At 71.0% G+C, this 114652-nt stretch carries 108 protein-coding genes and 2 riboswitches (2 of these 110 cut by a window edge); of the genes, 55 read left to right on the top strand and 53 right to left on the bottom strand.

Translation table 11 applies throughout. The features are described 5' to 3' along the window. A protein-coding gene (locus tag BCF44_RS56485; RefSeq protein ID WP_211352863.1) for a hypothetical protein crosses the window boundary here: on the bottom strand, positions 1 to 449 show its 5' portion. 214 nt of this gene lie to the left of the window's left edge; the window shows 449 of its 663 coding nt (coding positions 1-449); it begins with the start codon at positions 447 to 449; its stop codon lies beyond the left edge, outside the window. A 133-nt stretch (positions 450 to 582) separates the two neighbouring features. On the opposite strand from BCF44_RS56485, the gene BCF44_RS03515 reads away from it, so the two are divergent. Continuing rightward, positions 583 to 1164 (top strand): SMI1/KNR4 family protein, encoded by a 582-nt coding sequence (locus tag BCF44_RS03515; protein ID WP_116172563.1) that lies wholly within the window; start codon positions 583 to 585, stop codon positions 1162 to 1164. Between the two features lie 156 nt (positions 1165 to 1320). Here the strand turns inward: BCF44_RS03515 and BCF44_RS03510 are convergent, their stop codons facing one another. The 6 genes from BCF44_RS03510 to BCF44_RS03485 all read right to left on the bottom strand — a co-directional run bounded on the left by BCF44_RS03510 (position 1321) and on the right by BCF44_RS03485 (position 8185). Then, positions 1321 to 2601, bottom strand: a complete 1281-nt coding sequence (locus BCF44_RS03510) for a thymidine phosphorylase (RefSeq protein ID WP_116172562.1) — start codon at positions 2599 to 2601, stop codon at positions 1321 to 1323. A 73-nt stretch (positions 2602 to 2674) separates the two neighbouring features. Beyond that, positions 2675 to 3064, bottom strand: coding sequence for a cytidine deaminase (locus BCF44_RS03505; RefSeq protein WP_116172561.1), 390 nt, complete (start codon positions 3062 to 3064; stop codon positions 2675 to 2677). Further along, complete coding sequence (locus tag BCF44_RS03500; protein WP_379801712.1) at positions 3065 to 4324, bottom strand: ABC transporter permease; 1260 nt, start codon at positions 4322 to 4324, stop codon at positions 3065 to 3067. It abuts the gene before it with no gap. After that, entirely contained in the window at positions 4324 to 5403 is a 1080-nt protein-coding gene (locus BCF44_RS03495; protein WP_116172559.1) for an ABC transporter permease, read from the bottom strand. The genes BCF44_RS03500 and BCF44_RS03495 overlap by 1 nt, the downstream gene beginning before the upstream one ends. Further along, positions 5403 to 6956: an ABC transporter ATP-binding protein gene (locus BCF44_RS03490; protein WP_116172558.1), complete on the bottom strand. Its 1554-nt coding sequence runs from the start codon at positions 6954 to 6956 to the stop codon at positions 5403 to 5405. Before BCF44_RS03490 ends, BCF44_RS03495 begins: the two co-directional genes overlap by 1 nt. An 86-nt stretch (positions 6957 to 7042) precedes the next feature. After that, positions 7043 to 8185, bottom strand: a complete 1143-nt coding sequence (locus BCF44_RS03485) for a BMP family lipoprotein (RefSeq protein ID WP_116172557.1) — start codon at positions 8183 to 8185, stop codon at positions 7043 to 7045. Between the two features lie 256 nt (positions 8186 to 8441). On the opposite strand from BCF44_RS03485, the gene BCF44_RS03480 reads away from it, so the two are divergent. The 8 genes from BCF44_RS03480 (at position 8442) to BCF44_RS03445 (ending at position 15937) form a co-directional block, all read left to right on the top strand. After that, the gene (locus BCF44_RS03480) at positions 8442 to 9815 is read left to right on the top strand and encodes a YwqJ-related putative deaminase (RefSeq protein ID WP_116172556.1); all 1374 of its coding nucleotides are present in this window, start codon (positions 8442 to 8444) and stop codon (positions 9813 to 9815) included. Between the two features lie 4 nt (positions 9816 to 9819). Beyond that, positions 9820 to 10182: a toxin-antitoxin system YwqK family antitoxin gene (locus tag BCF44_RS03475; RefSeq protein WP_116172555.1), complete on the top strand. Its 363-nt coding sequence runs from the start codon at positions 9820 to 9822 to the stop codon at positions 10180 to 10182. Positions 10183 to 10312: 130 nt separating this feature from the next. After that, complete coding sequence (locus BCF44_RS03470; RefSeq protein ID WP_116172554.1) at positions 10313 to 11683, top strand: pentapeptide repeat-containing protein; 1371 nt, start codon at positions 10313 to 10315, stop codon at positions 11681 to 11683. Positions 11684 to 11733: 50 nt separating this feature from the next. Beyond that, a complete protein-coding gene (locus tag BCF44_RS03465; protein ID WP_116172875.1) occupies positions 11734 to 12345 on the top strand; it encodes an endonuclease V in 612 nt (203 codons plus the stop codon). Between the two features lie 180 nt (positions 12346 to 12525). Beyond that, the gene (sdhC, locus tag BCF44_RS03460; RefSeq protein WP_116172553.1) at positions 12526 to 12969 is read left to right on the top strand and encodes a succinate dehydrogenase, cytochrome b556 subunit; all 444 of its coding nucleotides are present in this window, start codon (positions 12526 to 12528) and stop codon (positions 12967 to 12969) included. Position 12970: 1 nt separating this feature from the next. After that, entirely contained in the window at positions 12971 to 13381 is a 411-nt protein-coding gene (locus BCF44_RS03455) for a succinate dehydrogenase hydrophobic membrane anchor subunit (RefSeq protein ID WP_116172552.1), read from the top strand. A gap of 19 nt (positions 13382 to 13400) precedes the next feature. Then, positions 13401 to 15155, top strand: coding sequence for a succinate dehydrogenase flavoprotein subunit (gene sdhA / locus BCF44_RS03450; RefSeq protein ID WP_116172551.1), 1755 nt, complete (start codon positions 13401 to 13403; stop codon positions 15153 to 15155). Continuing rightward, positions 15155 to 15937, top strand: a complete 783-nt coding sequence (locus BCF44_RS03445; RefSeq protein WP_116172550.1) for a succinate dehydrogenase iron-sulfur subunit — start codon at positions 15155 to 15157, stop codon at positions 15935 to 15937. Before sdhA ends, BCF44_RS03445 begins: the two co-directional genes overlap by 1 nt. Before the next feature lie 49 nt (positions 15938 to 15986). Here BCF44_RS03445 and BCF44_RS03440 read toward each other — a convergent pair whose 3' ends face one another. Further along, positions 15987 to 16262: a hypothetical protein gene (locus tag BCF44_RS03440; protein WP_147328381.1), complete on the bottom strand. Its 276-nt coding sequence runs from the start codon at positions 16260 to 16262 to the stop codon at positions 15987 to 15989. A 170-nt stretch (positions 16263 to 16432) separates the two neighbouring features. Here BCF44_RS03440 and BCF44_RS03435 point away from each other — a divergent pair, with 170 nt between their 5' ends. Further along, positions 16433 to 17185: a GntR family transcriptional regulator gene (locus BCF44_RS03435; RefSeq protein WP_116172548.1), complete on the top strand. Its 753-nt coding sequence runs from the start codon at positions 16433 to 16435 to the stop codon at positions 17183 to 17185. A 116-nt stretch (positions 17186 to 17301) separates the two neighbouring features. Here the strand turns inward: BCF44_RS03435 and BCF44_RS03430 are convergent, their stop codons facing one another. Further along, complete coding sequence (locus BCF44_RS03430) at positions 17302 to 17775, bottom strand: Lrp/AsnC family transcriptional regulator (RefSeq protein ID WP_116172547.1); 474 nt, start codon at positions 17773 to 17775, stop codon at positions 17302 to 17304. Positions 17776 to 17825: 50 nt separating this feature from the next. Between BCF44_RS03430 and BCF44_RS03425 the strand changes: the two genes are divergently transcribed. After that, complete coding sequence (locus BCF44_RS03425; protein WP_116172546.1) at positions 17826 to 18953, top strand: trans-sulfuration enzyme family protein; 1128 nt, start codon at positions 17826 to 17828, stop codon at positions 18951 to 18953. Here BCF44_RS03425 and BCF44_RS03420 read toward each other — a convergent pair. Beyond that, positions 18950 to 19993, bottom strand: coding sequence for a serine/threonine-protein kinase (locus BCF44_RS03420; RefSeq protein ID WP_116172545.1), 1044 nt, complete (start codon positions 19991 to 19993; stop codon positions 18950 to 18952). The two genes, BCF44_RS03425 and BCF44_RS03420, sit on opposite strands and share 4 nt — an antisense overlap. A 180-nt stretch (positions 19994 to 20173) precedes the next feature. On the opposite strand from BCF44_RS03420, the gene BCF44_RS03415 reads away from it, so the two are divergent. After that, positions 20174 to 21046, top strand: a complete 873-nt coding sequence (locus BCF44_RS03415; RefSeq protein ID WP_116172544.1) for a helix-turn-helix domain-containing protein — start codon at positions 20174 to 20176, stop codon at positions 21044 to 21046. A gap of 6 nt (positions 21047 to 21052) precedes the next feature. Next, positions 21053 to 21235, top strand: a complete 183-nt coding sequence (locus BCF44_RS03410) for a DUF397 domain-containing protein (RefSeq protein WP_116172543.1) — start codon at positions 21053 to 21055, stop codon at positions 21233 to 21235. Positions 21236 to 21292: 57 nt separating this feature from the next. Here the strand turns inward: BCF44_RS03410 and BCF44_RS03405 are convergent, their stop codons facing one another. After that, complete coding sequence (locus tag BCF44_RS03405; protein ID WP_116172542.1) at positions 21293 to 22633, bottom strand: S8 family peptidase; 1341 nt, start codon at positions 22631 to 22633, stop codon at positions 21293 to 21295. An 86-nt stretch (positions 22634 to 22719) separates the two neighbouring features. Next, positions 22720 to 22971, bottom strand: coding sequence for an SCO4848 family membrane protein (locus tag BCF44_RS03400; RefSeq protein ID WP_116172541.1), 252 nt, complete (start codon positions 22969 to 22971; stop codon positions 22720 to 22722). A gap of 81 nt (positions 22972 to 23052) precedes the next feature. On the opposite strand from BCF44_RS03400, the gene BCF44_RS03395 reads away from it, so the two are divergent. Continuing rightward, positions 23053 to 24378, top strand: coding sequence for a D-alanyl-D-alanine carboxypeptidase family protein (locus BCF44_RS03395; protein WP_246014801.1), 1326 nt, complete (start codon positions 23053 to 23055; stop codon positions 24376 to 24378). On the opposite strand, the gene yhjD is transcribed toward BCF44_RS03395, so the two are convergent. From yhjD to BCF44_RS03360, 7 genes are all read right to left on the bottom strand, one after another. Then, entirely contained in the window at positions 24375 to 25394 is a 1020-nt protein-coding gene (gene yhjD / locus BCF44_RS03390; RefSeq protein WP_116172540.1) for an inner membrane protein YhjD, read from the bottom strand. The genes BCF44_RS03395 and yhjD overlap by 4 nt on opposite strands. Before the next feature lie 52 nt (positions 25395 to 25446). Beyond that, positions 25447 to 25770, bottom strand: a complete 324-nt coding sequence (locus BCF44_RS03385) for a hypothetical protein (RefSeq protein WP_116172539.1) — start codon at positions 25768 to 25770, stop codon at positions 25447 to 25449. A gap of 293 nt (positions 25771 to 26063) precedes the next feature. Further along, a complete protein-coding gene (locus BCF44_RS56480; RefSeq protein WP_211352862.1) occupies positions 26064 to 26702 on the bottom strand; it encodes a hypothetical protein in 639 nt (212 codons plus the stop codon). A gap of 65 nt (positions 26703 to 26767) precedes the next feature. Further along, positions 26768 to 29314, bottom strand: a complete 2547-nt coding sequence (locus BCF44_RS03375) for a bifunctional FO biosynthesis protein CofGH (RefSeq protein WP_116172538.1) — start codon at positions 29312 to 29314, stop codon at positions 26768 to 26770. An 85-nt stretch (positions 29315 to 29399) separates the two neighbouring features. Further along, a complete protein-coding gene (locus BCF44_RS03370) occupies positions 29400 to 29729 on the bottom strand; it encodes a HepT-like ribonuclease domain-containing protein (RefSeq protein ID WP_281283079.1) in 330 nt (109 codons plus the stop codon). Positions 29730 to 29768: 39 nt separating this feature from the next. Beyond that, positions 29769 to 30077 (bottom strand): nucleotidyltransferase family protein, encoded by a 309-nt coding sequence (locus BCF44_RS03365; protein WP_116172536.1) that lies wholly within the window; start codon positions 30075 to 30077, stop codon positions 29769 to 29771. Between the two features lie 38 nt (positions 30078 to 30115). Then, complete coding sequence (locus BCF44_RS03360) at positions 30116 to 30910, bottom strand: exodeoxyribonuclease III (RefSeq protein WP_116172535.1); 795 nt, start codon at positions 30908 to 30910, stop codon at positions 30116 to 30118. Positions 30911 to 31039: 129 nt separating this feature from the next. Between BCF44_RS03360 and BCF44_RS03355 the strand changes: the two genes are divergently transcribed. Further along, on the top strand, positions 31040 to 32959 hold the full coding sequence (locus tag BCF44_RS03355; protein WP_116172534.1) for an APC family permease: 1920 nt from the start codon (positions 31040 to 31042) through the stop codon (positions 32957 to 32959). Here the strand turns inward: BCF44_RS03355 and BCF44_RS03350 are convergent. The 3 genes from BCF44_RS03350 to BCF44_RS03340 form a co-directional block, all read right to left on the bottom strand. Further along, positions 32926 to 33270 (bottom strand): SH3 domain-containing protein, encoded by a 345-nt coding sequence (locus tag BCF44_RS03350; protein WP_170217310.1) that lies wholly within the window; start codon positions 33268 to 33270, stop codon positions 32926 to 32928. The two genes, BCF44_RS03355 and BCF44_RS03350, sit on opposite strands and share 34 nt — an antisense overlap. A gap of 93 nt (positions 33271 to 33363) precedes the next feature. Then, entirely contained in the window at positions 33364 to 34134 is a 771-nt protein-coding gene (locus BCF44_RS03345) for an SGNH/GDSL hydrolase family protein (RefSeq protein WP_116172532.1), read from the bottom strand. Between the two features lie 93 nt (positions 34135 to 34227). After that, positions 34228 to 35451 (bottom strand): NADP-dependent isocitrate dehydrogenase, encoded by a 1224-nt coding sequence (locus BCF44_RS03340; RefSeq protein ID WP_116172531.1) that lies wholly within the window; start codon positions 35449 to 35451, stop codon positions 34228 to 34230. A gap of 203 nt (positions 35452 to 35654) precedes the next feature. Here BCF44_RS03340 and BCF44_RS03335 point away from each other — a divergent pair, with 203 nt between their 5' ends. The 3 genes from BCF44_RS03335 (at position 35655) to BCF44_RS54665 (ending at position 37249) form a co-directional block, all read left to right on the top strand. Then, complete coding sequence (locus BCF44_RS03335) at positions 35655 to 36488, top strand: metal-dependent hydrolase (RefSeq protein WP_116172530.1); 834 nt, start codon at positions 35655 to 35657, stop codon at positions 36486 to 36488. 18 nt (positions 36489 to 36506) lie between these two features. Then, positions 36507 to 36827 (top strand): ArsR/SmtB family transcription factor, encoded by a 321-nt coding sequence (locus tag BCF44_RS03330; RefSeq protein ID WP_116172529.1) that lies wholly within the window; start codon positions 36507 to 36509, stop codon positions 36825 to 36827. A 215-nt stretch (positions 36828 to 37042) separates the two neighbouring features. Further along, complete coding sequence (locus tag BCF44_RS54665) at positions 37043 to 37249, top strand: hypothetical protein (RefSeq protein ID WP_147328380.1); 207 nt, start codon at positions 37043 to 37045, stop codon at positions 37247 to 37249. Here BCF44_RS54665 and BCF44_RS03325 read toward each other — a convergent pair. Continuing rightward, positions 37246 to 37863, bottom strand: a complete 618-nt coding sequence (locus BCF44_RS03325; protein WP_116172528.1) for a DUF1707 SHOCT-like domain-containing protein — start codon at positions 37861 to 37863, stop codon at positions 37246 to 37248. The genes BCF44_RS54665 and BCF44_RS03325 overlap by 4 nt on opposite strands. A gap of 88 nt (positions 37864 to 37951) precedes the next feature. Between BCF44_RS03325 and BCF44_RS03320 the strand changes: the two genes are divergently transcribed. The 4 genes from BCF44_RS03320 to BCF44_RS03305 are packed head-to-tail and all read left to right on the top strand — an operon-like array spanning position 37952 to position 40873. Then, the gene (locus BCF44_RS03320) at positions 37952 to 38752 is read left to right on the top strand and encodes an ABC transporter permease (protein WP_246014798.1); all 801 of its coding nucleotides are present in this window, start codon (positions 37952 to 37954) and stop codon (positions 38750 to 38752) included. Further along, a complete protein-coding gene (locus BCF44_RS03315; protein WP_116172527.1) occupies positions 38745 to 39545 on the top strand; it encodes an ABC transporter permease in 801 nt (266 codons plus the stop codon). Before BCF44_RS03320 ends, BCF44_RS03315 begins: the two co-directional genes overlap by 8 nt. Beyond that, complete coding sequence (locus tag BCF44_RS03310; protein ID WP_116172526.1) at positions 39542 to 40495, top strand: ABC transporter ATP-binding protein; 954 nt, start codon at positions 39542 to 39544, stop codon at positions 40493 to 40495. The genes BCF44_RS03315 and BCF44_RS03310 overlap by 4 nt, the downstream gene beginning before the upstream one ends. A 9-nt stretch (positions 40496 to 40504) precedes the next feature. Then, positions 40505 to 40873 carry a hypothetical protein gene (locus BCF44_RS03305; protein WP_147328379.1) on the top strand — a complete coding sequence of 123 codons (369 nt, stop codon included), beginning with the start codon at positions 40505 to 40507 and terminating at the stop codon, positions 40871 to 40873. 1 nt (position 40874) lies between these two features. On the opposite strand, the gene BCF44_RS03300 is transcribed toward BCF44_RS03305, so the two are convergent. Then, positions 40875 to 41405, bottom strand: coding sequence for a DUF3455 domain-containing protein (locus tag BCF44_RS03300; RefSeq protein WP_116172524.1), 531 nt, complete (start codon positions 41403 to 41405; stop codon positions 40875 to 40877). Between the two features lie 126 nt (positions 41406 to 41531). Here BCF44_RS03300 and BCF44_RS03295 point away from each other — a divergent pair, with 126 nt between their 5' ends. Genes BCF44_RS03295 through BCF44_RS03285 form a run of 3 tightly spaced genes read left to right on the top strand, consistent with a single transcriptional unit; the run spans position 41532 to position 44891 of the window. After that, positions 41532 to 42224, top strand: coding sequence for a response regulator transcription factor (locus BCF44_RS03295; RefSeq protein WP_281283072.1), 693 nt, complete (start codon positions 41532 to 41534; stop codon positions 42222 to 42224). A gap of 1 nt (position 42225) precedes the next feature. After that, on the top strand, positions 42226 to 43635 hold the full coding sequence (locus tag BCF44_RS03290) for a sensor histidine kinase (RefSeq protein WP_116172523.1): 1410 nt from the start codon (positions 42226 to 42228) through the stop codon (positions 43633 to 43635). A 59-nt stretch (positions 43636 to 43694) separates the two neighbouring features. Beyond that, positions 43695 to 44891, top strand: coding sequence for a cytochrome P450 (locus tag BCF44_RS03285; RefSeq protein WP_246014797.1), 1197 nt, complete (start codon positions 43695 to 43697; stop codon positions 44889 to 44891). 57 nt (positions 44892 to 44948) lie between these two features. On the opposite strand, the gene BCF44_RS03280 is transcribed toward BCF44_RS03285, so the two are convergent. The 3 genes from BCF44_RS03280 to BCF44_RS03270 form a co-directional block, all read right to left on the bottom strand. Beyond that, entirely contained in the window at positions 44949 to 45935 is a 987-nt protein-coding gene (locus tag BCF44_RS03280) for a malate dehydrogenase (RefSeq protein ID WP_116172870.1), read from the bottom strand. 377 nt (positions 45936 to 46312) lie between these two features. After that, positions 46313 to 46609, bottom strand: a complete 297-nt coding sequence (locus BCF44_RS03275) for a DUF3017 domain-containing protein (RefSeq protein WP_211352860.1) — start codon at positions 46607 to 46609, stop codon at positions 46313 to 46315. Positions 46610 to 46614: 5 nt separating this feature from the next. After that, entirely contained in the window at positions 46615 to 47469 is an 855-nt protein-coding gene (locus BCF44_RS03270; protein ID WP_211352859.1) for a bifunctional methylenetetrahydrofolate dehydrogenase/methenyltetrahydrofolate cyclohydrolase, read from the bottom strand. A 214-nt stretch (positions 47470 to 47683) separates the two neighbouring features. Between BCF44_RS03270 and BCF44_RS03265 the strand changes: the two genes are divergently transcribed. Continuing rightward, positions 47684 to 49966, top strand: coding sequence for a TNT domain-containing protein (locus BCF44_RS03265; protein ID WP_246014796.1), 2283 nt, complete (start codon positions 47684 to 47686; stop codon positions 49964 to 49966). 36 nt (positions 49967 to 50002) lie between these two features. Here the strand turns inward: BCF44_RS03265 and BCF44_RS03260 are convergent, their stop codons facing one another. The 4 genes from BCF44_RS03260 to BCF44_RS03250 are packed head-to-tail and all read right to left on the bottom strand — an operon-like array spanning position 50003 to position 52054. Further along, entirely contained in the window at positions 50003 to 50590 is a 588-nt protein-coding gene (locus tag BCF44_RS03260) for a pentapeptide repeat-containing protein (protein WP_170217338.1), read from the bottom strand. Positions 50591 to 50592: 2 nt separating this feature from the next. Next, the gene (locus BCF44_RS03255) at positions 50593 to 51051 is read right to left on the bottom strand and encodes a universal stress protein (protein WP_246014795.1); all 459 of its coding nucleotides are present in this window, start codon (positions 51049 to 51051) and stop codon (positions 50593 to 50595) included. 14 nt (positions 51052 to 51065) lie between these two features. Further along, on the bottom strand, positions 51066 to 51422 hold the full coding sequence (locus tag BCF44_RS55265; protein ID WP_170217270.1) for an effector-associated constant component EACC1: 357 nt from the start codon (positions 51420 to 51422) through the stop codon (positions 51066 to 51068). After that, a complete protein-coding gene (locus BCF44_RS03250; RefSeq protein WP_116172518.1) occupies positions 51419 to 52054 on the bottom strand; it encodes a TetR/AcrR family transcriptional regulator in 636 nt (211 codons plus the stop codon). The genes BCF44_RS55265 and BCF44_RS03250 overlap by 4 nt, the downstream gene beginning before the upstream one ends. Before the next feature lie 119 nt (positions 52055 to 52173). Here BCF44_RS03250 and BCF44_RS03245 point away from each other — a divergent pair, with 119 nt between their 5' ends. Both BCF44_RS03245 and BCF44_RS03240 read left to right on the top strand, forming a co-directional pair. Next, positions 52174 to 53007, top strand: a complete 834-nt coding sequence (locus BCF44_RS03245; protein WP_116172517.1) for a serine aminopeptidase domain-containing protein — start codon at positions 52174 to 52176, stop codon at positions 53005 to 53007. 117 nt (positions 53008 to 53124) lie between these two features. Then, positions 53125 to 55416 carry a chitobiase/beta-hexosaminidase C-terminal domain-containing protein gene (locus BCF44_RS03240; protein WP_116172516.1) on the top strand — a complete coding sequence of 764 codons (2292 nt, stop codon included), beginning with the start codon at positions 53125 to 53127 and terminating at the stop codon, positions 55414 to 55416. 34 nt (positions 55417 to 55450) lie between these two features. Here the strand turns inward: BCF44_RS03240 and BCF44_RS03235 are convergent, their stop codons facing one another. Further along, positions 55451 to 55966, bottom strand: coding sequence for a ribonuclease FAU-1 family protein (locus BCF44_RS03235; protein ID WP_147328378.1), 516 nt, complete (start codon positions 55964 to 55966; stop codon positions 55451 to 55453). Between the two features lie 189 nt (positions 55967 to 56155). On the opposite strand from BCF44_RS03235, the gene BCF44_RS03230 reads away from it, so the two are divergent. Beyond that, entirely contained in the window at positions 56156 to 56641 is a 486-nt protein-coding gene (locus tag BCF44_RS03230) for a hypothetical protein (protein ID WP_116172514.1), read from the top strand. Positions 56642 to 56828: 187 nt separating this feature from the next. Here BCF44_RS03230 and BCF44_RS03225 read toward each other — a convergent pair whose 3' ends face one another. After that, positions 56829 to 60137, bottom strand: coding sequence for an error-prone DNA polymerase (locus tag BCF44_RS03225; protein WP_116172513.1), 3309 nt, complete (start codon positions 60135 to 60137; stop codon positions 56829 to 56831). An 81-nt stretch (positions 60138 to 60218) separates the two neighbouring features. Beyond that, a complete protein-coding gene (locus BCF44_RS03220; protein WP_116172512.1) occupies positions 60219 to 60776 on the bottom strand; it encodes a GrpB family protein in 558 nt (185 codons plus the stop codon). Between the two features lie 76 nt (positions 60777 to 60852). Here BCF44_RS03220 and BCF44_RS03215 point away from each other — a divergent pair, with 76 nt between their 5' ends. Genes BCF44_RS03215 through BCF44_RS03205 form a run of 3 tightly spaced genes read left to right on the top strand, consistent with a single transcriptional unit; the run spans position 60853 to position 63625 of the window. Further along, on the top strand, positions 60853 to 61194 hold the full coding sequence (locus tag BCF44_RS03215; protein WP_116172511.1) for a hypothetical protein: 342 nt from the start codon (positions 60853 to 60855) through the stop codon (positions 61192 to 61194). Positions 61195 to 61227: 33 nt separating this feature from the next. Continuing rightward, positions 61228 to 63021 (top strand): CocE/NonD family hydrolase, encoded by a 1794-nt coding sequence (locus BCF44_RS03210; RefSeq protein WP_116172510.1) that lies wholly within the window; start codon positions 61228 to 61230, stop codon positions 63019 to 63021. Between the two features lie 37 nt (positions 63022 to 63058). Next, positions 63059 to 63625 (top strand): HD domain-containing protein, encoded by a 567-nt coding sequence (locus BCF44_RS03205; RefSeq protein ID WP_246014794.1) that lies wholly within the window; start codon positions 63059 to 63061, stop codon positions 63623 to 63625. Positions 63626 to 63701: 76 nt separating this feature from the next. On the opposite strand, the gene BCF44_RS55260 is transcribed toward BCF44_RS03205, so the two are convergent. The 3 genes from BCF44_RS55260 to BCF44_RS03195 are packed head-to-tail and all read right to left on the bottom strand — an operon-like array spanning position 63702 to position 66109. Further along, complete coding sequence (locus BCF44_RS55260) at positions 63702 to 63872, bottom strand: hypothetical protein (RefSeq protein ID WP_170217309.1); 171 nt, start codon at positions 63870 to 63872, stop codon at positions 63702 to 63704. Further along, positions 63873 to 65447 (bottom strand): DNA polymerase Y family protein, encoded by a 1575-nt coding sequence (locus tag BCF44_RS03200; RefSeq protein WP_116172509.1) that lies wholly within the window; start codon positions 65445 to 65447, stop codon positions 63873 to 63875. Further along, positions 65444 to 66109 carry a hypothetical protein gene (locus tag BCF44_RS03195; RefSeq protein ID WP_116172508.1) on the bottom strand — a complete coding sequence of 222 codons (666 nt, stop codon included), beginning with the start codon at positions 66107 to 66109 and terminating at the stop codon, positions 65444 to 65446. Before BCF44_RS03195 ends, BCF44_RS03200 begins: the two co-directional genes overlap by 4 nt. Before the next feature lie 288 nt (positions 66110 to 66397). Between BCF44_RS03195 and BCF44_RS55255 the strand changes: the two genes are divergently transcribed. Continuing rightward, a complete protein-coding gene (locus BCF44_RS55255) occupies positions 66398 to 66571 on the top strand; it encodes a hypothetical protein (protein ID WP_170217308.1) in 174 nt (57 codons plus the stop codon). A 245-nt stretch (positions 66572 to 66816) separates the two neighbouring features. Here the strand turns inward: BCF44_RS55255 and purH are convergent, their stop codons facing one another. The 7 genes from purH to BCF44_RS03160 all read right to left on the bottom strand — a co-directional run bounded on the left by purH (position 66817) and on the right by BCF44_RS03160 (position 75762). Beyond that, positions 66817 to 68391 carry a bifunctional phosphoribosylaminoimidazolecarboxamide formyltransferase/IMP cyclohydrolase gene (gene purH / locus BCF44_RS03190; protein WP_116172507.1) on the bottom strand — a complete coding sequence of 525 codons (1575 nt, stop codon included), beginning with the start codon at positions 68389 to 68391 and terminating at the stop codon, positions 66817 to 66819. Continuing rightward, a complete protein-coding gene (purN, locus tag BCF44_RS03185) occupies positions 68388 to 69011 on the bottom strand; it encodes a phosphoribosylglycinamide formyltransferase (protein ID WP_246014793.1) in 624 nt (207 codons plus the stop codon). Before purN ends, purH begins: the two co-directional genes overlap by 4 nt. Before the next feature lie 71 nt (positions 69012 to 69082). Further along, a complete protein-coding gene (locus tag BCF44_RS03180) occupies positions 69083 to 70603 on the bottom strand; it encodes a cell division protein PerM (protein WP_116172506.1) in 1521 nt (506 codons plus the stop codon). Between the two features lie 105 nt (positions 70604 to 70708). After that, positions 70709 to 71473, bottom strand: a complete 765-nt coding sequence (locus BCF44_RS03175; protein WP_116172505.1) for a DUF5336 domain-containing protein — start codon at positions 71471 to 71473, stop codon at positions 70709 to 70711. 161 nt (positions 71474 to 71634) lie between these two features. Further along, positions 71635 to 72522 carry a succinate--CoA ligase subunit alpha gene (sucD, locus tag BCF44_RS03170; protein WP_116172504.1) on the bottom strand — a complete coding sequence of 296 codons (888 nt, stop codon included), beginning with the start codon at positions 72520 to 72522 and terminating at the stop codon, positions 71635 to 71637. Between the two features lie 3 nt (positions 72523 to 72525). After that, entirely contained in the window at positions 72526 to 73695 is a 1170-nt protein-coding gene (gene sucC / locus BCF44_RS03165; protein ID WP_116172503.1) for an ADP-forming succinate--CoA ligase subunit beta, read from the bottom strand. Between the two features lie 345 nt (positions 73696 to 74040). Further along, positions 74041 to 75762 (bottom strand): hypothetical protein, encoded by a 1722-nt coding sequence (locus BCF44_RS03160; RefSeq protein WP_147328377.1) that lies wholly within the window; start codon positions 75760 to 75762, stop codon positions 74041 to 74043. Between the two features lie 109 nt (positions 75763 to 75871). Here BCF44_RS03160 and BCF44_RS03155 point away from each other — a divergent pair, with 109 nt between their 5' ends. Both BCF44_RS03155 and BCF44_RS03150 read left to right on the top strand, forming a co-directional pair. Further along, positions 75872 to 76771 carry an esterase/lipase family protein gene (locus tag BCF44_RS03155; protein ID WP_116172501.1) on the top strand — a complete coding sequence of 300 codons (900 nt, stop codon included), beginning with the start codon at positions 75872 to 75874 and terminating at the stop codon, positions 76769 to 76771. A gap of 184 nt (positions 76772 to 76955) precedes the next feature. Continuing rightward, positions 76956 to 77759 carry a M23 family metallopeptidase gene (locus tag BCF44_RS03150; RefSeq protein WP_116172500.1) on the top strand — a complete coding sequence of 268 codons (804 nt, stop codon included), beginning with the start codon at positions 76956 to 76958 and terminating at the stop codon, positions 77757 to 77759. On the opposite strand, the gene BCF44_RS03145 is transcribed toward BCF44_RS03150, so the two are convergent. Further along, positions 77749 to 78345, bottom strand: a complete 597-nt coding sequence (locus tag BCF44_RS03145; protein ID WP_211352858.1) for a LysE/ArgO family amino acid transporter — start codon at positions 78343 to 78345, stop codon at positions 77749 to 77751. The genes BCF44_RS03150 and BCF44_RS03145 overlap by 11 nt on opposite strands. Positions 78346 to 78508: 163 nt before the next feature. Here BCF44_RS03145 and BCF44_RS03140 point away from each other — a divergent pair, with 163 nt between their 5' ends. Next, positions 78509 to 79273: a MerR family transcriptional regulator gene (locus tag BCF44_RS03140; protein WP_116172499.1), complete on the top strand. Its 765-nt coding sequence runs from the start codon at positions 78509 to 78511 to the stop codon at positions 79271 to 79273. Here BCF44_RS03140 and BCF44_RS03135 read toward each other — a convergent pair. Together BCF44_RS03135 and BCF44_RS03130 are read right to left on the bottom strand one after the other, a co-directional pair. After that, positions 79270 to 82002, bottom strand: a complete 2733-nt coding sequence (locus BCF44_RS03135) for an AfsR/SARP family transcriptional regulator (protein WP_116172498.1) — start codon at positions 82000 to 82002, stop codon at positions 79270 to 79272. The two genes, BCF44_RS03140 and BCF44_RS03135, sit on opposite strands and share 4 nt — an antisense overlap. A 102-nt stretch (positions 82003 to 82104) precedes the next feature. After that, entirely contained in the window at positions 82105 to 82773 is a 669-nt protein-coding gene (locus BCF44_RS03130; RefSeq protein ID WP_116172497.1) for a hypothetical protein, read from the bottom strand. Between the two features lie 270 nt (positions 82774 to 83043). On the opposite strand from BCF44_RS03130, the gene BCF44_RS03125 reads away from it, so the two are divergent. From BCF44_RS03125 to BCF44_RS03100, 6 genes are all read left to right on the top strand, one after another. Beyond that, the gene (locus BCF44_RS03125) at positions 83044 to 83667 is read left to right on the top strand and encodes a helix-turn-helix transcriptional regulator (RefSeq protein WP_116172496.1); all 624 of its coding nucleotides are present in this window, start codon (positions 83044 to 83046) and stop codon (positions 83665 to 83667) included. Between the two features lie 75 nt (positions 83668 to 83742). Further along, positions 83743 to 83837: riboswitch (glycine riboswitch) on the top strand. Then, a riboswitch (glycine riboswitch) is annotated at positions 83838 to 83931 on the top strand. Between the two features lie 27 nt (positions 83932 to 83958). Beyond that, positions 83959 to 85059 carry a glycine cleavage system aminomethyltransferase GcvT gene (gene gcvT / locus BCF44_RS03120; RefSeq protein WP_116172495.1) on the top strand — a complete coding sequence of 367 codons (1101 nt, stop codon included), beginning with the start codon at positions 83959 to 83961 and terminating at the stop codon, positions 85057 to 85059. A gap of 13 nt (positions 85060 to 85072) precedes the next feature. Continuing rightward, the gene (gene gcvH / locus BCF44_RS03115) at positions 85073 to 85456 is read left to right on the top strand and encodes a glycine cleavage system protein GcvH (protein ID WP_116172494.1); all 384 of its coding nucleotides are present in this window, start codon (positions 85073 to 85075) and stop codon (positions 85454 to 85456) included. Next, entirely contained in the window at positions 85453 to 86721 is a 1269-nt protein-coding gene (glyA, locus tag BCF44_RS03110) for a serine hydroxymethyltransferase (RefSeq protein ID WP_281283071.1), read from the top strand. Before gcvH ends, glyA begins: the two co-directional genes overlap by 4 nt. 290 nt (positions 86722 to 87011) lie before the next feature. Then, the gene (locus BCF44_RS03105) at positions 87012 to 89861 is read left to right on the top strand and encodes an AfsR/SARP family transcriptional regulator (RefSeq protein ID WP_116172493.1); all 2850 of its coding nucleotides are present in this window, start codon (positions 87012 to 87014) and stop codon (positions 89859 to 89861) included. 243 nt (positions 89862 to 90104) lie between these two features. After that, the gene (locus BCF44_RS03100) at positions 90105 to 90494 is read left to right on the top strand and encodes a hypothetical protein (protein ID WP_116172492.1); all 390 of its coding nucleotides are present in this window, start codon (positions 90105 to 90107) and stop codon (positions 90492 to 90494) included. Here the strand turns inward: BCF44_RS03100 and BCF44_RS03095 are convergent. Continuing rightward, a complete protein-coding gene (locus tag BCF44_RS03095) occupies positions 90475 to 91026 on the bottom strand; it encodes a TetR family transcriptional regulator (RefSeq protein WP_170217307.1) in 552 nt (183 codons plus the stop codon). The two genes, BCF44_RS03100 and BCF44_RS03095, sit on opposite strands and share 20 nt — an antisense overlap. A 76-nt stretch (positions 91027 to 91102) precedes the next feature. Between BCF44_RS03095 and BCF44_RS03090 the strand changes: the two genes are divergently transcribed. Next, positions 91103 to 92209, top strand: coding sequence for an FAD-dependent oxidoreductase (locus tag BCF44_RS03090; RefSeq protein WP_211352857.1), 1107 nt, complete (start codon positions 91103 to 91105; stop codon positions 92207 to 92209). Here BCF44_RS03090 and BCF44_RS03085 read toward each other — a convergent pair. The 3 genes from BCF44_RS03085 to BCF44_RS03075 all read right to left on the bottom strand — a co-directional run bounded on the left by BCF44_RS03085 (position 92192) and on the right by BCF44_RS03075 (position 98217). Further along, positions 92192 to 94477: a hypothetical protein gene (locus BCF44_RS03085; protein WP_147328376.1), complete on the bottom strand. Its 2286-nt coding sequence runs from the start codon at positions 94475 to 94477 to the stop codon at positions 92192 to 92194. The genes BCF44_RS03090 and BCF44_RS03085 overlap by 18 nt on opposite strands. Before the next feature lie 59 nt (positions 94478 to 94536). Then, positions 94537 to 97515, bottom strand: a complete 2979-nt coding sequence (locus BCF44_RS03080) for an AfsR/SARP family transcriptional regulator (protein WP_147328375.1) — start codon at positions 97513 to 97515, stop codon at positions 94537 to 94539. A gap of 78 nt (positions 97516 to 97593) precedes the next feature. Further along, positions 97594 to 98217, bottom strand: coding sequence for a helix-turn-helix transcriptional regulator (locus BCF44_RS03075; RefSeq protein ID WP_116172488.1), 624 nt, complete (start codon positions 98215 to 98217; stop codon positions 97594 to 97596). 322 nt (positions 98218 to 98539) lie between these two features. Here BCF44_RS03075 and BCF44_RS03070 point away from each other — a divergent pair, with 322 nt between their 5' ends. Genes BCF44_RS03070 through BCF44_RS03045 form a run of 6 tightly spaced genes read left to right on the top strand, consistent with a single transcriptional unit; the run spans position 98540 to position 104912 of the window. Beyond that, complete coding sequence (locus tag BCF44_RS03070; protein ID WP_246014792.1) at positions 98540 to 99259, top strand: GntR family transcriptional regulator; 720 nt, start codon at positions 98540 to 98542, stop codon at positions 99257 to 99259. A 14-nt stretch (positions 99260 to 99273) separates the two neighbouring features. Then, a complete protein-coding gene (locus tag BCF44_RS03065; RefSeq protein ID WP_116172486.1) occupies positions 99274 to 99501 on the top strand; it encodes a 4Fe-4S dicluster domain-containing protein in 228 nt (75 codons plus the stop codon). Continuing rightward, a complete protein-coding gene (locus tag BCF44_RS03060; RefSeq protein WP_116172485.1) occupies positions 99498 to 100811 on the top strand; it encodes an ABC transporter substrate-binding protein in 1314 nt (437 codons plus the stop codon). Before BCF44_RS03065 ends, BCF44_RS03060 begins: the two co-directional genes overlap by 4 nt. Then, on the top strand, positions 100808 to 101581 hold the full coding sequence (locus tag BCF44_RS03055; protein WP_116172484.1) for an ABC transporter permease: 774 nt from the start codon (positions 100808 to 100810) through the stop codon (positions 101579 to 101581). The genes BCF44_RS03060 and BCF44_RS03055 overlap by 4 nt, the downstream gene beginning before the upstream one ends. Beyond that, positions 101578 to 102297, top strand: coding sequence for an ABC transporter ATP-binding protein (locus BCF44_RS03050; RefSeq protein WP_116172483.1), 720 nt, complete (start codon positions 101578 to 101580; stop codon positions 102295 to 102297). Before BCF44_RS03055 ends, BCF44_RS03050 begins: the two co-directional genes overlap by 4 nt. Further along, positions 102294 to 104912 (top strand): fumarate reductase/succinate dehydrogenase flavoprotein subunit, encoded by a 2619-nt coding sequence (locus BCF44_RS03045; RefSeq protein ID WP_116172482.1) that lies wholly within the window; start codon positions 102294 to 102296, stop codon positions 104910 to 104912. Before BCF44_RS03050 ends, BCF44_RS03045 begins: the two co-directional genes overlap by 4 nt. Before the next feature lie 7 nt (positions 104913 to 104919). On the opposite strand, the gene BCF44_RS03040 is transcribed toward BCF44_RS03045, so the two are convergent. Both BCF44_RS03040 and pcrA read right to left on the bottom strand, forming a co-directional pair. Then, positions 104920 to 106065, bottom strand: coding sequence for a Fic family protein (locus BCF44_RS03040; RefSeq protein WP_116172481.1), 1146 nt, complete (start codon positions 106063 to 106065; stop codon positions 104920 to 104922). 140 nt (positions 106066 to 106205) lie between these two features. Then, positions 106206 to 108527 carry a DNA helicase PcrA gene (gene pcrA, locus BCF44_RS03035; protein ID WP_116172480.1) on the bottom strand — a complete coding sequence of 774 codons (2322 nt, stop codon included), beginning with the start codon at positions 108525 to 108527 and terminating at the stop codon, positions 106206 to 106208. 244 nt (positions 108528 to 108771) lie between these two features. Here pcrA and BCF44_RS03030 point away from each other — a divergent pair, with 244 nt between their 5' ends. From BCF44_RS03030 to BCF44_RS03005, 6 genes are all read left to right on the top strand, one after another. After that, positions 108772 to 109059 carry a chorismate mutase gene (locus tag BCF44_RS03030; RefSeq protein WP_116172479.1) on the top strand — a complete coding sequence of 96 codons (288 nt, stop codon included), beginning with the start codon at positions 108772 to 108774 and terminating at the stop codon, positions 109057 to 109059. 228 nt (positions 109060 to 109287) lie between these two features. Beyond that, positions 109288 to 109596, top strand: coding sequence for a hypothetical protein (locus tag BCF44_RS03025; protein ID WP_116172478.1), 309 nt, complete (start codon positions 109288 to 109290; stop codon positions 109594 to 109596). 166 nt (positions 109597 to 109762) lie between these two features. Further along, positions 109763 to 110656 (top strand): hypothetical protein, encoded by an 894-nt coding sequence (locus BCF44_RS03020; protein ID WP_116172477.1) that lies wholly within the window; start codon positions 109763 to 109765, stop codon positions 110654 to 110656. Between the two features lie 165 nt (positions 110657 to 110821). Beyond that, positions 110822 to 111604 carry a hypothetical protein gene (locus BCF44_RS03015; protein ID WP_116172476.1) on the top strand — a complete coding sequence of 261 codons (783 nt, stop codon included), beginning with the start codon at positions 110822 to 110824 and terminating at the stop codon, positions 111602 to 111604. A gap of 279 nt (positions 111605 to 111883) precedes the next feature. Next, positions 111884 to 112954 (top strand): hypothetical protein, encoded by a 1071-nt coding sequence (locus BCF44_RS03010; protein ID WP_116172475.1) that lies wholly within the window; start codon positions 111884 to 111886, stop codon positions 112952 to 112954. A gap of 198 nt (positions 112955 to 113152) precedes the next feature. Continuing rightward, positions 113153 to 114652, top strand: the 5' portion of a protein-coding gene (locus BCF44_RS03005) for a serine/threonine-protein kinase (protein WP_116172474.1). The gene runs 162 nt beyond the window's last position; only the first 1500 of its 1662 coding nucleotides appear in the window; it begins with the start codon at positions 113153 to 113155; its stop codon lies off the right edge, out of view.

The raw sequence follows: 114652 nt of genomic DNA, 5'->3' as shown, positions 1-114652 counted from the left end.
GAGCCCAGCACGGTGTCCTGGGTGTCGTACCGGAGGTCGTTGAAATAGGCGGGATCGCTGTTCATGACGACGTCCCAGTTGGGCTGGTTGCTGTCCAGGTTCACGCCGTAGCCGACGTTGAGCACGACCGGCGAGCCGGGCGGGGTGGAATTGCGGACGGTGCCGACACCCAGCCCGGTGGTCGTGGTGGCGGTCGTCGTGTCGGTGGTGGTCGGCGTCGTCGTCGCGGCGGCCGGCGTGGTGGCCGTCGGCGCGGGCGGACTGGTGGACGGGAAGGCGGCCCGCTCGGACTCGGCGGTGCGCAGCCCCAGCAGGTAGCCGCCCATCAGCGCGGCGGCGATCAGCGTGATGGCCAGCACGACCAGGAAGGCGATCAGCGGCCGACGGTCCGGACGTTTGGGGGCGCGACCGTCGTCGGCCGTCGTCCACATCGTCTCGGTGTCGGACACGAGCAGTCCCCTCGTCGGGTGAAAGCCGCAGGTTAACCCGTTCAGCGCGGGATGGTCAGCCGGACGCCCGATTCGCCCGGTCGTCCTCCGTTGGGCGGTACCGGTACGGCCGTTCTTACTCGATCATGAACAAATGGCAGTGGCCGACGCGTGGGGTCGGATCGTGCGCTGGCTGTCCTTCTACGCACCGTCCACCGGGTCGGTGCTGCGCACGATGGCGGACCGGGAAGATGTCGTGATCCTGGAGCAGGAGATCGGTGTCGAGCTGCCCGACGACCTGCACGAGTGGTGGTCGGTGTGCGGCGGCACCGGGAATTCGGCGTTCGCCGAGATCATCCCGCCGTTCTACACGCCGCACGGCCCGCAGGGTGCGCTCGACGCGTTCCGCGTGCAGCGCAAACTCTGGGCCGACACCTGGGACACGCCGGAGTGCGGCCCGGACGCCGGCTCCACCGGCAGCAGCTACCACCCGTTGTGGGTGCCCTTCGCCTTCGACGGCCTCGGCGACGCGCTGGTCGTCGACCTGCGGCCCGGCCCGATGCGCGGCTGCGTCATGGAGTGGGACCACGAGCGGGCCGAGGCGCACGGGCCGGAATGGCGCAGCATCACCGAGATGCTGGAGCAGATCGCCACCGCGCTGGAGGACCGGTCGAAGGTGCGGCACTCCCGCCCGGACACGACCACCGACGGCCGCATCGACTGGCGCACGAGTTGATGCTGTGTTCTTGGCGCCGCCTTCGGCGTCGCGGCTCGGCCGCCCACGAGGCCGATGCCTTCCCTTGTCAGTTGTCGATCGATGAACAGACTCGATCGACAACTGCCCGCGGTCCAGGCATCGGCGGCGGCCTCGCGAACTGGTGGCTACCGAACCTCAGCCCCTGATGGTGTCGATCACCAGCGGGTTCCGCCGCACCGGGGCGTCGCCGATGCGGATGCCGTCGGTGAGGGCGTCGCGGCCGGCGGCCAGCAGTTCCGGGGTGTCGGTGCGCAGTTCCAGCAGCGGCTGTCCCTTTTCGACGGTCTCCCCCGGCTTGGCCAGGCACAGAACGCCGGCGGCGTGCTGCACCGGGTCCTCCTTGCGGGCGCGGCCGGCGCCGAGCCGCCAAGCCGCCACGCCGATCGCGTAAGCGTCCAGGTCGATGAGCACACCGTCCTCGGCCGCCTCGACGACCTCGACGTGCTCGGCCACCGGCAACGGCGCCTCGGGGTCTCCACCCTGCGCGGCAATCATGCGACACCAGGTCTCGTACGCGCGGCCACCGGCAAGCACGCCGGCGGGGTCCACATCGGACAGTCCGGCCAGCGACAGCATCTCCCGGGCCAACGCGACGGTCAGCTCGACGACGTCGGCGGGGCCGCCGCCCTTGAGCACCTCGACGGACTCGGCGACCTCGACGGCGTTGCCGACGGCCCGGCCCAGCGGCACCGACATGTCGGTCAGCATGGCGCTGATGCGCAGCCCGTGGTCGACGCCGATGGACACCAATGCCCGCGCCAACTCCGTGGCGTCGGCGAGGTTCTTCATGAACGCGCCGGAGCCGACCTTGACGTCCAGCACCAGCGAACCGGCGCCCTCGGCGATCTTCTTGCTCATGATCGAGCTGGCGATCAGCGGCACCGACTCGACGGTCCCGGTGACGTCCCGCAGCGCGTACAGCTTGCGGTCGGCCGGCGCGAGCCCCTCGGTGGCGGCGCACACGACCGCGCCCACGGAACGCAGCTGCGCCTGGATGTCCTCAGTGGACAGCTGGGCCCGCCAGCCCGGGATGGACTCCAGCTTGTCCAGCGTGCCGCCGGTGTGCCCGAGCCCGCGGCCGGACAGCTGCGGCACGGCCGCGCCGCAGGCGGCGACCAGCGGGGCCAGCGGCAGCGTGATCTTGTCGCCGACGCCGCCGGTGGAGTGCTTGTCCACGGTGGGCCGGTCCACGTGCAGCGACAGCCGCTCTCCGGACTCGACCATCGCCCGCGTCCACCGGGCGGTCTCCGTGGCGTCCATGCCGTTCAGGAAGATCGCCATGGCCAGCGCCGACATCTGCTCGTCGGCGACCACGCCGCGGGTGTAGGCGTCGACCACCCAGTCGATCTGGTCGGCGGTCAGGGTCCGCCGGTCCCGCTTGTGGCGGATGATCTCGACGGCATTGAAGTGGCTCACAGACCCTCCTCGCTAGTGCTCGTCGGGCCTGCGGCCAAGGGCGCAGTGTTCGATGGTTCGCTCGCAAGCTCGCTCACGGCAGATCCTCGGGTCCGAACGCGTCTGGCAGAACTTCCCGCATCGTAAGCACACCGCGCGGGGTGTCCACCAGACAGTCGGGGCCGCCCAGCTCGTAGATGATCTGCCGGCAGCGTCCGCACGGCATGAGCAACTCGCCCTTGCCGCTGCGACAGGCGACCGCCACGAACTTGCCGCCGCCGGTCAGCCGCAGCTGCCCGGCCATCGTGCACTCGGCGCACAAAGCCACGCCGTAGGCGGCGTTCTCCACGTTGCAGCCGGTCACGACGCGGCCGTCGTCACACAGGGCGGCGGCCCCGACCTGCAGCCCCGAGTAGGGGCAGTAGGCCGACGCCGCCGCGACCACGGCGAGCCGCCGCAGTTCATCCCAGTCCACAGTGGACAACTAACTTCCCTGTCCTCGTCGGTAGATCAGACCGTCGGCCGCGGGCATCCGCAATCGTTGGGCCGACATCGCCAGCACCACGATCGTCACGATGTGCGGCAGGTAGGTGGTCAGCTCCGACGGCAGCGAGTCGATCGACAGGTACAGCAGGTACAGCGCGCCGCCGGCGAGCACCGCGATCAGGCCGACGATCCACTTGCGACGGATCAGCTGCACCAGCGCGATCACCCAGATCAGCAGGGCCACGCCGTAGAACAGGCCCAGCACGGTCTTGCCGTCGGTCAGCGTCTGGAGGCCGTCGGCGTAGCCGAACAGCGCCGCGCCACCGAGCAGGCCGCCGGGCCGCCAGTTGCCGAAGATCATGGCGGCCAGACCGATGTAGCCGCGGCCGTTGGTCTGGTTCTCCAGGTAGCCGTTCTGGCCGGGGGCCAGCACCAGCGCGGCGCCGCCGAGCCCGGCGAAGCCGCCGGAGACGATCACCGCGAGGTACTTCTGCCGGTACACGTTGACGCCCAGCGACTCCGCCGCGACCGGGTTCTCGCCGCAGGACCGCAGCCGCAGGCCGAACCGGGTGCGCCACAACAGCAGGTAGCTCACCGGCACCAGCAGGATGGTGATCATCGTCAGCGGCGACACGCCGGACAGCAGCCCGTGCAGGATGCCGGCGATGTCGGAGACCACGTACCGCTGCTGTTTCTCCAGGTCTCCCAACCAGTCCGCGAGCGGCTGGGCGGAGTACGTGTCGAAGCCCGGCACCTTCGGCGACTGCCGCGGGTTGTGCGACACGCTGGTGAACAGCAGCGTGGACAGGTACTTGGCGACGCCCGCGCCGAGCAGGTTGATCGCCACACCGGAGACGATGTGGTTGACGCCGAAGGTCACCGTGGCCACCGCGTGCAGCAGGCCGCCGAGCGCGCCGAACACGATGCCGCCGGCGACGGCCGCCCACGGACCCCACTGGTAGCCGGCCCAGGCCGAGCCCCAGGTGCCGAGGATCATCATGCCCTCGAGGCCGATGTTGACCACGCCGGCGCGCTCGGCCCACAGGCCGCCGAGGCCGGCGAGCAGCAGCGGCACGGCCAACTGGAGGCCGGCCTGGATGGTGGCGGTCGCCGTGATGTTGGCCAGGCCGGTCAGGTCGGCGGTCACGGTGAGCAGCACGATGGACGCCAGCGTCCACAGGATTCCGTTGGCCCAGGCGGGAATCCGTCGCTTGACGGGTGCGACCGGCGTTGTCGACGGCGCTGCGGTGGTGTCGATCACGACGCGCTCCCGGTGGTCGCGGCGGCCAGTTGCAGGCCGACCCGGCGTTGCTCGGCGGCCAGTTCGAGCCGGCGGATCACCTCGTAGGACACGACCACGGACAGCACGATCGCGCCCTGCATGATGGTGACGATCTCGCGCGGCACCTGGATGACGTCCAGCGACACCGCGGACTGGTCCAGGAAGGCCCACAGCAGCGCGCCGAACGCGATGCCGCCGGGGTTGTTCCGGCCGAGCAGCGCGACCGCGATGCCGGTGAAGCCGTAACCCTGCGGGGAGATCAGCGTGTACGCGTGGTCGCGGCCGAGCACCTCGGGCAGCGCCGTGAGGCCGGCGATCGCGCCGGACACCAGCATCGCGATGACGATCATGCGCTTGGCGTCGACGCCGCCGGCGGTGGCCGCGGTCGGCGACTCGCCGGAGGCCTGGAGCTCGAAGCCGAACCGGGTCCGGTTGAGCAGCACCCAGTAGCCGACGCCGACCAGGATCGCCAGCAGCACCAGGCCGAAGACGGTGCCGGCGGAGCCGAACGAGATACCCGGGATCCAGTTGGACGACGGGATCGGCTTGGTGCTGATGTTGTTGTTGTTCAGCACGCCGAACGCGCCCTGCTTGATCAGCAGCGCGATGATGCCGCCGGCGATGGCGTTCAGCATGATGGTGGTGATCACCTCGCTGACGCCCCGGGTGACCTTGAGGATCGCCGGCAGCGCCGCGTAGGCCGCGCCGCCGACCATGGCCGTCAGGATGATCACGATCTGGCCGATCACCGGCGGCATGTTCAGCTGGCCGCCGACGATCGCGGCCAGCGCCGCGCCGATCCGGTACTGGCCCTCGACGCCGATGTTGAACAGGTTCATCTTGAACCCGATCGCGACCGCGATGCCGACCAGGTAGTACACGCTGGCGCTGTTGACGATGTCGACCAGGGTGGTGTCCCGGCCGACCTGGACCACCATCACGGCCAGCGCCTTGGCCGGATTGCTGCCCGAGATGATCAGCGCCACCGAGCACAGCAGCGCCGAGAACACGATCGCCACCACCGGCGGCAGCAACTTGCCCCGCAGCGAGCGCATCAGGCCTCTTCCTCTCCACCGGTCGACGCGCCGGTCATGGCGCTGCCCAGTTCCTCGGGCGTGACCGTCGCCGGGTCGGCGTCCGCGACCAGCCGTCCGCGCAGCATCACCTTGATCGTGTCGGACAGGCCGATCAGCTCGTCCAGGTCCGCGGACACCAGCAGCACCGCCAGGCCGGCGGCGCGGGCCTGCTTGATCTGCTCCCAGATCAGCGCCTGCGCGCCGACGTCGACGCCGCGGGTGGGGTGCGATGCGATCACCAGCACCGGGTCGCCGGACAGCTCCCGGCCGACGATCAGCTTCTGCTGGTTGCCGCCCGACAGCGCCGCCGCCGGCACCTCGATGCCGGGCGTGCGGACGTCGAACTGCTCGACGATGCGCCGGGTGTCCTTGCGGGCGCCCTCCACGTCCAGCCAGCGCCCGTTGACGACCGGCTTGCGGGTCTGGAAGCCCAGGATCCGGTTGAACCACAACGACTGCGTCAGCAGCAGGCCGTGCCGGTGCCGGTCCTCGGGGATGTAGCCGATGCCGGCCTCGCGGCGGTGCAGGGTGCTCAGCTTGGTCAGGTCGACGATCGCGTCGTCCGCGCCGACCAGCAGCACCGAGCCGCCGTCGGCCTTGCGTATGCCCATGATCGCCTCGACCAGCTCGGTCTGGCCGTTGCCCTCGACGCCGGCGATGCCGACGATCTCGCCGGCGTGCACGGCCAGGTCGATCTCGTCCAGCACGGCCCGGCCGGTGTCGTCGCTCAGGTGCAGGCCAGCCACGGTCAGCACGGCGCGGTCGGTGACCGTGGACTCCCGGGTCTCGGGGCTGGGCAGCTCGGAGCCGACCATCATCTCCGCCAGCTGGCGGGTGGTGACCGACGTCGGGTCGACGGTGCCGACGGTGGTGCCGCGGCGGATCACCGTGATGCTGTCGGCGATGGCCCGGACCTCGTCCAGCTTGTGCGAGATGAACAGGAACGTGAAGCCCTGCTCGCGCATGCCGCGCAGGGTGTCGAACAGCTCGTCGACCTCCTGCGGCACCAGCACGGCGGTCGGCTCGTCCAGGATGATGATCCGGGCGCCGCGGTAGAGCACCTTGAGGATCTCCACCCGCTGCCGGTCGGCCACGCCCAGCTGCTCGACCAGCACGCCGGGGTCGACCCGCAGTCCGGTCTGGCCGGCCAGCTCCTGGATCCGGGCCCGCGCCCGGCCGCCGATGCCGTGCAGCGCCTCCGCGCCGAGCACGACGTTCTCCTGCACGGTGAGGTTGTCGGCCAGCATGAAGTGCTGGTGCACCATGCCGATGCCGGCCTTGATCGCGTCGGCTGGGGTGCGGAAGCGGACCTCGGCCCCGTCGACCTCGATGGTCCCCTCGTCCGGCTGCTGCATGCCGTAGAGGATCTTCATCAGGGTCGACTTGCCGGCGCCGTTCTCACCGCACAGCGCGTGCACCTCGCCGGCGCGGACGGTGAGCCTGATGTCGTCGTTGGCCACGACGCCGGGGAAGCGCTTGGTGATCCCGGTGAGCACGACCGCGGGGTTGCCGAGGTCGGTGGCGGTGGTCATGGGGCAACTCCTTACAGCACTACCGCGGGCCCGGCCAATCCTGGCGGGCCCGCGGTAGGTCTGGGTCGACGCGCGTGTCAGCTGACCTAGATGGTCGAGGGGACCTTGATCGCGCCGGAGATGATCTGCGCCTTGTAGGCGTCGACGGTGCTCTTGATGTCGTCCACCTTGCCGCCGGAGGTGGCGAAGTCCACACCGCCCACCGCGAGGTCGAAGACCTTCGGGATGCCGGTCAGGTCGTTCGACGCGACGCCGCGCAGGAAGTCGTACACCGCGGTGTCGACGCGCTTCATCATCGAGGAGATGATGACGTCCTTGTCGTCCGCGACGCCGGCCTGCTTGTACTGGTCGGAGTCGACGCCGATGGCGTAGGAGCCGCCCTTGGCCTTGACCGCGTCGAAGATGCCCTTGCCGGAGTTGCCGGCGGCCTGGTAGATCACGTCGGCGCCGGCGGACAGCTCGCCCTGGGCGACCAGGCGGCCCTTGTCCGGGGCCTGGAAGCCGGTGAAGTCGCCGGCCGGGGTGATGTACTTGTCCTCGATCTTGATGTCCGGCGCGGCGGCCTTGGCGCCCGCGTCGAAGCCGGCCTGGAACTTCTGGATCAGCGGCACGTTCACGCCGCCGACGAAGCCCACGTGGCAGGCCTTGGACTTGTACGCCGCGATCACGCCGACGAGGAAGGAGCCCTGCTCCTCGGTGAAGGTCAGCGGGGTGACGTTCGGGGAGTTGTCGACCGTGGAGTCCACGATCGCGAACTTGGTCTGCGGGAAGTCTTTGGCCACGTTCTGGAGCGCCGGGGCGTAGGCGAAGCCGACCGTGACGATCGGGTTGTAGCCCTCCTGCGCCAGCTGGCGCAGCCGGGTCTCCTTGGCCGCGTCCGACTCGTTGGGCGAGGCGGTGGTCTCCTTGATGTTCTCGGCCTTCACGCCCAGCTGCGACTTGGCCAGGTCCAGGCCCGCCGCCGCCGCGTCGTTGAACGACGCGTCGCCGCGGCCGCCGATGTCGTAGGCCAGGCCGACCTTGAGGGCACTGCCGTCGACCTTGGTCGAGCTGCCCGTCGTCGTCGTGCCGGCCGCCGCCGCGGTCGGCGGCGTGGACAGCTTGCAGCCGCTGCCCGACGACGCGCTGTTGCTGCTGCCGCCCGCACCGCTGGACGAGCTGTCCTTGGCACACGCGGCCATCGACATCACGCTGGTCAGCGCGATCGCCGCCACCGCTACTCCACGCATTCGACGCACGGTTGTCGTCCTCTCCCTGCTTCGGCGGACTTGCGATGCCCCGACCCCGTTTTCGGTGTCGGTCCCGCCGAGGGCCAGACGGTACCTCCCGGTCCTTGGCCCAGGACACCGGTCACGGTCCGTGTAACCGAATCGTTGACCCGCTCGGACGAATTGTCGGCACGTGATCACGCTCAGTCACCGAGGAACGCGACGGCGGCTGATAGCGTCAAAACGGGCAATCGAGGACACCCGGGAGGCCGTCGGCGTGAGCAAGATCCACAGCAACCCGGATCACCTGCGTCGATCGGGCGGCAAGCTGTCGCGGTTCGGGCGGACCGTGGCCGCCGCCGGCGAGAAGCTCGACGACACCGGTCAGAACCTGGTCGACCACGCCCAGGGCGACCGGTCCGGCATCGGGTCGGTGGTGGCCAAGGCGATGGGCCGGGGCGTGGAGGTCACCGGCACGGTGTTCAAGGAGGGCGGCCGCGTCGCCGAGCGGGCCGGGCAGAACCTGGGCAAGACCGGGGACCTGCACGAGGAAGCCGACCTCAACGCGCGGGACAGGCTGCTCAAACACCATCCCGACGCGAAGTCCAAGCGCCTGCCCGGCGGCGGTGAACGCTCGGCGGCTCCTGTCTCCGGTGGAGGCGGTGGAGGCGGTCGCAAGCCGCCGAAGGTCCGCACCGGCGGTGGCGGCGAGGACGAGGAGCCGACGCACGTGTCCGGCGACCTCAACCATCCGGCCGGCTATCGCGGCAGCGCGGCCAGCACCCACATCAGCTCCGCGTCGCCCGAGCACATGCCGGCGCCGTCACTCGACCCCGCGCCGCACAAGCTGGCGGACCTCAGCCACACCGAGGGCGTGGTCAGGGACGAGGAGACCGGGCTGATCACGCATGTCGGCGACCGGACGTCCAAGGATTACGTCACGCACGTCGCCGAGCACCGCGCCAACCAGTACCGCGCCCCGCAGCAGCAGGCGAAGCAGGACCATCTCGACTACCAACGAAAGGTCGGCGAGCACAAGCAGCAGCTGCAGGCCTACCACGAGGAGAAGCGCGCCTGGGTCGAGCAGCGCAAGCAGGAGGCCGCGGCGGCCAAGGCCGAGGGGCGGGAGCCGCACTTCCCGCCCGAGCCGAAGATGCCGGAGAAGCCGACGCCTCCCCGGACCGGCGACGTGTTCAGCCAGGCCAACGTCGGCGTCACGGCGGTCGGCATGGACATGCGCACCGGCCTGGTCTACGAGGGCGTCAACGGGTCCGACGCGGACGTGATCCCCAAGGCCGACCTGCACCCGACGCTGCGCCAGCACCTGGAGGACATGAACAACAAGCCGGGCGGCTATCCGGTGGAGGACGACACCACCGGCGCGACGCGCGATCGACCCCACCCCGACAGGCCGCTCGGCCACGCCGAGGTGAAGGCCGCCAACGCGTTGCTGTGGGAGCGTCGTGCCCGGGGCTTCGACGACGGTCCCGGCGCGCTGGCCGAGATGCGGGTGGACAACTACCACCCGTTCCGCAGCGGCGGCATCGAGCAGGCCCCGTGCTGCGCCAACTGCAACCTGATGCTGCGAGGGGTGCCCAGCAACGCCGGGCGTTACGATCGATTCCCTCCAGGCGAGAAGATTCCGGAGTGATGTCATGAAGCGGATCCACGTCTTCCTGGACGACAGCGAGTTGGACGACTCGCTGCGCCTCGTGCACGACGGCGAACCGTTCACCGGCGAACTGATCAACACCTATGGTGAGACGCTGATCTTCTTGGAGACCTACCGCGACGGCTGGCGGGACGGCCCGCGGCGCGAGTGGTACGAGGACGGCACGCTCAAGGCGGAGGGCATGTCCCGGCACAGTGTCGCCGTCGGCACGCACCGGAGGTGGCACCACAACGGCCGGCTGGCCGTGGAGAAGGTGTTCGACGACGAGGGCGACCTGATCAGCGAGCAGCACTGGGACTCCAACGGCGCGCCGGAGTCGTTCCGCTCCGTCGGCATGCCGGAGTGATGGCGGTCCACAAGGGACGAATCGTCGGCGCCGGCTCGTCGAGGAGCACCGCCGGGACGCCGACGGCAATGAGGTTCCCTTCGGGAGAACGGGGCTGCCCGAGGGGTGGTTCGGCCAGTAGGTTCGAAGGGTGAGTAAGTGGCTGCCGGTCCGCTGGCCGGACGACGACGAGGCGGCGGTCGCGCTGGAGGACTGGCTCGACGAGGGTGTCGGCGACTTCACCGGCCTGGACTTCCGCGGCGCCGACCTGACGGGCGCACCGTTGAGTGGCGCCCGGCTGCTCGGCGCGGACCTGCGGGACGTGGTGTTGCGCCGGGCGGAGCTGGACGGCGCGCTGCTGACCAGCGCGGATCTGCGCGGGGCGGACCTGTCCGAGGCGCAGCTGCCGGACGCCAACCTGGATGATGCCAACCTGGCCAAGGCGAATCTGGGCGACGCCAACCTGACCCGCGTGACGGCGATCGGCGCGGTGTTCGCGGAGACGAGCTTGCGCGGCGCGAATCTGACCGCGGCGATGCTGGACGACGTCGACCTGTCCACCGCCGACCTCGCGGAAGCCGTGCTGGACGGCGCTTTCCTGCCGGCCCGGGCCAGGCGGATCGACGTGTACGCGGACGCCCCGACCTGGGACGACGAGGGGCGGCTGTGGCACGGCGGCGAGCCGTTCACCGGGGAACTGGTCCGGGAGAACGGGGATCGCCTGCTGTCGCTGGAGACGTACCAGGACGGCGTGCGGCAGACGACCAGAACCTGGTACGACAGCGGGATCCTGCGCTCCGCGGACGGGAAGCGCTGGCATCCCAACGGAATGCTCGCCGAGGAGGGCGACCGGCACTGGGACGAGCGCGGCGAGCCGGTGACCAGGGTCGATCGGGCCCGAACGACCGAGGCCGACGGCGTACTGGCAGTCGACGGCGAGCCGTTCACGGGCGAGGTCCAGGACGGAGAAACCGTCACCTCCTACCGCGACGGCGTCCCCGACGGCCCGTGGTGGTCACCCGACGCCGAGGGCCGGTACGAGCAGGGCGTGCGCGTCGGGGAATGGCGGCGCTGGCACCGCAATGGCCGTACCAAGGAGCTGACCCAGTACGACGCCAAAGGCTCCACACGGCGGATCCAGCGCTGGGACGACGGCGGCCTCATCCTCGACGACCGGGAGGCGCCGTCGGACGAGCCGCCGCTGCCGCGCATCGACCTCCAGGTCAGCACAGTCGACTGGGATGACGGCGCGCGCCTGCGTTACGACGGCCACGCCTTCACCGGCGAGGCGGTGACGCACGGGTACAGCGGCGAGGTGATCTCGCTGGCGACCTACCGGTACGGCGTCGAGGACGGGCCGCGCCGCGAGTGGTACGAGGACGGCACGCCCAAGTCGGAGCTGACGGTGCGGCGCGGCATGATCACCGGCGTCGCGCGGGAGTGGACACCGGACGGGCGGCTGGCCCGCGAGCGCGTCTTCGACGAGCACGGCGACCTGGCTTCGGAGAGGCATTTCGCGTGATCGAGCAGTGGCCGGCGACGCCGGACGAGGCGGTCGCGTTGCAGCTGCGGATGGCCCCGCTGGTCGACCCGCACCCGCCCGCCGGCTTCGCCCCGCGCACCGCCGCCGGCCTGGACGTGGCGTACGACGAGGGTTCCGACCGGCTGTTCGCGGCGGTGGTGGTGCTGGACGTCGCGTCACTCGACCCGGTGGATCAGGTCGTTGTGCCGGGTGTCACAGATTTCCCTTATGTGCCAGGGTTGTTTGCGTTCCGTGAACTGCCGTCGCTGCTGACCGCGCTCGAACGACTGACCGTGTCGCCCGATCTGCTGGTGTGTGACGGACAGGGCGTGGCCCATCCGCGCCGGTTCGGCCTGGCCAGCCACCTCGGCGTGGTCACCGGGCTGCCGTCGATCGGCGTGGCCAAGACCCCGATGGGGCACTACGACCCGCCCGGCCCGGAGCGCGGCGCGTGGTCGCCGCTGCTGGACGACGGGGAGGTGGTCGGGCGGGCGCTGCGCACCCAGCGGGAGGTCAAGCCGCTGTTCGTCTCGATCGGACACCGGGTCGATCTGGACACCGCCTGCGCGCAGGTGCTGCGGCTGGCTTCCCGATACCGCCAGCCGGAGACCACGCGGCGTGCCGACCGGCTGTGCCGGGATGCCCTGACGAGTGGCGCTTGATCGATAAAGTCACCTGGGCCACATCGGTGCGTGTCTCATCGATCACAGACGGACCTTCGCCGTTGGGCCAGCCACGGGCCTGCGGTCTAGCATCCGGAGGGTCAAGGCCCCGTGACGCAAGTCCGTCCCGAAATGCCGCCGGGGCCGCGCCCACCACTGACGCTGGAGGCCACCCGCACCATGGCCAGTACCACCGCCCCGCCGACGGGCGCAGCAGAGGGAACAGGGGGCAGCAGCCGGCGCGGTAGCACCGTCTACCGCGGCGATCTGGGCATGTGGTCCTGGGTGGCCCACCGGATCACCGGGGTGCTGACCTTCTTCTTCCTGTTCGTGCACGTCCTGGACACCGCGGTCGTCCGCATCTCGCCGAACGCCTACGACAAGGTGATCGAGCTCTACAAGAACCCGCTCGTCAACCTGTTGGAGCTGGGCCTGGTCGCGGCGGTGCTGTACCACGCGCTCAACGGCGTCCGGATCATGCTGGTCGACTTCTGGTCCAAGGGCCCGCGGTTCCAGCGCCCGATGCTGTGGATCATCATCGCGGTCTGGGTCGTCGTGATGATCCCGGGCGCGTACTTCATGCTCCAGCGGAGCTTCATCACGGTCTTCGGTGGTGGCAACTGACATGAGCACCCTCGACCTCGCCGCCCCGCGCAGCCCGCGTCGGCGCCAGGCTCGCCGCAGCAACTTCGAGCTCTACAGCTGGCTGTTCATGCGGATGTCCGGCCTGCTGCTGATCGTGCTGGTGCTCGGGCACCTGTTCATCATGAACATCCTCGACGGCGGCGTGCACCGCATCAACTTCGCCTTCGTCGCCGGCCGCTGGTCCTCGCCGTTCTGGCAGTTCTGGGACCTGTCCATGCTGTGGCTGGCCGAGCTGCACGGCGGCAACGGCCTGCGCACCGTCATCAACGACTACGCGCGCAAGGACGCCACCCGGTTCTGGCTGAAGATCCTGCTCTACACGTCCATGGCGCTGATCCTCGCGCTGGGCAGCTTCGTGATCTTCACCTTCGACCCGAACATCAGCGGCTGACCGCGGGAGAACGCGCGACATGCAGGTACACAAGTACGACGTGGTGATCGTCGGCGCCGGCGGCGCCGGGATGCGCGCGGCCATCGAGGCCGGGCAGCGCGTCCGCACCGCGGTGCTCACCAAGCTCTACCCCACCCGGTCCCACACCGGCGCGGCGCAGGGCGGCATGTGCGCCGCGCTGGCCAACGTCGAGGAGGACAACTGGGAGTGGCACACCTTCGACACGATCAAGGGCGGTGACTACCTCACCGACCAGGACGCCGCCGAGATCATGTGCAAGGAGGCGATCGACGCCGTCCTCGACCTGGAGAAGATGGGCCTGCCCTTCAACCGGACGCCCGAGGGCCGGATCGACCAGCGGCGCTTCGGCGGGCACACCCGCGACCACGGCAAGGCCGCCGTGCGGCGCGCGTGCTACGCGGCCGACCGCACCGGGCACATGATTCTCCAGACGCTGTACCAGAACTGCGTCAAGCACGGCATCGAGTTCTTCAACGAGTTCTACGTGCTCGACGTGTGCATGACCGAGACCGCCAACGGCCCGGTCTGCACCGGCGCGGTCGCGCTCGAGCTGGCCACCGGCGAGATCCACGTGTTCCAGGCCAAGGCCGTCGTGTTCGCCACCGGCGGCTTCGGCAAGGTCTTCAAGACCACCTCGAACGCGCACACCCTGACCGGCGACGGCATGGGCATCATCTTCCGCAAGGGCTTGCCGCTGGAGGACATGGAGTTCTACCAGTTCCACCCGACGGGCCTGGCCGGCCTGGGCATCCTGCTCACCGAGGGCGCCCGCGGCGAGGGCGCGATCCTGCGCAACGCCGACGGCGAGCGGTTCATGGAGCGCTACGCCCCCACCATCAAGGACCTCGCGCCGCGCGACATCGTCGCCCGGTCGATGGTGCTGGAGGTGCTGGAGGGCCGCGGCGCCGGTCCGCACAAGGACTACGTGCTGCTGGACTGCACGCACCTCGGGGCCGAGGTGCTGGAGACCAAGCTGCCCGACATCACCGAGTTCGCCCGCACCTACCTGGGTGTGGACCCGGTGACCGAGCCGGTGCCGGTGTACCCGACCGCGCACTACGCGATGGGTGGCATCCCGACCAACGTGCACGCCGAGGTGTTGCGGGACAACGACAACGTCGTCCCCGGCCTGTACGCGGCGGGCGAGTGCGCCTGCGTGTCCGTGCACGGCGCGAACCGGCTGGGCACCAACTCGCTGCTGGACATCAACGTGTTCGGCCGCCGGGCCGGCATCGCCGCCGCCGAGTACGCCGCCACCGTGCACGACCACGTCGACCTGCCGGAGAATCCCTCCACCATGGTCGAGGCGATGGTCGAGAACCTGCGCTCCTCCACCGGTTCCGAGCGCGTCGCCGACCTGCGGATCGCGTTGCAGAACACGATGGACGCCAACGCCGCCGTGTACCGCACCGAGGACACCCTCAAGCAGGCGCTGCACGACGTGCAGCAGCTCAAGGAGCGGTACGGCAACGTCGCCGTGCAGGACAAGGGGAAGCGGTTCAACACCGACCTGCTGGAGGCCGTCGAGCTCGGCTTCCTGTTGGAGCTGGCCGAGATCCTCGTCGTCGGCGCCATCGCCCGCAAGGAGTCCCGCGGCGGGCACGCGCGGGAGGACTACCCCAGCCGCGACGACACGAACTTCATGCGGCACACCATGGCGTACAAGCAGGGCGACCAGCTGTCCGCCGACATCCGGCTCGACTACAAGCCGGTGACCTTTACCCGGTACAAGCCGATGGAGCGCAAGTACTGATGACGACGACCGAAACCGCGCCCTCGGGCTCCCGCGGCTCGCAGCCGCCCGCGCCGCCCGGATCCGTCACCATCACCGTGCGGATCCGCCGGTTCAACCCCGAGTTCGACGACGAACCGCGCTGGCAGGACTTCGAGGTGCCCGCGCTGCCGTCCGACCGGGTGCTCAACGTCCTGCACACCATCAAGTGGTACATGGACGGCTCGCTGACGTTCCGCCGGTCGTGCGCGCACGGCATCTGCGGCTCGGACGCCATGCGCATCAACGGCGTCAACCGCCTGGCGTGCAAGGTGCTGGTGAAGGACCTGTTGGCGGCCAATGGCAAGCCGACCACCATCACCATGGAGCCCATCAAGGGCCTGCCCGTGCACAAGGACCTGCTCGTCGACATGGAGCCGTTCTTCGAGGCCTTCCGTGCCGTCAAGCCGTACCTCATGACCACCGGTCACGAGCCCACCCGCGAGCGCGTCCAGTCCGTCGCCGACCGGGCCCGGTTCGACGACACCACCAAGTGCATCCTGTGCGCCTGCTGCACCACGTCGTGCCCCGTGTACTGGACCGAAGGCTCCTACTTCGGGCCTGCCGCCATCGTCAACGCCCACCGGTTCATCTTCGACAGCCGGGACGAGGGCGCCGAGGAGCGGCTCGACATCCTCAACGACGTCGACGGCGTGTGGCGCTGCCGCACCACCTTCAACTGCACCGACGCCTGCCCCCGTGGCATCCAGGTCACCAAGGCCATCCAGGAGGTCAAGCGCGCCCTGCTGTTCAAGCGCGTCTGACCCGGCTCTCACGTCGAGGCCCCGCCGACCCCCGGTCGGCGGGGCCTCCTCACGTTCGTGACAGCCGGACTCCGGCGCAGGACCACAGCGTGGCGAGCAGATTGAGCGCGGCCGGATCCATCCCGTCGCACTGTGCTTCCTCACCCGACCACACGATCTGGTGCACGGCAAAGGCTTTGTCGGGTTGACTCTCGTCGTCGAGGGTGCCGAACTCCGCGGTGAAGAGGCCGATGTCGCATCTCTTCTCACGCAGCAAGGCAATCGCCCACAACCTCAGGTGCAGGGCCAGTTCGCCCCGGCCGAACCGGAGGACGTCGACCTCCATGCGGCCGATCTCCTCGTAGCCGGCGCGACCGTCGGTGGACTTCCGCACCTCGTAGAGGACAAATGCGTGGCGGAGCATCGTGACCCCCGTAGTTCCTACCGACCTATCTAGATAGCTAGAGTGACAGTGGCACGCACAGCTGTCTAGATGGAACTAGGTAGACTGATCGAGTGACGCCCGAGGAGCCGCCGTATCGTCGGATCGCCGCCGACCTCCGCCAAGCCGTCGAGCGCGGCGAGTACCGGCCCGGCCAGCAGCTGCCCAGCGGCAGTGCGCTGATGAAGCGGTACGGCGTCGCCCGTCAGACCGTGCAGAACGCATTCGACGCGCTGCGGGCCGAGGGACTTGTCACCACGCAACCCGGGGCCGGCGTGTTCGTACGCACGAAGCCGGCCGTCACCCGCCTCGCCCGGAACCGGCTGTCCCGCGCGGCCCGTACGGCCAACCAGGCGACCTTCCTCGGCGACGCGGCGGCAAGTGGCTTCACGGCATCGGTCGAAGTCGAGATCCGCATCGAGACGGCCGACGAGCACCTCGCCGACGCCCTGCACATCGAAGCCGGCGACGAAATCCTGGTACGACGGCGAACGATGCGTGCCGACGGCGAGCCGGTGCAGCTGGCGACGTCACGGCTGCCCCGCCGGCTGACCGCCGGCACCGCGATCGAGCAGGAGAACACCGGCCCCGGCGGGATCTACTCCCGGTTGGAGGAAGCCGGCGTGCGGCTGGATCACTTCGTGGAGCGAGTGCTCACCCGCCCCGCCACGGTCGACGAGGCCGCACTGCTGAACGTCGCCGCCGGCGCACCCGTGCTCGTCGTGCGCCGAGTGGCGATCGACGAGTCGGGCACGCCGGTGGAGGTCAACGACATGACCATGGTCGGCGACCGCTATGAGCTCGTGTACGAACTGGCCGCGGACTGATCAGGCCTTCCAGTCGGGACGGCCGGGCATGGGCGGTGTGCCGACGGAAGCCTGCGGCGCCACAGGAAGACATGGTGGCGGTCTCGAGGGCGACGCCGTCGCCGGCGGCCTGCGCCTCAACCGGTAGGCGGTAGCAGCGGCCCGCCCTCCCACTGCTGGAAGATCAGGGTGGTGTGCACGAGGGCGACCTCGGGCCGGGCGGTGAACTCGTCGAGCACGAGGCGTTGGAGGTCGGCGGCGCTGGTGGCGGCGACGTGCACCATGAAGTCGTCGGGGCCGGTGAGGTGGAATACGGCCCGGGTCTCGGGCTGCGCGAGGGAGTGCTTGACGAACGGATCCAGCACGCCGCGATGGGGCTGCACCCGCACGAACAGGAGAGCCTGCAGCGGCCGGCCGAGCGCGGTGGCGTCGACCTTGAGCACGGTGCCGAGGATGACACCGGCGGCCCGCAGGCGCGCGACTCGATCGAGACAGGTGGACGGGGCGATGCCGACGACGGCGGCGAGCTCCTTGTTGGTGATCCGGGCGTCGTTCTGCAACTCCCGCAGAATGGCGAGATCAACCGGATCGAGACGCGCAGGGTCGGCCATGGGCCGAATTTAGTACGGGATTCGCACGAAAACACCGTGACCTGCCCAGGATGAGCGGCATGCAGCTGAACACCAGGGCAGTGCACGCCGGCCGCGAGGACCTGACGGATCTGGGCCTGCACGCGGCCCCGATCGACCTCTCCACGACCTACCCCTCCCACGACAGCCACGAGGAGGCGAGCCGCCTCGACCGGGCCAAGCTCGGCGAGGACCTGGGCGGCAGCCCGATCTACGGCCGCATCGGCAACCCGACGGTGGCCAGGTTCGAGACCGCGCTGGCGAATCTCGAGGGCGCGGAGGCGGCGGTGGCCTTCGCGACGGGCATGGCGGCGCTGTCGGCCTGCCTGCTCGCGGTGGCGGCCCAGGGCAAGCGGCACGTCGTCGCGGTGCGCCCGCTCTACGGCACCACCGACCACCTGATCGACTCGGGCCTGCTGGGCACCGAGGTCACCTGGTCCACAGTGGACATGCTCGCGGACGACGTCCGCGCGGACACCGGCCTGGTGATCGTGGAGTCGCCGGCCAACCCCACTCTGTCCGAAGTGGACATCAAAGCCATCGACGTGGACGTTCCGGTCCTGGTGGACAACACGTTCGCGACGCCGGTGTTGCAGCGGCCGCTCGAGCTGGGCGCCGACATCGTGCTGCACAGCGCCACCAAGTTCCTGGGCGGCCACGGCGACGTGCTCGGCGGCGTCGTGGCGTGCGACGAGCAGTTCGCCCGCCGCCTCCGCGCGGTCCGCACCGGCACCGGCGGCATCCTGCACCCGCTGGCCGGATACCTGTTGCTGCGCGGCCTTTCCACGCTGCCGGTCCGCATCCGCGCGGCCTCCCGGACGGCCGCCGAGCTGGCCCGGCGGCTCGCCGACCACCCGGGCGTCAGCCGCGTGCACCGGCCGAGCATCGGCGGCCCGATGGTGTCCTTCGAGGTGCACGGCGACCCGCACACGGTGATCGGCGCGGTCCAGCTGATCACGCCGGCGGTGAGCCTCGGCAGCGTCGACACGCTGATCCAGCACCCCGGCTCGCTGAGCCACCGGGTCATGGCCGACGAGGACCGCCGCGGCGCCGGCGTCAGCGACCAACTGCTGCGCCTGTCGGTCGGCCTGGAGGACGTCGACGACCTCTGGACCGACCTGGACCAGGCGCTGTCACAGTGCAAATCTTCCCTGGGCTAGTTCCGCACCACGACGGAGGGATCATGGCGCTGTTCCGGCACGAACGGGAACAGCGCCGTCTCCGCCCTGGCCCCGTGCGCCTCCTCGCGGCAGACGGAAGCCTCGTGCGTGACGACCTCCAGCCGGCCGATGGCCAGCGCCATGAAGGTGAGGTCGGGCAGCGCCCGCACCACCGGCAGCCGGTCGCAGTCCTCGTCCCCGGCGAGCACCCGCAGCAGCAGGATGTCCTGCTGCGGCACCAGGTAGCAGCGGTCGATCAGGTACTGGAGGCGCTCGCTGTCCCGCTCCAGCCGGGTCGTGAGCCGGCCGAGCGAGGAGATCTTGCGGTCGATGGACCGCAGCAGCGCGCGGCGTTCGCGGTCCGCGGCAAGCACGATCCGACCGAGATCGGCGGCCCGGCGGGCGGCGATCGACCGCGCGAAGGCCTCCTGCTGCACCACGATCCACGGCGTCAGCAGCACCACCGCGCCGAGCAGCGGCGTCGTCGACACGGCCATCAGCGCGCCGGTGATCACCAGCGCGGACGTCAGCAGCACCAACACCGGCAGCTGCCACTCGGAGTGGTCCGCGGTCTGCCGCCGCAGCCACAGCTGCCGCCCCAGGCCCACCGCGAGCCCGGCCTGCACCCCGACTCCCACGACCAGCGGGGCCACCGCCGGCCAGGGGTAGGTCGTGATCAGCACCGCCGCCTCGGCCACCATCAACAGATACGCCGCGACCCGGCTGCCGATGTGCCGGACCAGCCCCGGGGAACGATCGAGCTGGCGCCGGGCCTGCGCCGCGGTCAGCATCTGCGAGCCGACCCGGCGCGGCCGGGACTCGGTCTCCACGGCGCGGCGGCTCAACCGCTCGATGGTGTAGCCCAGGCGCATGCCCCGGTCGACGCGCCGGGCGGTCGGCCGGTGCCGGCGTCCGGTGATCCGGGTGGCGGCGCGCAGGCCGTGGAACTCCTGCACCAACTCACTCTTTGTGGTGATTCTGTGCGCCCGTGACGGGTGCAGCAGGCGGAACGCCAGAGGTAACCGCGCGGTGGTGCTCATCTCGCTCATCCTCCTCGGGATCGGGGGGACTCAGGGCTAGACTGCGTCAGGAAACCGCACAGCGCAATGCCACGGTGCAATTGCATGTTTGGATTGCTTGCCAAGGTCACCCCGATGGCCTAGCGTGTCGCCATTCGCCTCCAGCGGCTACGCGGGCAGGGTGGTTCAGGAGGTGTGTCGATGCCCCCTTCTCAGGGACCGTTGATCCCGCGCCGCCGCCTCGGTCACGAGCTGAAGCGACTCCGTGAGTCCGCCGGGCTGCAGCTCGTGAACGCCGCCAAGCGCCTGGAGTGCTCCCCGTCCAAGGTGAGCCGGCTCGAGAACGGCCAGGGCCTGCCCAAGCTCCGCGACGTCCGCGACCTGCTCGACCTGTACCAGGTCCGGGACCAACGGATGCGCACCCGGCTGCTCAACCTGGCCACCGCGAGCCAGGACCAGGGCTGGTGGTCGGACCTGCCCGACATGTCGCCGTCCAACCTCGGCAACTTCATCTCCCTGGAATCCGCGGCGGACGAGATGAAGGTGTACACCGGATTCGCGATTCCGGGCCTCATCCAGACCCCGGAGTACACTCGGGAGATCTTTTCAAAGAATTATCCGGCCGCGACCGAGAACGAGATCGAGCAGTTCATCGAGATTCGCGCCAAGCGCCAGCAGCTCGTCGTCGAGCGGCTCGGCGAGCTCCAGATCACCGCGGTTGTCGACGAGGGCGTGCTGCACCGGGTCGTCCACTCGCGGGCGGTCATGCGGGCCCAGCTGGCCACCTTGTTGGACTACGCAAGACACGATAGGGTAGACCTAAGGATCTTCCCATTCTCTGCAGGATACAATCAGGGGATCCAGTGTGACTACGCGATCTTCGCCTTCCACAACGAGATCGATCAGGACACCGTCTACCAGGAACTGAGTGGCGGTGATCGACTCTCGGTCCAGGAGACCGAGGTCCGCCGCTATTCCGACATCTTCACCAATTTGCTGTCAAATTGTCCAGATCAAGAATCCTCGCGACGGCTCATTGGTGAGATCATGGAACAGAACTACCAGAAAGAATAACCGTCAATGGAACGCTACACGAAGAGCAGCTTCTGCAACAGCGGCACCTGCGTCGAAGTTGCTCACCTGTCGACCGGCGAGATCGCACTACGCGACGCCAAGAACCCGAGCCTGCCCCCTCATGTGTTCACACGGGACGAATGGACGGCGTTCGTCGCCGGCGTGCGTAACGGCGAGTTCGACTTCTAAAGACTTTGCGTCAGGTGGCCCGGTTCGCCCGGGGACGGCCGGGCCACCCGAAAAGCACTACCGTGTGACCGCCGCCAGCGCGTTGACGAGGCCGTGCCCGTAGTAGCTGTTGTCCGCCGGCGGCCCGGTACAGGTCGCGACGGCGGGACACGGCACCGGTGTCGCCTCGGCCCGGAGCAAGGCCCGCAGCTGCGCGGGAGAGGCCCACGGATGCGTGCTGGCCAGCAGCGCCACCACACCGACCGCGTGCGGTGAGGCCATCGAGGTCCCGCACATGCTGCCGTAGCCACCGCCGGGCAGCGTGGACAGCGGACACGCGGGCCCCGCGCCGGTCGGCGGCACCTGCGCCCGGTCACCGCCCGGGGCGGTCACGTCGACCTTGCCCCAGTCGCTGTAGCCCGACTTCGTGCCGGCGTAGCCGACGGCCGTGACGGAGACGACGTCCGGCAGCCCGGCCGGCAGCGTCGCGCAGGTGCGGTCCACGGGATGCGTACGCACGGTGTCCTTGGTGGGATTGGCGATGTCCATCGCCTCGTTGCCGGCAGCGGCCACGTTGAGCACCCCACGGCCGGTCGAGAAGGCCACGGCCCGCCGGACCGCCTCGTACGCGGCTGCGTCACCGGGCTGGTTGCGGCAGAAGTAGAAGCCGGGGTCCACGAAGTAGCTGTTGTTGGTGACGGTGAAGTGGTGCCGTCCCGCCCACATGAAGCCGCAGACGGCCGACTCCGGGAAGATGAAACCGTCGTCGCTGACCACCTTCACGGACGCCAGCCGCACGTTCGGCGCGATGCCGGTGACACCGTTGCCGTCGTCGGCGGCGGCGATGGTGCCGGCGACGTGCGTGCCGTGCGGGATGGTGGTCGGGGCCCACGCGCCGGGCGAGGGGTCGGCCTTGCCGGTGACGCAGCCGGCGGAGTCGGCCGGGTCGATGGCCTTGGCGAACTCGGGGTGGGTGGCGTCCACGCCGGAGTCCAGCACGCCGACCAGCACGCGGTGGCTGCCCTCGTCGACCTTGTTGGCCTGCTTGGCCTTGATCAGGTCCATGTCCCACTGCTGGCCGCCGAGATCGTCGGCGGGGGCGACGGATTCCAGCGCCGAGACCGGCACGTCCTTGCGGCCGCTGTAGGCCCGGTTCGGGCCGAGGCGGTCGGCGAAGTCGGGGCTGGCCGAGGTGGCCACGGCCACCCCGATCTCCGGGTAGTACTCGACGAGCGAGCCGCAGTCGTGGCGCAGCTCGGCCTCGGCGACGAAGCGGGGCGCGCCCGGCGGGTAGAGCACCACGTACGTGAACGCGGTGCCGGTGGAGTCGCAGTGATGCTCAGGGGCGGCGTTCGCGACCGGTGCCAACCCGAGCAGGGAGGCAGCGGCGGCGACCGCCAGCGTCAGCAGACGTCTCATCCGGCGAAACGTAGCAATTCGGGCACCCGGCGACCAGGCGTGCGAACGTTCACAATTGCCAGCCGGCGGGCAACCCCCTGCCCGGCTCACCCAGGGTGAGCGGCCCCCGCGCGGTCCCGGGCGGCGAGCAGCCCGCGCACGCCGAACCAGCCGATGATCGTCCCGAACGCCACCGAGATCACCGCCAGCGTGAGGTGCACGTAGAAGAAAGCGGTGGCCGACCCGCCGGAGAAGGCCCTCGGGTCCTGCGAGACGTTGATCACCAGCGTCACCCAGATGAACCAGCTCCACAGCCCGAACAGGAGCAGGAACACGGACTTGCCACGGGTCAGCTTCACGTCCGCAGTATCCGCCCGGCGCGGGATCGGGTAAGCCACGGGTCCGACCGGTCACACCGCGTAAGGCACTAGCCTGCGAGGGTGCCTCTCCCAGCTCGACGGCCCGCAGCCGCCCTGGTCATGGCGCTGACCTCCATGGTCACCGCCGTGTTCGTAGCGACGGGCAGCGCCGCTGCGGCGATCGCGACCACCACCAGCACCACGGCGACCTCGACGTCCACGAGCGGCGCGCCGAGCGAGTGCACCAACAAGCAGGCGCCGCCGCCGGCCGAGGACGACTCGGAGCAGCCCGCCCCCGGCACGACCGCGCCGGACCCGCTGCCGGTGCCCGTCGACCCGGTGGGCGGCGACCAGCTCGGCAAGTGCGGCTTCGTGCTGCCGCCGGACGAGTCGGCCCCGCCGCCGCCGGCCGAGGTGAGCGCGGCCTCCTGGGTGGTGGCCGACCTGGACACCGGCGCGGTGCTCGCGGCCAAGAGCCCGCACGCCCGCCAGCGCCCGGCGTCGCTGATCAAGGTGCTGCTGGCGATGGTGGCGCTCAACGACCTCAAGCCGAGCACGCCGGTCCTGATCACTCAGGAGGACGTGGACGCGGCCAAGGGCTTCTCCGCGATCGGCGTGCCCGCCGGCGGCAAGTACACCGTCACCCAGCTCGTCGAGGCGATGCTGCTCAAGCCGGGCAACGACGTGCCGCACGCGCTGGCCCGCGCCCTGGGCGGCGTCCCGAAGACGCTGGACCTGATGAACGGCCTGGCCAAGCAGATGGGCGCGCTGGACACCCGGGTGGCCACGCCGGGCGGCCTGGACGGCCCCGGCATGAGCACCTCGGCGTACGACCTCGCGGTGATCTACCGGCATGCCATGCAGATGCCGGCCTTCGCCGAGGCCGCCGGCGTGAAGTCGGTGTCGCTGGGCGGCGTCAGCGTGCACAACTCGGACTCGCTGCTGACCAGTTACGCCGGCGCGATCACCGGCATCAGCAGCAACACCACCGACGCGCACTGGACGAACCTGTCGGCGGCGGCCAAGGACGGGCACCGGCTGGTGACTGTGCTGCTGCGCGGCGAGCAGGACGACTACCCGATGTACCGGCAGAGCTCGAAGCTGCTGGACTACGGCTTCACGCTGAGCGCGGCGAACACGCACGCGGTCGGCGCGCTGGTCGACCAGGCGCCGCCGGTGAAGCCGTCGGTGTCGTCGACCCCGGCCAAGTCCACGACCGACACCAGCGACGCGAGTTCCGTGCAGACGGCCGCCGACCAGAGCCCGATGTACGAGGCGTTCGGCAACGTCGGCATGCCGCTGACGGCGCTGGCCGTGCTGGTGGTGCTGGCCGCACTGGTGATGTACCTGCGCAAGCGGCGCGCCCGTGCCGCCCGAGCCCGCCGTCTGGCGGCTCAGAACCACTAACGACGCCGCAGCAGCCTGGTCAGCGTCACGCCGATGAGGGCGCCGGCGCTGAGCAGGCCGGCGGTGAGGGTTGCGTCGGGCCGCCCGGCCACCTGCACCGAATGCCGGATGACGACCGGCTCCGGCAGCGGCGCCGGGTCTGCCGAGCGGGCCATGTTCTCCCGGGCGGTGGCCGTCCACGCCGTGATGAACACCAGGAACCGCGACACCAGGTTCACGAACACCAGCAGGCCGAGCAGGGTGCCGAAGACCGAGCCGGACGGCGAGTTCTTGATGATCTGCAGGTAGATGTTGCCGGTCTGCTTGAGGATCTCGAAGCCGACGGCGCCGGCGATCGCGCCGCGCATGGCGCTGCGCCAGCCGACGTGGAAGCGCGGCAGGCTGGACAGCACCCACAGGAACACCAGCCAGTTCGCGGCCAGGCCCAGGATGATCGTGGCCACCGAGAGCAGGAACTCGGCCCAGGCGGTGTCCCGCAGCCCGAGCCACTCCAGCGCCAGCCCACCGAGCCCGGAGCCGGCCGCGGTGATGCCGTACGAGACCACCAGCGCCAGGCCGAGCCCGATCAGCGTGAGCAGGTCCTTGGCCGCCTTCTTCAGGTACGGCAGTTGCGGGCGCTCACGCGTCCACTGGGCCGTCACGGCGTCGCGCAGGCTGGTCATCCAGCCGAGGCCGGAGTAGAGCGCCGCGAGCAGACCGAAGACCCCGACCGAGCCACGGGAGTCGATCAGCTTGTCGATGATCGTGTTGACCTGGTCGCCGAGCGCCCCGGGCACGGCGGTGGCGATGCCGGCGCGGAGCTGGCCGAGCAGGTCCATGTTGCCGGCCAGCACGAAGCCGGCGATGGAGAAGCCGAGCATCAGCAGCGGAATCAGCGACAGCACGCTGTAGTACGTGATCGCGGCGGCGTAGTGGTCGCCGTACCGCTCGGTGTACCGCGTCCCGGCGCGCACCAGGTGGTCGAGCCACGCGTAGCGATTGCGCAACCGGGTCGGTAGGGATTCCTTGTCCGCCACCCGACAACGGTAACGGTGCGTGTGGACGGTTGCAGAGGGTGGAACTACTCGCTCAGATCTGGCTGGCGGTGGGCAGCGGGGCCGGCGTGGGCGTCACGGCGGCGGCGCTCTCCTCGACGACCGTCTTGGCGGCCTGAGCGGCGGCCTTGGCCTCGCGGGCCAGGCGGTGGCGGTGGCGCAGCAGGCCGGCGACGAGGCCGCCGAAGCCGACCAGGATGGCGATCAGGACGAAGCCGTCCAGGGTGACCGGGACCTTGCTCTCGACCGGGGCCTCGGTGTCCGCGAACGCGGCGCCGGCGGTGGCCAGCACGGTGGCCGGCAGCAGGCAGGCGGCAGTCAGGGTGATGCGCGTCAGGTGCCGAACTCGGTTACGCAAAGCGGCGTCTCCCGACAGTGAGGTCGCCCCAGAAGAGTGAACGCGACGGAGGCTGTCGTTCGGAAAACTACCGAACGTGTCAACCCCACCCGTTCCGGGGACTGTGCGGTCCATCACGAGGAGCGAGGATAACCGCGCGCGCGATCACCCCCGGCGTCGGGTCCCACAAGATCATGACCTGCGCCGATGGTCCTCGGGCACCCCGATCCGGTGATCCGGCGGCCGATTCACCGCGACTGTGACGTGTGCCGTACTTCGCGGGCGCCCCGGGCGGGGCGGGGCGCCCGCACAGCTCACTTGCGGACCGACGGCGTCCGGCGGACCAGCAGCATCAGGCCGCCGCCCACGACGAGCAGCAGGCCGAGACCGATCAGCAGGCCCATGTCGCCGTTGGTGCCGGTGTAGGCCAGCTGCTGCGTGCCCGGCGCGGTGGTCGACACGACCGGCGTAGTGGTCGTCGTCGAGGACGACGGGGTCGTGCTGGTGGTCGTGACCGGGGTCGTGGTGGTGGTCGACCCGGTGGTGGTCGTCGACTCCGTGGTCGACGTGGTGGTCTCCGTCGTCGACGTCGTCGTCTCGGTGGTGGACGTCGTCGTCTCAGTCGTGGACGTCGTCGTCTCGGTGGTCGTGCACGGCGTGGTCGTCGTCGTGTAGGTGGTGCTCGACGGCGGCGTGGTCGACGTGCACGGCGGCAGGCCGCGCTGGTAGCCCTGGGGGACACAGGTGGGCGGCGGCGTGGTGGAGGTGCAGGTCGGCGGGTTGCCCCGGCCTGCCCGCTCACACGGCGGGTTGCCCCGCGCCTGCTCGATCGCCGAGTGGACGGCCGGGCCGATGTCGCCGACTGTCGCGGCCATGGCCGCCCCGGCACCGGCAATGATCGTCCCGGCCACCATCACGGCCAGCGGGAACGCGAGCGCTCGTCTGTTGCGCACGGGATAGTCCTTCCGAGGCGGATGCTGCTTGAGGCAACCTCAGAAGCTACCCATTCGACGTAACGTCAGTGCTCCGAAAGGCTCACCCGAACGGGTCCATTTACAGCAATATGACCGTATGTCGTGGTTCGCTGACGCGCGGGCCGCCCGGCCAATGCCGCCATGGCCTCCAACTGCTCGATGGTGCGGTTCGAGCCGTGCTCCGAGCCGGCCATTCGGCTGATCGTCTCCTCCATCAGCGTGCCGCCGAAGTCGTTGGCGCCGCCGCGAAGCACCTCGGCCGTGCCCTCGTCGCCGAGTTTCACCCACGAGCACTGGATGTTGTGGATCCGGCCGTGCAGCGCCAGCCGGGCCATCGCGTGCACCGCGCGATTGTCCCTTCGAGACGGTCCCGGGCGGGCGACGCCGGCCAGGTAGATCGGCGCATTCCGGTGCACGAACGGCAATCCGACGAATTCGGTGAAACCGCCCGTCTCGTCCTGGAGGCGGCCGAGCGTGCGCAGGTGGCCGAGCCAGTGGCCGGGGTGGTCGACGTGGCCGTACATCATCGTGGACGAGGAGCGGATGCCCAGCTTGTGCGCGGTGCCGACGACCTCCAGCCAGGTCTTGGTCGGCAGCTTGCCCTTGGTCAGCACCCAGCGGACGTCGTCGTCGAGGATCTCCGCCGCGGTGCCGGGAATCGTGTCCAGGCCGGCGTCCCGCAGCTCGGTCAGCCACTCCTGCACGCTCACGCCCGCCTTGGTGGCACCGCTGACGATCTCCATCGGGCTGAAGGCGTGCACGTGCATGCCCGGCACCCGGGCCTTGATCGCGCGGATCATGTCCGCGTAGAAGCTCGTCGGCAGCTTCGGGTCGATGCCGCCCTGGATGCACACCTCGGTGGCGCCGACGTCCCACGCCTCCTGGGCGCGGTCGGCGACGTCGTCGACGGTGAGCCGGTAGGCGTCGGCGTCGCGTTCCCGTTGCGCGAAGGCGCAGAACCGGCAGCCGACGTAGCAGACGTTGGAGAAGTTGATGTTCCGGTTCACCACGTACGTCACGTCGTCGCCGTTGACCTCGGCGCGCAGCTGGTCGGCCAGCCGGGTCATCGTCTCCAGGGCCTCGCCGTCCGCGGTGAGCAGCGCCAGCGCCGCGTCGGCGTTGCGTTCCTCCAGCAGCGCACCGGGATCGTCGGCGGCCAGCTTGAGTCCATTGAGGACGTCACTGGGCAGCTTGGCGAAGGCGGGGCCGGAGTCGAGCTGGCGGCGCAGCGACTCCCAGTCGCCGTAGACGCTGTCGAAGTCGCCGCGGCGGTCGCCGGTCCGGCCGGTGGTGTCGATCGTCTCGTGCAGGTCGGTGCGGCCCTGCGACTCCAGCGCGTAGTCCGGCTCCTGCCAGGTCCGTCCACTGAGGACCGCCTCCGGATTCGCCAGGCCGGTCTCCTTGTCCGCCAGGGCATCCACGTGCGCGCTGATGCGGGTGTCGATCCACGGCTGGCCCGCCTTCACGAACCGCGGGTAGGCCGTCAGCCGCTCGCGCAGGTCGAAGCCGGCCTCGGCCGTGACGGCCGTGAGCTCGTCGATGGCCGGCCAGGGGCGCTCCGGGTTGACGTGGTCCGGGGTCACCGGCGAGACGCCGCCCCAGTCGTCGATGCCGGCGCGCAGCATCAGCTCGAACTCGTCGCCCACCAGGTTCGGCGGCGCCTGCACGCTCACCGTGGACGGCAGCAGCAGGCGGGCCACCGCGATCGTCGCCGCCAGCTCGTGCAGGTCGGCGTCCGGCATGCCGCGCATCGCCGTGTCCGGCTTGGCCCGGAAGTTCTGGACGATGATCTCCTGCACGTTGCCGTACTGGCGGGCCACGCCGCGGATGGCCAGCAGCGAGTCGGCCCGCTCGTCCAGGTTCTCGCCGATGCCGATCAGGATGCCCGTGGTGAACGGCACCCCCACCCGGCCGGCGTCGGTCAGCACCCGCATGCGGACCGCCGGCTCCTTGTCCGGGCTGCCGTAGTGCGGGCCGCCCGGCTCGCTCCACAGGCGCGTCGCCGTCGTCTCCAGCATCATGCCCATGCTCGCCGCGACCGGCTTGAGGCGCTGGAACTCCTCCCAGTTCAGGACGCCCGGGTTGAGGTGGGGCAGCATGCCCGTCTCCTCCAGCACGGCGATCGCCACCGAGCGCAGGTAGTCCAGGGTCGAGCCGTAGCCGCGGGCCTCCAGCCACTCCCTGGCCGCCGGCCACCGCTCCTCCGGCCGGTCACCCAGCGTGAACAGGGCCTCCTTGCAGCCCTGGGCGGCGGCCTTGCGGGCGATGTCCAGCACCTCGTCGCGCTCCAGGTACGCCGCCGGCAGGCGGTGCGGCACCGTCGCGAAGGTGCAGTAGTGGCAGCGGTCCCGACACAGCCGCGTCAGCGGGATGAACGCGTTCTTGCTGTACGTGATGATCCCGTCCCGGCCCTCCGCGCGCAGGTGCGCGTCGCGGACCCGGCCGGCGGTCGCCAGCAGCTCGTCGAGGTGCTCGCCGCGGGCGTGCAGCAGCACCGCCGCCTCGGTGGCGTCCAGGGTCGAACCGTCGGCTGCGCGGCGCAGCGCCCGGCGCAGGGCCGAGTCGCTCGGGCGCGGGGTCTCGTTAACCACGCGGCCGAGCGTAAGTCGCTTTCCGCGCGAGCCCGTCGCTCAGCGTAGGGAGACCACTCTCACAGGCAGGGCGGGAATAATTCAGTCAGACGTCGTCCCGGCGGGTGACGGCCGGTGAATCCCGAGCCGGCTCGCCCAGCAGCTCGCGTAGCGATCGTTCGAGTTCCGGCCGCTTCTCGGCGAGTACCTGCCAGACGAGGGCGTCGTCCACACTGGCGTAGCCGTGGATCAGGATGTTCCTGAAGGCGACGATTCGCCGACGGTCCGGGACCTGCGCCGCGATCTCGGGCGCGACCTTGGCCAGCTGGTTCAGCGCCTCGCCGATGATCTCGAACTGCCGTTCCACGGCAGACCGGAGCATCGCGTCGGCCTGGTAGTCCGTGAACGACTTGCTGGCGCTGAACTCACTGAGCAGTCCGGTGCCGTGCAGCGCGTCCCAGAGGTAAGCGCGGGGTCACGCAGCATAGAGCGTTTCCTTGGTCGCCATGACCTGCTGCCGGAAGTACGGATTGCGGATGCTCGTGCTGGTCACCACGTCCACCGGCCGGCCGAGGATCCGCTCCAGGCCCTCCTTGAGCGCGAAGAACGAGCCGAAGTGGTCGAAATCGGGGCCGGTCTCGAACTCGACGAGGACGTCGACATCGCTGGACTCGACATCAAAGGACGGCCCGACGGCCGAGCCGAACAGATCGAGTCTGAGCACCCCGAGCCGATGACACAGTTCGGCGACCTCGTACTGCTTGGCCTTGACCAGCTCGTGCATGCCGCCACCTCCCGGCACGATTGTGCCCGATGACGCCGTCAGATGTCGTAGCGGACGGTGACCGGGGCGTGGTCGGACCAGCGGTCGGCGTAGGCGGCGGCACGCTCGGTGACCGCCGAGACCGCCTTCTCCGCCAGGCCGGCGGTGGCCACGTGCAGGTCGATGCGCCAGCCGGAGTCGTTTTCGAAGGCCTTGCCGCGGTAGGACCACCAGCTGTACGGGCCGTCCACGTCGGGGTGCAGGGACCGGACGACATCCGTGTAGCCGTCGGCGTAGAGCTTGTCCAGCCACGCGCGCTCCTCGGGCAGGAAGCCCGCCGACTTCTGGTTGGTCTTCCACGACTTGAGGTCGGCCTTCCGGTGGGCGATGTTCCAGTCACCGCACACCAGCACCTCGCGGCCGTCCGCCTCGGCCTTGGCCCGCAGCTCCAAAAGGTGCGTGTGGAAGGCGTCGAGGAAGCGGTACTTCTCGTCCTGCTTGGGCGTGCCGGCGTCGCCGCTGGGCAGGTACAGACTCGCCACCACGACGTCGGCCAGTTCGAACTCGACATAACGGCCGCTGCGGTCGAACTCGGCGGAGCCGAAGCCGACGCGGACGGCCTCGGGCGCGGTCCGGGACAGCAGGGCGACGCCGGCTCGGCCCTTGAGCTCGGACTCGGCCAGCACGGTGTGCCAGCCGGCCGGCTCCAGCAGCTCGGCCGGCAGCTGGTCGGGCTCGGCCCTGGTCTCCTGCAGGCACACGACGTCCGCCTCGGTGGCGGCGAGCCACTCGACGAAGCCCTTCTTGGCGGCGGCCCGGAGCCCGTTGACGTTGACGGTGGAGACGGTCAGCACACCCCGAGCCTAGCGGCATCAGGAACGCGTAAACGCCAGGCACACCGGCGTTAAGAACGCATCAGGGCCGGCGGTTCGGGCATCAACGCCCCGCAGGCTTCTGCCGAGGATCCGGGGAGAAGGAGCAGCGTGTTCGACGTCGTGAAACGGCTGCTCGTGGGCCGCCCACTGCGCAGCGAACGGTTGGGCGACACGCTGCTGCCCAAGTGGCTCGCCCTGCCGGTCTTCTGCAGCGACCCGATCTCGTCGGTCGCCTACGCCACCGAGCAGATCCTGCTCACGCTGGCCGTCGGCGGCGCGGGCGCGCTGTCGCTGTCCACGCCGGTGGCGGCGGCGGTGGCGATCGTGCTGATCGTGGTGGTCGCCTCGTACCGCCAGACCTGCTACGCCTACCCCAGCGGCGGCGGCGCGTTCGTCGTGTCCAAGGAGAACCTGGGCGAGACGGCGGCGCTGACCGCGGCGGCGGCGCTGCTCGTGGACTACGTGATGACGGTGGCGGTGTCGGTGGTCTCCGGCGTGGTCGCGATCATCTCCGCGTTCCCGGAACTGGCCCCGGACGCGGTGCCGATCTCGGTCGGCTGCGTCGTGGTCATCGCGCTGGTGAACCTGCGCGGTGTCAAGGAATCCGGCAAATCGTTCGCCATCCCCACGTACGCCTTCATCGTGCTGACGTTCCTGATGTTCGCCGTCGCGGCGGTCCGCGGCATCGCCGGCGACCTGCCTCCCGCCTCCACCGCGAACCTGCCGTTCCACCAGACGGAGAGCACCGCCGGCTTCGGCGCGATCTTCCTGTCGCTGCGAGCCTTCGCCTCCGGCTGCACGGCACTGACCGGCGTCGAGGCGATCAGCAACGGCGTGCCGGCGTTCCGCAAACCCAAGTCCCACAACGCCGCCCTGACGCTGGTGATGATGGGCGTGATCGCGGTCGCGATGTTCGGCGGCATCACGGCGCTGGCCGTGCACCTGAACGCGCACGCCCTGCCGGACGGCAACCCGTCGGTGATCTCGCAGGTCGCGACGAGCGTGTTCGGCGGCGGCTCGGTGCTGTTCTACCTGTTCCAGGCGGCCACAGCGGGCATCCTGGTCCTCGCCGCGAACACCGCGTTCAACGGGTTCCCCGGCCTGGCCTCGATTCTGGCCCGCGAGCGCTACCTGCCGCGGCAGCTGCACAACCGCGGCGACCGGCTGGTGTTCAGCAACGGCATCCTGCTGCTGGCGGCGGCCGCGATCGTGCTGATCATCGGCTTCGACGCCAACATCGACGCCCTCATCCAGCTCTACATCATCGGCGTGTTCACCAGCTTCACGCTCAGCCAGGCCGGCATGGTCGTGCACTGGAAGCGGGCGCTGGCCACGGAGACCGACGCCGGCAAGCGAGCCCGGATGCGCGGCTCGCAGGCGATCAACGCCTTCGGCGCCGGGCTCACCATGGTGGTGCTGATCGTGGTGTTCGCGACCAAGGTCGTGCACGGGGCGTGGCTGGCGGTGCTGGCGATGGTGGTGCTGTTCGTGGTGATGCGCTCGATCAGCCGCTACTACCGGCGGTTCGAGCAGGAGGTCGCCAACGTCAAGCCGACGACCACGTTGCCGCCCAAGGTGCACGCGCTGGTGCTGATCTCCCGTTTGCACCAGCCGGCGTTGCAGGCGCTGGCCTTCGCCAAGGCGACCCGGCCGGACCGGCTGGAGGCCGTCACCGTCGCCACCGACGACGAGGAAACCCGCCGCCTGCAACAGGAATGGGATCGCCGGGGCATCAAGGTGCCGCTGGTGGTGCTGTCCTCGCCGTACCGGGACGTGAGCAAGCCGATCGTGGACCACGTCAGCCGCATCCACGCCCGGGACAAGCGCGGGGTGGTGAGCGTGTTCATCCCCGAGTACGTGGTGCGGCGCTGGTGGCAGCACCTCCTGCACAACCAGAGTGCCTTGCGCCTCAAGGCAAGGCTGCTGTTCACGCCGGGCGTGGTGGTGGTCAACGTGCCGTATCACATCGGCCTGGCCGACCAGGGCTGGATGACTCAGCAGGTGTTGCCGGAGGCCGCCACCAAGTAGTCGACCGATGCCCACCGGTTCTCCGCGATCTGACGGAAACCGTTCTGCACCAACGGCTTCGCGGTCACCGGCTGGCTCTGCACCAGCCGGCCGACGATGCGCTCGCCGGTGCTGGGGCCGGCCCGCACGTTGAGCACGTCGGCGTTGACCGTGAAGGCGCACTGCGGATTGCTCTGCGACGCCTCCGCGTTGCGGTGCGCGAAGAAGGCGAACGCCGCGACGCCGAGGCCGCCGATCACGGCCAGCTTCATCACCGGAATGCCGAACACCCCGTCCTCCTCGCCGCCGTGACACCCAACAGAACCGGACATCTCAGCAATACCGGAGGACGGGGCGCCGAAGAACCACCCCACCCGGATTCCACCCGGCCGGGGTTCCCTACCGGGCTAGGCCGTCACCAACCGTCACAGCAGGGGCTGAAGGAGATTCGCGAACGCCACGTGGCCATCGCGGTTGGGGTGGTAGGACTCGCTGGTCGGGTTGGACAGGCCGTTGAGCCACTCCACCTTGTCGCACACCGCGTGCCCGGTGAACGGCCCGCGCACGTCCAGGAAGGTGAAGCCGTGCGCGGCGGCGCGCGCCTTGATGGCGTTGTCCAACTGGTCCGCGCCGACGTTGAGCTGCCCCTGCTCGGTCGGGCTGAGCCGGGCCAGCAGGTTGCACTCCACGCCGTTGAACAGGTGCGGGTAGCCGACCACCACGACGTTGGCGTTGGGCGCCCGGTTGCGGATCTGCGTGTACACCGCGTCCAGGCTGCCCGGCAGGGTCGAGCTGATGATCGCCTCGGCCTTGTTGATGTCGGACGTGCAGTTGTAGAACGGCAGCGCGCACTTCTCGATCACGCCCGAGAAGCCGATGTCGTTGCCGCCCACGGAGATCGTCACGAACTGGGTCGACGCGGACAGCGCGCCCACCTGATTGTTGATCACGTCGGTGGTCTTGGCGCCGCTGCACGCCTGGAGGTTGAGCGCCAGCCCGAGCCGGCTGGCCAGCAGCTCCGAGTACGCGTACACGGACCGGTCGCAGGAGGTGTCGTAGTACGTTCGCGTGCCCACGCCGGAGGCGTAGGAGTCGCCCAGAGCGACGTAGCCGGGCTGAGTCGCGGCCGAGGCCGTGCCGGCGAGCGTGATGCCGAGAATCGCGGTCAACGCCGCGAGCAGGAGCTTCTTCCCCATGCGCCGGAAGGTAAACCGTGACCGGCACGAAAAAGGGCCCCGTCATCCGACGGGGCCCTTTTGGTCACGCCCACAGGAGTCAGGCGCTGTCGCTCAGGCCGAGGCCATCCGCTTCTGGAGGTTCTCGTCGAGGGTGTTGAGGAAGTCCTCAGTGGTCTGCCACGCCTGGTCCGGGCTGATCAGCAGGGCCAGGTCCTTGGTCATGGCGCCGGCCTCGACCGAGGAGATCACGACCTCCTCCAGGGCCTGGGCGAACTGGGTGACGGCCGGGGTGCCGTCCAGCTTGCCGCGGTGCTGGAGGCCACGGGTCCACGCGAAGATCGAGGCGATCGGGTTGGTGGAGGTGGGCTTGCCCTGCTGGTGCTGGCGGTAGTGCCGGGTCACGGTGCCGTGCGCGGCCTCCGCCTCGACCGTGCGGCCGTCCGGCGTCATCAGCACGGAGGTCATCAGGCCCAGCGAGCCGAAGCCCTGCGCCACGGTGTCGGACTGGACGTCGCCGTCGTAGTTCTTGCACGCCCAGACGTAGCCGCCCTCCCACTTCATCGCGGCGGCAACCATGTCGTCGATCAGGCGGTGCTCGTAGGTCAGGCCCTTGGCGTCGAAGTCCGCCTTGAACTCGGCCTCGAAGATCTCCTGGAACACGTCCTTGAACATGCCGTCGTAGGCCTTGAGGATCGTGTTCTTGGTGGACATGTACACCGGGTACTCGCGCTGGAGGCCGTAGGACAGCGAGGCGCGCGCGAAGTCCTCGATGGACTTGCGGAAGTTGTACATGCCCATGGCGACGCCGCCGTCGGGGCCGTAGTTGGCGACCACGTGCTGGATCGGCTCGGAGCCGTCGGCCGGCGTGAAGGTCATGGTCAGCTCGCCGGCGCCGGCCACCTTGAAGTTGGTGGCCTTGTACTGGTCGCCGTGGGCGTGACGGCCGATGATGATCGGCTTGGTCCAGCCCGGCACCAGACGCGGCACGTTGGAGATGACGATCGGCTCGCGGAAGATGACGCCGCCGAGGATGTTGCGGATCGTGCCGTTGGGCGACAGCCACATCTTCTTCAGGCCGAACTCCTCGACCCGCGCCTCGTCCGGCGTGATGGTGGCGCACTTCACACCGACGCCGTGCTTCTTGATGGCGTTGGCGGAGTCGATGGTGACCTGGTCGTCGGTCGCGTCCCGGTGCTCGATGCCCAGGTCGTAGTAGTCCAGGTTGACGTCCAGGTACGGGTGGATCAGCTTGTCCTTGATGAACTGCCAGATGATGCGGGTCATCTCGTCGCCGTCGAGCTCGACGACGGTGCCTTCGACCTTGATCTTGCCCACGCCGGGCTCTCCTCTCGCGACAATGCAAGCAGTACGAGTGTACTGCTAACGCTTCGTGATCGCTTCAGGGGCGTGGCCAACAACACTGCGCCCTTGCCGCGCGTTCCGCGCGGGGCGAGATCCCGGCATGTCTACCACCCCGTCAACCGATCGACATGTAGCGTGCCTCGCCGGCAGATCCGATCTTGAAGCAGGGGGGCACTGTGTCGACCGGACCTACCCACGCGATGAGTGGCTTGATGGCCTGGGGCGGGGTGTCGATCGCCGCGATCGCCAACGGCCTGCCGATGACGCCGCAGACCTGGGTCGTCGGGGCCGCGTTGTGCAGCGGCGCCGCGCTGCTGCCCGACCTGGACCACCCCGAGGCCACCGTCGCGCACACGTTCGGCAAGGTCACCTGGGTGCTGTCCAAGGGGGTGCACTGGGTCAGCCACGTCGTCTACCGCGGCACCCGGCTGCGCCGCGACGCCGACCGGCACGGCGGCCACCGCGGCGTGACCCACACCCTGCTGTTCGCCGCCGCGGCCGGTGCGGGGACGTACGCGATCGTCGAGTGGGCGCACAAGGTGGCGCTGCTGCCGCTGCTGTTCCTGTTCTGTGCCCTGGCCGTGCGCGGCTTACTGCACGAGTGGACGCCCAAGGGGCATGTGCTGGGCGTGACCGTGCTGTCCCTCGGGCTGACGGTGCTGTGCTGGCACTGGATCAACGTCGGACCACCCGAGCAGGCGATGTGGTGCGCGGTCGCGGTGGCCGCCGGCTGCCTCGCGCACTGTCTCGGCGATTCGATCACCGAGCAGGGCTGCCCGATCTTCTGGCCGGTGCCGTTCAACGGCAAGACCTGGTACCCGGTGGCGTTGCCCAAGCCGATGCGGATGCGCACCGGCGGGCGGGTCGAGCTGGGCATGGTGTTGCCGGTGCTGACCGTGCTCGGGGTGTGGCTGTCGCTGGCGTCGCTGCAACGGACCGGGCTGGCCTCGTGGGTGCCGTTCGATCTGCTGACCCTGCACCACGTGCCGACCGTCGTGGCGGGGCACTGAGCTGTTCGTATTCGTACAATGTCGGGTATGGGCACCGCGACCGCGCTCGAGCACCCGACCCGGGAGGACATCCGGATCGAGGCCGTGCTGCACGCGCTGGCCGACCCGGTGCGGCTGCGCATCGTGCAGGCCGTCGCCGACTGCGGCGAGATGGCCTGCGGGGTGCTGGACCTGCACGTCAGCAAGTCGACGCTCACCCACCACTACCGGGTGCTGCGCGAGGCCGGCGTCATCCACCAGCGCCCGGTCGGCACCGCCAAGATCAATACCCTGCGGCGGGACGACCTGGACGCCCTCTTCCCGGGCCTGCTCAACGGCATCCTGGCCGCGCCGCGTTAATTTGCCGCGCGGTCCGCGCGGGGCTCGGCCGCCCACGAGGCCGATGCCTTCCCTTGTCAGTTGTCGATCGATGAACAGACTCGATCGACAACTGCCCGCGGTCCAGGCATCGGCGGCGGCCTCGCAGCGCTGAATCGCGGCGCGGCATCACGCTCCTGAGTCGGTGTTTCACTGGCTGTAACGGGACCGTCAAACGGCGCCGCGACCATGGACGCATGCCCGCCGCTACCTGGTGGCCCTCCGTCGTGCAGGGCCATGTCGTGCATCTTCCCGAGACCGTCGCCGGCCGACCGCGCACGATCCGACACTCCGGCGGTGAGGCGATCGTCGCCGTCTGCCGGTCCTGGGTCCGCCCGCCGGTCGGCGAGGCCGCCGGCGAGCACTGCCCGGACTGCGAGGAAGTGGCCTTCAGCCTGCGCTAGCGGCGAGGTCCCTTGATCGTCAGGGCGGCCATGCTCAGGTCGCCGCTGATGACGAGGTGCGGCGTCCCCAGCCGACCCTGGTAGCCGACCTTGTCGTTGACCGAGGCGCCGAGCCTCGTGTCCAGGTCGGCGAGGGTCACGCTGGCCCCCGCCGGCAGCTTCAGGGTCACGGCGCCGCCGGTGACGTCGAGCCGGATGTCCACCTGGTCGTGCTCGAACTCGGCCTCGGTGAAGTCCAGGTTGACGCCCGACCCCCACTTGGAGCGGATCTTCATCGACCGCGGCACCCGCCAGTAGCCGGTGCGGTTGATGCTGGACCCGACGCCGCTGGACAGCACCATCGGCTCGCCCGGCAGCGGCGGCCGGTCCTGCACGCCGGACCGCCCCCACTGTCCACCCCGGACCCGCATCTCCGGGTGCCGCATGCCGGGCAGGTCGGCCAGCACCACGTTCAGCTCGGCGCGGGTCCGCGAGGACAGCGCCACGTCGGTGCGGTCGGTGAACTCCTCCAGCGTCAGCAGTCCCATGCCGATCGCCTTCTGGAGCAGACCGACCACGTGCTCCCGCTCCGCGTCCGAGACGCGGAGTTCCCTGCTGCTCACCCCGTTCACCATGCCGACGATGCTAGGCGCGGGCGACCCCGGTCCGGATCGGGGAAATCCCCGGATAAATCGGTTGCCGCCGCCCCTAGTGTGGTCAGACGTGCCTGCTGTGATCGGCTGCTACCTCCGCATCACGGCCGCCGGATTCCACCGGTTCTCCTCCTACCGCCACGCCGTCCTCGCCGGGACCGCCACCAACATCGTCTTCGGACTGATCAAGGTGGGCATCCTGTCGGCGGTGTACCTGGCGCGGGGCGGGGGCTCGATCGGCGGCTACGACCTGACCACCACCATCACCTACGTCTGGCTCGGGCAGGGACTGCTCGCCGTCGTCGACTTCTGGAGCAACGACGAGCTGTCCGAGCGCATCCGCACCGGCGACGTCGTCGTCGACCTGTCCCGGCCGTGGAACCTCCAGGCCGCGCTGCTGTGCACCGACCTCGGCCGGGCCGGCTTCAACGCGGCCGCCCGCTTCGTCCCGCAACTGCTGCTGGGGGCGGTGTTCTTCCCGTTCCACTGGCCGACCGACGCGTGGGTCGCGCCGGCGTTCCTGGTCAGCACCCTGCTCGCGGTGCTGGTCAGCTTCCACCTGCGGTTCCTGCTCGGCATGACCACGTTCTGGCTGCTGGACTCCCGTGGCGTACGCGGCCTGTACGGCGTGCTCTCGGTGACCATGGCCGGGCTGGAGATCCCGCTGTCCTTCTTCCCGGTGTGGGCCCAGACCGTGCTCTGGTGCACTCCGTTCCCGTCGATGTTGCAGGCCCCGATCAACGTGTTCGTGCAGGTCGGCTCGGTCACGCAGCTGCTGGCCCAGCAGCTGCTGTGGGTCGTCGTGCTGGCGGCCGTCGGCCGGCTCGTGCTGGCCCGGGCCATGCACAAGGTGGTGGTGCAGGGTGGTTGACCTGGCGGTCTACGGCCGGCTGGCGCGGGCGCAGGTGCGCAGCCAGCTCAGCTATCGCGGCTCGTTCGCGATCAACCTCGTGGCGCAGGCGCTCGCCCAGGGCAGTGACCTGATCGTCATCCTCATCGTGTTCGGCCGGGTGAGCAGCCTCGGCGGCTTCGACTTCCACGCCGTGCTGCTGTTCTACGCCCTGTCCGGGCTGTCGTTCGGGCTGGCCGACCTGAGCGTCGGCAGCATCGAGCGGCTGCCCTCCTACATCCGAACCGGCACCTTCGACATCGTGCTCATGCGTCCACTCGGGACACTCACCCAGCTGTTCGTCAGCGACTTCCAGCTGCGCCGCATCGGCCGCGCGCTCACCGCCTTCGGCACCCTCGTCTACGTGCTGTCCACTTCGGACATCCACTGGACGCCCGCCTCCGCGCTGCTGCTCGTCCTCACCCCGCTGGCCGGCGCCACCATCTTCGGCTCGATCTTCGTCGCCGCCAACTCCGTGTCGTTCTGGCTCATCGACGCCCAGGAGCTCGCCAACAGCGTCACCTACGGCGGCAGCTACCTCACCGCGTACCCCGTCTCCGTCTTCGGCCGCGCCCTGCGCATCCTGCTGGCGTACGTCGTGCCCGGCGCCTTCGTCGCCTACTACCCCGCGCTCACCCTGCTCGACCACCCCGACCCGCTCGGCGCCCCCACCTGGCTCGGCTGGCTCGACACGCCGGTCGCCCTGCTCACCGCCACCGTCGCCGGCCTGATCTGGCGCACCGCCGTCCGCCACTACCGAGGAACAGGATCATGATCGAGGTCAGCGAACTGGGCCGGACGTTCACCGTGTCCCGCAAGGCCGGGCGGTTCAAACGGACCCGGGCGGAGGTGGTGGCGGTCGGCGGGGTGTCGTTCGAGGTGGCGGCGGACGAGACGGTCGGGTACATCGGGCCCAACGGGGCCGGCAAGTCGACGACGATCAAGATGCTGACGGGCATCCTGGTGCCGACCAGCGGCCGGGTGCGGGTGTGCGGGCTGGATCCGTCACGGCAGCGGGCGGAGCTGGCCCGGCGCATCGGGGTGGTGTTCGGCCAGCGCAGCCAGCTGTGGTGGGACCTGCCGCTGCGCGAGAGCTTCGAGCTGCTGCGGCACATCTACCGGGTGCCGGCCGGCGACCACGCCAAGCGGCTGGAGGAGTGCACGGAACTGCTTGGACTGCAAGCGTTTCTGGACACGCCGGTACGGCAGTTGTCGCTGGGCCAACGGATGCGCGGCGAGGTGACGGCGGCCCTGCTGCACGGCCCGGAGCTGCTGGTGCTGGACGAGCCGACGATCGGCCTGGACCTGGACTCCAAGGAACGGCTGCGGGAGTTCCTCGCCGAGCTGAACACGAGCCGCGGCACGACGCTGCTGCTGACGACGCACGACCTGGACGACATCGAGCGGCTGTGCCGCCGGATGATGGTGATCGACCACGGCCGGGTGCTGGCCGACGGCCCGCTGGCGGAACTGCGTGACGAAGTCACGCCGGAGCGGCTGCTGGTGGTGGACTTCGAGCGACCCTGCGACGAGCTGACGGGGCTGCCGGGCGTGCAGACGGTGAAGGTGGAGGCGAACGGCCTGCGCCAGCAGCTGTCGTTCCGCCGGGACGCCGTCACGGCGGCGACGCTGATCACGATGATCGCGGAGCGGTCGCCGGTGCACGACGTGTCGGTGATCGAACCCGACATAGATGACGTGGTACGCCAGTTGTATCACCGGTAATGTCGTGTGATGCGGGCAATTCTGGTCGTAACGGTCACGCTGTCGCTGTTCGCGGTGACGGCGTGCGATTCGGCGTCGTCGGCCGGCACGTCCCGGTCGAAGGCGGAGATCTGCGCCCAGGCGCTGGGCTCGGCGGCGCTGGGCGAGATCGGCGACGCGGCCAGCCGGGACGCCGCCCACGCCAAGGAGCTGGCCGACCTGTTCCAGAAGCTCTCGGCGCAGACCCAGGACCAGGAGCTGGCCAAGGCCCTGAGCGACGCGGCGCAGACCGCCGGTCAGGCGGCGCTCGACCACCTGACCAACGGCGAACTGCTGAAATGGGCCCAGCAGGAGACCGACCGCGTCAACACGCTGCGCCGGATCTGCACCGGAAACTGACCTACTTCGCCGCGGCCCAGAAGGTGTAGGTCGCGGAGTACGGCACCGCGGCCTGTGCGCCGTCGGTGCACGCCCCGGCGGGCGCGAGACCGCCGCGGGTGGCGAGTCGCTGCACGTAGGTGACCTCGCCGAACTGCCCCTTGCCGTGGTTCTCGGACGCCTTGAGCAGCAGCTCGGGCACGGCGTTGTCGTGCTTGACGGAGGCGCCGGACACAGGGGCGGCGCCGACCTCGCTGCCGTCGAGGGTCGACACCCAGATCGGCCCCTGGTAGTGCAACGCGACGGGTTTGCCGTGGTCGGAGAGGGTGGCGGCGGGCTCGAGCAGGGTCCACGCGGTGGCCTTGCACTGGTAGATCTGCACGCCGTTGCCGTCGAAGCTGGCGAGCATCCGGTTGCCGGACGGCACCTTGACCGCGGCGGGCGTGGGAACCTCTTGCTGCGCAACGGTCTTCACGGTCGGCTGGGGCGCGGAGCACGCGGCCAGGCCGACGCCGGCGGTGATGAGGGCGAGCGCCACCGTCACACGATTCATGGTCTTGTCTCCCGAGGGCGGGGGTGCGGAGGGAACACCGCGAACACGAGCGATCCACGGCACCGGTTCGGCGCAGTGACCCACGTCACCATGGAACGAGTCACGGGTCCGGCACGTTCCGAAGTCGTGGAGCCGCCCCTGGTGTACGGACAGGGCCAGCAGCTGCTGGTCGTCGACGACGAGCCGGGCATCACCGAGATGCTGGCGACCACCCTGGGCCTGGCCGGCTACCAGGTCCGCACGGCGGCGACCGGCCGGGAGGCCCTCAAGCGCGTCGCCGAGGACCGCCCGGACCTGGTGATCCTGGACGTGATGCTGCCCGACATGGACGGCTTCGAGGTCTGCCGGCGGGTGTCCGAGCAGCCTGACGCCCCGCCGATCCTGCTGCTGACGGCCCGGGACTCGGTGCTGGACAAGGTGACCGGCCTGACCATCGGCGCGGACGACTACCTCACCAAGCCGTTCAGCATCCCGGAGGTGCTGGCCCGGGTGCGGGTGCTGCTGCGCCGGGCCCGCCGCGACGTGGACCCGGTGCTGTCGGTCGGCGACGTGGTGCTCGACGACGGCTCCCGCCGCGTGACCAGGGACGGCCGGCTGGTGGAGCTGTCCCCGACCGAGTACCGGCTGCTGCGCTACCTGATGGTGAACGCCGGCCGCGTGGTGTCGAAGAGCCAGGTGCTGGAACACGTGTGGCGACACGACTTCGGCGACGGTGTGGTGGAGAAGGTGGTGTCCCGGCTGCGACAGAAGCTGGACGCCTCCGGCGCGCCGCTGATCCACACGGTGCGGGGCTTCGGCTACAGCATGCGGGAGGGCTGAGGTGCGCGGCGCGAAATCGTTGCGCGGCCGGCTGGTCTGCGTGGTGATCGGCCTGGCCGCGCTGGGCATGTTCATCGTGGACGCGGCGTCGATCGTCGCACTTCAGGTGTACTTCCGGGATCGCGCGGACGCGTGGCTGACCGACACCAGATCCCGCGTGACGCAAGCGATTGCGCAGGCGCCGCTGGTCGTGACCGAGGACAGCGTGGCCCAGCTGCTGCAACCCGGGTACGTGGTCACGCTCGTCGGCGCGGACGGCCGGGTCCTGGATCAGACGGCCGCGACGGACTCCCTGGGCCAGCCGACCGCGCCGCCGACCCTGCCCCCGGTGCTGGACAAGGACTTCGCGACGAACCCGACAACCCTTTCCTCCCAAGGCGGTCCGCAATACCGCGCCCAGATGTTCGGCGTCGGCTCGAACATCCGCTACGCGCGTCCGGACGGCACCCAGGTGCCGATCGCCGGCGCGCTGCTGGCGGAGAGCCTCGATCCGACCGAGGGGGCGCTGGAGCGGTTGGTGCTGTTCGAGCTCGGGGCGACGGTGGTCGCGCTGGCCGGCATCGGGCTGCTGAGCTTCGGCGTGCTCAAGGTCGGCCTGTTTCCGTTGCGGGACATGGCCCGCACCGCGCACCGCATCGCCGCCGGCGACCTGGACCAGCGCATCGACGAGCCGAACGACGGCTCGGAGGTCGGTCAGGTCGCGGCGGCGCTGAACGAGGCGTTCGACGCCCGTCAGCAGTCGGAGGAGCGGCTGCGCCGGTTCGTCGCGGACGCCTCGCACGAGCTGCGCACGCCGCTCACGACGATCCGCGGCTGGGCGCAGATGCACCAGCACGGCCTGGCTGACGAGGAGCTGACCGCGCTGTCGATGTCCCGCATCCAGCAGGAGTCGGCACGGATGCAGGAGCTCGTCGGCGACCTGCTGACGCTGGCCGAGCTGGACCAGCAGCACGAACTGGTGCTGGCACGGGTGGATCTCGGCGCGCTCGCCGCGGACGCCGTCGCCGACGCGCGGGTGAGCGTGCCGGACCGACACATCGAGCTCGCGGTGGACGGCGACACCACCGTGTCCGGCGACGAGAACCAGCTGCGCGAGCTGCTCCAGAACCTGATCCGCAATGCCCTCGTGCACACCCCTTCGGGCACGGAAATCGTTGTCCGCGTGCGCGAGGACTGTGCCAAGGTGGAATTGGTCGTTGCGGACAACGGACCGGGGATGGACGAGGCCACCGCCGGCCGCGTGTTCGAGCGCTTCTTCCGTGCCGACAAGGCCCGCAGCCCGGGCACCGGCACGGGGCTCGGGCTGAGCATCGTGCGCTCGATCGTGCTGGCGCACGGCGGGACCGTCGACCTGATCACCCGACCGGACGAAGGAAGTGCCTTCACTGTCAGGCTTTCGTCAGCTTCGTGAGAGTCGGCGGTCAGGCGGATCCGGTTGGCTGGGGACAACGATGTTGAGGGGAGCCTGACGTGACCATCGAGGCGACACCGTTACCGACGACGAGGCCGACGCCGTTCGACCCGCCGGAGGACTACCGCACGCTGCGCGAGGACCAGCCGGTCAGCCGGCTGGCGATGCCGGACGGCACGGCGGGGTGGCTGGTGACCAGCTACGAGCTCGTCCGCGCGGTGATGTCGGGGCCGCAGTTCAGCTCGCGGCCGGAGAAGATGAGCAACCCGCTGCGGGTGGTCACGCCCGAGGAGCGAGCGGAGTTCACCGTCCGGCCGGGCATGTTCATCTCGATGGACCCGCCGGACCACGGCCGCTACCGCAAGCTGCTGACCGGGCAGTTCACCGTGCGGCGGATGCGGGCGCTCGAGCCGCGCATCCACCAGATGGTGGTCGAGCACCTGGACGCCATGGAGGCGGCCGGCGACTCGGCCGACCTGGTCGAGGCGTTCGCGCTGCCGATCCCGTCGCTGGTGATCTGCGAGCTGCTCGGCGTGCCCTACGAGGAGCGGGACGAGTTCCAGACCCGCTCGTCGAAGATGTTGGACCTCTCGCTGCCGTTCGAGCAGGTCAGGGCGGCGGCCGAGGGCATCGACGAGTATCTGAAGGGCCTGGTCGCGCGCAAGCGCGAGAACCCCGGCGACGACATGCTCAGCGGCCTGTTCGAGTCGGACCCGACGCTGACCGACGACGAGATCGCGGCGATGGGTTTCCTGCTGCTCATCGCCGGCCACGAGACCACCGCGAACATGCTCGGCCTGGGCACGTTCCTGCTGCTCCAGAACCCGGACCAGCTGGACAAGCTGCGGGCGAACCCGGACCTGACGAACGGGGCGGTCGAGGAGCTGCTGCGCTACCTGTCGGTGGTGCAGTTCGGCACCGTGCGGGTCGTGCTGGAGGACGTCGAGATCGGCGGGCAGCAGTTCCGGGCCGGCGAGACCGTGGTGTGCTCGCTGGCCGCGGCCAACCGGGACCCGGCGCGCTTCGACAGCCCGGAGATCCTGGACATCACCCGCACGCACAGCACGCACATCGCGTTCGGCCACGGCATCCACCAGTGCCTGGGCCAGCAGCTGTCCCGGGTGGAGATGCAGATCGCGTTCAGGGGCCTGTTCGACCGGTTCCCGAACCTGCGGCTGGCGGTGGACCCGAGCGAGGTCAAGCTGCGCACCACGTCGGTGGTGTACGGCGCGGCGACGCTGCCCGTCGCCTGGTGATCCGGGCATGAAAATGCCCCCGCCGGACCGGCGGGGGCATTTTTCGTGGCTACGACGTCAGATGAGGCCCAGGTTGCGGACCGCGTCGCGCTCCTCCTCGAGCTCCGCCACGGTGGCGGCGATCTTGCCCCGGGAGAAGGCGTCGATGGTCAGGCCCTGCACGATCTCGTACTTGCCGTCCTTGCAGACCACCGGGAACGAGGAGATCAGGCCCTCCGGCACGCCGTAGGAGCCGTCCGACGGCACGGCCATGGACGCCCACTGGCCCTCGGCGGTGCCGTTCACCCAGTCGTGCACGTGGTCGATGGCGGCGTTCGCGGCCGAGGCGGCCGAGGAGGCGCCGCGGGCCTCGATGATCGCCGCGCCGCGCTTGGCGACGGTCGGGATGAAGGTGTTCTCCACCCACTCCTGGTCGTCCACCAGCTCGAGCGCGTTGCGGTCGCCGACCACCGCGTGGGTCAGGTCGGGGTACTGGGTGGCGGAGTGGTTGCCCCAGATCACCAGTCGCTTGATCTCGGTGACCGGCACGCGGAGCTTGTTGGCCAGCTGCGAGTACGCGCGGTTCTCGTCGAGGCGGGTCATCGCGGTGAAGCGCTCGGCCGGCACGTCGGGCGCGTGCTGCTGGGCGATCAGGGCGTTGGTGTTGGCGGGGTTGCCGACCACCAGCACGCGCACGTCGTCGGCCGCGCCGGCGTTGATGGCCTCACCCTGCGGCTTGAAGATGCCGCCGTTGGCCTCCAGCAGGTCACCGCGCTCCATGCCCTTGGTGCGGGGCCGGGCGCCGACCAGCAGGGCCACGTTCACGCCGTCGAACGCGGTCTTGGCGTCGTCGGTGATGTCGATGCCCTCGAGCAGCGGGAACGCGCAGTCCTCCAGCTCCATGGCGGTGCCCTCGGCCGCCTTGACCGCCTGCGGGATCTCCAGCAGCCGCAGCCGGACCTTGGTGTCCTGGCCGAGCAGTTGGCCCGAGGCGATCCGGAACAGCAGTGCGTAGCCGATCTGGCCGGCCGCACCGGTGACGGTCACGTTGACGGAGCGTGCCACAGGGAAGATCCTCCCGATCGCGGTCTGCGTCACGTCCACGGGGCGCGACCACCACGGCAGGAGACCTGTCCGGCGGCCTCAGCACCGGGACCGCGCACCGGGCTGGTCGCCCGGTTGCCGCAGATTACCAAGGCGCCGCCGACCCCGACCTTTCACGGTGAGCAGGCTCTCTCAGTGGCCAGGGACACCTCGGTGATGTGCGGTTTCGCCCCAGCCCCAGAGTCGCGAGGCCGCGCCGGTGCCTGGACCGTGGTCGCATTTCGACCGCTCGCCTTCCGACGCGCCCACCGCACGAGCCGATGCGAGCGTTCGAAATGCGGCGAGGGAAGGCACCGGTCACGAGCGGCCTCGCCCCGCGCGGAACGCGCGGCAAAGACTCAGTGGTCGAACGGGCCGCCGATGATGGTGGCGGCGACCAGCACGACCAGGAAGCCCAGGCCGCCGTACAGGATCACGTCGGTGAACCGGCCGCGCAGCGCGATCAGGCCCAGCTGCCGCTCCGGCAGCAGCACCCGGAGCGCGGCCGCGACCAGCAGCGAGCCGCCGATCAGGCCGGAGCCGATCCGCCAGTGGTACGCGAAGATCAACCCTATGCCGGCGGCCGCGATGGCCAGCACCAGCCCGAACGGCGTGTACCGGCCGATCTCCTGCGTCCACCGGCGCCTGCCGGTCACGGTGATCACGACGTGGCCGCTCGCTCGGCGGCCTCGACCACGTTCGCCAGCAGCATCGCCCGGGTCATCGGGCCGACGCCGCCCGGCATCGGCGCCAGGTGCCCGGCGACCTCTCGGACGTCCGGGTGCACGTCGCCGCGCAACCCTTCCTCCGTACGAGTGATACCGACGTCCAGCACCGCCGCGCCCGGCTTCACCATGTCGGCGGTGATCAGGCCGGCGACGCCCGCCGCGGCCACCACGATGTCGGCCCGCCGCACCTCGGCGGCCAGGTCCTTGGTGCCGGTGTGGCACAGGGTCACGGTCGCGTTCTCGCTACGGCGCGTGAGCAGCAGACCCAGCGGCCGACCGACGGTCACGCCACGGCCGACCACGCACACCTGCGCGCCGGCGATCGGCACCTCGTAGCGGCGCAGCAGCGCGACGATGCCGCTCGGCGTGCACGGCAGCGGCCCCGGCTCGCCCAGCACCAGCTTGCCCAGGCTGACCGGGTGCAGGCCGTCCGCGTCCTTGGCCGGCGCGATCCGCTCCAGCAGCGCGCCCGTGTCCAGGTGCTTGGGCACCGGCAGCTGCACGATGTACCCCGTGCAGGCCGGGTCGGCGTTCAGGTCGTCCAGCACGGCCTCGAGGTCGGCCTGCGAGATGTCGGCCGGCAGGTCCCGCCGGATCGAGGTGATGCCCACCTTCGCGCAGTCCGCGTGCTTGCCCCGCACGTAGGCGTGCGAGCCGGGGTCGTCGCCGACCAGCACCGTGGCCAGGCCGGGGGTCACCCCCCGTGCGGTCAGCGCGGCGACCCGGACCCGCAGGTCGTCGAAGATCGCGTCGCGGGTGGCCTTGCCGTCGAGGGTCACAGCGGTCACGAGATTCATTCTGCCTGACGGCCTGGTCGCCAGCTCACCGGCCGTAGTGCTACCGATCTCATAACTCACGGTCGCCCGATTGCGGCATTCGCCCCCGCGTTGGCCTTCCGGGGGGCAATCATCAATGCTGGTCGTGACGAGGAGCAGGGAGGTCTGGGCCACACCCGGTGTGAGGCGGGTGTCAGATCGCAACGGAACGCGAGAGGATGGGCGTGTGTCACAGCCGACCCCGCTGAACCCAGTCGAACAGGATGCGCTGGTCAAGCAGATCGGGCTGGCCCTGATGAAGGCCGCTCCGCAGGAGTGGGAGCAGGTCAGGGCCTACTACCGGGCTGCCGGCCGCTACTTCGAGCTGTCCGCCGAGGTGACCGACCAGGACGGTCAGAGCAGGCCCTGGACGGCGCCCGCGGACACCGCGTCGCTGTTCGCCCGCCTGCGGGCCGGCATGTACCGCGAGGGCCGCGGCACCTGGTTCAACGCCCGCTACCAGCTCGACCGCCCGTCCAGCTACAACCTGGACTTCGACCGCGACGAGCCGCAGTGGCAGAACCCGCCGCCACCGATGGCCTACACCGACGAGATGCGCTTCTTCCCGCGCACCGACGACAACGTGCCGGAATGGCTCGGCGCCCGGCTCCAGGCGCCGGCGCCGCAGCGGCCGCCGATGCCGCCGCAGAACCAGAACGGCCCCGGCCGGCTGCGCACCGCCCGGATCTTCGACGGTCCCGGTCCGGACGGCCGCCCGTCGGTGAACCGGCCGCCGCTGGACCCGGCCGAGGTCGGCAAGGTGCTGGACTACCTGGAGGCGGCGCCGGTCGTGATGACCGCCCAGGGCATGGACAGCGACCGCCTGGCCCACGAGAACCCCGAGTCCATCCCGTTCGCCTTCCACACCGACGGCACCTGGATCTGGCCGGCCGCGGTGATCTTCTACCTGGCCCGCTACGGCGTGCCGCCCGAGCCGGACCTCGTGCAGCACATCCGCTCGGTGAACTTCCTCGCGCCCGAGGTGGACGAGCCGACCCGCGGCCAGGCGGTGGCCCTGCTCAGCACGATGGTGCCGGGCGGCCGCCCGGTGCCGGCGCAGCAGCCGCCGGCCCCGCCGCAGGCGACCCAGATGATGCCGGCGCCCGAGCCGCCGGTGGTCGAGCCGGCCCCGGAGCCGACGCCCGAGCCGGAGCCGCTGGTCGTCGAGCAGTCGGCGGAACCGGAGCCCGAGCCCGTCGTGGAGCAGCCGGCCGAGCCGGCGGCGGTCGGCGGGGCCAGCATCGAGGTGCTGCGCCAGCTCCTGGACGAGCTGAACGTGCCGTCGTCGGTGTACCGGATCGGCGAGCCCTCGCCCAACACCTGGTACCTCGAGCAGGTCGAGGACGGCTGGCAGGTCGGCTGGTACGAGCACGGCTTCAGCACGCCGATGCTGTTCGACGACGACAACGACGCGGCCGCGTTCCTGCTGGGCAAGCTGCTGCTGAACCGCCCGGCGGAGACCCCGGCCGAGGAGCACGCCGAGGACCAGGCGCGCTTCGAGCCGCCGGCCGACCAGCACCAGTTCGTCGAGCCGCGATCCGAGTCGGTGTTCGCCGAGCAGCGGCCGGAGTCGGAGTTCGTGGAGCCGCGGGCCGAGTCGGCGTTCACCGAACCGCCGGCCGAGCCGCCCTTCGCCGAGCAGCGGGCCGAGTCGCCGTTCACCGAACCGCAGCCGTTCGCGGAACAGCGGCCGGAGCCGTTCGTCGAGCCGCGGGCCGAACAACCGCAGTTCACGGAGCCACGGTCGGAGTCGGTCTTCGAGCCGCAGCACGCGGAGCAGCAGTTCACGGAGCCGGCGGCCGAGCCGGAGCACCCGGTGGACATCGCGCCGGTGCCGGTGCCGATCCCGCCGGTGCAGCAGCCGGAGCAGCTGCCCGACCTGCCCCCGCTGGACCTGCCGCCGCGCGCGGAGCCGCCGGCCGCGGCGCGGCTGGACCAGCCGGGCCTGCCGCCGATGACGCCGCCGCGGCCGACGGCGGCGCAGCCGATGGGCGGCCCGCCGATGGGTGGGCAGCCGCCGATGGGCGACCGTCCGCCGATGCCCATGAACGGCCAGGGACAGCCGCCGGCCAATCAGCAGCAGAACAACGGCCAGCCGCCGCGCGCCGACGAGTGGCCGATCCAGCCGCTGCGGGGCGAGCCGCCGCTGACGCTGTTCCGCGGCAAGCGGGTCATCGAGCTGCCGCAGGGCGTGGAGGTGGACCGCTTCGGCCAGCCGGACGGCAACCTCACCTACGCCGGCGGCACGCCGTTCCCGCTGCGCTCGCTGGTGCCGGAGTGGGTCAGCCGGCCGTACCACGTGTACCGGCTGAACCAGCCGGTGCAGGCGCTGGCCGGCGTGGCCGTGCCGTGGTTCGGGCAGCCCGGCGGCGGCACCGCGTACCTGCTGCCGAAGTCGATCGACGAGCTGATCTCCGACGGCACGCTGGTGGAGGTCCGCCAGGGCACTCCGCCGCCGACCGGGCAGTGATCACCAGGGGCCGCGCGCGAGCGCGGCCCCTTTTTTTCATCCCTCGACGACCAGCCCGTGGGCGGCGGCGAAGCGGACCGCCATGTCCAGGTCGATGCGGGCCCCGGTGAGCTGCGCCTGCCGCAGGCCGTCCGGATCCAGCCGGGCCCCGCGCAGGTCGGTCTCCTCCAGCCGGGTCCGCAGCAGCCGGGCGCCGCTGAGGTCGGCGTTCTGGAGATCGCACTCGCGCAGGTCGGCCTCGACGAGATTGGCTTCCCGCAGGCGCAGCCCCGACAGGTCCATCTTGCGCAGGTCGATGCGGCCCAGCGCGGCCAGCGACAGATCGGTGTCGCGGATGGTGCAGCCGCGCAGCCGGCAGTCGCTGAACGTGGAGCCGAGCAGCGTGCAGCCCTCGAACCGGGACGAGGCGAACACGGTCCGGTTGAACGTGCAGCCCCGGAACGCGGTGCCGTTGTGCCTGCTGTCCCCCAGGTCGGCCCGGGTGAAGTCGCAGTTGGTGAAGGTGCACGCCTTGGTGACCAGCTCGCGCAGGTCGGCGTCGGTGAAGTCACAGCGTTCGAACGACCGGCGCTCCCAGGTCTGCCCGGTGAGCACCGCGTCGGCGTAGTCCTCGGCGATCTCCACGCTCACGGCACGACCACCACCGGCCGGGCCGCCCGCGTGACCAGGGTCTTCGGCACGGAGCCGAGCAGGCCGCCCTTGTGCCGGGACCGGCCGACGACGATGCAGTCGGCGCGCAGCTCCTCGGCGATCTGCTCCAGCGCGGTCGCCGGATCGCCGCGGTGGTGCAGCAGGTCCCACTCGATGCCGAACTGGTCCAGGAACTTGGCCGCCTCGCGCCGCACCTCGGCGACGTAGTCGTTGGCCGCCTCGGCCGCGTTGATCATGCCGATGGACGTCCAGTAGGCGGCGCTGGCCAGCGGCTCGACGTAGACCAGCACCAGCCGAGCCCGCTCGCGGCGGGCCAGTCCGGCCGCCCAGGCGGCCGCGTGCACGGCCGGTGGCGAGCCGTCGACGCCGACGACGATGCTGCCGACCCCGTCCTTGCCGATCTCGAACCCCGGTGCGGCCGCGTCTTCTTGCACGCCACGGATGGTAGTCAGTCCTGTGGATCGCGCCGGAAGAACGCCTCGATGGCGGCCTGGTTGTCGGCCGCGGTGGTGTTGGTGAGCGTGATCGAGCGCTTGCCGTCGCGGACCTCGATCTTGCGCCGGTCGTCGCGGGTGACCCAGTCGCGCAGCACCCGGCCGAGCTGGACGAGCACCGGCGAGGTGCTCAGCGCGACGATGATCGTGCTGACCGCGCCCGGGTCCACGCCCTTGCTGCCGGTCGGCGCCTCGCCGGTCGCGAACTCGGCGCTGTCGACGTCCAGGTCGAGCAGCTCGGCGCGCAGCCGCCGGGCCTCGGGGTCGACGTCCTCGGGTTCGCCGTGCAGCGTCAGGGAGACGGTCGTCACCCGTCGGACGATACACCGTCCACAATGGACGTAAGGCCGGCCCGGACGACCCGGCCGTAGGCCACCAGCTGCCCGATCAGCAGTTCCACGTCCTCGTTCTCCTCGAACAGCCACTCCGTGACCAGCTCGAACAGCCCGCCGACGGTGGCGATCGCGATGGCCCGCACGTCCGCCCCGGCGGGGATCACGCCCTGCTGCCGCCACACCTCCTCGACGAAACCCGCGCCCCAGCGCCGGTTCTCCCGTCGGCGGCGCTCCACGGCCGGCGACACCGCGGTGGACTGCGCGAACACCACCCGCGGCACGCGGGGATCGACGACCAGGACGCGCGCGAACGTCTCGAGCAGGGCCTCGTCCTCGCGGTTGCCCTCGGCGAACGCCGCCAGCATGCGGGCCGACAGGTCGGCCACGAGTTGCTCGAACAGGGCGAGGTAACAGGCCTCCTTGCTGTCGAACAGCTCGTAGAAGCTCTTGGTGCCGACATAGGCCGTCTGGCAGATCTCCTCGATCGGCACATTGGCGAAACCCTTGCGCCCGAACAGAGTCAGCGCCGCCTCGAGCAGGTCGGCGCGCCGCTGGGCCCGGCGCTGCTCGGCGTCGAGTCCACGAACGGTGCGGCCGCTGCGCGTCATGCCGCGATGCTACGGAACCGATTCTGGAAAATGTATCTTGTTCAAAACAAGGCAGCGTGTTGTACTCGGGTGAGCCAGGTCATAGTCGCCCTGGCACATTTGTCTGGCACGGAGGCTTCATGCGCAAGCTCCTCATCCCCCTGCTGGCCGCGGTCGGCCTGCTGGCCGGCGGTGTCGCCGCGAACGCGGCGCCGACGTCCGGGATCAACGACTTCTCCTGCGCGCCGGACGCGCAACACCCCGAGCCGGTCGTGCTGGTGCACGGCCTCGGCGCGAACGGCCCGCTCAACTTCGCCACGCTCGCACCGACGCTGGCCGGGCGCGGCTACTGCGTCTTCTACCTGACGTACGGCACCGGAATCCTCGGCCCGACCGTCGGCGGCATCGGCCCGATGGAGGACAGCGCGGCCCAGCTGAGCGCCTTCGTGGACAAGGTCATCGCCGCCACACACGCCGCCAAGGTCGACATCGTCGGCCACTCCGAGGGCAGCACCGTGCCGGCGTACTACCTGAAATTCAACGATGGCGCGGCAAAGGTGGCGCACTTCGTGGGCTTCGGCGCCAACTACGCCGGCACCTCCCTGGACGGACTGGCCACGCTGGCGAACCTGCTGCACCTCGGACCGGTCCTGACCGGTGTCGGCTGCGCGGCCTGCGCCGAGTACCTGCCCGGCTCGGACTTCCTGACCAAGCTGAACGCCGACGGGGTGGCCGTGCCGGGGCCGACCTACACCAACATCGTCTCCAGGTACGACACCGTGGTCACGCCGTACACCAGCGGAATCTTCACCGCGCCCAACGCCACCAACATCGTGATCCAGGACCGCTGCGGGCTGGACTTCACCGGCCACCTCGGCCAGGCCGTCGACCCCAACGTGGCGTCGTTCGTCCTCAACGCCCTTGATCCGTCCAACCCCGTGCAGTGCCAGCCCTTTTTCGACGCAGGGGCCTGAAATTCGCGGTTAACCCTTCCGTAGCACGGGGGCAGCGGTTTATCGTCACGACGCTTGAGAGCGCTCTCACAACGTCGTGTCCCGGCAGACCCTGCCCCTGCTCGGAGGTGCTCCCCCATGCGGAGACTGTTACTAGCCTTAATCGGTGCAGTAGCCCTGACCTCGGCGTCGACCCTGCCCGCCGCCGCGGCCACCGACTACACCCAGTCCGTCACCCAGACCAGCGCCAGCCAGGCGCGGATCGACTTCACGCCCACCACCCCCGCGCTCTACGTGGACGTGCACTACACCGGCGTGCCCGGCCTCGGCCAGCAGAACGTCCGGATGACCAACAACGCCGGCACCTGGCAGTGGACCGTCGGCAGCCTGGTCACCGGCACCACGCTGGACTACTGGTTCACGTACGAGAAGAACGGGCCCCAGTACGACACCCCGCACTTCAGCTACACCCAGGGCGGCAGCAGCACGCAGGCCGCCGCCACGCCCACGTTCTCCCCGCCCGGCGGCAGCTACACCACCGCCCAGACGGTGACGATCTCCGACGCCACCGCCGGCGCGACCATTCGGTACACAGTGGACGGTTCGACGCCAACCGCGGACTCGCCGCAGTACACGGGCCCGATCACGGTGTCGTCCACCCAGACCATCAACGCGATCGGCATCGCGTCGGGCCTGTCCAACTCGCCCGTGGGCAGCGCCGCCTACACCATCGGCGGCACCTCCACCAGCTGCCCGACGCAGTCCGACACTCCCAACCTCGGCCCGAACGTGCACGTGTTCGACCCGAGCATGTCCGCGGCGAGCATCCAGTCGCAGCTCGACGCCGACTTCAACGCGCAGAAGGACACCCAGACCGCGCAGTTCGCCGAGCGGCGGGTGGCCGAGCTGTTCAAGCCCGGCACCTACACCGTCAACGACAACGTCGGCTTCTACACCTCCGTCGCCGGCCTCGGCCAGAACCCCGACGACGTGACCATCAACGGGCACGTCACCGTGGACGCGTTCAACGCCTCCGACGCCGGCAACGCCACCCAGAACTTCTGGCGCTCCGCGGAGAACATGGCCGTCAACGCCACCGGCGGCGACCGCTGGGCCGTCGCGCAGGCCGCGCCGTTCCGTCGCATGGACATCCGCGGCGACCTCCAGCTGTACCCGGCGAGCTACGGCTGGGCCAGCGGCGGCTACGTCGCCGACACCAAGGTCTCCGGCCAGACCGCGTCCATCTCCCAGCAGCAGTGGTACACCCGGGACTCCAACTTCGGCAGCTGGTCCGGCGGCGTGTGGAACATGGTGTTCTCCGGCGTGAACGGCGCGCCCGCCAACACCTTCCCGAACCCGCCGGAGACGACTCTGGGCACCACGCCGGTGTCGCGGGACGTGCCGTACCTGTACATCGACGGCACCGGCAAGTACCGGGTGTTCCTGCCCTCGCTGCGCACCAACGCCTCCGGGCCGAGCTGGGCCAACGGCAGCACCCCCGGCAGCTCGGCGCCGATGAGCCAGTTCTACGTGGTCAAGGCCGGTGACACCGCGTCCACCATCAACGCCGCGCTGAGCTCCGGCTGCAACCTGTTCTTCACGCCGGGCGTGTACCACCTGAACCAGACGCTCAACGTCACCAAGGCGAACACCGTGGTGCTGGGCATCGGCTACCCGACCCTGGTGCCCGACAACGGCGTCAACGCCATGCAGGTGTCCGATGTGGACGGTGTGCGGCTCAAGGGCCTGCTGCTCGACGCCGGCACCACCAACTCCGCCGCGCTGCTCACCGTCGGCCCGTCCGGCTCGTCGGCGAGCCACGCGTCCAACCCGACGTCCATCCAGGACGTGTTCTTCCGGGTCGGCGGCGAGGTCGCCGGCAAGGCCACCGCGAGCCTGATCGTCAACAGCAGCAACACGCTGATCGACCACATCTGGGCGTGGCGGGCCGACCACGGCAACGCCGGCACCGTCGGCTGGGGCACCAACACGGCCGACAACGGCCTGATCGTCAACGGCAACAACGTGCTCGCGACGGGGCTGTTCGTGGAGCACTACCAGAAGTACGAGGTGACGTGGAACGGCCAGGGCGGCCGGACCATCTTCTTCCAGAACGAGATGCCCTACGACGTGCCCAACCAGGCCGCGTGGATGGCCCCGAGCGGCGTGAACGGCTACGCCGCCTACAAGGTCGGCGCGAGCGTCACCTCGCACGAGGCGTGGGGCCTGGGCAGCTACAACTACTTCAACGTCAATCCGTCCGTGAACGCGTACCACGCGTTCGAGGTCCCCACCAACGCCGGAGTGAAGTTCCACGACCTGCTGACGGTGTCCCTGAACTACCAGGGAACCATCACGCACGTCATCAACGACACCGGCGCGGTGACCCCGTCCGGCACCACCCCGAGCAACGTCGTCAGCTACCCCTGACCGGGACCACTGACCGCCCCGGGATTCGGGGCGGTCAGTGGCCGGGAATCTCGACCGCACGCACCGGCGCCAGCGCGGCCGGCGGGAAGTCCGGCCAGTCCGGCCCGCGGTGGTGCTCGCCCTGCAGGTGGCGGTCCGCGAAAGCCTGGGTGGCGGCCAGCACATGGGCGACCTGCGGCGCGGTGAGCGCGCCCGTTGTCAGCGCCTCACCCAGTTCATGCAGGTCCAGCACCCGGTAGGGCAGTCCCGGCGGGCCGACGACGAAGTCGACGTAGTGGTCGACGACGTGGATCGTGTCGCCGTCCTCCCGGATCTCGACCAGGTCGACGTACCACCAGCCGGCCTGCTCCGGCTCGAACACCACCGGCTGGTCGAGTTGGGCCGACTCGTCCAGCAGCAGGAAGGCCCGCTGCCGGCGGCCGGCGCCCGGGCGGACGTACATCCCGTCCGGAATGTCGAACTCGTAGGCGGCCACGCGGCCGACCCGGACTCCCGGGCACCGCAGGCCGCCGCGCAGCACCGTCACCCGCTCCGGGGCGTCGTGTCTCACGGACTCGGACGGTAGCGCCTCGACGACTCCCGGTCAGCGGAAATCCCTGGACGCGGGCGGCACGCGGATGTCCAGGTGCCGCAACGCCGACCGCTGCGGAAGCGCTGCAGTTGGATTTCCGCATTGCTTCAGTCGGCCGCGCCATGGTGAGGGCCCCACAGGTCGGCGGCAGGAAGGCCGGCACTCACCGTGAAACCGCGTAACCGGATCACCACCACCCGCATCACTGCCGCCCTGGCCTGTGTCGCCGGGTTCGTCGGCGTGGCCGCGGCGACCGCGCCCGCCGCACAGGCCTTTACCACCGAGGCCTGCCGCCAGTTCCCGGCCTACGCCAGCAGCATGGGGGTCGCCGTCCGGCCGTGCTTCGACGCCACCACCACGCGACCCGACGGAGGCCCGCGGATCTGGGAGGCCCAGGCCGATGTGTTGGCGCCGCAGACCGACGTCCGGTTCTACCTGCAGGTGGGGACGTCGGCGAGCCGCACGTCGACGATCAACTGGAGTGGTGTGGTCGTGAGCCAGGTCGTCGGCCCCGACTCGAACTGGGTGCGCATCGCACCGCTGAACGGCCCCGACTACACCGGCGACAGTCGGTACTACTGGGCCAGGTCATGGGCCGTCGACGGCAGCATCCCCCTTCTGTCGGACGTCGAAAGCGCGCCGATCAACTGCTAGGAGCGTCAATCAACCGAAGGCTCGCCATCGTGCTGGTCGGCGCCGTCGCCGCGGCTCGGCTGGGGATCCCTCGAGCACTGGTCTCCTGGCAATGGCGGAAATCTCGGCAACTACCCTGACGTCCTGGTCTACCTGTCGTCACCCGGCATCCGGACCGGCACCTGACGATCGGCGTCTGCCCTCCACGTCAACGGAAGTCTCGTGACGTGGAGGGCACGCGGATGTCCAGATGCCGCAACTGATCGGCCTGCAGGCTGAGCACGCCCTCCGCCTTCTCCAGCACGCCCCGCACCAACACCGCCGAGCTGGTGCGGGCGATCCGCCGGTACCGCCGCCACAGCCCCTCGCTGCACACCACGTTCACCATGCCGGTCTCGTCCTCCACGTTGAGGAACGTGACGCCGCCGGCGGTCGCCGGGCGCTGCCGGTGGGTGATCGCGCCGCCGACCAGCACCCGGGTCTTGTCCTCCACAGTGGACAGTTCGGACACGGCCAGCGCGCCCATCTGCCGCAGCTTGCCGCGGACGAACTGGATGGGATAGCTGTCCGGCGAGACGCCGGTCGCCCACACGTCGGCGGCGGCGGTCTCCACCTCGTCCATGCCGGGCAGCATCGGCGCGTCCGTGCCGGTGACGGTGCCGGGCAGCCGGCCCTCGCGTTCCCGCGCCGCGGCGCCGGCCGCCCACAGCGCCTCGCGGCGCTCCAGACCGAGGCCGGCGAAGGCGCCGGCGGTGGCCAGCGCCTCCAGCTGCGGCGTGGTCAGCCCGATCCGGCCGGCCAGGTCGACCATGGTCCGGTACGGCCCGTGCTCCTCCCGTTCCTCGACGATCCGCTCGGCCAGCTTGTCGCCGATGGTGCGGACGGCACCGATGCCCAGCCGGACCGACGGGCCGGGCAGCTCCAGGGTGGCGTGCGAAAGGCTGACGTTGATGTCCGGCCCGTGCACGGTGACGCCGTGCCGCCGAGCGTCGGCGACCAGCGACTGCGGCGAGTAGAAGCCCATCGGCTGGGCCCGCAGCAGCGCCGCGCAGAACGCCGCCGGGTGGTTGAGCTTGAGGTACGCCGAGCAGAACACCAGGTGCGCGAAGCTGAACGCGTGGCTCTCCGGGAAGCCGAAGTTGGCGAACGCCAACAGCTTCCGGAAGATGTCGTCGGCCAGCTCGCCGGTGACCTCGTTGGCCGCCGCGCCCGCGTAGAACCGCTCGCGCAGCTTCTCCATCCGCTCCGTGGACCGCTTGGCCCCCATGGCCCGGCGCAGCTCGTCGGCCTCGGCCGCGGTGAAGTCGGCGACGTCCACCGCCATCTGCATCAGCTGCTCCTGGAACAGCGGCACGCCCAGGGTCCGTTCCAGCGCGGGCACCAGCAGCGGATGGTCGATCTTGACGTCCTCCTGGCCGTTGCGCCGGCGGATGTAGGGGTGCACCGAGCCGCCCTGGATCGGACCGGGCCGGATCAGCGCCACCTCCACCACCAGGTCGTAGAACTTCCGCGGCTTCAGCCGGGGCAGCGTCGCCATCTGCGCCCGGCTCTCCACCTGGAACACGCCCACGGTGTCGGCCGCGCACAGCATGTCGTAGACCTTCTGGTCCTTCAGGTCCAGTTTGGACAGATCGACGGTCTCGCCCTCGAAGTCCCGCACCAGGTCCACGGCGTAGTGCAGCGCGGAGAGCATGCCCAGCCCGAGCAGGTCGAACTTGACCAGCCCGGCCAGCGCGCAGTCATCCTTGTCCCACTGGAGCACCGACCGGTTCTCCATGCGCGCCCACTCCACCGGGCAGATCTCGCTCACCGGCCGATCGCAGATCACCATGCCGCCGGAGTGGATGCCCAGGTGCCGCGGGAAACCCTCGAGCTGGTCGGCCAGCTCCACCACCAGGTCCGGGATGTCGTGCTCCTGCTCCTCGGTCGAGGAGCGCAGCGGACCCCAGCGGTCGATCTGCTTGGTCCACGCGTCCTGCTGCCCGGCGGAGTAGCCCAGCGCGCGGGCCATGTCGCGGACGGCGAACTTGGCCCGGTAGGAGATCACGTTCGCCACCTGCGCCGCGCAGGTGCGCCCGTATTCCTTGTAGACGTACTGGATGACCTCCTCGCGGCGGTCGGACTCGATGTCCAGGTCGATGTCCGGGGGCCCGTCCCGGGCCGGCGCGAGGAACCGCTCGAACAGCAGGTTGTTCTCGACGGCGTCGACATTGGTGATGCCCAGCGCGTAGCAGACCGCCGAGTTGGCGGCGGATCCCCGGCCCTGGCACAGGATGTCGCTCTCCACGCAGAACTGCACGATATTCCAGACGATCAGGAAGTAGCCGGGGAAGCCCAGGTCGCCGATCACCTTGAGCTCGTGCTCGATCTGGTTGTACGCCTTGGGGTTCTCCGCGCGCGTGCCGTACTTCTTCCGGGCCTGCCGCATGGTCAGGAAGCGCAGGTAGCTGTTCTCGCTGTGCCCCGGCGGCACCGGGTACGGCGGCAGCTTCGGCGCCATCAGCTTGAGGTCGATGGCGCACTGCACGCCCAGGATCGCCGCGTTGTGCACGGCCTCCGGATACCGGTGGAAGCGCACCAGCATCTCCTCGCCGGTGCGCAGGTGCGCGGCGCTGGACGCCGGCAGCCAGCCGGCCATCTCGTCCAGGCTGCGCCGCGCCCGCACCGCCGCCAGCGCGCCGGCCAGCCGGCCGCGGTCCGGCGTGGCGAAGTGCACGTTGTTCGTGGCCAGGTACTTCACCCCGCACTTGCGCGCCAGCTCGACGAGCACGTCGTTGCGGTCGGTGTCCTCCGGCAGCCCGTGGTCGATCAGCTCCACGTACACGTTCGCCTTGCCGAACAAGGAGATCAGCCGGCGGAGCTCGCGCTCCGCGCCCTCGGCGCCCTCCAGTTCGAGCGCGGTGCGGACGGTTCCCTTGCGGCAGCCGGTGAGCACCGCCCAGTTGTCGTTCGCCTCCGCTGCCAAGTCGTCCAGGTCGTAGACGGGTCGACCCTTCTCCCCGCCGGCGAGCTGCGCCTTGGTGATCGACCGGCACAGCGCGGCGTAGCCGTCGGGATTGCGGGCCAGCACCAGCAGGTGGTTGCCCTCCGGGTCGGCGATCCCGTTCTGCGGCATGGAAAGCCCGATGCTGAGCTCTGAGCCGAACACGGTCCGGATGCCGATCTCCTTGGCCGCCTCCGCGAACCGGATCACGCCGTACATGCCGTCGTGGTCGGTGATCGCGATCGCGTCCAGCCGCATCCGCCCGGCCGCCTCGATCAGCTCCTCGGGGTGGCTCGCCCCGTCCAGGAAGCTGAAGTTGGAGTGGCAGTGCAGTTCCGCGTACGGCACCCGCGCGACATCGCCGTACACCGTGGTTTCCGGCGACAGCTGCGAGGGCACGTCCCCCGGTTTCTCGTAGCCGTCCCGCTTGCGGCTGAAGCCGGGAGCATCGCCGCCGTCCGGAATGACGCCCGGCCGGCCGGAGAGGGTACGTTCGAGATCGCGCCACCGGACCGGTGGATTGTTCCAGCCCATGTGGCACACCCCTTCCGAACTCACGTTCGACTATGCGGGGTTGAGCTCGCAGTGTCAAGCCCGTCTGCGCAGGTAGCGGGCCTACCAGCCGGTGCGCGCGGCCCACTCCTCGGCCGGCAGGTAGACCAGGTCGCACACCGGATCCTTCAGGTCCGCGTACGCCCCGACGCTGTCGAACGGCAGCTCGGACGCGAGCCGCTTGAACTGGCCGTACGCCTGCGCGGTCGCCGGGTGCGCGCGCAGGTAGTCACGGAACAGCAGCGCGTAGCGCTGATTGGCGCGGCCGTCGACGCGGATGTGCAGATTCACCCGGCGTTCCCCGGCCGGCTCGCGGACCAGGCGCTTCACCCACTGACCGGCATCGGCCGGCAGGCCCGGCACCGGATGGTCGCGGTTCGCCCCGCCCGGCTGCCAGCCGGCCGCGACCAGCGCGTCGAAGGCCTTGGCCAGCAACGGTTCCGCGGCGACGCTGGCCTGCACGTCCAGGATGTTCTTGGCGTCCAGGCCAGGCACCGAGGTCGAGCCGATGTGGTCGACCCGGCTCAGCGTCGCACCCAGGACCTCCCGCACCCGGTCGGCGACCGCCCGGTACTCGTCCGCCCAGCCCGGGTCGGCGGTGGTGATCACTACTGCACCCATGCGGTGATCATCGCAGGTCAGCGGCTTTTTCCCGGTATGGGCGCGATTTTCCGCCTTCACCTGGGAAAATGGGTCCGTGGAACGAGCGAACGACCCCCTGCCGATCACCGTGGCCACCGAGGACGGAACCCTGCTGACCGGCCCCACCGAGTCCGATCTGCACGCGCTGCTGGACCGGATCGGCGGCGCCGGCGACCGGTACGCGGTCGCCGAGCGCGCGCCCGGCGCGTACCTCCAGACCTGGCGCGAGGCCGACAGCCCGTACCTGGTGGAGCGCCGCGACGGCGAGGACGTGTGGACCGAGCTGGACGAATCCGCTGAGGTGGCGGCGATGTTCGTGGCCTGGGCCCGCGGCGAGGACTGGCCCCGCGACTACGGCTGGCAGGCCGCCGCGCTGCCCGAAGGGGCTGAGTCGTAGGGAAACGGTTACGCCACAGCACATACTCGGTGCATGAGGCTGTGGGCTGTTGTCGGCGCGCTGGCGCTGCTGATCGCCGGTGCGCCGGTGGCACAGGCGACGGAACCGTTCTCGCTGGCCGACGGCGTCAGCCAGCCGGTTTTCTCCTATGCCAACGCGATCCGCGAGACGGTGTGGGTGGAGACCGGGCAGGACCTGGACCGGGACGGCGTGGTCGACCGCGTCGCCGCCGACATCGTCCGACCGGCCGAGCCGGCGGCGCGCGGCCAGCGCGTGCCGGTGATCATGGACGTCAGCCCGTACTTCCAGACGGCCGGCCGGGGCAACGAGCACCAGCTCAAGACGTACGCCCCGGACGGCACGCCGCAGCAGTTCCCGCTGTTCTACGACAACTACTTCGTGCCACGGGGATATGCGGTGGTGCTGGTGGATGTCGGCGGCACCAGCCGCTCGACCGGCTGCTTCGACGACGTGGCCTCCGGGCTGGCCGTGGTGAACTGGCTCAACGGCAAGGCTCGCGGGTATCGGACCGTGGACGGGCAGCAGCGCGTGGACGCCTCGTGGAGCACCGGCGCGGTCGCGGCGGTGGGCAAGTCGCAGGACGGTTCCACCGCCAACGGCATGGCCGCGACCGGTGTGGCCGGGCTTCGCACGATCGTGCCCATCGAGGCGATCAGCTCGGGGTACAAGGTGAGCAACTCCAACGGCGCGTGGTTCGGGCCCGGCGACGGCACCAACCCCGACTTCATGTTCTACAACGCCCGCGCCCAGGTGCTGTGCAAGCCGTGGGAGGACGAGCAGGCAGCGCTCGCCGGCACCAGCGGCGACTACACGCCGTTCTGGCGGCAGTTCGACTACGCCGCCCATGCCGACAAGGTGCGGGCCAGCGTGTTCGCGGTGCAGGGCCTCAACGACTGGGTCGTGCGGCCGGAACATTTCGACGCCTGGTGGAATGCCTTGGCCCGTAACGGAGTCACCCGCAAGGTCTGGCTCGACCAGGCCGGCCACGTGGATCCGTTCGACCTTCAGCGCGGCGAGTTCGTGGACACCCTGCACCGGTGGCTCGACCGCTGGCTTCTGGGCGTGCACAACGGTATCGAGTTCACGCCGGTGGCCCACGTCGAGTATGCGCCGGACCGGTGGACCGACGACGCCGTCTGGCCGCCGGCCGGCCATATGGAGACGGTGTGGGCGAACTCCGGCGGCTCGCTGGGTTCAGGCCCCGCGCACGGCAGCGTCCAGTTCACCGACAGCCATCCCGAGGTGCCCGGCACCGACTGGGCCCTCGGTCCCTCCACACCGTCGGACATCCGGGTCGCGTTCCAGACCCCACCGCTGCGGAATCCCTTACGGTTGGCCGGCTCCTCCTCGGTGACGGTCACCGTCCGGTCGTCCCGGGCCGCCGCTCGCATCGGCGTGCTGCTCGTCGACTACGGGCCGGCGACCGTCCGCCAGACCGCCGACTTCGCGCCGGGTATCAAGAACCTCACCACCCGATCCTGTTGGGGCGACAGCACTTCGTACGACAGCGCCTGCTTCCTCGACACCGCCGCCGACCTGGCCACGGTGGACCATCAGGTGATCGCCACCAGCTGGGCCGACATCGGCCACTGGCGGTCGTTGGTACACGGCTCGCCGCTGACGCCCGGCCGCGCCTACACGATGACGTTCTCGCTCGGCGCGCTCGACCACATCACGCCGGCCGGGCACCGGATCGGACTGGTCATCGGCGGCACCGACGGCAACTGGTTCAGCGCACCCACCCCGCACCCGACGATCACCGTGGAGCTGTCCGGCACCTCGGTGACGCTGCCGGTGGCGCGGTGACTCAAGTCCGGCCTAACGAGCACAAAGGACGGTTATCGTGGACGGGGTGCCGTCCGATGTGTTGCGCCGTGCCCTGACCGAGTCCGATCTCCGCCCGCTGCCCGCCGCCGCCTCAGAACTGCTGGCCCGGCTCTCGGCCCCGCCGCGACTGGCCGCCCATCTGCGCGCCGTGCACGACGTCGCCGCGCAGCTGACCGAGTGGTTCGCCGACCGGCTCACGCTCGACACCGACGCCGTTCTGTTCGGGGCGGCCACCCACGACATCGGCAAGATCGTTCATGTCGAGGAGCTCTCCGGCCCCGGCCACCGACACGAGCCCGCCGGGCGGGATCTCCTGCTCGCCCACGGCGTCCCGCCGGAGCTGGCTCGCTTCGCCGCCAGCCACGCCTCGTGGACCGAGCCCGGCATCACCGCCGAGGAGCTGGTGGTCAGCCTCGCCGACAAGATCTGGAAGGCCAAGCGCGTCCCCGACCTCGAGCAACTGGTCATCGCCCGTCTCGCCGGCGAGCCCTGGCAGGCCTTCCTCGACCTGGACGACGAGCTCACCCGCATCGCCGCCACCGCCGACCACCGCCTGGCCTTCCAATCCGCCTATCCGATCTGACGGCCCTCATGCAGGGAAGGACGCCTTACCCGCATTGAGTGCGGGTAAGGCGTCCTTCCCTGCATCACGTGAGGGTTCAGAGCCACTCGGTGGAGCGGCGGGGCAGGGGGATCAGGAGCTGCTGCTCGAAGTCGCGGGCCGACCACGCCGGCAGCGCGGGCTGCCGGGTCGGCCACTCCACCGGCTCGCTGAACCACGGGTCCCGCCGGGACTCCCAGGCCGTCGTCTCCCACTGGTCGTCGCTCATCTAGTCGTACACCCCTTCCACCGCCCACGCCCGGTCCTCGCGGACCAGCAGCAGGGCGGTCTGTTCGACTCCATCCAGCAGAACCTGGAGCCGGGCCCGGCGACGCGCGCCGGCCGGCTCCCACCACGTCTCCGCGGCCGCCCACGGCCCGGCCCACGCCAGCACGGGCCGCGGCGCGCCGCCGGCCACCGACACGGCCGCCGGCACGCCGGTGAGCCGCTGCCGCCCACTGACGCCGACCGGGGCCGCCGAGGCGTCGAGCACCTCGGCGGCCACCGGTACGGCCGGCACGGTCGCCGGGGACGGCGCGGGCAGCCGGCCCGGCCACGGTGCATCCGGATCGGCGCCGGGCAGGCGTTCCTCGCCCCACGGCACCAGCCGGACCCGGTCCGATGGCCCGCGTCCGCCACCGAGCACGCCGGTGACGACGCCATCGGGCCCGAGCAGCCCCTGCACCCTGACCAGGGCCCGGCTGGCGCGTTCCGCCCCGGTTCCCGGATCCTCACTGCCCCCGTGCCACAGCCCCAGCTGCAACGCGGTGGCGTCCACCACCTCGACGGGCTCCAGCCACAGCCGGGTGATGCCGGCGCTGGGCCGGGTCCCGGGCGCGGCGCGCAGCCAGCCGTCCAGCTGCCAGCGCACCCGATCCGCGATGCCGGCAGGCGTGAGCGGCTCGGCGCAACGCCACACCCTGCCCAGCTCCTCACCGTTGTCCGTGCTCGCGTGGACGCCGAGCCTGGTGCAGGCCAGCCCCCGAGCTGCGAGTTTCTCGTGCAGCTGCTCGGCGAGCGCGCGGCCCGCGAACGCAGCTGCGTCCACGCGGTCTAGCGGTGGATCGGGCGAATGCGTTACCGACAGGTCCGGCGGCGTTCGTCTCCTGGCCGGCGGCCGTTCCTCCAGACCGCGGGCCAGCCGGTGGGTGGCGACCGCGTCCGCGCCGAACCGCGAGGCCACGTCCCGCTCGCTCAGCGCCGCGTACGCGCCGAGCGTGCGCAGGCCCAGGCGGCGCAGCAGGTCGACGAAGTCGGCCCGATCCGGGCCGCCGGGCGGACTCAGCTCGGCGACGGTCAGCGGCGCCAGGAACGCCGCGCTGCCACTGACCGGCACCACCAGCCCGCGCCGGGCCGCCAGCGTCGCCGCGAACAGCCCGTCCGCCACGCCGATCTGGCACTCCAGGTCGCACTCGGTCGCCACCTGGTCGATCAGCCGCTCGGCGACTGCCTCCTCGGAGCCGTAATAGCGGGCCGGACCGCGCACCGGCAGGGCCACGATGCCGGGACGCACCACCTCGATGCCGGTCGCCAGCCGCTCCACGGCCGCCGCGACCGGCTCGAACATCCGGGCGTCGCGCGCCGGGTCCTCCTCGAACACGGCCAGGTCCGGGCAGCGACTCTGGGCGCCGCGCTTGCGGTCGCCGCGCCGGATGCCCTCCGCCCGGGCCAGCGCCGAGCTGGCGACGACCCGGTTGTTGGCCAGCACCGCCGCCGGCACGTCCGGGGCCAGGCCGGCGGCCTTGGTCGCGGCCAGCACCGGCCAGTCCGGGCACCAGACCACGAGCGTGCGCACGGCCGTCACGGGACCACCTGCCGCAGCCTCGGCTTGTCCGTCGGCAGGTCGATCGCCCGGCCGCCGGGCAGGGTCAGCCGCACCTGGCTGCCGCGGGCCGCCGCGCCGCGCCCCCGCGACCGCACGACCAGTTCCCGCTCACGGAGCCGGCCGTGGCCGTTCGACAGGCCCGTCCAGCCGCCGCCGCTGCCGTCGAGTTCGAGATCCGCGCCGGGCCAGCCGCCGACGGGGATGAGCACCGAGCCGCGGTTGCGGGCCCGTGCCGACAGCCGGCGCGCCTCGGCCGCCGGCGGCTGCTTGGCCACCGCCACCAGGTCGAGGCCGTCCAGCAGAGCCGCGGTCACCGCGACGAGTTCGGAGCCGGGCCTGGGCACCAGCGCCAGCCGGTGCACCACCACACCCAGCTCGTGCGCGGCCAGCAGGCCGAGATCGGGCATGCCCACCACGGCCGCCCAGGAACCCTCGTTCGTGGCGGCGGCCAGCAGCGCGAGCAACAGCGTGGTGGACCCGCGCACCACCACGGTGCTCCCGCGCCGCAGGCCGCCCCACGGCAACAGGCCGGCCAGTCCGTCCAGGACCGGCAGCGCCTTTCCCAGTGGTGCCTGGACCAGCTCGTTGGCTGCGCTCACCCCGTTGAGCGCGGCCAACGACGCCGTTGCCGATCCGGACACCAGCCACCTCCTCACCCACTGCCACGGCCGCGTGCGCACCCCTGCACTCACGGCCCGCCGTGGGGAAGACGGCGGTCTCGGAGCTGGCCGGACCCCGATATCCCGACCACCTCCCGGTTCGAACTCACGTTCGAACCGATGGGCTAAGTCAACACCACCGCGGCGGGGCCGTCAAGCCGCGAGGACACGCCTATGGGGTGATCATCCAGACACCCGCGAGTGATCGGGAGCACACTGGGATCAGCACCACCGAGTGGGGAGGTCGTGATGGCAATGGAGCCCACACCGATGACTCCGAGGGACACCTGGAACGACTCATTGGCGCGCTACCGGCGCCACGCGGCGGAAGTGCTCACGACGCACCAGTGCACCGACACCAACTGCGCCGTCTGCGGCCAGCAGTGGCCCTGCACGGCCGCCTGCGCGGCCGAGTTCGTGTTGGAGCTGCGGGAAATGCAGTAACCGATACCTGATGCAGTGAAGGGACCTTTCCCGACGTCGAACGTCAGGAAAGGCCCCTTCAAAGCACCGGACCGCTGGCACAGGGGGTCGCGAGGCCCCGCCGATGCTTCGCCCGCACGCCGGATTTCGATCGGCCGCCACCCGACGCACCCACGCGGAAGCCGACGCGGCCGATCGAAATCCGGCCAGGGCGAGGCATCGGCCCCCGAAGGGGCCGAGCCCCGCGCGGAACGCGCGGCAAAGATTCAGTGGGCGAAGTGGCGGGTGCCCGTCAGGTAGAGGGCGACGCCGGCCGCTTCGGCGGCGGCGATGACCTCGGCGTCGCGGACGGAGCCGCCCGGCTGCACGACGGCCTTCACGCCGGCGTCGAGCAGCACCTGAAGCCCGTCCGGGAACGGGAAGAACGCGTCGGACGCGGCGACGGAGCCCTTGGCGCGGTCGCCGGCCCGGGCGACGGCCAGCCGGGCGGCGTCGACCCGGTTGACCTGGCCCATGCCGGCGCCGACGGTGGCGCCGGCGTGCGCGAGCAGGATGGCGTTGGACTTCACGGCCCGGCAGGCCCGCCAGGCGAAGTGCAGGTCGGCGAGGGTCTCGTCGTCGACGGCGGTGCCGGTGGCCAGCGTCCACTTGGCCGGGTCGTCGCCCTCGGCCTCGATGGTGTCGACGGTCTGCATCAGCAGCCCGCCGGACACGGCCCGGAACTCGGCGCCGCCGCGCACCGGCGGCTGAGCGACCAGGATCCGGACATTCTTCTTACGCGCCAGCACGTCCACCGCACCGTCCGCATAGGACGGCGCGACCACGACCTCGGTGAAGATCTCCGCGACCTGCTCGGCCATCTCGACGGTGACCTCGCGGTTGGCGGCGATCACGCCGCCGAAGGCGCTGACCGGGTCGCAGGCGTGGGCCTTGCGGTGGGCGTCGGCGATGTCCGCCGACACGGCGATGCCGCACGGGTTGGCGTGCTTGATGATCGCCACGCACGGGTCGGTGTGGTCGTGGGCGGCGCGCCACGCGGCGTCGGCGTCCACGTAGTTGTTGTACGACATCTCCTTGCCGTGCAGCTGCTCGGCGGTGGCGAGCCCGCCGGGGCCGTGGCCGGAGACGTACAGCGCGGCCTTCTGGTGCGGGTTCTCGCCATAGCGCAGCACGGACGCGCGATCCCAGGTGGCCCCGACCCAGCCGGGGAAGTTGGAGCCGTCGTCGTCGGGGGCGAGCACGCTGCCCATCCACGACGCCACGGCCACGTCGTACGAGGCGGTGTGCCGGTACGCGGCGGCGGCCAGCCGCTGGCGGTCGGCCAGCGTGAAACCGCCGGCCCGCACGCTGTCCAGCACCCACTCGTAGCGGGCGGGGTCGACCACGACGGCGACGCTGGGGTGGTTCTTGGCGGCGGCGCGCACCATCGCCGGGCCGCCGATGTCGATCTGCTCGACGCACTCGTCCGGCGACGCGCCGGAGGCCACCGTCTGCGCGAACGGGTACAGGTTCACCACGAGCAGGTCGAACGCGGCGATGCCGAGCTCCTCGAGCTGCTTGAGGTGGTCGGGCTTGCGGGTGTCGGCCAGCAGACCGGCGTGCACGCTGGGGTGCAGCGTCTTGACCCGGCCCTCCAGCGACTCCGGGAAGCCGGTCACCTGCTCGACCGGCACCACCGGCACGCCCGCGTCGGCGATCGCCTTCGCGGTGCCGCCGGTGGAGACGATCTCCACGCCGGCCTCGTGCAACCCGGTGGCCAGCTCCAGCAGTCCGGCCTTGTCCGAAACGCCGATCAGCGCGCGGCGCACGGGACGGCGCTGCGCGGTTCCTGCCTCGGTCACGGGATGCTCACCTTTCGTCCGTGAAGGGTCCAGCCCTCGCGGGCCAGTCGGGCGACCACGTCGACCAGCAGTCGCCGCTCCACCTTTTTGATGCGTTCGTGCAGCGCGGCCTCGTCGTCGCCGACGTCGACCGGCACGGCCTCCTGGACCAGGATCGGCCCGGTGTCCACACCCCGGTCCACCAGGAACACGGTGCAGCCGGTGACCCGCACGCCGTAGGCCAGCGCGTCGCGCACCGCGTGCGCGCCGGGGAAGGCCGGCGACAGCGCCGGGTGCGAGTTGATCACCCGGTCGTCGAACCGGTCCATGAACTCCGCGCCCAGCAGCTTCATGAAGCCGGCCAGCACGATCAGGTCCGGGCGCAGCCCGTCGACCAGGTCGGCCAGCGCCTTGTCCCAGGCGGCCCGGTCGGCGTGGTCGCGCAGCTTCACGACGTGCGTCGGCACGCCGGCGCGCTCGGCGCGGGCCAGGCCTTCGATGCCGTCCCGGTCGGCGACGACGGCGACGATGTCCGCCGGGTAGTCGTCGGTCGCGGCGGCGTCCAGCAGGGCCTGCAACAGGGTGCCGGAACCGGAGACGAACACGACGACGCGGGCGCGGTGCAGAGTGCTCAGGGTCAACTCCTGGCGAGCCGGGTCACGGTCGCTGCCAGCGTAAGTGGTCGGCTCCGGGGGCTCACGCCCAGGTCCGGCTACTTGTCGTCGGCCTCGCCCGGCGAGTGATCCTCATCGCCGTCGGCCTCGGCGTCCTCGGCCGCGAGCTCCGCGTCCGCCTCGGCCTCCAGCTCGGCGACGATGTCGTCCTCGTCGTACTCGTCCTCGTCCTCGTACTCGCCGGGGTCGTATTCGTAGCTCTCTTCCTCGACGAGCTCGTCGTCCTCTTCCTCGACGTACTCGTCGTCGAGTTCCTCGGGCTCCTCCGGCTCGGATTCCGGTTCCTCGGCCGCGGGCTCGGCCGCCACGACGGCCTCGACCTCGGGCTCCGGTTCCGGCTCGGGCGCCGGTTCGGCCGTCGGCACCGGACGTCGGTTCGGCGAGGGCTTGGGACCGGCCAGCCAGGCCACCAACCCGGCCGGTACCAGCACCCAGCCCAGCGCGACCGCCCCGACCAGGCCCGCCGGCACCGTGAGGGGGCTGTAGACGGCGCCGCCGAGCCGTCCACCGGACAGCGCCGCCAGCAGGAACGCCACCGCGCCGACCACCGCCGCCGCGACCAGGACGCCACGGAGCCGGGCCGCCGGCCGCGGCGCGATCCGTCGGCATGCCCAGCCCAGGAACACGCCCACCGCGAGCGGCGCGAGCATCAGGCCGAGCAGCAGCCGGCTCTGGTGTGTCGGCAGCGCGGCGAACAGCGGCACCGCCGGCACCTTGGCGGCGGTCAGGTGCAGCGGTGCGATCGAGAAGGCGCCCATGGTGAAGCCGGGGCCCATGGCGAAAGCCAGCGCCGCGACGATGGCGTTGGGCAGGTATCCGATCGTCAGCAGCAGCATGCCGAACTGGCTGCCCGGGTCGGCGCCGCTCTGCTCGAACATCGCGGTCGCCGTCGTCCAGTGCAGGCCCAGGCCGAGCGCCAGCACCAGCGCGCCGGCCGCGGCCATCGCCGCGACGCCGATCACGCCGGCGCGCAGGCCTCGGACGACCACCGCGTCCACCCGCGACAGCGCCGCGTCCAGCAGGCAGCAGCGTCGCGCCACGCCGACCGTCGCCGCCAACGCCGACAGCGCGCCGCAGCCGAAGAACGCCGCCGGCGGACTGGCCGTCACGGGGCCGCTGTTACCCAGCACCAGCGCGATCGTCATGCCGACGACCGCGTGCGCCCCCGCGATCGGGAAGACGATCAGGCGAGCCTGCGTCGGCTCGTGCAGGTGCAGCCGCGCCGCACCTCGCCCGGCCGCACGGGCGACCATCAGCATCAGCAGCGCCGTCGGCAGCAGCGGCAGCACCGCGAGCGAATGCGCGCCGAGGCCCAGCGGCACGTGGTGCGCCGCCAGCCAGCCCGGGATCGCCGCGAGCAGCACCGCCGGCACGGACAGCTGGGTGCTGGACGCCGTCGCGACCACCACCGCGATCAGCGACGCGACCGCCGCGTAACCGCCGACGATCGGCGCGACCGCGGCGTACGCCAGCACGCGCACCCGGCCGGGGCGGGACCGCGACGTACGCCTCGCGGGCGGCGCGGCGGGCCGGTGTTCGGTGGACTGGATGACCGGCACGATCTCACTCTCGCATCAACGCCGTGTCGTCAGAGTGATCGCCACGCAGTGAAGGGCCCCAACCTGGACGTTGAACGTGAGGATGGGGCCCTTCCTGACACGCACTCAGCTCTGGGGCGGGGCGGTGAAGCCGCTGGGCGGGGTGCCGGGCTGCTGGCCCTGCTGCTGGCCGCCCTGGCCCTGACCCGGCTGGACCGGGCCGCTGAACTGGCCGGGGTGGGACATGAACTGGGTCGGCTGCGGCGCGGGCGGCTGCTGCGGCTGCTGGGGAGCGCCGAACTGCCCCTGGCCCGGCTGCCCCTGCTGGCCCTGACCCGGCTGCGGCACGACCTGGGTGGTCTGGCCGGGCTGACCGAAGCCGGCGAAGGGGCCGCCGGGCTGGCCGGGCTGCGGCTGCGGGAAGCCGCCGGTCTGCGGGCTCCACTGGCCGGGCTGCGGCGGCTGGAACGGCTTGGGCGCCGGCGCGGTGACGATGCCGGTCTCGACGAGGTAGCCGCCGACGGCGGCAGCGGCGGTCAGCACGCCGAGCACCAGCAGCAGCCACGCGCCCCACGACGTGGACGAGGTGGTGAACACCGTGAACAGCAACGCCAGCGTGACGGCGACGGCGACGAGGCCGGGCTGGATGCCGGGCTTGACCGGCTTGGGCAGCAGGACCTGCGCGGACAGGCCGCCGGCCAGCAGGTACAGCGCGGGGATCCAGCCCAGGCCGCCGGAGTACGTCGACACCAGCGGGTTGAACGAGAAGAAGCCGGCCACGAGCACGAGCACCGACAGCCCCGCGGCGGCCATGTGCAGGAGCTTGTCGAGCTCCTGGGTCGCCGCCGGCTTGGCCGGGGTCGGTGCGGGACCACCGGTGGGGAAGGTCATGAGGGTGCTCTCCCTTGGTCTGGACAGCGCGTCGGTGAAAACGCTATCGGATTCACTCGGTAGGACGTACTCCGACCACGACGGGTTCTGACGGATCGGCTGAGAAACAGCTGTGGGGCGGCCCGCAGCAGCGGACCGCCCCACAACCACACCACAGAAACTCAGAGCGCGGCGATGATCTCCCGCATGAGCTGGGCGGTCTCGCTCGGCGTCTTGCCGACCTTGACGCCCGCGGCCTCCAGGGCCTCCTTCTTGGCGGCCGCGGTGCCGGCGGAGCCGGACACGATCGCGCCCGCGTGGCCCATGGTCTTGCCCTCGGGCGCGGTGAAGCCGGCGACGTAGCCGACGACCGGCTTGGTGACGTTGGCCTTGATGTAGGCCGCGGCCCGCTCCTCGGCGTCGCCGCCGATCTCGCCGATCATCACGATCGCGGCGGTCTCGGGGTCGTTCTGGAACGCCTCGAGCGCGTCGATGTGGGTGGTGCCGATGACCGGGTCGCCGCCGATGCCGATGGCGCTGGAGAAGCCGAACTCCCGCAGCTCGTACATCATCTGGTACGTCAGCGTGCCGGACTTGGAGACCAGGCCGATCTTGCCCGGGCCGGCGATGTCGGCCGGGATGATGCCGGCGTTGGACTTGCCGGGGCTGATGATGCCGGGGCAGTTCGGGCCGATGATCCGGGTCTTGTTGCCGGTGGCCACGGCGTGCGCCCAGAACGCGGCGGTGTCGTGCACCGGGATGCCCTCGGTGATCACCACGGCCAGGCCGATGCCCGAGTCGATGGCCTCGATCACGGCCGCCTTGGTGAAGGCCGGCGGCACGAACACGACGGTGACGTCGGCGCCGGTGGCCTCGATGGCCTCCGCGACCGTGCCGAACACCGGCACGACCTGGCCGTCGAAGTCGACCTTCTCGCCGGCCTTGCGCGGGTTCACGCCGCCGACGATGTTGGTGCCCGAGGCGAGCATGCGCTTGGTGTGCTTCATGCCCTCGGAGCCGGTCATGCCCTGGACGATGACCTTGCTGTCCGCGGTGAGGAAGATCGCCACCGGTCACACCCCCGCAGCTGCGAGCTCGGCGGCCTTGTCGGCCGCGTTGTCCATCGTGTCCACCACGGTCACCAGCGGGTGGTTCGCCTCGGCGAGGATGCGGCGACCCTCGTCGACGTTGTTGCCGTCCAGCCGGACGACCAGCGGCTTGGTGGCCTCGTCGCCGAGGATCTCCAGCGCCTTGACGATGCCGGTGGCGACCGCGTCGCACGCGGTGATGCCGCCGAACACGTTCACGAAGACCGACTTCACGTCGGGGTCGTGCAGGATGATGTCCAGGCCGTTGGCCATCACCTCGGCGGACGCGCCGCCGCCGATGTCCAGGAAGTTGGCCGGCTTGACGCCCTTGTGCTTCTCGCCGGCGTAGGCGACGACGTCCAGCGTGGACATGACCAGACCGGCGCCGTTGCCGATGATGCCGACCTGGCCGTCCAGCTTCACGTAGTTGAGGTGCTTGGCCTTGGCCTTGGCCTCCAGCGGGTCCTCGGCCTCGTGGTCGACCAGCTCGGCGTGGGTGCCGTGGCGGAACGCCGCGTTCTCGTCGAGGGTGACCTTGCCGTCCAGCGCGACGATCTTGCCCTGCGGGTCCCGGACCAGCGGGTTGACCTCGACCAGCGTGGCGTCCTCGCTGACGAACGTCTCCCACAGCTTCACCAGCACGTCGGCCACCTGGTCGGCGACCTCGGCCGGGAACTTGCCGGCGGCGACGATCTCGTCGGCCTTGGCCCGGTCCACGCCCGTGATGGCGTCGACGGGGATCTTGGCCAGCGCCTCGGGGCGCTCCACGGCCAGCTGCTCGATCTCCATGCCGCCCTCGGCGGAGGCCATCGCCAGGAAGGTGCGGTTGGCCCGGTCGAGCAGGAAGGAGACGTAGTACTCCTCGGCGATGTCCGAGGCGGGGGTCACCAGCACCTTGCGGGTGATGTGGCCCTTGATGTCCAGCCCGAGGATGGCCTCGGCCTTGGCCTGCGCGTCGTCGGCGGTGTCGGCCAGCTTGACGCCGCCGGCCTTGCCGCGGCCGCCGGTCTTGACCTGCGCCTTGACGACGACGGTCTGACCCAGCTGCTCGGCGATCGCACGGGCTTCCGCGGGGGTGGCAGCCACGGAGCCCGGCAGCACCGGTACTCCGTGGGCGGCGAAGAGGTCCTTCGCCTGGTACTCGTACAGGTCCACTCGGGTCTCCTGCGACGTCGGTGTCGGACGTGGCCGCGCGCTAGGTCAATGGGGCGATCAACACCCGAGGAAAACCACTGGACAACGGCCTCGCCCGACCCTATCGGCCTGCGGAACCACGCGCGCACGCGGGAGCGGTGAGGTCGCTTACAACGACCGTGAGGTCAGTCACGGTGTTGGATGGCGCTCGCTTCGCTCGCGCGGCTCGGCCCCCGGGTAGCCGACGCCTCGCCCTTGCTGGATTTCGATCGGCCACATCGGCTTCGTGGGTGGTGCGGTGGGTGGTGGCCGATCGAAATCCAGCTACCGGGCGAAGCGTCGGCGGGGCCTCGCGAAGGCTCGGGGTCAGGTGGTCGAATCGGGCTTTCCGGACATTGCCAGCACGGCGGCCACGACCAGGACCACGGCGCAGGCGATGGCCAGCCACGTGCCGAGCGCGGGGCCCGAGCCGGCGACGCGGCCGCCGGCGACGACGAACTCCAGCGCCCGGACGACAGCCACCCCGGCAGCGCCGAACAGCAGCGCGGCGCCCCGGGACGGCCGGGACCGGGCGGCCAGCACGGCGGCGACGATCACGGCCACCAGCGCGACGACCGAGCCGGTCGAGGCGATCCGGAACGTCCACAGGCCGGCCGACTCGTAGTCCGGACCGGTCACGGTCGGGAAGCCGAAGGCGCCGACGGCCAGCAGCGCGACCACCAGCGCGAGCCAGCCGAGCACCGGCCGACTCTCCAGTTCGGACAGGTCGACGTCCTCCCGCTCCAGCGCGCCGGCCAGCGTCGCGACGATCACGGCGACCAGGGCCAGCAGCAGCGCCAGCGCCCCGAACCAGACGCCGGGGCCGGGCGTGGCCTTGCTGGTGATCACGCCGGTCGCCGACAGCACGGTGTCGAAACCGCTGGCTACGGCCAGCGCGATGCCGGCACAGGCGACGGAGAACGCGGGCCGCAGGCGGGCCGCCCAGCCGGGCACCACCAGGCCGACGGCAAGCACGCCGACCAGCACGCTCGCCGGCAGCAGCAGGCGGATGCCGTAGTTCTCGGGGACCGCGGCGCCGTCGGGCAGGGACAGCAGCGGCAGCGCCACCGCGATCAGCCCTGACACGGCCGCGACCAGGCCGACGATGCCGGCCACCAGGTGCAGATTGCGGCGGCTGGGCAGGTCGACGTCCTCGTCGAGGGACGGTTCCTGCCGTCCGACCGACACGAACGCGAACGGCACCAGCAGCGCGATACCGACCAGGGCGATCCACGGCCCGGCCGACGGGTGCAGCACGGGGATCACGTAGCCGGCGACGGCCGGCGGCAGCCCGACCACCAGCGCGGCCAGCCCGATGCCGACGATGCCGCCGCGGACCGTGTCGGCGTCGCCGGAGCTGGCCGCGACGGCCGCGCCGACCGGCATGGCCAGCGCCACCAGCAGGCCGCCGACCAGGGTCAGCGTCGGCGAGTCGAACACGCCGTCGGCCGGCAGCAGCGGGTCGGTGGACGAGAACGGGGCCATCACCAGGCCGATCGCCACCAGCAGGCCGAGCCCGGCCGCGCCGACGACCAGGCCGCGGCGCGGCTCCTCGTCGGCCGGGCGGTCGCGGTCCAGGGCCAGCACGCCGGCCACCACCGTGACGGCGAAACCCGTGATGAGCAGCCACAACCCGATCGACGCGCTCGGCGGCACCGTGCCGGACACGACGACGAGGTCCGGCCGGGACACCCGGCTGGCGTCGACGGCCAGCTGCACGGCGGCGACCGCGCGGCCAACGGACACGGCGGCGAACACCGCCAGCAGCGCGCTCGCGGCGGCGGGACGCCGGTTGCCGACGAAGATCGCGGCGGCGATGGGCGGCAGCAGCGCCAGCACGGCCGCCAGCGGCCAGGAGGTGTAGCCGGCGGGGGCACTGACCACACCCATGACCAGGCCGACGATCTGGAGCACGGCGCCGGCGGCGGCCACGGCGATCGCCGGGCGTAGGCCCAGATCCAGCGGCTCCGGTTCGTTTTCCGGCTCGGCGGAACGGGCATTCCGCCGGTCCGCGAGTCGTGGGCGCAGGGACCTCGGCCGCTCACTCACGGGGGCGACCCTACAACGTGGCACGAAGGGGCACGGTGTAGCGAGGAGATGACTAATCGTGAACTGGTATGTATCGCAAAAGTTGCACAGTTAATTTACCGTCACACGTATGGGTAACGGTGTGCTCGGTCGACTGGCCAGCACCCTACGGGGTGTTGCCGTCGAATCGGCATGGCTGGCCGCGCACGCCGCACTCTACCCCTGGGGCGCGATGGCGGAACGCCTCCACCCGGACGGGCCCTACTTCCACTACCGGACCGACGCACTGTCGCCGCGGGCGCGCGGGTTGCTGGTTTCGGCGATGGACGCGGCGGGCACCCCGATCCTGCTGCTGCACGGAATAGGTGACAACCGGTCCGTGTTCGCCGTGTTGGGAGCCGCGCTGCGCCGACGGGGTTTCGGGGTGGTGCACGCGGTGAACTACAGCGTGCTCACGGCCGTAACAGGCGACGTGCGGACCGCCGCCTCGATGTTCGGGGAACAAGTCGAGCAGGTCTGCCAGCTGACCGGGTCGGACCGGGTGCATGTGGTGGGGCACTCGCTCGGCGGCCTGATCGCCCGCTACTACGTCCAGCGCCGGGGCGGGGACGAGCGGGTGGACACGCTGGTCACGCTGGGCACGCCGCATCGGGGCACGGTGGCGGCGTACCTGCTGCCGACCGGGCTGGCGCGGCAGTTGCGGCCGGGGTCGCAGCTGCTGGCGGAGCTGGACGAGCCGGCGCCGGACTGCGGTACGAGGTTCGTGTCGGTCTGGACGCCGAGCGACCAGATCGTGCTGCCGCAGTCCAATGCCCGGCTGACCCACCCGGACCTGGCGATCGAGGAACACTGCCTACGTGATGTCGGTCACTGGGCGCTGCCGGTGGATTCCCGTGCATCACGACTCGTCGCCGACTGCCTCGTTCGCGTGCACGGCAATCCGCCCGAACGGGCTACCAGCGAGTACACCCCCCTGCGCACATTGCCGATCACTCACGGTCATAGCGCCTCCTCGGAGCTGTCGAGCTGAAACCCGTTCGAGCGAGGCCCCCAGTCAGGGCTTGCCCCTAGGGGATCGACTTCGTTACCTTCTCGCGGTCCGTTGTCACGGTCTGATCACGTACGCGACACGCGGCCGCCACCCCGAAAGTGGCCGCCCGGGAACCCCGCCCGGCTCGCAGTGACGCAGGCTCCCCGAGGCGGAAGGGCAGGCTTTGACGCAGTACCGCTCCCCCGGCGGCTCGAAACGCACGACCGCGCCAACCCCGAGGCGCACCGAGCAAGGCGAGACCACGCGTGCCCGTGGCTCCCACCGGCTTCCCCCGCCCCCGTCGGCCCTGCGTGGCCGCGTCGCCGTCGCCGCTGTCGCGATCGGCGCCTTCACCGCCGCCGCCTACGGCGGCACGCTGACCCCCGCGCACTCCACCGACGGCGTCAAGCCCCTTGCCGACGCCCGCGAGGCCAATGCCGCCTTCGGCATCGGCGGCGACACCGTCGGCGGCGCCCCCGAGGTGCTGCCGATCGTGCGCGGCGTGGACGCCGCCAGCGAGGCGCAGAAGCTGACCGCCACCGAGAAGGTCAGCGCCGACATGGCCGCGGCCCAGGCGGCCGCCGACGCCGAGGCGCACCGCCCGCTGTTCGTCAGGCCCGCCGAGGGCGTGTTCACGTCCGGCTTCGGCGGCCGCTGGGGCGCGTTCCACTACGGCGTGGACATCGCCAACGTGATGGACACCCCGATCGTGGCCGCCGCCGACGGCGTGGTCATCGACGCCGGCCCGGCCTCCGGCTTCGGCCTGTGGGTCCGCGTCCGGCTGGCCGACGGCACCATCAACGTGTACGGCCACATGGACACCTTCTCCGTGCACGTCGGCCAGCACGTGCAGGCCGGCGAGCAGATCGCCAAGATGGGCGACCGCGGCGAGTCCACCGGCGTGCACCTGCACTTCGAGGTCTGGGACCCGTCCGGCAAGAAGATCAACCCGCTCCCGTGGCTCAACGCCAGGGGAATCACCCTCTGAGCAGGAGGGTGACCGCCAGCGCGGTGATCACGCCGCTGGACGCCAGCGAGGTGGCCAGCCGGCCGCGTGGACCCGTGAGCACGCGGCCCAGCAGCGCGCCGCCGCCGGCCAGCAGGGCTTGCCAGCTCGCCGAGGCGGCGAACGCTGCCAGCACGAACACGACGCCGTCGTCGCTGCTCGGGCCGGCCAGGACCAGCGCGGTGAAGTAGATCAGCGTGATCGGGTTGAGCATCGTGACGCCCAGCAGCACGAGATAGGCCCGCGCCGGGTTCGTGAGGTCCCGGTCGACCGCGTCCGGCCGTCGCCACGCCCTGATCGCGCCGCGGACCGCCAGGACGACCAGCGCGCCGGCCGAGATCCAGTGCAGTGGGACCGTGATCGGCGCGATGAGCGGCGCGAGGGCCGAGCCGCCGAGGGTGGAGATCAGCGCGTACAGGCCGTCTGCGGTGGCGACGCCCAGGGCGGCGGTCAGGCCGACCCTGAGCGAGGTCCGCGCAGTGAGGGCCACCAGATAGGTCGCGACGGCGCCGACCGGCATGGCGATGCCATAGCCGGCGACGAGCCCGGCGACCAGCGCGGCGCTCACGTGCCGAGCGGGCTCGCCCCTCCCGGACGGCGCTGCTGCCGACCCCGCCCCGCGACAGCAGAGTAGGGGGTCGTCAGCGCGGCGCGAGTGGTCATGGGCCCAGTGTCGATGGCGAGGCAAACGAATTTGACCCCGACGTGACGTCAGGGTTCACAGTGTCGGCATGGCAGACGACTACACCGTGAGCGCGGCGGCCGAGCTGGTTGGGGTGTCGGTGCGCACGCTGCACCACTACGACCAGATCGGCCTGGTCCGGCCGGGCAACCGGAGCAACGCCGGCTACCGGCTCTACTCCGACGCCGATCTCCGGCGCTTGCACCGGGTGGTGTTCTACCGCGAGCTGGGCCTGGAGCTCGGCGAGATCGCGGAGATCCTGGCCGACCGGGACGTGGACCACCTCGGCCGGCAGCGGGAGCTGCTCGTGGCACGGATCTCCCACTACGAAGCCATGTTGACGGTGATCGACCGCGAACTGGCCGCGCGGGCCGCCGGCATCGCGCTCACACCGAGGGAGCGGCGGGAGGTGTTCGGGCAGGACTTCGTCGCGCATGCCGAGCAGGCCCGCCGGGAATGGGGCGACAGCAAGGAATTCGTGCAACGGCAGCAGCGCACCGCCACCTACACCCAGGACGACTGGCAGCGGCTGCGCGAGGAACTCGCTGCCATCAATGGGAAACTGGCCGAGGCCGTGGGCGACGGCACGCCGGCGACCGACATCAAAGCCATGGACCTGGCCGAGGAACTCCGGCTGCACACCGACCGCTGGTTCCACGACTGCGACCACGACACCCATCGCGGACTCGCCGTGCACTACAAGGAGAATCGCCGCAGCGGCCGCAACTACGACGACATGGCGCCGGGCCTGTCCCGGTACGTGCACGACGCCATCGTCGCCAATGCCGAGCGACACCGGTCCACAGTGGACTAACTGGCCTCCGCCTTCGCGGCGGCCAGTCCCAGCAGGCCCTGATCGACGGCGTGGCGGTGGCCGATCCGGCGGGCGATCGCCACCGCGTCGGCGAAGGCGGCGACGGACTCGTCGTGCCGGCCCAACGCCAGCAGCGTGCCGCCGAGATCCTGCAACACCGTGTTCTGCGCGTAGAGATCCCCGAGCTGACGGAAGATCGTCAGCGCCGAGCGGCAGCAGTCCAGGGCGTGCTGCAACTCGCCCAGTTCCAGGTACGTCTCGCCCAGGCCGCGCAGCAGATCGCCCTCGTGCCAACGACTTCCGGCGATCCGGGCCAGCCCCAGCGCCCGCCGGTAGTGGGCCAGCGCGTCGCCGATCATGCCGCTGCCGCGGTACGCCTCGGCGAGATTGCTCAGGGTGCTCATCTCCCGGTGGGTGTCCTCCGGCCCGTACTCGACGACCGGCATCCGCTTGAGCGCGGCGGTGGCGTCGGCCGGCCGGCCCAGGTGCGCGCTGGCGGCGGCGATGCAGCTCTGGGCCAGCGCCTCGCCGATGGGGTCGCCCATGGCGCGAGCGGCGGCGGCCGACACCCGGGAGAAGGCGATGAGCTGGTCGAAGTCGCGGCGCAGCCGGTGGTACTCCCACGCCACCACGCCGAGCCGCCACGCCGCGAGGTGCCGGCCGGTCTCCCCGGCCAGCCGGTCCAGCGCGCCGAGGTTCTCGTTCTCGGTGTCGAACCATTGCAGCGCCTGGAGATAGCCGGCGAACGGCAGCGGCGCGCAGTCCCGGGGCGGGTTGCCGATGGGCATGTCGTTGGCCTGCCCGCGCAGCCCGTTGTCGGCGTTGCTGGCCGTGTAGACGTACCAGTCGGTCATCCGCGCCACCGCCTGCGACCGGTCGCGCTCGTCCTCGCCCTGCTCGACCTCCTCGGCGGCGTACACCCGGAGCAGGTCGTGCAGCCGGTACCGGTCGCGATCGACCTCGCCGAGCAGGTGCCGGTCGGTCAGGTCGGTGAGCACCCGACGGGTCATCGGCACCGGCAGCCCGGTCAGCGCGGCGGCGGCCGGCGTGCTGAACTCCGCGCCGGGGTGCAACCCCAGCAGGCGGAACACGCGGGCGGCGTCCGGCTTCAGCGCGTGGTACGACCACGAGAACACCGCTCGGACGGCGGTCGACTCATCGTCGTCGGGGGCGAGCACGTCCAGCCGGTCCCGCTCGTTGGACAGGTCGCCGGCCAGGTCGGACATCATCAGGTGCGGGTGGGTCGCGGCCCGGTCGCCGGCGATGCGCAGCGCCAGCGGCAGGTTGCCGCACAGCCGCACCAGGTCGGCGACGGCCTGGGGCTCGGCGTCCACCCGTCGGCGGCCGAGCATTCCGACCATCAGGCGGACGGAGTCGTCGGTGCTGAGCACGTCCAGCGTGATCCGGCGGGCGCCGTCGCGGGCGACCAGGCCGGACAGCCGGTTCCGGCTGGTGACGATCACCGCGCAGGACGGCGAGCCGGGCAGCAGCGGCCGCACCTGGTCGGTGCTCGCGGCGTTGTCCAGCACGACCAGAATGCGCTTGCCGGCGACCATGCTGCGGTACATGCCGGCCTGGTCGTCGAGGTCGGCGGGCACCTGCCGGGCCGGCACGCCGAGGCCCCGCAACAGATAGCCCAGGGCGTCCACCGGCATCAGCGGCGGCAGCTTCGGGTCGAAGCCGCGGAGGTTGACGTAGAGCTGCCCGTCCGGGAACCGGTCGGTGATGCGGTGCGCGTAGTGCACGGCCAGGGCCGTCTTGCCGATGCCACCGGCGCCGTCGATCGCAGAGATCAGCACCGAGTTGGACGTCTCGTCGAGGAAACGATCGAGCTCGGCGATCTCCGCGGCGCGGCCGGTGAAGCCGGGCACGTCGTGCGGCAGCTGGGCCGGCACGGGGCCGGCGGCCGGCTCGGCGGCTGGCGCGGCCGGCTGCGGCGCGGCCAGCTCCGGGTCGTTGCGCAGGATCTTGCCGTGCAGCCGGCGCAGCTCCGGGGACGGCTCGATGGCCAGCTCCTCGGCCAGCACCCGGCGCGCGTCCTGGTAGGCCTCCAGGGCGTCGGCCTGCCGGCCGCAGCGGTAGAGGGTGATCATCAGCAGCCCGCGCAGCCGCTCCCACAGCGGGTGCTCGCGCACCAGCGCCGGGAGCTCCGCGGCCAGGTCGTGGTGCCGGCCGAGGTCCAGCATCAGGCTGGCCCGCTCCTCGATCACCAGCAGCCGCAGCTCGTTCAGCCGGGGCCGCTCCTGCTCCACGTACGGGCAGGACAGGCCGTCGAACGGGGTGCCGCGGAACAGGCCCAGCGCCGCGTCCAGCTCGCCGGCGGCCTGGTCGAGGCGGCCCTCGCCGCGCAGCCGGCGGGCCCGGTCCCGGTGCGTGTTCAACGCGGTGACGTCGAGGTTCTCGGGCTCCATCCGGAGCAGGTAGCCGGGGCCGGCGTTGACCAGCAGGGTGGACGGCGCCCGATGCGTCCGGTTCGGCTCCAGGGCGCGGCGCAGGCCCGCCACGTAGGTGTGCACGCTGCCCTCGGCGCTGGCCGGCGCCTGGTCGCCCCACAGCGCCGTGATCAGCTCCGACCGGCCGACCATCCGGTTCGGGCTGAGCGCGAGCAGGCCGAACAGCGCACGTTGCATCGGCGCGCCCAGCTCCAACTCGCGGTCCCCGACCCATCCCCGCACCGGGCCCAGCAGGGCGACCCGGAGGGCGGAACCGAAGACATCGTTGTCGGACATCCAGCTTCCTCCCCAGCCCGGCCGGGCCCTTGGGCTGACCGGGGTCGTACCCCCGGCGTCATTCTTCCTGGTACACGGGCGAGAGGGAACAGACGCAGCGCGTCAAGGTGTGATTTGGTCCACATTTGACGTCTGGCAGGTCCACAACAGCGTGCCGTTCCGCCTGACCGTCAGCTGATATGCAGCCAGCCGCGCCCCGACCGGATAGGCCTCGACCTGAGGCGCCGGCTCGCCCACCGCGGCCAGCGCCTGCTGCGTGCGGGCGGTCAGCGCCACCACATCGACCTGCTCGCCGGCCTGGACCAGGTAGACCCGCTTCGGCGTGGGCCAGGGCGAGCCGTCGATCGGCATCCGCCAGGCTCGCCAGACGCCGTGCACGCCGGGATAGCCGCCGGCGGCCGACACCGCCGCCTCGTCCACACGGTCGTCGCCGGACCAGCCGCCGTCCACGAAGGTGAACGGCAGCGTCGGCGGCCAGCGGGCCGGCTCGATGCCACGGATTGCGACAGGATCATGACCGCCCGTCACCAACGCGTCGACCAATGCGCGGTGATGCTGGGCCGTCACCGGAACGTGTAGATGGACAACTGCGAAGGAAACTGCCCTCGCGACGTCGAGGCAGCGGCCCTCGGCGAGCCAGAAGCGGGCGGCGGTGAGCAGTTCGTCGGACAGATGGCCGGCACACGCGGCAAGAACATCGGCGAGTTCGGGCAGTCTTGCCCTTTCGGCGGTGGTCCGGGAGTGCGTGGCGGCGGCATCCTCGACGACCAACAGGCTCCTCCTGCTCGCGCGGGGGACTGCGGGCCAGCCTACTGGAGACGATCCCAGGTCAACCAGGAACTTCCCAGGCCCCGCGGCCGAGATGGTGTCCGGAAATAGAGAACTGGTGCCCGTTCTTACCTTGTTCAGCTCGCCCGATCGGGTGGACTTCGACAAAACCGCTGGTCAGGACTTTCTCTACGACATGGAGGCGTCGTGAAGATCCTCTGAAGAAGGTCGTTGCACAGTGTGTTCCTGGGGGTACACAGCGAGGAGGACACCATGGACAGAGTGTGGGTAGCCGTCCATGCAGGGGATCCGATCACCCTGGCCGGGGCGATCAGCTGCCTACGGGCTCGGGCCGAGCTCCAGGTGGTCCCGGAACGCAGACTGTCCGAGGCTCAGGTGTTCGTGGTGTGCGCGGACTCGGTCAACGCTGATGTGATGGGGCTGCTGCGGCGGACGGCGGAATCGACGCCCGTGAAGATCGTGCTGGTCACCGACCGGTTCCACGACGCCGACCTGTTGGCGGCCGTGGAGTGCGGGGTGGTCGCGGTGCTGCCGAAGGCGGCCGCCAGTGGGGAGCGGCTCGTGCACGCGGTGCTGGCGGCCAAGCGCGGCATGGGGGACATGCCGCCCACGCTGCTCGGCTCGCTGCTCGCGCAGGTGGAGCGGCTGCACAAGGACGTGCTGCGGCCCAACGGCCTCACCGCGTCCGGCCTGGCGCCGCGCGAGATCGACGTGCTGCGGCTGATGGCCGAGGGCTGGGACACCGCCCAGATCGCCACCAAGCTCTCCTACTCGGAGCGCACCGTGAAGAACGTCGTCTACGCGGTGATGAACCGGCTGGGCCTGCGCAACCGGCCGCACGCGGTCGCGTACGCCATGCGGTCGGGTGTGATCTGAAGGGGCACAGCCCTGGATTCTTGACCGTGGCGGCCACCTCTCATACGGTGGCCGCCACAAGTACATTCTCGCTGTTCACACCGAGCGGGAGAGTCCTGTCGATCTCGGGCAGGCGCCGAAGGAGCAAATCCTCCCCGGAATCTCTCAGGCACCCCTACCGCCCGGGACAGGCGACTCTGAAAAGCAGGCGTGCCCATCGCGCCTCGCCCAAGGGGAAAGCCGGCTCGCCGGTGAAACTCTCAGGCCCATGACAGAGGGGGAGGCTCACTCCACCACACGAGGGGTCTCCTGATGGGCACCGACATCCGCCACACGCCGCTGCACGACGTGCACACGCGGCTCGGCGCCAAGTTCACCGACTTCGCCGGCTGGCAGATGCCGCTGCGCTACACCGGTGACGTGGCCGAACACACCGCCGTCCGCAGCTGCGCGGGCCTGTTCGACCTCACGCACATGGGCGAGATCGTGCTCTCCGGCCCGCAGGCGGGCCAGGCGCTGGACTACGCGCTGGTCGGGCACGCCTCCGCGATCGGCGTGGGCCGCGCCCGGTACACCATGATCTGCGCCGACGACGGCGGCATCCTCGACGACCTGATCGTCTACCGCACCGGCGAGCAGGAGTACCTGGTGGTGGCCAACGCCAGCAACGCCGCGCTGGTGGCCGGCGAGCTGGTGGACCGGGCCGAGGACTTCGACACCGAGGTGCGCGACGCCTCCGCCGACTACGCGCTGATCGCCGTGCAGGGCCCGAAGGCCACCGGCATCCTCGCCCCGCTGACGCCGACCGACCTGGCGACCGTCAAGTACTACGCCTCCTACCCGACCACCGTGGCCGGCCGCCCGGCGCTGCTGGCCCGCACCGGCTACACCGGCGAGGACGGCTTCGAGCTGTTCGTCGCGCCCGGCGACGCCGAGGCGGTGTGGGCGGCGGTCGCCGCGTCCGACGACATCATCCCTTGTGGACTGTCCTGCCGCGACACGCTGCGCCTGGAGGCCGGCATGCCGCTCTACGGCAACGAGCTGACCGCCGAGCTGACGCCGTACGCGGCGGGCCTGGGCCGGGTCGTCAAGCTGGACAAGCCCAGCGACTTCGTCGGCCGCGCGGCCCTGGCCAAGGCCTCCGCCGAGACGCCCGCCCGCAAGCTGGTCGGCCTGGTCACCGAGAGCCGCCGGTCGCCGCGGCACGGGTACCCGGTGGTGGACCCGGCCGACGGTGCGAGGATCGGCGAGATCACCAGCGGCGCGCCGTCGCCGACGCTGGGCCATCCGGTCGCGATGGCCTACGTCGACGCCGACCGCGCCGTGCCCGGTTCCGCGCTCGCCGTCGACATCCGGGGCACCATCACCCCGGTCGACGTCGTCGAGCTGCCGTTCTACCGTCGTTCTTCCTGAGAGGCCCGCGAGCATGAGCACCATCCCCGACAACCTGAGGTACAGCGCCGAGCACGAGTGGGTGGCGGTCACCGACGGCATCGCCCGCATCGGCATCACCGAGTTCGCCGCCGAGTCGCTCGGCGACATCGTGTACGTGCAGCTGCCGGAGGAGGGCGAGTCGGTCACCGCCGGCGAGCCCTGCGGCGAGCTGGAGTCGACCAAGTCCGTCAGCGACCTGTTCTCGCCGGTCACCGGCGAGGTCGTGGACGTCAACCCGGCCGCCGCCGACAACCCGGCCGCGATCAACGACGACCCGTTCGGCGAGGGGTGGCTGTTCACCGTCCGCGTCGACGGAGACCCCGACGGCCTGCTGGACGCCGACGAGTACGCCGCGTTGATCAAGGAGGGCGAGTGACGCCGGTCGAGCTGACCGCCTCGCTGGCCGAGCTGGACCCGGAGGTCGCCGCTGCGGTCGACGCCGAGCTGGGGCGCCAGCGCGGCACCCTGGAGATGATCGCCTCGGAGAACTTCGCGCCGCTGGCGGTGCTCCAGGCCCAGGGCTCGGTGCTGACCAACAAGTACGCCGAGGGCTACCCCGGCCGGCGCTACTACGGCGGCTGCGAGCACGTGGACGTGATCGAGCAGCTGGCCATCGACCGGGTCAAGGCGCTGTTCGGCGCCGAGCACGCCAACGTGCAGCCGCACTCGGGCGCGCAGGCCAACGCGGCGGCCATGATGGCGCTGCTCAGCCCGGGCGACACCATCCTGGGGCTGGACCTGGCCCACGGCGGGCACCTGACGCATGGCATGCGGCTGAACTTCTCCGGCAAGCTGTACAACGTCGTGGCCTATCACGTCAGCGAGTCCGACTACCACGTCGACATGGCCGAGGTGGAGCGGCTGGCGCGGGAACACCGGCCGAAGCTGATCATCGCCGGCTGGTCGGCCTACCCTCGGCAGCTGGACTTCGCCGAGTTCCGGCGGATCGCCGACTCGGTGGGCGCGTACCTGATGGTGGACATGGCGCACTTCGCCGGGCTGGTGGCCGCCGGGCTACACCCGAGCCCGGTGCCGCACGCGCACGTCGTCACCACCACCACGCACAAGACGCTGGGCGGCCCGCGCGGCGGGGTGATCTTCTGCGAGCAGTCGCTGGCGAAGAAGATCAACTCGGCGGTGTTCCCCGGTCAGCAGGGCGGCCCGCTGGAGCACGTGATCGCCGCCAAGGCGGTCGCGTTCAAGGTGGCGGCCTCGGAGTCGTTCCGGGAGCGGCAGCTGCGCACCCTCACCGGCGCGCGGATCCTGGCCGAGCGGCTGCTCGGCGACGACGTCGTCGCCGCCGGCGCGACCGTGCTCACCGGCGGCACCCAGGTCCACCTGGTCCTGGTCGACCTGCGCAAGTCCGAACTGGACGGGCAGCAGGCCGAGGACCGGTTGCACGACATCGGGATCACCGTCAACCGCAACGCCGTGCCGTTCGACCCGCGGCCGCCGATGGTGACATCGGGTCTGCGGATCGGCACCCCGGCGCTGGCCGCGCGCGGCTTCGACGACGAGGCGTTCCGCGAGGTCGCCGACATCGTCGCGCGGGCGCTCACCCCGGACTACGACGCCGCCGCGCTGCGGGCAAGGGTGATCGCTCTCACCGAGCGCTTCCCGTTGTACCCCACCCTCGCCTGACCAAGGCTCAGAGTTTGATCGGAAGGGGCTTTCCCGGCGTCGAGCGCCGGGAAAGCCCCTTTCGCATGCCTGAATCTTCTTCATCTTCGCTTGGGGCGCACCGGTTCTGGATGTGTGGATCTCGTCATGGCTACGATCGACCCGTACCCCCGGACGTCCGCTTGTGATACGACGAGCGGAGTCGGCGCGCAGGAGGCGGGAACAACTCGGCCCGTTGGTCGCGTTGTTCGCCCCGGGACTGGCCGTAGGGGGCGGCCGACCCCACACTGGAGGCGCGAACAGGAGGCGAGATGCCCGTCCCCGAGACCGACCCCGGCTCGACCATCAGGGTCGAGGTGCTCGGGCCGGTGCGCGCGTGGCGCGGGGACGTGGAGATCGACCTCGGCGCGCCCCGGCAGCGGGCAGTGCTGGCCGTGTTGGCCAGCAACGCGGGTCGCGCGGTGTCGCGCAGCGAGCTGATCGACTCCCTGTGGGGCGAGTCCGCGCCGGCCAGCGCGGAGGGCAGCGTGCACACCTACGTCGCCGGCCTGCGGCGCGCGCTGGAACCGGAGCGTACCAACCGGGCGCCGTCCCAGGTGCTGGCCAGCGTCGGCTCGGGCTATCTGCTGCGGCTGCCCGAGAGCCAGGTCGACCTGACGGCATTCGAGAACCACCTGGTGGCCATGCGCGAGGCCGGCGCCGACCCGCAATCCGCGCTCGCACACGTGGAAAGCGCCATCTCGCTGTGGCGCGGCACCCCGCTTTCGGGCATTCCCGGCCCGTTCTCCGAACTGGAGCGGACGCGGCTGGCCGAGCTGTACCTGACCGCGGTCGAGCACCGAGCCTCGCTCATGTTGCGGGCCGGCCGCGCGACCGACGTGGTGGCCGAACTTTCCCGGGTGGTTCACGAACATCCGCTCCGCGAGCGGCTGCGCGGGCTGTTGATGAGCGGTCTGTACCAGTGCGGCCGGCAGGCCGAGGCACTGGAGGTGTACGCGGAGACGCGGCGGATGCTGGTCGCGGAACTCGGCGTGCAGCCGGGTCCGGAACTGCGCAGCCTGCACGAGCGGATCCTCGCCAACGACCCGGACCTGGCCGACCGCGCACCCCGCACCGTGCCCGCCGCGCGGGCCGCGCACGTGGTGCCGGCACAGTTGCCGCACGACATCAACACGTTCACCGGCCGCGAGACGGAAATCGCGCTGCTGCGCCAATATCTGGACACCACCGAGCGCGGCGTGCTGATCGCCGCGATCGACGGCATCGCCGGCATCGGCAAGACCGCGCTGGCGGTGCACTTCGCGCACCAGATCGCCGACCGCTTCCCGGACGGCCAGCTCTACGTGAACCTGCGCGGCTTCGACCCGAACCAGCCGGCCCTGTCGGCCATCGACGCGTTGGGACAGCTGCTGCGCGGTCTCGGCGTGGAGGCGCACCAGGTGCCCAGCGCCGCCGACGAGCAGGCCAGCATGTACCGCAGTCTGGTGGCCGGTAAGCGCATTCTCGTGGTGCTGGACAACGCCGCCAGCACCGACCAGCTGCGCTCGCTGCTGCCCGGCTCGCAGACGTGCATGGTGCTGGTCACCAGCCGCAACCGGCTCGGCGGGCTGGTCGCGCGGGACGGGGCGTACCGGATCACGCTGGACGTGCTGTCCGCCGGCGAGTCGCGCGAGCTGCTGGTGCGCAGCGTCGGCGAGGAGCGGCTGACCGGCTGCCCCGGCTCGCTGGCCACGCTGGCCGAGCGCTGCGGGCACCTGCCGCTGGCGCTGCGGATCATCGCCGCCAACCTGGCCGCCCGGCCGCACATGACCGTGAACGACCTCACCGAGGCGTTGAGCCACGAGCAGGACCGGCTGGACGTGCTGGCCTCCCCCGACGACGAGACCACCGCCGTGCGGGCGGTGTTCTCGTGGTCGTACCACGCGTTGAAGCCCGAGGCGGCCCGGATGTTCCGGCTGCTGGGGCTGCACCCGGGGCCGGAAATCGGCACCGCGGCCGCCGCGGCGCTCACCGACGCGCCGCTGACCGCCACCCGCCGCATGCTGGACGGCCTGAGCAGCTGCCACCTGGTCGAGGTGATCGGCCGCGACCGCTACCGGCTGCACGACCTGCTCCGGGTGTACGCCGGCGAGCGGGCGCTGGCCGAGGAGCCGCCCGACGAGCGGGCCGCCGCCTGCCGCCGGCTGATGTCCTGGCACCTGCACACCGCGGCCGCCGCCGACCACATGCTGATGCCGCAGAACCGGCCCGTGCCGCTGGAGCCGGTGCTGCCGAACTGCGAGCCGCTGGCGTTCGAGACGTACCACCAGGCGCTGGCGTGGCTGGAGCAGGAGCGCTGCAACCTGGTCGCCGCGTGCCAGGCCGCCGGCCGGCTCGGTGACCACGAGACCGCCTGGAAGCTGCCGGCCGCGCTCGTGTACTTCCTGGAGCTCCGGTCGTACTGGGAGGACTGGATCGCCACCCAGCAGGTGGCGGTGGACGCCGCGCGGGCCTTGGGCGTGGCCGAGATCGAGGCGCTGGCGCTGCGCAGCCTCGGCAACGCGTACTGGCGGCGCAGCCGGTACGACGACGCGCTGGACTGCTTCCAGCAGGGGTTGGGCATCACCCAGCGGCTCGGCGACCAGCAGGGCACCGCGACGCTGCTGTACGACATCGGCGCGGCCAGCCGGCTCGGCGACGAGTCGCTGCGCCACCTGCGCGAGGCGTTCCGGATCTTCAGCGAGCTCGGCGACCGGCGGTACGAGGGCCTGACCCTGTGCAAGCTGGCCCGGACCCACCGCAGCCGCGGCGAGGTCGACGAGGCCCTCAAGCATCTGCGGCAGTCGCTGGAGATCGTGCACGAGCTCGGCGACCGGCGCTGCGAGGCGTTCGGCCGGCTCGAGCTGGCCCGGATCCACATGGACCTGGGCGACTTCGGCGACACCCTGGACAACGCCCAGTGGGCCCGCGAGGTGTTCCGCGAGCTCGGCGACCGCCACGGCGAGGCGTGCGCCCTGCACGTCTGCGGCACGGCGTACGAGGCCCTCGGCGACCAGGCCCGATCCCGGGAAACCCTCCAGGCCGCCGCCACCCTCTACGCCGAGATCGGCGACCCGAGAGCCGACGAGATCCGCACCCGCCTGAACCCCGGCGAGTCGCGCTCTCAGACACCCCGAATGTAGTTCTCGGGCACACGCAACCGAGGCGGCCGCTGCCCGACAGCGTGTTTCGGTGTGCCCGAGAGCGCGACTCGCGGGGGTTCCGCTGTCAAAAAAGTCCGCTGAACCGGTGGGGCACCGGGACGCGTCGTGGTGATCGGGCGGTGGTAATCCACCGCCGGTACGACGGCCGGGTGGTGCGACTCCTCCACGCCCCCCACCGCGCTGCCCGGCCCTCGTACCGCCTCGGCGGAAGGACGCACCCCCATGACTTTGGTTGACTGGTCGACGCCCGTGCTGACCGTGGGAGATCCGATCGAGGCGATCGGGATGCGGGCCGGCCTGGGCGCCGAGGTCAATTCGATGTTGTCGATGGCCATGCTGTCGGGCCCGGTGGTGGCCTACAGCGGCCACCCGGACCGCTGGATCTTCCTCACGGCACCGGCCACCTCCACGTCCAACACGGTGCTGGCCGATCTGGTCCGGCTCGGCGTGAGCCTGTTCCCGATGGGCTCGCTGATCGCCTTGCCCTGCACGGAAAACATCGAGACGGCGCGCTGGATCAACCACCCGGTGCCGGGTCGGCCGCTGCCGCCGTGGCAGGCGGTCGTGGCGGCGGTGCGCCGCACGTCGTCGGTCAGCTCCGGGTGGCTGTGACTCCGGCGATGATCAGGTCCAACCCGGCCTGAAACGTCTTGTCCCGCAAGGCTCTCTGCTCCGGCTCGGCCGGAAACCCGTCCCGCGCCTGCTCTTCGATGGCGAAGCCGTTCACGTACGCGAAAACCGTGTCGACGGCGACGACGGCGTCCTCCGCCGGGATTCCCCCGCCGACCAAGGCGTCGATCATGCGGTGCCAGAACAGTTGCGCGGTCTCGTCGGCGGGCACCAGGTAGGTCGCCATCAGCCGGGCGCCGTCGCGCCGGGTGAGCATGGTGGCCCGCGCCCCCATCGCGGCGTACCGGAGCAGCCCGGCCCAGTCCTCCGGCGGCTCGCCGTCGGCGGGGGCGTCCACGGTCAGCCGTGCGACCATCGCGCCCAGCAGCGAGCGCTTGCTGTCGAAGTGCCGGTACAGCGCGCCGGGCTGCACGCCGAGCTTCTCGGCCAGCTTGCGCGTGGTCAGCGCGTCCAGACCCACCTCGTCCAGCAGGTCCAGCGCGGCCGCCAGCACCTCGTCCCGTCGCGATGTCACGGGGGACAGCTTGCCATCCGCGTCGATGTGAACTAAGTTCACGTGAACTTAGTTCACACACGGTGGGGGGCGAGCCATGAAGGTCGTGGTCATCGGAGCCGGGCTGGGCGGCCTGGCGCTGGCGCAGCGCCTGGTCAAGGCCGGCGTCGACGTCGAGGTGCACGAGCGGGACAGCGCCGTGGAGGCGCGCTTCCAGGGCTACCGGATCGGCTTCGCCCCCGAGGGCATGAGGGCGCTGCAAGGCGCGGTTCCGGAACGCCTGCATCCGTTGCTGGAGGCGGTGAGCGGCCTGGTCGAGGGGTCCGGGCGCGCGGTCGACCCGCAGCTGAACGTGCTCGGCGAGAAGGAGCGGGACGACGACGAGGGCCGCCTGTACGACCGGAACGTGCTGCGGCACCTGCTGATCGCCGGCCTCGGCGACCGGCTCCGCTTCGACCGGAAACTCGACCGCTACGAGGAACTCGCCGACGGCAGTGTCCGCGCGCACTTCGCGGACGGCTCCACCGTCGACGCGGACGTCCTGGTCGGCGCGGACGGTATGGGCTCCGCGGTCCGCCGCCAACTGCTGCCGGACATCGCCGTGCACGACATGCCGGTCTACGGCGCGATCGGCCGCACCCCGATCGCCGGCTTCGAGCACCTGATCCCGGGCTGGAGCACGGTGGTCAGCGCCAAGAACGTGCAGCTGATGCTGGGCAGGATGGTCTTCCAACGGCCGCCGGTGCAGGCCGCGAAGGAGCTCGCCCCGGACGTCACCCTCCCCGACACCCCCAGCTACATCCGCTGGGTCCTCCTGCTGCCGGGTACCCCGAAAACCCTTGACCTGCAACCGGTTCTGGACCTGATGGCGGACTGGCACCCCGACCTCAAGGCCCTGATCGCCAAGGCCGACACCAACAACAGCGGCGTCTCCCCGATCAAGGAAGGCGACGCCATCGAGCCGTGGCCCACCAGGGCCGTCACGCTGCTCGGCGACGCCGGGCATCCAGCGCCGCCCGGCGGCCTCGGCGCCAACCTGGCCATGATCGACGCACAAGTGTTGGCGGACAAGCTGATCGGCGCCACCGACAAGCTCGAAGCCCTCGCCGCGTACGAGAAGACGATGTGCGAGAACGCCGCCACCGGACGGGCCGCCGCCGCCGAGGCGTTCAGGAACTTCGCCCGGCTACGCGCCGATGCCTAGCGGCCACTCCAGCGACTTCACCGCCGCGTACTCCACTGTGGACATGCTTTCCCGGTCCGCGACGGCGCGCTCCAGCCGGCCCAGCGACTGCTCGGCCACGTCGTCCTCGACCAGCAGCAGCCGCGTCTTGCTGGCGTACACCACACGGAACCTGGTGTCCGGCAGGAAGACCACGCGGTCCACCGCGTTGCCGAGCCCGTCCGCCTTGCGGCCGTTGACCGACCACACCACGTACTCCACCGGCCCGGGCAGCTCGGCGTCCAGCGCGGACGCCGTGTTCAGGAACGCCTTCTCCGTGATGACGTCCCCGATGTCCAGGGTTTCCTTGCCGTAGCAGAGAACCGCGCCCTCGAACGGGGGCATCCGGCGCAGCCCGGAGACCACGCAGCGGACGAACGGCATGAGCTGGCCCAGATCGCCGCCGGCGCGCAGCGCCGAGTTGACCATCTGCTCGCTGGCGATCAGGTACATCTGCGCCGCGACGAGGTCGGTGACCACCGCCTCCAGCGTGGCGTCCTCGGACGTGCGCAGGCCGGGGTGCTTGGCGATGAGCCGGAGCACCGCGGCCGCGTGCCCCTCGTAGTTCTCGCCCAGCGTGTGCCGCACCCAGTCCCGCTCGGCCTGGGTGCTGCGCTGGTGCCAGATCGTCGGCTCGGGTTCGGGCTCCGGCTCGGGTTCCGGTTCCGGCGCGGACAGGTCGAGCTCGGGGTCGACCTCCTCGAAGGGCTCCCCAGCAGTGCCTTCCGTGTCGAAGTGCTCCTCGATGACGGCGGTGGTCTCCTCGGGCGCCGGTGGCGGCGGCGTGGCCGACTGCACGAGGTGCTGCGGCACGATCGCCGTCGGCCCGTCGTCGGAGTGCTTGCCGTGCGCGAAGTCGTCGTCCTCGTCGACGGGCACGGGCTCCATCTCGACGTCGGTGTCCTCGATCGTCGGAGGCGGCACCGTCTTCGCGGACGCCACCACGGCCAGCGGCCGCGCGGGAACCGGCTCGGCGGGCTTCTCCTCGACGAGCTGCGAGGCGTCGCTGAACACGAAGCGCACCGCCCGCTGGGTGTCCGGGTCGAGCCGGGAGTACAGCTCCGTGGCCGCCGCGAACAGCTCCGGGGAGGTCGGCATGCCCGGCACGCCAACGGTGATCCGGGCCCACAGCGGGTCCATCGGCAGCCCGCGGACGTGGATGTCCAGCGGCGGGTCGGCGGGGTCGCGGATCCACAGGCCGCTGTTGACCAGCTCCACCACCGCGCCCTCGGACAGCTGGTACACGCCCGGTCTGATGGTCACCAGGCCGCCGACCGGCGGCCGGTGCTCGATGATGCTGGGCGGCATGGCGTTGGGCGTGGTCCGCGGCCAGTAGCCGAGCTCGGTGGTGAACGGCCGCCAGGACGGCTGGCCCTGCGCGTCGTAGGCGACGACGTCGATGCCGTCCGCGCCGAGCACCGGCAGCCCGGAGTAGACGGCGATGCGCTCGCCCACCAGGTCGGCGATGATCTGGCCGATCGGCTCGCCGGCGTAGGCGGTGCCCAGCGGCGTCACCCCGTACGGCGCGATCCGCACCTTGGTCCGCGCCGGCATGGGCAGCGCGGTCAGCAGCGCCCGGATCTCCTCCGGCGGCACCGGCTTCTCCTCCGGGCCTCCGAGCACGATGGTCAGCACCTCGGGCCGGCACGGCAGCGCGAACACGGGGCGGGCGTGCTCGCGGCTCGGCCCCTCGGTCACCGACGGCATGGCGTGCATCCACAGGCCGGCCGGGATGGGCTCGGCGACGCCGACCCGTCCGGACGCCCACGGCTTGCCCGGGGTCATCGGCTCCCACTCGGGAGCCGGGAACCGGCTGCCCATCGGGTCCGGCGGGTGCCCGGGCCGGAAGCGGTACCAGCAGCCGGCGCCGTGCGAGTCGATGACGAACGCGGAGCCGCCGGGCACCGGCAGCAGCACGCCGTCCGGCGCGACGACCTCGACGTTCAGCTGGTCGCAGAGCCACTGCGCGGGCGACCCCAGCTCCCCGCTGCCGGCCCGGGACACCGCGAGCCGGATCGGGCCGCGCTTGCGCAGCGCGGCGACCAGCGCGGTCCAGACCTCGGGGCCGGAATCGGGCGGGAAGTCGGCGACGACGACCGTGCGGTCGGCGTCGGCCGGTAAGGCCATGGCCAGCACCCTCGCCGCCTTGCTCGCCCCGTTCGGCGAGCACACGACAAGCGCGGACCCCACCTGACGGCAGTCGAACTCGATGACCTCGCCCCCCGCATCGGGCCCGTCGCTGATCGGCACACCGTGCACACTGCCGCATCCGAGGGAATCTGGCACCCCATTGGGTGGCTTGCGGTACATCACTTTCGGTTCAGGAGGGCAGTGACGGCCGCCGCCTGCGGCGAGTTCAGCTGGGTCAGCAGCGCCTGGGCGCTGTGCAGATGCTCGTCGCCGGCCTCGTGCTTGCCCAGCGCGTGCAGGGCCTTCCCCAGTTCGGCGACGGCCATCGCGTGCATGTGGGCGTCGCCGATGGCCTCGCCGAGCTCCTTGGCCCGGGACGCGGCGGCCGCGGCCTGCTCGGCCCGGCCGTCAGCCAGATAGCCCCTGGACAGCATCACCAGGTTGTGTCCCTCGCCGAAGGTCTGCTCGATGCCCAGGCAGACGGCCAGCGACTCCTCGAGCGGGTCGATCGACTCCACCAGCCGGCGGAAGCGCTGGTAGACCAGGCCCATCATGAACAGGGTGCGGGCCAGCCCGGTCTCGTTGCCGAGCTGCTCGTGCAGGCCGCGGCTCTGCTCGCAGGCGCCCATGGCCAGCTCGAACTCGCCGCGCTCGGACTGGGTGCGCCCGATCGTGCCGAGCACGTACGCCTCGCGCACCAGGTCGCCGGCGTCGTGCGCGATGGCCAGGGCCCGCTCGAGGTGGGCCAGCGACTGCTCGACCCGTCCCATCCGGAACTCGGCGCTGCCCAGCAGGTCCATGGCGGTGGCCAGGGCCCCGGGGTCGCCGGCCTTCTCGGCGGCGGCGATGGACCGGGTCAGCTGGTTCTCGGCCTCGGGCAGCTGGAACCGCCGCAGGTGGGCCTCGCCGACCTTGCGCCGTCCCCACGCCTCGACGCGCAGGTCGCCGGTCCGCTCAGCGTCCCGCACGGCCAGCTCGCCGATCTGCCCGATCTCGCCGAAGTGCGTGCCGTTGGCCAGATACAGCTCCAGGAACGTGATCAGGTCGACCACGTACTCCGAGGGCAGGTCCGGGTCGGTGAGGAACTGCCGCGCGGACGCCAGCAGCGCCGGCTGCTCGTCCTCGAACCAGGCGAACGCCGACTTCAGGTCGGGCAGCTTCACCCCGCCCGGCTTCACGGAGAACTTCTCGCGCGGCTGGGCCGGCGCCTGGATCAGCCAGCCGGCCGTCGCCGCCGTGCCCAGGTAGTGGTCGCCGAGGCGGACCATCGCGTCGATCCGGTCCTGCTTGCTGTCGGTCTGCGCGGCCCGCTGGCGGGCGAACAGCCGCAGCAGGTCGTGGTACGCGTAGTGATCCGGCGCGGGGCTGGCGACCATGTTCAGGTCCACCAACCGCTCCGCCACCGGCTCCGCCTCGCGCTCGGGCTCACCGACCACGGCCGCGGCGGCCGGCAGCGACAGGCCGGGGCCGTCGGCCAGCGACATCAGCCGGAAGGCGCGGGCGGAGGTGGCGTCGAGCTGTCCGTAGCCCAGGTGAAACGTGGCCTCGACTTCGAGGCTCCCCACCCGTAACTCCGACAGCCTGCCCCTTTCCCGTGCGAGCTTGTCGGCCATCGAGCGGACCGTCCACTGCGGCCGGTCGACCAGCTTGGCGGCGGTGATGCGCAGCGCCAGCGGCAGCCGCCCGCAGGCGTCCACCACCTCGGCGACGGCGTCCGGCTCCTTGCCGGCCCGCTCCGCGCCGATGGTGCGGCTGAACAGGGTCAGGGCCTCGTCCCGGGACATGCCCTCCAGCTCGGCCTGCTCGTCCCACTGCATCTCGGGCAGCCGGCGACGGCTGGTGACCAGCACGCCACAGGTCGCCGAACCCGGCAGCAGGTGCTGGATCTGGGCCGCGTCGGCGGCGTCGTCCAGCACCACCAGGACGCGGCGGGTGGCCAGCACCGAGCGGTACATCGCGGCCCGCTCGTCGAGGTCGGCCGGCGTGGAGTTGGGGGACACGCCGAACGCCCGCAGGAAGGCACTCAACACGTTGAGCGGGTCGGCGGCGTCCGGGCCGGCACCGCGAAGGTCCACGTAGAGCTGGCCGTCGGGGTAGTCCTGACGCACCTGGTGCGCCGCGTGCACGGCCAGCGCCGTCTTGCCCACGCCGCCGATGCCGGCGACCAACGCGCGCGGCGGGGCGGTCCGGTGCGTGCGGGGCGTCAGCATCGCCGTGAGCTTCTTCACGAGCGCGGTGCGCCCCGTGAAGTCGGCGACGTCGGCCGGCAGCTGTGCGGGCGCTATGAGGGCCGGCAACGGTTCGTCCATGAAGGGCACGACCGGTCGGCGGCTCGGCTGGACCGGCGGCGGGGCGGCCGGCTGCTGCTGAACCGGCGGCTCGTCGACCGCCAGCAGGCGACGGTGCAGATCACGAAGTTCGGAGCCGGGTTCGATGCCCAGCTCGTCCACCATCACGCGCCGCGTGTCCGTGTAGACGGCCAGCGCGTCGGCCCGGCGACCCGATCTGGAAAGCGCCTTCATGTGCAACGCCCGCAGCCGTTCGCGGACGGGATGGGCGCCGGTCAGCGCCGACAGCTCGGTGACGGCGGCGGTGTGCCGGCCGAGCGCGACCATCAGCTCCAGGCGCTCCTCCTGGACGCCGAGCACGATCTCGTTCAGCCGGGCCCGCTCGATCACGGCCCCCGGACCCGGGATGGCGGACAGCGGCTCGCCCTGCCACATCGCCAGCGCCCGGGCGTACCAATCGACGGAGTCGCGGGCGTTGCCCTCTTCACGCAGCTGCCGCGCCCGCTCCAGCGTCTTCTCGAACTCGCGGAGGTCGACCGTCGCGGATCCGACGGCCAGCGAGTAGCCGTTGCCGACCGACATCAGCACGCTCGCCTGCCCGCGGCGCGGCCGCTCGGGCTCGAGCACACTCCTGAGCATCGACACGTGCGTCTGCACGACCCCATGCACGCTCGCCGGCGCGGAGTCACCCCAGACCGCATCGACCAGCTCGGACGCTGTGACCACCTGGTCCGCCCGCAGCAGCAGGGTCGCGAGAACGGCCTTGCGCTGCGGCGGACCCAGCGTCAGTTCGCGCTCACCACGCCACACCCGAACCGGTCCGAGCAGCGTGAACCGCAGGGGCTCGCTCGTGGTCGAGGTACTCGGCACGGGCACGATTGTGGCCGTCTGACCGGCCGAGGGCCAAACATCGTGATCAGGTCCCCACCGATCGGCCCAAGCCGGTACCTAGATAACGCCAGCTCGCAGGGCGTAGGCGACCGCGTGCGGACGGTTGCGCAGCCCCAGCCGGCTCATCACCGCATACACGACATTCTTCACGGTGCGCTCCGAATAGGACAGCTTCTCCGCGATCTCCGCGGTGTCCCAGCCCTCCGCCATCAGCCGCAGCACGTCCACCTCGCGCGGGGCCAGCCCCGAGGTGGTCAGGCCGCGCGGGCCGAGCACGTCCCGCTGCAAGCGCTCCACCTGGGACAGCAGCTCCCCCAGCAGATCCGGAGGGAGGTCGCCGCGGCCCCTCGCCGCGGCGACCACCGCGCCGGCCAGGCGGTCGCCGGTCGCGTCCGCCCTGGGCAGCACGCTCACCACCCGGCACTCCACAGCGGCGAGCAGGTCGGCCTGGCGCAGCTCGTTGGTCACCAGCACGCAGCGCGCCGAGGAGTTCTCGGTGAACCTGCGCAACGCCGACATGACCTCCGAGGTCACCACGTCGGCGCACACCACGAGCACGGCCGCCTCCCCGAACTGGCGCTCCCCCACCAGCTGGAACTCCGGACGTGCGCGCAGGTGACTGGCCACTCCCGCCAGGGTGATCGGGTCGCCCGCGTGGACCCCTACCCGAACTCGCTCCACCGTTGCTCCTCCTTGGGATAACCCCCGTGATCCCTCCTGTAGCCGAGTGTGTCCGGCTCCACTTCTCGAACTCTTCACGGTGACTCCATGCCGTGAAGTGCTGCCCGTTGCCCCCTTGCCAGCTGCGGTTTCACCGTGTAACGACCGGACCCGACATTACGTCGGACCCCGACGGGAAATCCCAGAATCTGAACCGGGCCCGTTCGGCCGCCGGTGGCGAAACGCGCGTTCCACCTGGGCCAGGGCCCCTGACCAGGTGGCGTAACACCGGGGAAACATCGCTGTCATCCACCGGAAATGGCTCGTCCCGACCTTCGGCACCGTGAATCCGCAACCGCGACGGGCCGACCGGGCCAGGCAGATCGCCGACGCCCTGCGCCGGCAGGTGCTCGACGGCGACTTCACGAACGGCGTGCTGCCGGACGAGCGACTTCTCGGCCGGGAGTTCGGGGCGACCCGCAACGCCGTGCGTGAGGCGCTGGAGCTGCTGCGCGCGGACGGCTTGATCGAGCGGTCGCCGGGCGTCGGCACGGTGGTCGTGGCGCGGAAGTACCCGCACGGGCTGAACCGGTTGATGGGGCTGGCCGAGACGCTGCACGAGCACGGCGTGGTGACCAACGAGGTGCGGACCTCGGGGGTGGTCGCGGCCACCGGCGTGCTGGCCGAGCGGCTCGGGCTCCCGGTCGGCGCCGACATCGTGTGCATCGAGCGGCTGCGGCGGCTGAACGACCTGCCGCTGTCGCTGGACCTGACGTACCTGCCGGCCGACGTCGGCGAGCCGCTGCTGGCCGAGGACCTCGTCAACAACGACGTCTTCACGCTGCTGGAGCGCATCTGCGGGCAGCCACTGGGGCGGGCCGAGGTCGGCATGGAGGCCGTCAACGCCGATCCGCACGTGGCCGCCGTGCTCGACCTGCCGCGCGGCGGGGCGCTGCTGCTGGTGGAGCGGCTGACCCACCTGGCCGACGGCCGGCCCGTCGACCTGGAGTTCATCCGGTTCCGTGGGGACCGGCTCACCATGCGCGCCGTACTGGACCGATAGAGGGGCTGTTGGCGATGGCTTTGGCGCCCAACCGGGCGGATGTCCCGGTCGTGATCGATGAGTCACTGTGCGTGAAAGGTTGCCGACTCTGCGTGGACGTGTGCCCGCTGGACTCGCTGGCCATCAACCCGGAGACCGACGTGGCCTACATGCACGTGGACGAGTGCTGGTACTGCGGCCCGTGCGCCGCGCGCTGCCCGACCGGCGCGGTCACCGTCAACATGCCGTTCCTGATCCGATGAGACGGGCCTGGCCGGCACTGCTGCTGGCGTTCCTGACGGCCTGCTCGGTGGCCTCCGGCGCGACGTCGAACGTCGTCACCCTGGTGGTCGGCTACCAGTCCAAGACGATCAACACCGTCACCGCCGGCACGCTGCTGCGGGCGCAGGGGTACCTGGAGCAGCGGCTCTCGGCGCTGGGCCAGCGCACCGGCAGGACGTACCGGGTCGAGTGGCAGGACTACTCCACCGGCGCGCCGATCACCGCGCAGATGGTCGCCGGGAAGATCGACATCGGCTCGATGGGCGACTTCCCGCTGCTGATCAACGCCTCCCGCACGCAGGAGTTCGGCGACGGGCGGACGTCGCTGATCTCGGCCACCGGCTACAACCTGCGCGGGGCGCTGAACATGGTGGTGGTGCCGGCGGGGTCCTCCGCCGGCACGCTGGCCGACCTGCGCGGGAAGCGGATCTCGGCCAGCATCGGATCGGCCGGTCACGGCACGACCGTTCGTGCGCTTTCGGCCGCCGGCATCGATCCCGACAGCGACGTGCAGATCATCAACCAGGACCCGGCCGTCGGGGCCTCGGCGCTGCGGGCCGGGGCGGTGGACGCGCTGGGGCAGTTCGTGGCCTGGCCCGGGCAGCTGGTGTTCGCCGGCCGGGCCAGGCTGCTGTACGACGGCGCGGCCCTGAACCTGCCCACCTGGCACGGAGTTGTCGTACGACAGAAGTACGCCGCCGCGAATCCCGATGCGGTGCAGGCGTTTCTCCAGGCGCAGCTGGACGCCACGGCCTTCCTGAACGCGCACCCCATGGAGGCGGCACAGAAGGTGGCGGCGGCGACCGGACTGGCGCCGGAGGTGGTCTACCTCTACAACGGGCCCGACGGTCTCGTCACCTTCGACCCGACGCTGCGGCCGGATCTGATCTCCGCCCTGCAGAAGGACATTCCGTTCCTGCGGTCCATCGGCGGCGTCAAGGGTCTGGATCTTTCCTCCTTCGTCGACCCAGGACCGCTGTCACGGTTGTCGGTGCCGGCCGTACATCGGCCTTCGAACGCCGGCGAGGTGTGGTTCGCCGGGGCCTCCTCCACTGTGGCCGCTTCGTCGCCGGACGCGTTGCTGCGGCTCATCCGGGACAGCGGCAAGCAGGTTCGCGCCGCCTACGTCGACGACACCGACACCGGGACCCGGTGGTTCGCCGACAAGTCGTACTGGGTCTCGGGCAACGGCCTGCACCCCTTCGACACCGAGTCCGAGGCGCGGGCCTACGCCACCGCACATCCCGGTTCCCGCGTCGTCGACTATCCCACCGCTTTGAGGCTGGCATGAGAAAACACCTGCTGCGGGGCGGATCTCTGCTCGCCGCCCTGCTGTTATGGCAACTGCTGACGAGCCTGCACGTCAACTTCTGGCTGCACTTCGACCGGCTGCCGACGGTCGTGGACGTGGCCCGCGACTTCGGCTACCAGCTGCAGACCTCGCTGTACTACCGCGATCTCGCCGACAGCCTGGCCCGCATCCTGATCGGCTTCGCGCTGGCGGCGTTCGCCGGCGTGGCGATCGGCGTGGCCGTCGGGCGGTCCGCGCTGACCGGCGACCTGGTGTCGCCGCCGCTGGAGGTGCTGCGGCCCATCCCGGCGATCGCCATGGTGCCGATCGCCATCCTGCTGTTTCCCAGCAACGAACAGGGAATCGTGTTCATCACGTTCCTGGCCGCGTTCTTCCCGATCCTGGTGTCGACCCGGCACGCCGTCACGGCTCTGCCGGTGGTGTGGGAGGAGGCCGTGCGCACCATGGGCGGCAGCGGGCGGCGGGTGCTGTGGAGCGTCGTGCTGCCCGGCGCGCTGCCGGGCGTGTTCTCCGGGCTGTCGGTCGGCATGGGCGTGGCGTGGATCTGCGTGATCTCCGCGGAGATGATCTCCGGCCAGTACGGCGTCGGCTACCGCACCTGGCAGGCGTACACGGTTGTCGACTACCCCGGCGTGATCGTCGGCATGCTCACCATCGGGCTGCTCGGCTTCGGCAGCGCGGCCGCGGTGGAACTGGTCGGCCGGCGGGTCACCCGCTGGCTGCCTCGCGAAGCGGAGGTCGCGCGATGATGCTGATCGAGGACCTGTCCGTCGGCTACCGGGAGACGCCGGTGCTGCGCGGGATCGACCTGAAGATCGAGGCCGGCGAGATCCTGGTGCTGGTCGGCGGCTCCGGCTGCGGCAAGTCGACCGTGCTGCGGACGCTGGCCGGCCTGCACCGGCCGTCCGGCGGCACGATCTCGTTGGACGGCCAGCCGATCGCGCGGACGTCCGCCGAGCGGGCGCTGGTGTTCCAGGAGGACGGGCTGCTGCCGTGGCGCAGCGTGCGGCGCAATGTCGAGCTGCCGCTGGCGATCCGCGGCGTGTCAAAGAGCTCCCGCCGCTCCCAGGCGCTGTCGTGGATCGAGCGCGTCGGGCTCGGCGGCTACGCCGATCATCTGCCGCGCGAGCTGTCCGGCGGCATGCGCCAACGGGTCCAACTGGCTCGGACGTTGGCCAGCGGGCCGCGGGTGATCCTCGCCGACGAGCCGTTCGGCGCTCTGGACGCCCAGACCCGGCGGGCAATGCAGTTGCTGCTGGTCGACGTCTGGTCGCAGCAGCCGACGACCATCGTGTTCGTCACCCACGACGTCGACGAGGCCGTCTTCCTCGGCGACCGGGTCGCCGTGCTGGGCGGAAAGCCGACCGGCATCAGGTCCATCGTGGACGTCCCGTTCCCGCGCGGCGACGGCGACAACTCCGCCGCCCGCGCCGAGATCCTGGCCGCTTTGGGGAGCACGCAGTGACCGAACGCCGTGACCTGAGCTGTGACGTGCTGGTGATCGGCGGTGGCACCGCCGGCACCATGGCCGCGATCTCCGCCGCCGAGCGCGGGGCGTCGGTGCTGCTGATGGAGAAGGCGCACGTGCGGCATTCCGGGGCGCTGGCCATGGGCATGGACGGCGTGAACAACGCCGTCATCCCCGGCAAGGCCACCCCCGAGGACTACGTCGCCGAGATCACCAGGGCCAACGACGGGATCGTCGACCAGCGCACCGTCATGCAGACCGCCACCCGTGGCCACGACATGGTGCGACGGCTGGAGGGTTACGGCGTCAAGTTCGAGAAGGACTCCTACGGCGAGTACGCCGTGCGACGGGTGCACCGGTCCGGCAGCTACGTCCTGCCGATGCCGGAGGGCAAGGACGTCAAGAAGGTGCTGTACCGGGTGCTGCGCGAGAAGCGGATGCGGTCGCTGGTGACGATCACCAACCGGGTCATGCCCGTGCGGGTGCTCACCGTCGACGGCCGCGCCGTCGGGGCCGTCGGCTTCGACACCCGCAGCGGCGACTTCGTCACCGTGTCGGCTCGCGCGGTCGTGCTGGCCACCGGCCCCTGTGGACGGCTGGGCCTGCCAGCCAGCGGGTATCTCTATGGCACGTATGAGAATCCGACCAACGCCGGCGACGGCTACTCCATGGCCTACCACGCCGGGGCCGAGCTGTCCGGCATCGAGTGCTTCCAGATCAACCCGTTGATCAAGGACTACAACGGCCCCGCCTGTGCCTATGTGGCCAACCCGTTCGGCGGCTACCAGGCCAACGCCGCCGGCGATCGGTTCGTCGACTGCGACTACTGGTCCGGGCAGATGATGGCCGAGGTCGCGCGGGAGATCCATTCGGCACGGGGTCCCATCTACCTGAAGCTTTCCCACCTGCCCGAGGAGTCCGTGCGGGCACTCGAAGGCATCCTGCACACCACCGAGCGGCCCACCCGCGGCACCTTCCATGCCGGCCGCGGGCACGACTACCGCACGCATGACGTCGAGATGCACATCTCCGAGATCGGTTTGTGCGGCGGCCATTCCGCCTCCGGCGTCTGGGTCGACGAGCACGGCCGGACCACCGTTGCGGGTCTCTACGCCGCCGGCGACCTGGCCTGCGTGCCGCACAACTACATGATCGGCGCCTTCGTCTTCGGCGACCTGGCCGGCTCCCACGCCGCCGGGCTCTCGTGGGACCGTCTCGCCTTGCCGGAGGACCAGATCTCCGACGCCCACGAGCTCATCTACCGCCCACTGTCCAATCCGGACGGTCCGCCGCAGCCCCAGGTCGAGTACAAGCTCCGCCGTCTCGTCAACGACTACGTGGCGCCGCCCAAGAGCGCCAACCGCCTCGAGATCGCCGTCGAGCACTTCTCCCGGATGCGGGCCGAGATCGCCGGCATGGGCGCTCGGACTCCCCATGAGCTCATGCGATGCGCCGAGGTCACCTTCATCCGTGACTGCGCCGAGATGGCCGCCCGGTCCTCCCTGGTCCGCACCGAGAGCCGTTGGGGCCTCTACCACGACCGTATGGACCACCCAGGCCGTGACGACTCGGAGTGGTTCGCCCACCTCAACCTGCGCAAGGCCCCCGACGGCGCCATGGAGTTCATCCGCCGCCCCGTCGCGCCGTACCTGGTGCCCGTGCCCGAATTCCCCGTTCCCGTCGGCGGTCCCCCCACCGTCATCGCCCGGCACCTGCCCGCTTCCGTCGCCACCGTGACGGCGCAGGTCAGCGTCTCCCGCCCGGTCGGTGGCTCCGCCGACCTCGTCGCCCTGGTGGCCCTCGCCGAGGCTTCCCCGTCCTTGGACGACCTCCGCCCCTACCTCGCCAGCCCCGCCGAGTCCGTCCGCCTCACCGCCGTCACGACGCTGACCGAGACCACCCCCGACGGCTTCGCCCTCGCCCTCGCCGAGGCCTTCGACGATCCGGAGCCCGCCGTCCGCCTGGCCGCCGCAGCCGGTCTGCGGGAGCTGGTGGAGGTCGTTCCCAGTCCAGATCCATTGGCCGCGCGCCTGCGCCGGGCCGTCCAGAACGCCGAGCCCGCCGTCCGCTGCGCCGCCCTCTACCTGCTGCGTTCCCTGCGCCTCGGCTCCCTCGCCGCCTTCACCGACGCCCTCCCCGATGCCGTTCCCGAGGTGCGCATCGAGGCCGTGCACGGCCTGGAGTCCCTCTCGGCCGCCGAACCCCTTGCCTCTGCTGCCGCCGACTCCTCCCGTGAGGTCCGCATCGCCGTGGCACAAGGTCTGGGTTCCATCGCCTCCGACGCGGCGAAGGCGGCCCTCGTACCACTGGCCACCGACCCCGACCCCTTGGTCCGCGCCGCCGCCCTCGCATCGGGCGCCGATACGTTGCTGCCCCACGCCGCCGAAGCCCTGGCCGATGACGCCTGGCAGGTCCGCGAGGCCGCAACCTCGCTCGCCGACACCGGCCAACTGCTCGCCGCCGTCGCCGACCCTCACCCCAACGTCCGCCGCGCCGCCGTCCGCGCCCTCGGCCAACTCCCCGCTTCCGCCGAGTCCGTCACCGTCCTCACCGAGGCCCTGGCCGACCCCGACGCCGACGTCCGCGCCTACGCCCGCCAGGCCCTGCGCTGACAGCCGATCAGTCCTCGCCGAGCAGGCGGAGAACATCGTCGGCGAGGAACAGGCGGGCGCGGGCGGTGCTGGCGACCTCGGTGAGCACGTTGGCCTCGACCAGGCGCTGCACGTTGAGCATCGCGCCGCGATGAGTCACACCGAGCACCTCGGCGGCGCGGTTGATGGTCATGGCCGGCGTCTCGAACAGGGCGTCGACCAGGCGCGGGGCGAGGCTGGAGGACCTGACGTTGGTGACGCGCCCGCGCAGCTCCTCCCGCAGGCTCTGGAGGGCCTGGGCACGGTGCAGCGCGTCGGCGGCCTGGTGCGCGACGACGTCCAGGAAGAAAGAGAGCCACCCGGTCCAGTCGCCGTCGACGGTCACGGCCAGCAGCCGCTCGTAGTACTCGTCCCGGCGCGGCTCGAGGTATGCGGACAGATCGAGCAGCGGCGCCGGCAGCAGGCCCCATTCGACGAGCAGCAGCGCGACCAGCAGCCGGCCGACCCGGCCGTTGCCTTCGATGAACGGGTGGATCGCCTCGAACTGGTAGTGCAGGCAGGCGATCGTGATCAGCGGCGGCAGCTCGTGCTCGGCGTGCAGGTGCTTCTCGAACGCGTCCAGGCACTCCCACATGTGTTCCGGTGGCGGCGGAACGTAGGTCGCCGTGTCCAGCACGCAGCCGGGCGGGCCGATCCAGTTCTGGGTGCGCCGGAAGTCGCCGGGCGTGGCGTAACCGCCGCGCACTCCGGACAGCAGGATCCCGTGAGCCTCGCGCAGCAACGGCAGGCTCAGCGGCAGCCGCCGGTCCGGGGCCAGCACGTGCTCCACGGCGGCCACGTAGTTGTAGACCTCGGCGACATCACCGGCGGACGCCGCGGCCGGCGCGACCTCGTAGCGCACCAGGTCGGACAGCGTGGCGACCGTGCCCTCGATCCGGCTGGACAGGACGGCCTCGCGTCGCACCATCGCCTGCGCGAGCAGGTAGGGGTTCGGCAACGTGCGCCCGACGCCGGCGAGTTGTCCGACCGCCCGGTCCGCGGCGGAGAGCCGCCGGACCATCGCGACGTCGAAGTCGACCTCGGGCGGCAGCTTCGGCGGCACGAACGCGGGATAGCCCCGGTCGCTGCGGACCACATGGTCCCGCTGACGATCGGCGAACGCCTCCACACGCACCGATACCCACCCCCGACTCAGTATCACTATGGTACTGAAGCCCGGTTAGGTATCACATCGCTCGATCCAGTGATACCTACGTAGCACCGCCGGGGCCACGTGATACTAGAAAAGGGTTTCCGTATCACTGGAGCGTAGCGTCAGAGTTTCACCAGGGGGACGCCGCCGATGAGCATGAGGCGGACGGTGCCGGCGGAGCCGAAGTCGATGGTGGCGGTGGCGCGGGGACCGGAGCCGTCGGTGGCGACAACGGTGCCCAGGCCGTACTTGTCGTGGTTGACCCGGTCGCCGACCTCGAGCTCCAGGGTCGGCGTGTTCTGCCAGCCCTTGGCGAACGCCGGCGTGCCGCGGGACGGGCTCTCGCCGAAGGAGGACCGCCGGCCCCAGGTGGTGGTGACGGTGGGCGCGGCCCGCTCGGGCTCGACCCGCCGCCACTCGAGCAGGTCGGACGGGATCTCGCCGAGGAACCGTGACTCGGGGTTGGCGGCGGGCTGTCCCCAGGCGGACCGGATGAGGGCCCGCGACAGATACAGCCGCTCACGCGCGCGGGTGATGCCGACGTACGCGAGCCGCCGCTCCTCGGCCAGCTCGGCGGGGTCGCCCAGCGCCCGGGAATGCGGGAACACGCCGTCCTCCCAGCCGGTGGAGAACACGACCGGGAACTCGAGGCCCTTGGCGGTGTGCAAGGTCATCAGGGTGACCACGCCGTCGTCGGACTCGGGCACCGAGTCGGAGTCGGCGACCAGCGACACCCGCTCCAGGAAGGCGTCCAGGCTGCTGGCCGGCTCGGGGTCGGCCTCGTCCGGCTCGGGCAGATTGAACTGGGTGAACTCCCGGGCCACGGTGACGAGCTCGGTCAGGTTGTCCAGCCGCGACGCGTCCTGGGGGTCGTCGCTGGCCTCCAGCTCGGCCCGATAGCCGGTGAGATCGAGGATCTGCTCCAGGATGTCGCCGACGTCGTCACCGCGCTCCACTCCCTGGTGCAACTCGTCCAACAACGCCACGAAGCCGGAAATGGCGTTGCGGGAGCGCGGATTGAGCAGCGCGACCTTGCCGGCGGCGGCCTCCCGCAGGGCGGTGGCGAACCCGATCCGCTGCTGCTCGGCGTGCGCGGACACGCAGGCCTCGGCCCGGTCCCCGATGCCGCGCTTGGGCACGTTGAGAATCCGCCGCAGGCTCACCGCGTCGTCGGGATTGGCCAGCACCCGCAGGTACGCCAGCGCGTCCCGGACCTCGCGCCGCTCGTAGAACCGGACGCCGCCGACCACCTTGTAGGGCAGCCCCAGCCGGATGAAGATCTCTTCGAACACCCGGGACTGGTTGTTGGTCCGGTAGAACACGGCGATGTCGCCGTTGGTGTACGTGCCGGCGTCGACCAGCCGGTCGATCTCGCCGGCCACGAAGCCGGCCTCGTCGTGCTCGTTGTCGCCGACGTAGCCGACGATCTTCTCGCCCTCGCCGGAGTCGGTCCACAGCCGCTTGTCCCGGCGGTTGGGGTTGCGGGCGATCACGGCGTTCGCGGCGCTCAGGATCGTCTGCGTGGAGCGGTAGTTCTGCTCCAACAGAATGGTGCGCGCCTGCGGGTAGTCCCGCTCGAACTCGACGATGTTGCGAATCGTCGCGCCGCGGAAGGCGTAGATGGACTGGTCGGCGTCGCCGACCACACACAGCTCGCCCGGCGCGACGCCGCCCTCGCCGGTGCCGACCAGCTCCCGCACCAGCGTGTACTGGGCGTGGTTGGTGTCCTGGTACTCGTCGACGAGCACGTGCCGGAACCGCCGCCGGTAGTGCTCGGCCACGTCCGGGAACACCTGCAACAGCTCGACCGAGCGCATGATCAGGTCGTCGAAGTCGAGCGCGTTGGCCAGCTTCAGCCTCTGCTGGTAGGACTCGTACACCTCGGCGACCCGGCGCTCCAGGTCGTTGGCCGCGCGGTCCTTGGCCGTCTCGGCGTCGATCAGCTCGTTCTTGAGGTTGGAGATGTGCACGGCCAGCGTGCGCGCCGGGTAGCGCTTCGGGTCCAGGTCCAGATCGCGCGCGACCAGGGTGACCAGCCGGCGCGAGTCGTCGCTGTCGTAGATGGTGAAGTTGGACGACATGCCCAGGGTCTTGGCCTCGCGGCGCAGCAGCCGCACGCACATGGAGTGGAAGGTCGACACCCACATCGCGTTGGCGCGCCGCCCGACCAGGCCGGAGACCCGCTCCTTCATCTCGGCCGCGGCCTTGTTGGTGAAGGTGATCGCCATGATCTCGCCGGGGTGCACCCCGCGCGCCGCCAGCAGATAGGCGATACGGCTGGTCAGCACCTTGGTCTTGCCGGAGCCGGCGCCCGCGACGACCAGCAGGGGCGAGCCCGCGTGCACGACCGCGTCGCGCTGCTGCGGGTTGAGGCCCTCCAGCAACGCGTCGGAACCGGTCGCCCGCGCCGGGGGATTCGTGGGCAGATCGAACAGAGCGCTCATCGCCCACAACGCTACCCGGCCACCCCGACACTTCCGTCACGCCGGGTCGACGCGGCGCCGCCCGCTGTGTAAGACTCCCGCTGTGCGTACGCGTCACTACGAGTTTTTCTACGGGAACCGGACCCCGGTTCCCGTGGTCGCGTAGCGCCGACACGACCATCGCGGAAGCCCCGGAGTCCTCGGACCCGGGGCTTTCGCGCTGCCGGGGCCGCCGAACTCCGAGAACGAGCACGGAGGAACGAACGTGAGCACGCCAGTCAGCGAGCAGCCGACCCCGGACACCACCGACGCCCCGGACATCCCGGCGCTGCGCCAGGAGATCGACCAGCTGGACGCGGAGATCATCAGGTTGGTCAGGCGACGGGCCGAGGTGTCGGGCATCGTCGGAAAGGTCCGGATGGCCAACGGCGGCACGAAGATCGTGCACAACCGGGAGATCGACATCCTGGCCCGCTACCGGGAGCTCGGCCCCGAGGGCAAGGACATCGCGCTGATCCTGCTGCGCATGGGGCGGGGCCCACTGGGGAGGTGACGGTCACATGGCGCGCGTTCCGCGCGCGGCGAGGCCCCTCGGACCCGGTGCCTTCGCTTGCTGGATTTCGATCGCCCGCGTCGGCTCGTGCGGCGTGCACGTCGGGTGGCGGACGATCGAAATCCAGCAACCGCTCCAGGCACCGGCGGGGCCTCGCGGCGCACGAGCCAGGGGGTTCTCCGGGATGTCACCGATGCCCGCGGGCGCCGAACCGCGCACACTGGTGCCATGGAGTTCATCGCCGTCATCATCGCCCTGGCCAGCCTGGTGGCCGCGGCCGGCTACGACGGATACCTGTTCGTGCTCGGGTCGGCCGCCAGCCGCAGGGCGGGCGGCGCGCCGATCGCCCAGTGGGTGCGCGCCCGCTGGCCCCAGGCCGGCATCGTCACCGTGGCGGCGCTGCTGGCGCTGCTGATGGCCACCGGCAACGTGTTCCTCGAGATCATCGCCATCATCGTGGCGGTCGGCGCGGGCGGCACGGCCCTGCGCGGGCTCCAGGACGCGCGGCGACAGCTCAACAGCGGAAGCGACCAGTAGTCACCACTCTCACTCGACCGGGTGTAACCCGGCACGGCAGTGGGACGCGGCACGCCCGCCGCTGATTCACGCCCTACTGTGATGTCTTCTGACGGCTGATCCCCACTGGAGCGGTCCAGACGGGATTTCCGCGTCAGGCGTGACGCCCGGGAGGGTCTTGAAGAGCATGAGCAGCGAGGCGGGCGCACAGGACCGGGGCCGGCACCGACGGGTGGCGTCCGGGTCGGGCGCGCTCCCGTCGCCGCGCGCCGGTCTGCGGGCCGCCCACGCCCGACCGGTGGTGGTCCGCCCGTGCGACGAGCCGACGATCCCGCTGCCGGCGGTGCCGCCGGGCGACATCGACCCGATGGTGGACACGGATCCGGTGGGGCTGCGCAAGTTCGGCATCGGCACGGTGCCGGCGTCGGTCACCCCGCCGCGCAAGTGGCGCCGGGCGGCCTGGTTCTCCGTGGGTTCCTCGGTGGCGGCGCTGGTCGCCCTGCTCATCGTCGGCGCGCTGCTGGTCGGCCCGTCGCGGATGCGCACCCAGATCGAGTCGTTCCCGGGCAACGCCCTCCAGGTTCCGCTGCCGACGACCACGACGGTGTCCCCGGACCGGCAGCTGCCGCCGGGCGCCCCGAGCGAGGTGGCGGCCACGGGCAGCGCCGCCGGGCGGCCACAGGCCGCCGGAGGCGCCGGCACGGGCAGCGCCACGTCGACGCACGGCCCGCGGCCGACGATCACCACGGTGCCGGGCACGACCAACCCGGTGGTGGACCCGGGCAAGATCGCCCAGCAGACCCAGCACTTCTTCGCCGCCGTCACGTCCGACGTCGGCGAGGCCTACCAGCTGACCTCGGGGGCGCTGAAGGCGGACGGCCAGGCGGCGTTGCAGCAGCGCTATCAGGACGTGGCGTCGGTGCAGGTGCAGGGCATCACCATCGACCCGGCCAAGGGCATCACCATCAACACGGTGCTGGTCACGCACAAGGACGGCACCACCACCAGCGAGCAGCACGTGCTGGCGTTCACCACCGGGGCGTTGCCGCTGATCAGTCAGGACACCCCCGTCACCCGGTGACCGGAATGAAAACCTCTGCAACGAGGTTCATTCCTTCGGGTGAAGGTGTCTAGTCACGGGGGCCTCGAAGCGGTGAACTCTGCGCCAGAACTGGCCGGTACCGGGTCGAGCCCGGTACGAGTGCACGGTCCCCATCTTCGGCATCGGCTTCTCGAGGAGACGTCCGTGGAGCGTCCTGCTGGCGGCAGGCGGCACAGCCGCGGCGGTTCGGTCAGCGTGGCCGACCTGATCCGGCGGCAGCCGGGTTCTGTGCGCGTGCTGGCCGAGGACGAGGCCGCCACCGACGGTCTGCTCACCGACCTGCTCGGCGGCAAAGGCCTGCCCGAAGACAGCGAGCCCCACACCAGCACCGCGATGAAGCTGCTCGGCGTGCTCGTCGGCGCCGTGACGCTGGCCGGCACGATCGCCGCGGCGTCGCTGATCACCAACGACTCGCGGCCGACCCGGGCCTCCGCCCAGGCGCTGGCCCCGCAGCCGCAGCCGCTGTCCGGAGGAGACGCGCTGCGCCCGGACGTCCTCGCCACGGAGGTCGCCGGCGAGAAGGCGGTGGCGCCGCTGAGCGCGTCCCCGACCACTGACCAGTCCTCCGTCCCGACGGCATCGGGCGCGGCCACCGGTCGGGCGCTGCCGGCGAGCCCGGCCCAGAGCCCGGTCGACGTCGTCCGCGACTTCTACAACACAGTTGCGGAGAATCCGCGGGACGCGCTGGCCATGATCGGCGGCTCGCTGGCCGACCTGGACCCGACCGGATTCATCCGGTCCTGGTCGTCGGTGCGGGCGGTGCGGCCGGAGCGCGTGGAGACGATGCCGGACGGCACCGTGCTCGGCGTCATCGGCATCCAGCAGGCGGACGGCAGCTGGCTGCATGTGGAGCAGCTGCTGCGGGTGGACGGCGGCAGCCAGCCGAAGATCATCGACGCCAAGGTGCTCTCGGCCCAGCAGGGTTGATCCACGTCGGACAGTTGATCTTCGCAGCGCCGGGGGCCGCCGGGCCCCGCACGCGGCCGCGTGCACGGGCGTTTCAGCCCCCAGGTCACAGGTGGGCATCGAATCGGCAACTGCCGGCATACCGTTGGGCCATTTGGCCGCTCAAGGCTGCACTAAGTAGCTCAAATCTGTGCGCCTTCTACCCCGAACTGGTGACGCCTCTCCTCTGATCCGGTATCAAAACCACGGTCAGTGATCCGACGGAGAGGTGACGAGACGGTGTACGAGGACGCGACAAGGGTGGGCACGACCACTGCCACCCGGCAGATCCCCGTTTCCGAGCTCCTCGCTCGCCATCGCGGCGAGCAGCGTGTCTCCCAGCCGCAGTGGGACGCCCCCACCGCCTGCGAGACGACGGACGTCATCCCCGTCGTCCAGGACGAGTACTACCTCGACGAACCGTACGCGGCCACCGGCTATTCCGAGGCCTACGAGTACGTGGAGGAGCGCGCCGACGACGTGCGCCCCTTCGTCGCCGGCGTCAGCCCCGACACCGACCGCTTCCCGCTGCCCGTGCTGGACAACCCGCACGCGCCGGAGGAGCAGACGCTGTACGCGCCGATCGACGTCGAGGCCATGGACGCCGAGGCCGGCTACACCGAGATCCGGCGCGGCGCCGACCCGCAGCCCGAGACCGCGTTGATCGACGCCGAGACCGTCGAGACGCCGTCCTGCGACGACACCCCCAGCCGCGAGATCTACATCCGCGAGCTGCTGCGCCGCGAGGGCCGCCTGCCCCGCGAGCAGCGCCGCAAGCAGGCCCCGAAGATCGCCGCCGCGGCCGCCGGCGTGGCCGCCCTGTGCGGCGCCGTGGCCGCGAGCATCGTGCACGTCCAGAACGCCGACACCCAGAGCAGCAACGCCGGTGGCGGCGTGCCGCTGACCGTGGTGGACGGCGGCGGCCCGCACGGGCAGGCCCTCGACGCGCCGCTGGCGCCCCGCGGCACCGAGGCCGTCACCCAGGACAACAGCGCCGGCGGCGCGGCCGCGACCACCACGACCAAGCCGCGGGTGGCGCCGTACGTGCAGGCCAACCAGAAGGCGCAGCAGCAGAGCGGCGGCACGTCGACGACGCCGCCCACCACCACGACGGACACGCCGCCGCCGAGCTCCTCGGACACGCCGCCGGCCTCGTCGACCGCCCCGTCGTCGACTCCGCCGTCGAGCGGCGTGAACAACAACAATTCGACGCCGCCCTCGACGCCGACCAACGGCGGGCACTCGTCGAACAACAGCACGCCGCCCCCGTCGACCTCCAACAACGGACTGCTCGACGGCATCGTGGGCACGGTGTCGGGCCTGCTCGGCTGATCAGAAAATCCTCCAAACGGGTGACAGCCGCCGAGCCATGGAATACTGGCTGACGAGTTGAGTGGCGTGTCACAGCGCACGGTCGGATTGACCGGGGACTGACAGGCTGACCCCCTAACCTGGGTACCTGTCCTGCCGGATGGACGGCGGGCCAAGCACGCCAGCCGCCGACCAGCGCACCGAGGAGAGACTGCATCCGTGACTGACGACGGTCGTCTGGTCGCTGGCCGGTACCGGCTGACCAACCGGATCGGCAGCGGCGCGATGGGCGTGGTGTGGACCGCCCGTGACGAGCGGCTGCAGCGCACGGTCGCGGTCAAGCAACTGTTGCTCAACAGCAGCATGAGCGCGGCCGAGTCGCACGAGGCCAAGCAGCGCGCGATGCGCGAGGGCCGCATCGCCGCCCGCCTTCAGCACCCGCACGCGATCGCCGTGTACGACGTGGCCGAGGAGGACGGCAACCCCTGGCTGATCATGGAGTACCTGCCGTCCAGGAGCCTGTCGGCCATCCTGGCCGAGCGGGGCACCATGCCGCCGCAGGAGGCCGCCCGGGTGCTGGCCCAGGCCGCGATGGCGCTCGACGCCGCGCACGCCGCCGGCATCGTGCACCGGGACATCAAGCCCGGCAACATCCTGATCGGCAACGACGGCGTCGTGAAGATCACCGACTTCGGCATCTCGCGGGCCACCGGCGACGTGACCGTGACGGCCACCGGCATGCTCGCCGGCACCCCCGCCTACCTCGCGCCCGAGGTGGCCAAGGGCTACGACCCCGGGCCGCCGTCGGACGTCTTCTCGCTCGGCTCCACGGTGTATGCCGCGGTCGAGGGCGAGCCGCCGTTCGGTCTGAACGAGAACACGCTGGCGCTGCTGCACCTCGTCGCCGCCGGCGTGGTCAACCCGCCCCGGCAGGCCGGTCCGCTGCACGCGCTGCTGATGCGCCTGCTGGCCGCCGACCCCAAGGAGCGGCCGACCATGCGGCAGGCCCACGAGGGCCTGGCCGCCGTCGCAGCCGGCCGTCCCGTGCCGCCCTCGCTGCTGGCGTCGCCGTCCGCGCAGACCTGGCGGGTCAACCCGCCACCCGCGCCGGGCACCACCCGTCAGATCGCCCCGCCGCAGCCGGTCGGGCCCGCCCCGACCCGCCTGGACGCGCGGCCGTTCGACCGGCAGTCCACCCGCGTCGCGCCGGGGACGATGACCGGCGGCCCCGGCATGATGGGCTCCGGCCCCAACACCCGGCCGCCCGGGCTCAGACCCGGCGAGCAGTCCATGCCGCCGACGCCACGCAAGTCGTCCAAGCGGCCCATGCTGCTGGCCGCGCTGGCCGTGGTCGCCGCCGCCGTGGTGGGCATCCTGGTCGCCAACGCCATCGCCAACAGCAACAGCCGGGCCGCCACCAACACCCAGACGCAGACCACTCCGCCGACGGTGACGACGCAGATCACGCCGTCGCAGGCGCCGGTCGCGGACACGACGACGCCCACCACCACGACGACGACCACCAGCTCGACCACCACGACCACGACCACGAGCGGGCCGTCGCAGAACGACCTCGTGAAGGCCGTGCAGGGCTACTTCGAGCTGCTGCCGGAGAACACCGACGAGGCGTTCCAGCGGCTCAGCCAGAACATGCAGAACAGCGCGGGCGGCCCGGACGGCTACCGGCAGTTCTGGTCGGGCATCGACGCGGTGAAGGCG

It is taken from the genome of Kutzneria buriramensis, from assembly GCF_003387475.1.
Classification (GTDB): domain Bacteria; phylum Actinomycetota; class Actinomycetes; order Mycobacteriales; family Pseudonocardiaceae; genus Kutzneria; species Kutzneria buriramensis.
Note: the sequence above shows the minus strand (reverse complement) of the source record. Positions and strands in the feature narration are given on the sequence as shown.

Bases quoted from the DNA above. Each gene is read 5' to 3' on its own strand.
- BCF44_RS03455 (WP_116172552.1), top strand. From the start codon at position 12,971: ATGAGCACCCTCGACCTCGCCGCCCCGCGCAGCCCGCGTCGGCGCCAG.
- BCF44_RS03250 (WP_116172518.1), bottom strand. From the start codon at position 52,054: ATGACGCGCAGCGGCCGCACCGTTCGTGGACTCGACGCCGAGCAGCGC.
- BCF44_RS03090 (WP_211352857.1), top strand. From the start codon at position 91,103: ATGAAGGTCGTGGTCATCGGAGCCGGGCTGGGCGGCCTGGCGCTGGCG.
- BCF44_RS03475 (WP_116172555.1), top strand. From the start codon at position 9,820: ATGAAGCGGATCCACGTCTTCCTGGACGACAGCGAGTTGGACGACTCG.
- BCF44_RS03050 (WP_116172483.1), top strand. From the start codon at position 101,578: ATGATGCTGATCGAGGACCTGTCCGTCGGCTACCGGGAGACGCCGGTG.
- BCF44_RS55255 (WP_170217308.1), top strand. From the start codon at position 66,398: ATGACTCCGAGGGACACCTGGAACGACTCATTGGCGCGCTACCGGCGC.
- BCF44_RS03135 (WP_116172498.1), bottom strand. From the start codon at position 82,002: ATGTCCGACAACGATGTCTTCGGTTCCGCCCTCCGGGTCGCCCTGCTG.
- BCF44_RS03055 (WP_116172484.1), top strand. From the start codon at position 100,808: ATGAGAAAACACCTGCTGCGGGGCGGATCTCTGCTCGCCGCCCTGCTG.
- BCF44_RS03240 (WP_116172516.1), top strand. From the start codon at position 53,125: ATGCGGAGACTGTTACTAGCCTTAATCGGTGCAGTAGCCCTGACCTCG.
- BCF44_RS03405 (WP_116172542.1), bottom strand. From the start codon at position 22,633: ATGAGACGTCTGCTGACGCTGGCGGTCGCCGCCGCTGCCTCCCTGCTC.
- BCF44_RS03125 (WP_116172496.1), top strand. From the start codon at position 83,044: ATGGACAGAGTGTGGGTAGCCGTCCATGCAGGGGATCCGATCACCCTG.
- BCF44_RS03225 (WP_116172513.1), bottom strand. From the start codon at position 60,137: ATGGGCTGGAACAATCCACCGGTCCGGTGGCGCGATCTCGAACGTACC.
- BCF44_RS03345 (WP_116172532.1), bottom strand. From the start codon at position 34,134: ATGGGGAAGAAGCTCCTGCTCGCGGCGTTGACCGCGATTCTCGGCATC.
- BCF44_RS03140 (WP_116172499.1), top strand. From the start codon at position 78,509: ATGGCAGACGACTACACCGTGAGCGCGGCGGCCGAGCTGGTTGGGGTG.
- pcrA (WP_116172480.1), bottom strand. From the start codon at position 108,527: ATGAGCGCTCTGTTCGATCTGCCCACGAATCCCCCGGCGCGGGCGACC.
- BCF44_RS03330 (WP_116172529.1), top strand. From the start codon at position 36,507: ATGTCGGGTATGGGCACCGCGACCGCGCTCGAGCACCCGACCCGGGAG.
- gcvH (WP_116172494.1), top strand. From the start codon at position 85,073: ATGAGCACCATCCCCGACAACCTGAGGTACAGCGCCGAGCACGAGTGG.
- BCF44_RS03325 (WP_116172528.1), bottom strand. From the start codon at position 37,863: ATGGTGAACGGGGTGAGCAGCAGGGAACTCCGCGTCTCGGACGCGGAG.
- BCF44_RS03495 (WP_116172559.1), bottom strand. From the start codon at position 5,403: ATGCGCTCGCTGCGGGGCAAGTTGCTGCCGCCGGTGGTGGCGATCGTG.
- BCF44_RS03100 (WP_116172492.1), top strand. From the start codon at position 90,105: ATGACTTTGGTTGACTGGTCGACGCCCGTGCTGACCGTGGGAGATCCG.
- BCF44_RS03245 (WP_116172517.1), top strand. From the start codon at position 52,174: ATGCGCAAGCTCCTCATCCCCCTGCTGGCCGCGGTCGGCCTGCTGGCC.
- sdhC (WP_116172553.1), top strand. From the start codon at position 12,526: ATGGCCAGTACCACCGCCCCGCCGACGGGCGCAGCAGAGGGAACAGGG.
- BCF44_RS03425 (WP_116172546.1), top strand. From the start codon at position 17,826: ATGAGCGGCATGCAGCTGAACACCAGGGCAGTGCACGCCGGCCGCGAG.
- BCF44_RS03465 (WP_116172875.1), top strand. From the start codon at position 11,734: ATGGCCCCGCTGGTCGACCCGCACCCGCCCGCCGGCTTCGCCCCGCGC.
- BCF44_RS03310 (WP_116172526.1), top strand. From the start codon at position 39,542: ATGATCGAGGTCAGCGAACTGGGCCGGACGTTCACCGTGTCCCGCAAG.
- BCF44_RS03305 (WP_147328379.1), top strand. From the start codon at position 40,505: ATGCGGGCAATTCTGGTCGTAACGGTCACGCTGTCGCTGTTCGCGGTG.
- BCF44_RS03445 (WP_116172550.1), top strand. From the start codon at position 15,155: ATGACGACGACCGAAACCGCGCCCTCGGGCTCCCGCGGCTCGCAGCCG.
- BCF44_RS03415 (WP_116172544.1), top strand. From the start codon at position 20,174: ATGCCCCCTTCTCAGGGACCGTTGATCCCGCGCCGCCGCCTCGGTCAC.
- BCF44_RS03175 (WP_116172505.1), bottom strand. From the start codon at position 71,473: ATGACCTTCCCCACCGGTGGTCCCGCACCGACCCCGGCCAAGCCGGCG.
- BCF44_RS03420 (WP_116172545.1), bottom strand. From the start codon at position 19,993: ATGAGCACCACCGCGCGGTTACCTCTGGCGTTCCGCCTGCTGCACCCG.
- BCF44_RS03350 (WP_170217310.1), bottom strand. From the start codon at position 33,270: ATGTCCGGTTCTGTTGGGTGTCACGGCGGCGAGGAGGACGGGGTGTTC.
- BCF44_RS03485 (WP_116172557.1), bottom strand. From the start codon at position 8,185: ATGCGTGGAGTAGCGGTGGCGGCGATCGCGCTGACCAGCGTGATGTCG.
- BCF44_RS03060 (WP_116172485.1), top strand. From the start codon at position 99,498: ATGAGACGGGCCTGGCCGGCACTGCTGCTGGCGTTCCTGACGGCCTGC.
- sdhA (WP_116172551.1), top strand. From the start codon at position 13,401: ATGCAGGTACACAAGTACGACGTGGTGATCGTCGGCGCCGGCGGCGCC.
- BCF44_RS03210 (WP_116172510.1), top strand. From the start codon at position 61,228: ATGAGGCTGTGGGCTGTTGTCGGCGCGCTGGCGCTGCTGATCGCCGGT.
- BCF44_RS03300 (WP_116172524.1), bottom strand. From the start codon at position 41,405: ATGAATCGTGTGACGGTGGCGCTCGCCCTCATCACCGCCGGCGTCGGC.
- BCF44_RS03490 (WP_116172558.1), bottom strand. From the start codon at position 6,956: ATGACCACCGCCACCGACCTCGGCAACCCCGCGGTCGTGCTCACCGGG.
- BCF44_RS54665 (WP_147328380.1), top strand. From the start codon at position 37,043: ATGCCCGCCGCTACCTGGTGGCCCTCCGTCGTGCAGGGCCATGTCGTG.
- BCF44_RS03020 (WP_116172477.1), top strand. From the start codon at position 109,763: ATGAGCAGCGAGGCGGGCGCACAGGACCGGGGCCGGCACCGACGGGTG.
- BCF44_RS03430 (WP_116172547.1), bottom strand. From the start codon at position 17,775: ATGGCCGACCCTGCGCGTCTCGATCCGGTTGATCTCGCCATTCTGCGG.
- BCF44_RS55260 (WP_170217309.1), bottom strand. From the start codon at position 63,872: ATGAGCGACGACCAGTGGGAGACGACGGCCTGGGAGTCCCGGCGGGAC.
- BCF44_RS03155 (WP_116172501.1), top strand. From the start codon at position 75,872: ATGGGTAACGGTGTGCTCGGTCGACTGGCCAGCACCCTACGGGGTGTT.
- BCF44_RS03105 (WP_116172493.1), top strand. From the start codon at position 87,012: ATGCCCGTCCCCGAGACCGACCCCGGCTCGACCATCAGGGTCGAGGTG.
- BCF44_RS03365 (WP_116172536.1), bottom strand. From the start codon at position 30,077: ATGCACGAGCTGGTCAAGGCCAAGCAGTACGAGGTCGCCGAACTGTGT.
- BCF44_RS03440 (WP_147328381.1), bottom strand. From the start codon at position 16,262: ATGGAGGTCGACGTCCTCCGGTTCGGCCGGGGCGAACTGGCCCTGCAC.
- BCF44_RS03410 (WP_116172543.1), top strand. From the start codon at position 21,053: ATGGAACGCTACACGAAGAGCAGCTTCTGCAACAGCGGCACCTGCGTC.
- BCF44_RS03065 (WP_116172486.1), top strand. From the start codon at position 99,274: ATGGCTTTGGCGCCCAACCGGGCGGATGTCCCGGTCGTGATCGATGAG.
- gcvT (WP_116172495.1), top strand. From the start codon at position 83,959: ATGGGCACCGACATCCGCCACACGCCGCTGCACGACGTGCACACGCGG.
- BCF44_RS03515 (WP_116172563.1), top strand. From the start codon at position 583: ATGGCAGTGGCCGACGCGTGGGGTCGGATCGTGCGCTGGCTGTCCTTC.
- BCF44_RS03220 (WP_116172512.1), bottom strand. From the start codon at position 60,776: ATGGGTGCAGTAGTGATCACCACCGCCGACCCGGGCTGGGCGGACGAG.
- BCF44_RS03025 (WP_116172478.1), top strand. From the start codon at position 109,288: ATGGAGTTCATCGCCGTCATCATCGCCCTGGCCAGCCTGGTGGCCGCG.